Here is a 114058-nt window from a genome sequence, read left to right as displayed (position 1 = left end):
TTTGGCCCAGTCCCCCACCTTCGACCCGTTGACGCTGGCAATCACCGGAATCTGGACGAGCTCCTTGGCCCGCCGCAGCCATTCAACATGCCGGGCCGGGCCGACATCGGTGAAGTCGATCTCGGGCAGCGGAGCCGACGCGAACTCGGCAAAATCGTCGCCGATGTCCATCAGGTCGGACGCGGCCAGTTCTTCGGCCTCGGCCTCCTCCTGGAACAGGCTGGGCAGCACCACCGCACCCGCGCCGTTCTCGGCCAACTGCAGCAGCGAGTCCTCTCGTCCGGTCAGCGGGCTGCACGATGCGATGATCGGCGAGCGCAACTCCAAACCCAGATACGAGGTTGTCAGGTCGGCCATCGCTCAGTTCCCCTTCGTTCCCGCTTCGGCATCGTTGCCCGTCGCGCCCAATCTCTGGGCGCCGGACGCAATGGCCCAGCTGCTCCATGCGGATGTACCTCGAAGCCCGATCAGTTCTGCCACCGTCAGTTCTCCTTCGCCCCAGATTCGGCATCGTCCACGGACGCAGCCGCCTGCTGAGCAGGCATCGCCCGCTGCACTCCGGCCAGCTGGCTGTAATAGTGCCAGCGCTCGTCCGCATCCGCTTGGGCCAGCGCGAACAGGTGCGCTGCCCGCTCGGGGTTGGAGCGCTTCAACATCGAGAATCTGGCCTCGTCGCTCATGAAGTCAGCGACCGCGCCCACGGGTGCCTTCGAATCGAGGTGCAGCGGGGTGCCCTCGGCCTCCTCGGTCGGACGGTACCGGTAGAGCGGCCAGTATCCGGTGGCCACCGCGTTGGCCTGATGGCTCATCGAGGTCTGCATGTCGATGCCGTGCGAGATGCAGGTCGAGTAGGCGATCACGATGCTCGGGCCGTCCCACGCCTCGGCCTCCATCAGCGCACGAACCGTCTGCTGCTGATTGGCGCCCATCGCGATCTGCGCCACATAGACGTTGCCATAGGCCTGCGCGATCATGCCGAGATCCTTCTTCGGCGATGACTTGCCGGCAGTCGCGAACTTCGCGGACGCGCCGCGCGGCGTGGCCTTGGAAGCCTGGCCGCCGGTATTCGAGTACACCTCGGTGTCGAGCACCAGCACGTTGACGTTGCGTCCCGAGCCGAGCACGTGGTCGAGACCACCCGAACCGATGTCGTAGGCCCAGCCATCGCCGCCAACGATCCAGAAACTCTTGTTCACCAGCTCATTGGCCAGGCTCAACAGCCTGACAGCCTTCGGATCATCCACACCTTCGAGCGCTTGCTTCAAAGCTGCGACCCGCTCGCGCTGGGCGATGATGCCGCCCTCGTCGCTCTGCTCCGCGTCCAAGATGGACGACACCAGATCTTCGCCCAGGTCCCCGGACAGGCCACGCAGCAGACCGCGGGCCTGCTTGTTCTGCATCTCCCAGGCGAGCCGCATGCCCAGACCAAACTCGGCGTTGTCCTCGAACAGCGAATTGCTCCAGGTCGGACCGCGGCCCTCGGCGTTCGTGGTGAACGGGCTGGTCGGCAGATTGCCACCATAGATGGACGAACACCCGGTCGCGTTCGCCATCACCAAGCGGTCACCGAACAACTGGGTCAAGGTACGGATATACGGAGTCTCGCCGCAGCCGGAGCAGGCCAGCGAATACTCGAACAGCGGCTCCAGCTGAGCGGCCCCCTTGACCTGATCGTGGCGCACCTTGGTGCGGTCGATATCGGGAATGCCAAGGAAGAAGTCATAGTTCGCGCGCTCGGCCTCCAGGTGCTCGCGGCGCGGCTCCAGATTGATCGACTTGTGCTTCACCTCGGTCTTCGAGCGGGCCGGGCAGACGTCGACACAGATTCCGCAGCCGGTGCAGTCATCCGGCGCGACCTGGACGATCAGCTGGTGACCCTTGAGGTTGCGGTCGCGATAGTTCTTCGACTGCAAGGTGTCCGGAGCGCCCTCCAAGCCCTCTTCGGGAGTGACCTTGATGCGGATCGCCGAATGCGGGCAGACGATCGCGCATTTGCCACAGTCGATGCACAGGCTGGAATCCCAGATCGGGATCTCTTCGGCGATGCCGCGCTTCTCGTACTTTGAGGTGCCGCTGGGCCAGGTGCCGTCCACCGGCAGCGCGCTGACCGGCAGCAGATCGCCTTCGCCGCGCAGCATGGTGGCGGTGACGCTCTTGACGAAGTCGGGTGCGGCGTCGGGCATCGGCGGCATCCGGTGCAGGTTGAGTTCGTCGTCCTCAGTGATCTTCAACGGCTCGAGGGCGGCGATGGCGCCATCGATGGCAGCGAAGTTCCGCTCGACCACGGCGCGGCCGCGGCGTCCATAGGTCTGCTCGACCGACGACTTGATGCGGGCGATCGCGTCTTCGCGGGAGACCACACCCGACAGGTAGAAGAAGCAGGGCTGCATGACGGTGTTGATGCGCTTGCCCAGGCCCGCCTGGTGCGCCACCGCGGCGGCGTCGATGATCCAGACCTTCAGATCATGGTCCTTGATAAGATCGCGCACTTCGGCGGGCAGCTCGTCCCAGGTGCGATCACCATAGGGTGAATTGACCAGCACGGTGGCGCCCGGTTTGGCCAGATCGAGGGTGCGCATCTGGAAGAGCAGTTCGAACTGATGCACCGCGACGAAGTCGGCCTGATCGATCAGGTAGGCGGAGTTGATCGGCTGGTCGCCGAACCGCAGGTGGCTGACCGTGGTCGCCCCCGACTTGCGGGAGTCATAGACGAAGTAGCCCTGGGCATAGCGGCCGTCGTCCGAACCGATGATCTTCACCGAGTTCTTGGACGCGCCGACCGTGCCGTCCGAGCCCAGGCCGTAGAAGACCGCCGACAGGGCATTCGAGGCAGGGCGGAAGTCATCGGGCACCGGCAGGGACAGGTGGGTGACGTCGTCGTTGATGCCGACGGTGAACCGCTTCTTGGGTTCGGTCTTGGCGAGTTCGTTGAACACCGCGGCGGCCATCGCCGGCGTGAATTCTTTGCTCGACAAGCCATAACGTCCGCCGATCAGCTTCGGCATGCCGGAATCGAAGTGCGAGACGTTCTCGGCCGCGGCCACCATGACGTCGGCGAACAGCGGTTCGCCGGTAGCACCAGGTTCCTTCGTGCGGTCGAGCACCGCGATCGTCTTGGTTGTCGTGGGGAGTGCGTCGATCAATGCCTCGACCGGGAACGGACGATAGAGCCGGAGCGTGGCGGCACCGACCTTCTCGCCACGGGCGACCAGTTCATCGACTGCTTCGCAGGTGGTGCCCCAGGCAGAGCCCATCACGATGGCCACGCGTTCGGCATCGGGCGCGCCGTGGTAGTCGACCAGTGAGTAGCGGCGTCCGGTGCGCTCGGCCAACTCGTCGAAGACCTCGGCGACGATGCTGGGCACGGCGTCGTAGAAGACGTTGGACGCTTCGCGGGCCTGGAAGAAGACATCGGGGTTCTGGGCCGTGCCGCGGATCGTCGGGGCATCGGGGGTCAGCCCGCGCTGCCGGTTAGCCAGCACGTCTTCCTCGCGGACGAGTGCGCGCAGATCGTCGCGTCCCAGCGTCTGAATCTTGTTCTCTTCGTGAGAGGTGCGGAAGCCGTCGAAGAAATGCAGGAAGGGTACCCGGCTGCGAAGCGTGGCGGCGTGCGAGACGAGCGCGAAGTCGTGTGCCTCCTGCACGCTGGACGCACAGAGCATCGCCCAGCCGGTCATCCGGCAGCCCATCACATCGGAATGGTCACCGAAGATGCTCAGCGCATGGGTGGCGACCGTACGTGCGGCGACGTGAATGACGGCCGGGGTGAGTTCACCGGCGATCTTGTACATATTCGGGATCATCAGCAGCAGGCCCTGGGAGGCGGTGAAGGTCGTGCCCAACGTGCCCTTGGTGACCGCTCCGTGCAGGGCACCGGCGGCTCCGGCCTCGGACTGCATCTCGATGACCTCGGGTACCTCCCCCCAGATGTTCGTGCGTCCGGCGGTGCTCCAGGCGTCCGATGATTCGGCCATCGGTGACGAGGGGGTGATCGGGTAGATCGCGATGACTTCGCTGAGGGCGTGCGCCACGCGCGCGGCTGCCTCGTTGCCGTCCATTGTTTCCCACGTTTTTTCTACTGCCACGCTCTCCAGCTTCGCACATCTGCCATAATGACCCGGCACAGGGGTTTGGTTAGGGCAGCCTCAGTTTGCCAGGGGATCTTAGGGACTGACAGAGAATCAATGCGTCGCAGCAGTAATTCTCTGGAGGGACCTTACTCATAGCGGCGATTCATAGCGGAGCCGACGGGCAACCTGAAAGAATGAGCCCACGGTAGTACTCCTTTGATACTTCGCGTAGTCGCGATCAGAGAGGTAACACAATGGCAGAACCGCTCATCACCCCCGAGTTAGTAAGGCTCGATGCCTCGATCACCGGCGATAAACATGCAGTCATCGCCGAAATGGCCGAACTGATCGCGGCCAGCGGGCGCGCAGATCGGCAAGGTCTGCAAGAAGCGTTCGAGAAACGTGAGGCTCAGTTCGCCACCGGCATGCCCGGTGGAATCGCGATTCCGCATTGCCGCGCCGACGCCGTGACTCAGGCCTCGCTGGGGCTGATCAGGCTGGCCGAACCGGTCGATTTCGGATCGAAGGACGGCCCCGCCGACCTGATCATCGGTATCGCTGCTCCCGAGGGCACCGGCGATGCTCATATGAAGTTGTTGGCGAAACTGTCCCGGTCGTTGGTGCGCAAGGATTTCCTGGCTGCTTTGCGCTCGGCCGCCACTCCGGACGAAGCCGCGTCCTTGATCTTGCAGGTCGTCCAGCCCGAAGAGGCGAAGCCGGCCGAAACCACATCTGCGCCGCCCGCGCGGGCCGCCGACGAATCCGCGCCACCTGCCCGCGCCGCCGACGAACCCGCCGTTGACTCCGCCACGCAGCCAGCCGCGAACGATAAGCCCGTGCTGCTGGCCATCACCTCGTGCCCGACCGGCATCGCCCACACCTACATGGCGGCCGAAGCACTCGAGGAAGCCGCCAAGGAGAAGGGCATCGAATTGCACGTCGAGACCCAAGGGTCGGGCGGCATCGATCCGTTCACGCCCGAGGTCATCGCCAAGGCGGGCGCTATCATCATCGCCGCCGATGTGGGTATTTCCGGACGCGATCGCTTTGCCGGCATGCCGGTGATCGAATCGAGCGTGAAGCGTCCGATGAATGAGCCCGGCAAGATGCTGGACGAGGCGGTTGCTGCCGCCGAAGACCCGAACGCGGTGCGCGTCGCCGGTGGTTCGGGAACCGGTTCGGATGCTGCCGCCACCAGCGGAGCGAAAGTCGGCTGGGGCAAACGCATTCAACAATCTGTGATGACCGGCGTCTCTTACATGATCCCGTTCGTTGCTGCCGGTGGATTGTTGACGGCTCTTGGCTTCGCCGTCGGAGGCTATGACGTGTCGTTCGTCGCCGAAGACGTGGCGCTCAACTATTCGCTGTGGAATCTGCCGGACGCCCAGACCTATGAGACTGCCGCCGGCATGGCAACGACATCAGCTGCCGGAATGGCGCTGTATCTGGGTGCTGTCTTCAACGCCCTCGGTGGTTGGGGCATGGGCTTCTTGGTTGCCGCGTTGAGCGGCTATGTGGCCTTCGGTCTGGCCGGACGCCCCGGCATCGCCCCAGGCTTTATCGGCGGCGCGCTGTCGGTGGCGATCGGTGCGGGGTTCATCGGTGGCCTGGTGACAGGCATTCTCGCCGGTTTGCTCGCGATGTGGTTGGCGTCGCTCAGGCCGCCGCGCTGGCTCGCCGGTCTGATGCCGGTGGTGATCATTCCGCTCGTCACGACGCTGCTTGTCGGGTCGCTGATGCTGCTCCTGCTCGGACGCCCGCTCGCGTCCCTGATGACCAGCCTGCAAGACTGGCTGACCGGCATGACCGGAACCTCCGCCGTGCTGCTCGGCGTGATCCTCGGTTTGATGATGTGCTTCGACCTGGGTGGCCCGGTCAACAAGGCCGCGTACCTGTTCGCGACCGCAGGACTTTCGCAAGGTACCGAGGCATCATGGTCGATCATGGCCGCGGTGATGGCGGCCGGCATGGTCGGCCCGCTCGCGATGGCGCTGTCGACGACGGTTCGCCGCAACCTTTACACCGAGGCAGAACGCGAGAACGGAACGACAGCCTGGCTGCTGGGTGCCGCGTTCATTTCTGAGGGTGCGATTCCGTTCGCGGCCGCCGATCCGCTGCGAGTGATTCCGTCGATGATGACCGGCGGGGCCGTGACCGGCGCGCTGTGCATGGCACTTGGCGTCGGCTCCAAAGCACCACACGGCGGCGTATTCGTCTTCTTCGCCATTGATCCGTTCTGGGGATTCCTGGTCAGCATCGTCGCAGGCACTCTCGTCGCCGCGTTCGTGGTGACCGTCCTGAAGCAGTTGGCCGCGAACAAGAAGAAGGACGCCGCGACCGCGGAGGCCGCCGCCTGATTCTCGGGCAACCGGCAGTACAAGAGGCGGCGGACCCGCATCGGATTGTTGGGGCGCCGTCGCCTCTAGTTCAATCGCCAGGGAGGTGGATATGCCAGGCGCAGCGACGACGCTCCTACTTCTTGGAGTCATCTTCCTCGGAATAGGGATTCTCTGGTGGGGAGCTCGGCTGCGTCCGAACTGGGTGGCGGGCATCCAGACCGAAGCGGTCATGTCAAGTAAGGACGCCTGGTATGCGGCTCATCGCGCGATTGCCTGGCCCATGATCGTGCTCGGAGCACTTCAAGTCGTGGCGGGGATCGTCGTGCTTATCTTCCACGGCAAGGTGAATTGGATCGATTTCGCAGTCTCCTCACGGGCCGTCAGCTTGAGCTATCAAATCGGGATGATCGCAATCCTGATAGCAATAACGATTTACGCGAACCAGGTAGCACGCAAGGTCAGCAAGTCGTGATCTGATCGAAATGGCGTCTCGCAGCGCGGCTGATCCGGATTTCAAAGCTCACGCACTGCGCCTTGATCGCACCTCTCGTTCGAAATCATCGATCGTCACGAAATCGTTTGGGTTTGCGTCTGCCTCAGCCACACATTGGTTCAAGATCTCGCCGATCTCTGGCGCGACGAAACCGTCATCGACCGTCCCTTGTATGCCGGGGTCTTCTCGTTACTCATGGGACTTCTCTTTCCTTCGACGGACAACGACCCATGTGCCCGTAGCTGCGGCCAAGAGAATCACCGCGCCGATGACGACCCAGACCATCGCGCCGGAAACTGCCGTTCGGGGAGACTCCGCCGAGCCCTCGGGCGCCTGCGCGGGCATAGGTGAGGAAGACTCGATCGCCGAATAGTCATAGACGGGACCGGGCTCAATATCTCCGGGAGTGATCATGGTCAGCAAGAAGGTCAGTTCATAGGCGTCGCCCTGCGTGTCATCGGCCTGGACGCGCAGGTAGTAGTCGCCATCAAGGCCGTAATACTCCGATCCGTAGCGAACTTTCTCCTCGCTTCCGGCGCCGTATTCCTCAGTGCCTCCAAAACCCGGAGCCCACGATCCCCCGCTTATGAAGAACGGAATCTTCTCGCGCAGCGGATTATCGGTGAACATCCGCACGTCACTCCACCGATTATCACCGGAGTCCTTGCCCGTGAATGTGATCGTGTAGGCGATTTGTTGTCCCCAGGTGACGGGGATCTGGAAATAGCGCGTTTCCCCGGTCACCACGGTGCTTTCATAGGTTTCACCTGCGGCAAGTACCGTCGCCTCGTTATACGAGAGTCCACCGGGGACCGCTGTCGCGGAGTCATTGTGCTCGGGTTCTGCCGGCGCTTCGAGCACCTCAGGAGTAGGCAAGTCGGACGCGTCGGCCGGCGGCTCATACCGGATCAGGATCTCGACCGTCGCCGGAACGTCGCTGAACTTCTGTCCATCACGAGCGAGTTGCAAGTAGGTCGGTTGCTCGCATTCATTGCTATGCAGAACCTTGGTAGTTACGCCTGCTCTTGTGTCGGGCGAACTCATACTTACTTGCGACGCACAAAATGACATATCGGCCTCGTACAGCTCCAAGGAGAGATTGAAGTACCACCCGTCCGTCTCATCCGACGCGCCAACAGGCACCGACATCGTGGCCGAGACATGCGCGGTCCACCCTTCAGGCACATCGAGACGGTAAAACTTGGCGTTTTCCCGGTCAACGGGGAGCATGCTCCCATTTTCGAGGGTGTCGACATATTGTCCTTCGCCGAGCAGCGGAGCGTCCTCGGTCATCTCGGCCGCGCCAGTCACCGGTTGCCCCTCGGCCGTGTAGCCATTGATCGCATGGTCGACCTGAACGCGCAGGGCATCGTCCAGTTCCTTGGAATCTCCGGCGTCCTTGTAGGTGCCGTTCGCTGCCTGCGCGATGCATTCCAGCTCGGCGCGGGCGTCATCGTCCACCCGGAAACCGACGGTGTGGATGACCAGGTCCAGTCCGCCGGCAGCCAGTTCGGCTGCTACCTCGCACGGCGGAGGCGGCGCACAGGTGTCAATTCCGTCACTGACCAGCACGATCGACCTGGGTCCATCGGCAGGCAACGCGTCGGCAGCAGCCCGCAGGGCGGACCCCATCGGCGTATAACCCGATGCCTGAATCCCATCCACGGTCGAAATGAACGACGGCGCATTCACGGGACCGAGCGGCACCAACGTCTTGATGTCTTCGCAGCCGGCGGCCATCTCGGCGTCCGAGTTTCCGGTGCCGGTGCCGTAGACGATGAGACCCAGCTCCGAGTTTTGCGGCAGCCCGGACACCAAGTTCGTGACGGCCTGCTTGGCGGCATCGATCCGAAGCCCGGGCGCGTCGTCGGCGAGCATCGATCCGGACGCATCCAGCACGATCATGGTCGGCACCGTCGCCGACGTGTCACTTGGAGCGGCATGGGCCGAAGGTGACGAGATACCTCCTGCCAGCACAGCCAGCAAGAGCGCTGAGCTTAGCGCAACCGTGCGCCGGGAACGGTGACGAGACGTGACATCCGTTGTCATGGTCCACTCCTGCGGTCAAGAGATGTTGGACCGCAAGCTACCAGTTCGTCGCCAACCCCAGGATCGCCTGTGGATAACTACTGCTCGACCATCGGTCTGCGGATCGGCTCGACTGCACTCAGACCAGGAAACGGTAGAACGGGCTGTCCGGGTCGATCGCCTCGACCTGCAGCGGCGAATCAGCCATCCGTTGGAGCAGGGCCGGTAGCTCTGACGGCTCACCGATCTCGATGCCGACCAGCGCCGGTCCGAGATCACGGTTGCTGCGTTTGGTGTACTCGAAGAGCACGATGTCGTCGTCCGGGCCCAGCACCCCATCGAGGAAGCCCCGCAAAGCTCCGGGCTCTTGTGGAAACTGCACCAAGAAGTAGTGCTTGCGTCCCTCGAAAACCAGCGAGCGTTCGATGATCTCCGAGTACCTGGAGACGTCATTGTTGCCACCCGACACCAAGGCGACCACGGTTTGGCCAGGCTCGACCTGCACGATCGAACGCAAGGACGCGGACGCCAGCGCTCCCGCAGGCTCGGCGATCACCCCGTCGGTTTGATACAGGTCGAGCATCTCGCTGCAGATCTGCCCCTCGGTGACCGTCGCCCACTCGCAGCCGATGCGATTGATGATCTCAAAAGTCAGGTCTCCGGCCTTGCTAACTGCCACGCCGTCGGCGAAGGTCTCGATGTGGTCCAACTGCACCGGATGCCCGGCTCGCAACGCCGCCTGCATGGATGCCGCTCCCGCCGGCTCGACCCCGATCACCCTGGTAGCAGGCCAGCGCTCGCTCAGCCAGGCGAGGCAACCCGACAGCAGGCCTCCCCCGCCAACCGGCACCAGCAGCACATCGGGCGCGGTGCCCAGCTGATCGACGATCTCGGGAACAACCGTGCCCTGACCGGCGATCGTCCGCAGGTCATCGAAAGCGGGCACCTGCACCGCACCCGTACTCTGCGATACCGATTTGGACGCCGCGGACGCCTCATCGTAGGAGTTGCCGACGAAGATCAGTTCGACCCACTCGCCACCGAGCGACCTCATCCGGTCGCGCTTTTGCCTGGGTGTGGTGGTGGGACAGAAGATGCGCCCCTTGATGCCCAGCCGTGCACACGCATAGGCGACCCCCTGCCCGTGGTTACCGGCAGAAGCACAGACCACGCCGGCAGCCTTCTCGGCATCAGTGAGGGTGCTCATCAGATGGTAGGCGCCGCGCAGCTTGTAGGAGCGGACCGGCTGTAGGTCTTCGCGCTTCAGCAAGACCTGCGCGCCGGTGAGGTCGCTCAACCGGTCATTTCTGATCAGTTCGGTCCGGCGGGCGACCCTCGCCAGATTTCCGGCGGCTTTCTCGATATCGGAGGCCGTCAGGTTCATGCAAGCTCCACCTTGTCAGGGTGGGATCCGGTGCGCTGTCCCCGATCGAGGGCATTGATCAGGCCCATCTGTGCCTCGGTCAGCTCGAAGTCGAAAACATCGGCGTTGGCTGCGATGCGCTCGGGATGCACCGACTTCGGGATCACCACCAGGCCGCGCTGCAGATGCCAGCGGATGATCACCTGGGCGGTTGAGCGTCCGAGATCTTCGGCAACTGAGGTGATCACCGGGTCTTCGAGAAGGCTCCCTCGCCCCAAAGGCGACCAGGATTCGGTGACGATGCCCAGCTCGTTGTTCACCCCGACCAGGTCTTGCTGGGCCAGATAGGGATGAATCTCGATCTGGTTGACCGCGGGCGTCACACCGGTCGCGTCGATGATCGCGTGCAAGTGTTCCGGCTCGAAATTCGAGACACCGACCGCACGTGCCCTGCCATCTTGCTGAAACTCCAGCATGGTGCGCCACGTCGCCACATAGTCCGTGGTCTTCGCCAACGGCCAGTGAATCAAGAAAAGATCGACGTGATCGACCTGCAGATCTTCCAGGGTCTGGGCAAACGCCTTGCGGGCGGCGTCCGGTTCATGGAAAGGATTGTTGAGCTTGCTGGTGATGAAGACCTCGTCGCGCGGCACGCCGCTTTCGGCAATCGCCTTGCCGACCTCGGCCTCATTGCCGTACATCTCGGCGGTGTCGATATGCCGGTATCCGGCCTCAAGAGCAGCCTGGACGCTCGAATACGCCTCGTCCTGGCCCACCTTGTAGGTGCCGAATCCCAGTTGCGGGATCTGAACTCCACCAGGCATTTCGATCAACGGTGACGGTACTGCAGTAGACATCTCACACCTCCGTGGTCAGTTTAGCCAAGGCATACGAGATCAGCAGGCTCAGGCAAACGGCGACCAAGTCATCTGCGCGTGTCGCGCTACGGTTGACGGTCGCTACCGGCTTCGTCTTGCGACCGGCATGGCAGAACCCGACCTCGATATCGTGCGCGGCCTGAGACCTGCAACCAACCTGCCGGGGCTGCCGTTGATCTGATGGCTCTGGCACTGCCAGCCGTGTTACGAAAGCGGCGCCCACTCGGGGCCGGTCTCGCCCAGCTTCTCGTCCAGCTTGCGGAACAACGGGGTCGGCTTGCTCAATGGAGTGCCCGCCACGATCGGACGCGATTCCCAGCGGGCCCGCTCGCTCGCATAATCTCCGGTCAGCACGGGGTAGGAACGGGTGCCTTGGCCTTCGTCCACCTCGCGGATCTCGGGCTGAGCCGCCCAGACACCCTCGCCACCCAGCAACTCGAAAACCTTCTGAGCCGAATGCGGCATGAACGGGGTGAGCAAGGTGTTGGCGTCCGAGACGATCTGCAGGGCGACGTGCAGCACGGTGTCGCGGCGGTCGGTGTCGTCCTTCAGCTTCCACGGCTCGGTCTGCGACAAATACTGGTTGGCCGAGCTGACCACCCGCATGGCCTCCGAGATGGCCTGCTTGAATTTGCGCTGGGTCAGCAGGGTGCCGACGGTATCGAACGCTGCCTTAGAAGAACCGAGCAGCTCCTGATCGACCGGCAGCAACTCGTGGATCGGCGGGATGGCGCCATTGTTCTTATTGGCCATCGACACCGAACGGTTGACCAGGTTTCCCCATTCATTCGCCAGTTCGGTGTTGTTGCGGCGGACGAATTCGTCCCAGGTGAAATCGGTATCGCGCGACTCGGGCCCGGCGACCGCGATGTAATAACGCAGCGAATCGGGGCCGAATTCGCGCAGGAAATCACGGACGTAGATGACGTGGCCGTGCGAGGTGTCGACCTTCGAACCCTTCATGGTGAGGAACTCAGAGCTGACCACTTCGGTCGGCAGATCGAGGGTGCCGAACCATTCACTGGGCTTGCCACCGCGGCTGCCCTGGCCGTTGACGCCGAGCAGCATGGAGGGCCAGATCACCGAGTGGAACACGATATTGTCCTTGCCCATGAACATATAGCAACGGGCGTTGTCGGTCGTCCACCAGGCTCGCCAGGCGTCCGGATCGCCGGTGCGCTTGGCCCACTCGATGGACGCCGACAGGTATCCGGTGACCGCGTCGAACCACACGTAGATGCGCTTCATGTCGTCTTCTTCCCAGCCCTCGACGGGGATGCGAATGCCCCAGTCGAGGTCGCGGGTGATGGCGCGCGGCTTGAGTTCTTTGACGTAGTTGTAGCTGAAGTTCAACACATTCGGACGCCAGTCCTGGCGGGTGTCGAGCCAGTCCTTCAGCTGATCGGCCAGCGCCGGCAGGTCGAGGAAGAAGTGGCTGGTCTCACGGAATTCGGGGGTCTCGCCGTTGATCTTGGAGTGCGGGTTGATCAGGTCGATCGGGTCGAGCTGGTTGCCACAGTTGTCGCACTGGTCTCCGCGGGCGAACTCGAACTTGCAGATAGGGCAGGTGCCCTCGATGTAGCGGTCGGGCAGGGTACGTCCGGTCGAAGGCGAGATGGCACCCATCAGGGTCTTCTCGACGATGTAGCCGTTGTCGTGCAGCACGCGGAACATCTCCTGCACGACCTTGGTGTGGTTCTCGGTGGTGGTGCGGGTGTAGAGATCGTAGCTGAGCCCGAGGCCTTGCAGGTCCTCGACGATGATGCGGTGGTACTTGTCAGCGGCCTCTTGCGGGGTGAGACCCTCGGCCTCGGCCTTCACCTGGATGGCGGTGCCGTGCTCGTCCGAACCCGAAACCAGCAGCACCTCGTGGCCCGACATTCGCATGAACCGTGCAAAGACGTCGGAGGGCACTCCGAAGCCGGAGACGTGCCCGATATGACGCGGCCCATTCGCATAGGGCCAAGCAGCGGTAGCAAGAACGTGAGCGCACATGGGTCCGATTCTAGGGGTTCGGCAAGAGTGTTCCGTTCACGGCTCATCCCGGGAACCGATTCGCTTTGTCATCACGAACAGCGACGCATACAGCGCTGCTCAGTTGCATCTCTCGTTAATGAAGACCGGCACTGCCGAAAGCAGCAGAGCCTCTGTATTCAAGGCAGTAAGCAACCTATAGGTGGTTACGCCCAATCACGGCCGGTAGATCCTGCTATGGTGGCCGACCTCAAGAGCCAGAATCACCAGGTCGTGGTCGCGGATCTCGCACAGCACCCGATAGTCGCCAATCCGGTATCTCCATTTACCGGACAAGTCAGCCGTCAGTCCCTTGCCATGAGCCCGGGGATCGCTGCACCCGTCAATGTTCTTCGCCAGCCATGCAACGATCACTCTCCGCACACCCGGATCAAGCTTTGCTAGTTGTCTGTCGGCGCGGCGCGAATAGAGCAGCCGCCACATCATAGGTATTTGGCCGCGATCTCGGCCGCGGTCAGCGTAGTGGGGTCGGATTCAAACTCAGCCTTGGCTTCGTCCCATACCCGTAGATCGAACTCGTCCTCGATCCGCTCCAAAACAGATTCCCGTAAGAACTCTGAAACTGAAACGCCGTATGTCGTCGCGCATTCAGAGATCAATGCTTTTTCCTCGGCCGTCAACCGAAGCGAGATTGTAGTGTTCGTCATCGTTTCACCCCTTGTATTCACTGCCAGTCTTTCTGCCAACCAGGACGACGGGGGGTTTCTCTCGGCCACGACCCGGTAACACAATTGTATTACATCGCGTACGCCCAAAGTCGGTCCACCTGACTCAGACCTCGGGACGGAGAGCCGATGCAGATCGGTTCCCCGGGTACCACAATGGTGACCTGTGAACATCCGGACGCCGCTGCTGCGCGTGATCGGTCATGCGCTGTGGGTCGGAGTTTCGGCGTTTCTGGTCGGTGCGATTGTCATCGCCGCGTTCGTCGCCGCACGGTTCGGGGACCTCTATGTCGTGTCCGCCGCCCAGATCTTCTGGCTCTTCGCCGCCGGCTGGACGCCTGTTGTCGCTGCCATCACAGTGCTCATCGGTCTCGTCACCGGGACCACCATGAACGCGCGGTCGCCCCTCACCAAAGTGCTCATTTCCTGCGGCGGTTTCGGCGCGGTCCTGGCGATATTCCAGGCCCTGACGCAATCCAAATACCACTGGTCGGCTTGGTCATTTCCGCTTGCTCCGCCGATCATTGTCTGGACTCTCGCAACGGGGATCTGCGCCACATTGCTGTCTTGGCGGCGCAGAAATCAAGACCTCAAGTTGTCGCTGCCGGGACGCAAGCTCGCCTGGCGAGCGATCGTTGCCGGGCTGGTCGCCGTCACCTTGTGGCAGACCTGGGCCTTCGTCCGATATCACTCCCCCGCCACCGACTATTCGTCCGGCTATCCGACCGAGATCGCCACGCCCACCGCGGCCCCCGCTCCAGCCGAGACCTATTCGCCGATCGAGCCAGTCGATCCGGCGGTTCCCGTCTCCGCGGTCCGCGAGGATCTCGCCGCGTTGCAGGCCAGCGCATTGAATGCCACGGATCCCGCTCTACTGTGGGGAGTTCCGTTGGAGATCTCTGAAGCGTCTTGCACGAACGGTTCCGGAGTCGAGGGCACGCAGGTGAGCCTGGAGGGTCAGTTCTCCACGCGCGACCTGGATACCGCCACCGACAACGTGGATTTCCTGGACATCACCCAGGCCAACGAGGTTGTTGCCCAGCAGGTCGCGGATGCCTGGATCGCGGACGGGTTGATGGGCAATTACGACAAGATGAAAGGCAACCTCTACTTCGGTGATCACGGACGCGGCACCATTGCGTCCGCCCAGATCGACTTCATCGAGGGCAACGGTCACATCGACGTGGTCGGCGAATGCGCCACCTACGCCTAGGAAGGCCGAGGGCAGTCGAGCCCCTTTCGCAGCCGCGCCCGAAATCTGCTCCCGCGCTCGAGATCTCGGGCGCGGCTCTCGATTTCGGGCGCGAGAACTGGATTCATCGCCGCCAGAAATACCGGACGGACATTCCTACCTGCTATATCGTGCTATAGCGGCCATTCGGCGCTATAACCACTAGACTCTGCTGCATGTCGGAACAGACACCTTCGCGACAACCGAATCCCTATCGTCCGGGCTTCAATCAGGCGCCCCTGGTCTTTGCCGGACGCGACGATATCTTGGACGCCGCAGGCGAAGCACTCGAGGTCGCCGCCTTCGACGGCAGGACCCCTCGTCCGATCGTGCTGGTCGGACCGCGCGGCGTCGGCAAGACCGTGACGCTCGGTGAAATTGCCCAGGCAGCCGCCACCCGATTCTCCTGGCCCACCGTGCATGTCGAGGCCAAGGGTGCTCAGATGCTGCCTGAGCTGATCGCAAAGCTTCAGGTCGCCGAGAAGCTCTTCCACGGTGAAGCCCCCAAAGGCCGCACCAAGACTCACTCAAAGATCACCTCCACGAAGGTTGAAGCCCAGGTAATCGGGATCGGCGGCGGAGTGGAGATCGAGTGGGAGGCAGAACACGTCGACTCAACCCTCGGGCAACAATTCCGCACGACCATGGCCGCCGCGGTGAAACGGGACAGCGGATTGCTGCTCACTCTGGACGAACTGCAGAACTCGTCCGCGGCCGAGATTCTCGAGCTGGGCGGAGTGCTGCAAGAAAACGTCCCCGAAGGATGGCCGCTGGTGATGGTGATCGCGACGCTGCCCTCGCTACGCGGCAATCGCGGCCGCACGCTCCCCACATATTTGGAACGAGCCGAATGGCACGCCCTGGAGACCCTGCCCACGGTGGATGCCCGTGAAGCGTTGAGTGGCCCGGCCGCCCAATCCGGGCGTCCGATGAGCGAGGCCTGCGTTGATGCGCTGCTGGAGCTTTCCGGAGGATATCCCTACGCCATCCAGGTAGCCGGGCACTTCGCTTGGCGCGCCTCGCACGGCTCGCCGACGATCACCATCGCCCACGCGAAGAAGGCAACACCGCGAATCGTTGCCGACCTCGCACAGCTCTTCCAGAGCAGATGGGACGACGCCAGCCCGAAGGAACGCGAGTATCTCGCCGCACTTGCCGATGTTGAAGACTCCATTACTCTGCCCACCGGCGGAGACGTCGCGCGCAAACTTCACAAACGCGCGTCTGCCGTCTCGTATCTGCGTGATCGGCTGATCAAGAAGGGCACCATCTACCGCGACGCAGCGGGTGGATTGCGTTTCATCACCCCCGGCATGGGCGATTGGATCCGGCGCGCCACCGACCCGCGCTGAGCGCCTGGCGTTGACGCAATGCATCGATGGATCTTCTGTTTCCCGCGTCGTTCACCAGCAACTTTATTTTCCCGTTTGGGACGGAATACATATCACCGCCGAGACAGCGCTAATTCTCTGGCCGGCCAGAAGATCACGGAACTTGGGTGCCCTGGGAGAAGAGCAGCCGCCAGCGGCCGTCCAGGCGCTGCCAGATCGAGCTGCGCAGCCAGGTGCTGTGTGCCCCGACTGCACGCCACCTCAACAAGATGACATCTTCGGCCAGCCGCTCCGAACCGATGGGCTCAAAGCTGACGCGCACCGGCATGGGGCCGATTTCGGCGAGCAGGCGATTGCGCGTCCAGATGCGCCCGGACGCCCCGAATTCGCTGAACTTCGGATGCAATAACTGCCGCACCCGCTCCGGGTTGCTACGCACCTTGTCGGTCAGCAGTTCTTTCTCGAAGCCTGTGACCTGGTCGATGTCGGGATCGAATTCGAGCCCGAGCATCGGCTGGGCGTCCAATCCCGGCTCGGCTGTTGCTCTCTTCTCGGCCACTTCGCGGCGGACGACAGCGACGTCGGGTGTAGCCGCCACCTCTTCGAGAACGGACTCGTCGGCCGGTTCCGAACCCGCGAACCCGGGCCCATGATCGACTTTGGTGCCATCGCGATAGGCGGTAGCCGCCGCGCGGGCCCTGCCGTCAGCGGCCTCGTTCATGGCATGTCCGGCGTGCCCTTTGACCCATTCGAAGCTGACATCGCGTCCGGCCAGTGCTTCGTCCAGTTGCTTCAGCAGGTCCTGGTTGAGGACGGCCTTACCGTCCGCCTTCTTCCAGCCTTTGCGCTTCCAGCCAGGCATCCATCTGGTGACCGCGTTGATCACGTACTGGCTGTCGCAGAGAATCTTGAGTGGCTCGTCCGGCAGATGCTGGGTCGAGCGCAGCAGGTCGAGCACGGCGAACAGTTCACCCTTGTTGTTGGTGCCTTTCGGCCAACCACCGGCATGCCAGCAATCGTCATCGACATACCAGGCCCAACCCGAGGGGCCGGGATTCGACAAGGACGACCCGTCCGCCGCTGCAATGATCACGTGCGAAACGCTACTTGGCGACCGAACTCAGCACGACGCTCGCCTCGGCCGTGTAGCTCAAGAAGGTGAACGACTCCTGCAGGTACAGCTCGATGCCGTTCGCGTCATGCGACCAGTAGCCGATCGACAGGTCCTGACCCAGGTGTAGCTCGTAGTCACCGCCGCGGGTGGTGAGTAGCACCCCTCCGCATTTCAGGGCGGGCGCCCACATGACCTCGCCATCGAGCACCCTGGCCAGATGCTCCGAGACCGGATAGCCCTGGTCGGTCGTCTCCGAGACCTTGGTGTACAGATCAGCCGAAAGCAGCAGCGTGTAGGGACCGTCCACACCGGCCAGCCGCAACTCGCTCACCGCATGAGCCACCGCTTCGGGCACATCGCGAACGTCCTCGGGCACCACGATCGGATCATTGCTGCTGGTCTGCGCGATTCCCTCGATCGCCGCGGACGCAAGTCCGTGGAAGACGGCCCGGTCTTCTGCCAAGGCGATCTGCTGCACCGCATCCTTCACAGGCTGCCAATCGGAATCCTGCGCGCCGCGCACCACATCGTCCACCGCGGCACGGGTCACGGTGAACGGAACCCGGAGTTCGATCACCTGTCTCACCTCACGCTGCCGGGTGATGACGCCGTCCTCGGCCTCGTCGAGCGGACGCAGATGGCCGGTGCCGACCGCCGACAGTTCTTCGCCATCGGGCCCTGTGACATCGACGACCCGACGCCCGGCGATCCAGCGCGTGTAGGTGCGGCGTGCTTCTTCTTCGATCTGCGCCCAGGCCGCCTCGGAGATCGGGGCGAGTTCACGATGCAGGTTGTTCATTAGTGGTGACTCCCTTTCAAACTGCCGATACCCAACGAGCCATCTGCGGGTGAGCTAGGTGCGGTATCTGTGTGGTCGGTGATCCCGGCTGCCGCTGCGTCCGCGGCGCCGACGACGGCTGCTGTCTCGACAGAACGCACCGGGGCGTCCGCGATCGCAAAATCTTCCGGATCTTCCAAGAATGCCGCAGGCGGCACGAAGAACAGGCAACCCGTCACTGCCGTCGAAAAATCAAGGATGCGGTCATAGTTTCCGGGCGGATCGCCGATGAACATGTTGGTCAGCATCTGCTCGGTGACGCTCACGTCGGCGGCGTAGCCGATGAAATAGGTACCGAATTCGGCGTCGCCGAAGTGGCCGAACGGCAAATTGTCGCGGACGATCTGCTGCTCGTCGCCGTCCGGCCCGGTGACCGTGTTCAATGCCACGTGGCTGTTGGAAGGCTTGACGTCGTCGTCCAATTCGATGTCGCTGAGCTTGGTGCGCCCGATGACCCTTTCTTGCTCCTCGACCGGCAGCGCTTCCCACGCGGTCATGTCGTGCAAGTACTTCTGGACGATCAGGTAGCTGGCCCCGTTATAGACGGCGTCGTCGGCGACCAGCGCGGCGGTGACGTCATCAAGGGGAGGCTCCGGATTTTCGGTACCGTCCACGAACCCGAGCAGATCGCGTTCGTCGAAGTAGCGGAAGCCGTGCACCTCGTCGGCCACGTCGACCAGACCGTCCAGCCCGATGAGCAGTTGCCGGGCGAGCTCGAAACAGAAATCCTGTCTGGTGGCCCGGATATGAAAGAAGAGGTCGCCCGGGGTCGATACCGCAGTATGCACCGATCCGCTCAGCGGGATGAACGGGTGCAGACCGGCAGGCCGGGGCAAATCGGTATAGGCGCGATCCCAGAACCTCGATCCGATACCCACCACGCAGGTCAGGCCGGCCTCGGGAATGCGGAAGCCGACCGATCGCCGTAGCCCCGGAACATCGGCCAAGGCCTCCCGCGCGGCCTGCTCGCAGCCCTGCCGCACAGTGAGCGTCAAGAAGATGGCTGCCTTGGCAGGCGTGACCAATACCGGTTGCGCCAACTGTTGAGGCATCGCCTGCGACATCGAACCATCCTCCTGCTAAACCCTCGTCCAACGCTTTCCGGCTACGCCGACCCGCGGATCAGGGTTGAATTCCGTGTTTATCCTAGCAACTGCGGCGCCGATGCGCCCGTGCCCGACTTGACTCAGCTAAAAGGTCCGGGAAGCGTTGCGCGTGCCTCACGTAATAATGTCCGCGTAGCCGGTCCCTCGGAGAGTGGTTGCGGAGCTATCGATGGCAGCACGTGCCGAGCAGCTTTGCGGCTTATCCGATCGCGGACGGCGAGGTTACGGTGATCGAGCCGTCGACGATTTTCGCTGCGATGTCGTCCAATTCCTTGCTCAGATCGGTTCCGAGATCAGCAGAGCTGGACGGGACGAAAGCCGTCGCCTCGTTGCGCAGCGAAGCCGTGAAGGCACCGGAGGAACTGCGTCCTTCTTGATCGGTCTTGATCAGTTCATAGATGGCTGCGCCACGGTCTTTGACGACCGACCCCAGCTGCTGACCGCAATAGTCGGCCTCGGTCAGGCATCCGTCGGTTTCGGTCCAGATCACCTTGGTCTTGCCGTCGGACTCGGCGAGCTGCAAGGCGCCCTCGCCCGACTTCCCCGCCACGGCCATGATCACGTCGGCGCCATCGTCGGTCAACGATTCGGCGGCCGCCTGTCCCGCCGAGGCGTCTTCGTACGGCGAGCTGTCCGACCGGACGAAGGTCCCGTTCTGAGAGTCCAGGCTCCAGCCCAGCGCCTCGACGTCGGCGTCCTTCGCGTCGTTGTAGTAGTCGACGCCCTGCACGAAACCATCCATATAGATGGTCACCGCCGGCACACTGAGTGCCCCGAACACGCCGACCTTTCCGCTCGAAGAACTCGCCGCCGCAGCATATCCGGCAAGAAAGGACGACTCGTGAGTGCTGAAGATCACGGTTCGCAGATTGGCCGGCGCCGAGTTGGGGATGGCATCGACCAGAGCGAATTGCACCCCCGGATTGGCCTTGGCGGCGGCCTGGGTGGAGTCGGCCGTCCCGCTGCCGAGCGCGATGATCACCGAGCAATCCGAATCGACCAGCGTCTGCAGCACCTGAGGATAATCGGCGGACGATTCTGCCGTCATCGGGTTGATCTGCACGCCGAGTTCGGTCTTGGCCCGGTCCAGCCCGTCGAGGGCCTGCTGCGCGGGGCCACCCTCGGCGTCATCGGACGCGTCGGTCATCAAACAGGCCTGATAGCCATCGGCCTCTTGAGGCTCTGCGGACGCCGTCGAATCGATCACCGGGGGCTGGGCGCATCCTGCAAGAGCGCATGCCAACAATCCCGCAACGAGCACGCTCGATCCCTTTTTCATGATTCGTTAGCCTAATGGTCTCCGGCCCCGACGCCTGGGAGGCACAACGGCTCGGCCCTAACCGGCGGCCGGAGGGGTGATCGATCCGTCGATCAGGCCGGCGCGCAACTGGGCGACCTCGGCCTGCAGTTCGTCGCTGGCGTCGTCTGGCAGTGGCACGATGTCGACTCCCCCGTCTTTCAGCGTCCCGAAATAGGGGGCGCTGGTGAACTGGCCCCGGGTGGCCTCACCGATGGTCGTGATGACTGCTGCGTCCACCACCTTTCGGACGGAATCGCTGACCGCACCATCTGTGTCCGAGGCCGTGACGTTGGTTCCCTTGGCCTGGTTGTAGTAGTCGACGCCTGCGGTGAAGCCGTTTCGGTAGACGTCATCGGCGTCGGACGCGACTGCTGCCCGGTCATTCGAGGTTTGCGCGGCTGCCACGTATCCCGCCAAGAAGGCCGCATCCGCGGTGTCGAAAAGCAGCGGTTTGAGGTTGGTCTGAGGGGTCTCGGCCTGGGCGTCCACCAGCAAGAAGAACACGCCGGGATGGGCTTGAGCGGCGGTTTGCGCGTCCCCGGCATGTGCATCGCCAACCGTGACGATCAGCGAGCAGCCACCTTCGGCGAGATCATTCACGGTGGACGCATAGTCGGCGTCGTCGTCCGCCTGCGCCTGACTGACCAGAAGATTCAGTTCGGTTGCGGCCTGCAGCATGCCTTCGTAGGCGGCCTGGTTCTCCGCGCCATCGGCGAAGCCGGCGCTGTCGGCCGCCATGCATGCCTTGAACGCGCCCGGCGTGGGCGATCCGTCGCTCGCGGCACCGGAGGCACCCTGCGGACCACTTGCGCAACCGCTGAGAACCGCCGCACCGGCGACGCAGATCACCAAATCACGCAGATGCATTGCATACCTCCTGATGGGACGACCCAGCGACGGTAGCGCACCGATCCGATAACCTCGACCCATGACCGATGAGCGCACCAAGTTTTTGTTGCCCGAGGACCAGCTGCCGACGCACTGGTACAACCTCACTCCCGATCTTCCCACGGCACCGCCGCCACCGTTGAACCCGGCCACCAAGCAGCCCGCCGGGCCGCAAGATCTGGCAGCGATCTTTCCGCAGGCGTTGATCGAGCAGGAGATGAGCACCGAGCGATGGACCCCAATCCCTGACGAGGTGCGTGAGGTCTATCGGTTGTGGCGCCCTTCCCCGCTCTATCGGGCACGCCGCTTCGAGCAGGCGCTCGGCACCAAGGCGCGCATCTACTTCAAGTACGAGGGTGCCTCTCCGGTGGGCAGCCACAAGCCGAACTCCGCGGTGGCGCAGGCCTACTTCAACAAGCAGGCCGGCATCAAGCGGCTGTGCACCGAGACCGGTGCCGGCCAGTGGGGTGCCGCCTTGTCGTTCGCGTGTCAGGTCTTCGGGCTGCGTTGCGACGTCTGGCAGGTTCGCAGCAGCTACGAGACCAAGCCCTATCGGCGCATCCAGATGGAAACCTTCGGCGGCCACGTCACCCCGAGCCCGTCGGATGGAACCGAGATCGGACGACAGCTGCGCGAGAAGTTTCCCGACACCCCGGGCTCGCTCGGCATGGCGATCAGCGAGGCGATTGAGGTCGCTGCCGGCGATCCGGAAGCGAACTATGCGCTGGGCAGCGTGCTCAATCACGTCGCCTTGCATCAATCGGTGATCGGGTTGGAGGCACTGGCTCAACTGGAGTTGGCCGGCGAGCGGCTGCCGGATCACCTTTTCGCCTGCGCAGGTGGTGGTTCGAATCTGGCCGGGCTCGCCTTCCCGTTCTTGCACCGGAACCTTGCCGAGGGCGCGAATGTGCATGTGCGCGCCTGCGAACCGGACGCCGCACCCTCGCTGACCAAGGGTGAATACCGCTATGACTTCGGTGATGCCGGCGGGTTCACGCCGCTGCTGAAGATGTTTACGCTGGGCGCCGACTTCGTGCCGGCCGCCGTGCACGCCGGCGGGCTGCGCTATCACGGCATGTCCCCGCTGGTCAGCGCGGCGTACGACCAGAAGCTGTTGGACGCTGTGGCGATCAAGCAGCGCGAAGCCTTCGCGTCCGGGGTTTTGTTCGCCCGCGCCGAGGGCATCATCCCCGCCTCCGAATCGAATCACGCCATTGCCGGTGCCGTCGAGCACCTGAAGGCAGCCGAGGATGACGGCGAGGGCCAGGTCATCTTGATCGGCATCTCCGGTAACGGCCAACTCGATCTGCCCGCCTATGCGGACTTCCTGTCCGGCGAGATGATCGACGCCTGATATCTGATGCAGTTGCCGAACGGGTGCCCTGTCTTCTGACAAGGTGCCCCGTTCGGTCACTACTCGACAAGCCGTGCGTCCCGCTTGTGAAAATGATCGATCCACACAGAAGTGTCGAGGGTTAGCTTCTGGCAGAAGTGGAGTTTGATTCGGGCGCTGCCGGTGCCCCCACCGTTTCCAGCCGGCCGAGGTCGATCCAGGCAATACGGTGGCCGTCCATCTCGGAGACCCGCATCGAGAAACGGGTCAGCTGGGGGTCGTCCTCCGGAGCGTTCTCCGGGGCCAACTCGACAACGATCTTGTCGTTCAGCTTCGGCACGCGTCCGAGCACCCACATGAAGTATCCGGCAAGGGTGTCGTAGGGGCCTTCCGGGATGACGAATCCGGTGCGGTCCTCGAAATCCTCGAGCGAGATCAGTCCTTCCAGGTCGGAGACCATCTCGTGCTGGATCTGGTCGGCGTCCACCACGTCGTATTCGTCGGTGATGTCGCCGATGAGCTCTTCTATGAGGTCCTCCATGGTGACGATGCCGGCGGTGCCGCCGTATTCGTCCCGGACGATCGCCAGATGGGACGATTCACGGCGCATCTCGGTGAGCGCCCGCAGCACCTTCACGGTCTCGGGCAGGCTCAGAATCGGACGCACCAGTTGCCTGATCGGCGCCTGTCTGGTGGCGGTGTCCAGGTTCATCAGGTCGCGAACGTGCAAGAACCCGATGATCTGGTCGGGCGAGCCGTCGGTGACCGGATATCGCGAGCGTTGATTGTCTTGCACCAACCGAACGGCCTGGTAGGCGGGCATATCTCCGGAGAGGAAATCGACCTCGGTGCGCGGCACCATCACCTCGCGCAGGCTGCGATCGCCCGCGTCGAAGACGTCGTCGACGATGCGGCGTTCTTCGTCGCCGAGCATGTCGGCGTTGGCCACCATCGAGCGCAGCTCGTCCTCGGTGACGGCCTCCTTCGCGGCTGCGGGGTCACCCCCGAGGATGCGCACCATGATGTTGGTGCATTTGTCGATCAACCAGATCAGCGGAGTCGCGACTTTGGCGATAGCGCTGACCATGGGGGCCAACGCGAGCGCGAACTCCTCGGTACGCTGCATGGCCATCCGTTTGGCAGTCAGCTCACTGAGCACGATCGACAGAAACGAGATGATGGCGGTGATCACGATGACAGCCAGCACGCTCGACAGCCCGGACGCCAAGCCCAGGCTTTCGAACCAGGGAGCGAGATACTTGCCGGCCAGCGAGTCGCTGCCGAATGCCGATGACAAGAATCCGGCGAGCGTCACCCCGATCTGCACCGAGGAGAGGAACTTGTTCGGGTTATCGGTCAGCGCGACGATCGCCTGCCCGCGCTTGCCCTTGGCCTGCAGTTTCTGGATCTGGGAGTCGCGCAGCGTCACCAATGCCATCTCGGCGGCCGAGAACAGGAAGCCGACGAACAGCAGAACGAAGATGACCCCGATGGAGATGAGGAGGTCAGGCATGATCACTCACGCGCACGATTCTACTGGGGTATGCAATCGCGCCGCGGCGCGAGTCTGTGCCTGCCGAATCATTGTGAGTGATTTCGTGCCCTGAAGACGTCAAATCACTCACAATGAACGGGCTACCGGGTGTCATGCGCGGTACATTCATTATTGGGTGCGGTTTTACAGCTCCAGTGTGTAAAACCGCACCCAATAACAAGTCGCGGCCGCAGATCAACCAAGTTTCGCGGCCAGCCCCTCGTCCAACGCCGCGAGGAACTGCTCGGTGGTCAGCCACTGCTGTTCGGGACCGACCAGCAGCGCCAGATCCTTGGTCATCTTGCCCGCCTCGACGGTCTCGACGCAGACCTGCTCGAGGGTTTCGGCAAAAGCCGTCACCGCGGGGGTGCCGTCCAGCTTGCCGCGATGCTTGAGGCCACCGGTCCAAGCGTAGATGGACGCGATCGGGTTGGTCGAGGTCGCCTTGCCCTGCTGATGCTGGCGGAAGTGCCTGGTCACCGTGCCGTGCGCGGCCTCGGCCTCGACGGTCTTGCCATCCGGGGTCATCAGCACCGAGGTCATCAGGCCGAGCGAGCCGAAACCTTGCGCGACGGTGTCGGACTGCACGTCGCCGTCATAGTTCTTGCAGGCCCACACGTAGCCGCCCTCCCACTTCAGGGCGGCAGCGACCATGTCGTCGATCAGCCGGTGCTCATAGGTGATGCCGGCCGCCTCGAACCGGTCTTTGAACTCGTTCTCAAAGACCTCGGCGAACAGATCCTTGAACTGGCCGTCGTAGGCCTTCAAGATCGTGTTCTTGGTGGACAGATACACCGGGTAGCCGCGCTGCAGGCCATAACTCATGGACGCCCGCGCGAAGTCGCGGATCGACTCATTGAAGTTGTACATGCCCATCGTGACGCCGCCGCCTTCGGGCATCTTGACGACCTCGACCTCCATCGGCTGTGACCCGTCGTCCGGGGTGTAGGTGAGGGTGATGGTTCCGGCACCGGGCACTTTGAAATCGGTGGCCCGGTACTGATCGCCGAAGGCATGCCTGCCGACCACGATCGGCTTCGTCCAGTTCGGGACCAATCTGGGGATATTGCTGATCACGATCGGCTCGCGGAAGATGACGCCGCCGAGGATGTTGCGGATGGTGCCGTTGGGCGAACGCCACATCTTCTTCAACCCGAATTCTTGGACGCGCGCCTCATCGGGGGTGATGGTGGCGCATTTGACGCCGACACCCTCGCGCTTGATGGCATTCGCCGCGTCGACGGTCACCTGGTCGTCGGTGGCGTCCCGGTTCTCGATGCCGAGGTCGTAGTAGTCGAGGTTGACGTCGAGGTAGGGCAGAATCAGCCGGTCTTTGATGAATGACCAGATGACGCGGGTCATTTCGTCCCCATCGAGTTCGACGACGGTACCGGCGACCTTGATCTTGGCCATGAACGCTCCCCTGTTGTATTCGATGCCCGAGCCGATTCCCGACCCGCATGACGGTTACTGCGCCCAAATCTAGCGGCTTGGCCCCTGCCACGGCCGCGTTCTCTTCAGGTGGCGTACCGCCTGGGATTCTCGGAGCACACCTATTTGCTTCACATGCGGAGCAGATCGCTCTCTGCGATGCGCCCGGCTTCTTCCCTGTCGCTGATGGAATAGTCACGCGGCTGTACATTCACTGGCCGCCGCGTTCTTGACAGCGATTTCACCAGCGGCGTCACCGGGCTCTCCCGACTCGTTGACGGACCGCAGTTCGCGAGGCGCACAACGAACCGCGGGAAGCACGGCAACCGCCAGGTAGGATGCCCGAGTGCATCAGTTGATATTGACGTTCTCCTGCCACGACACCTCCGGCATCGTCCATGCCGTCACCGGAGCGATCGTCGGCTGCGGCGGCAACATCACCGAGCTTCAGCAATTCAGCTCCACCGACACCGGACGCTTCTTCATGCGCATCGAAGTGGACACTCCGGTCGAACCGGAAGATTTTCGTCAGGTGGTTTCCCAGGTCAGCGCCCTTTTTGACGCAACCTGGGAAGTGAGTGAGGCCCATCGCAAAGCCCGGGCGCTGGTGCTGGTCAGCAAGGCGGCCGGTCCCCTGAACGATCTGCTCTTTCACCTGCGTGCCGGCGACGTGCCGATCGAGATCCCGCTCATTTTGTCGAATCATGATGCCCTGCGTTCGTTGGCCGAGTTCTACGGCATCGATTTCGGATCACAGGTCGTGTTGCCGGAAAATAAGCACGAATTCGAGGATCGGATCAGGCATTGCGTCCGTGATCTTGATATCGATCTGGTCGTGCTGGCCCGCTATATGCAGATTCTTTCACCCGAATTGTGCTCGGATTTGTCGGGCCGGATCATCAATATCCACCACAGTTTTCTGCCCGGGTTCAAGGGCGCGAACCCCTATCGGCAAGCTCATACCCGCGGCGTGAAGCTGATCGGGGCGACAGCGCATTTCGTCACCTCCGATCTGGACGAGGGCCCGATCATCGAGCAGAACGTGAAGCGCGTCGATCATGCCGCGTCCGTGTCCGAACTGTCGAGCATCGGGCAGGGCCTCGAATCAGAGACGTTGACCGAAGCAGTGCGGCTGTTCGCCGAAAAGCGCATCTTTCTGGACGGAATCCGCACAGTTATCTTCAAGTAGCGCGATGCCCGTCCGCGAACCCTGAATCGACCGCCGGACGCCGGCTGCGACCCAGGCATAACGAAGCCCTTCCGTGCTTACCTTTGTAATGGCCGACTCGACTTAGTATCTACCTCGCATAATGCGGTTGGCGAACGGCGACGGCCAATAGACAGCAGCTATCGAATCGCGATGCCGTCCAGACCACTAATGATGGAAACCCGACCGCTGATGGGCGGTGGGCATCGGCGCATCCAGGGCATCGAGATACCCCACTGCTGCCCTCAAATCAGCCAAGAATGCGTCCGCCAGATCGTGGCTGAATCCGGCCCGGACCACGATGCGCTGCACGGTCAGATCGCTCAGTCCGTCGGGCATCGGATAGGCGGGCACCAGCCATCCGGTCATCCGGAGCCGATCCGACAGGTCGTAAAGCGTCCAATTCTTGGTATATCCGGGACGCAGCCGCCAGGCGAAAACCGGAATATCGGAGCCGTCGTTCCATAATTCGAATGCCGGCATCTTCCCGATCTCCGCGGAAAGATAGGTGGCGACGTCGCGGGCCGCGCCCTGCACCCGACGGTAGCCCTCGCGTCCGAGCCGCAGAAAAAGGTAGTACTGCAGCAGCACTTGTGCGCCGGGGCGGGAGAAGTTCAGTGCAAAGGTGGGCATATCGCCGCCCAGATAGCTGACGTGGAAGATCAGGTCCTCGGGCAGCGATTCGAGGTCCCGCCACACCACCCAGCCGACGCCGGGATAAACGAGCCCGTATTTGTGCCCGGACGTGTTGATCGAGACCACCCGATCGACTGCGAAATCCCAGCGCAGCTGAGGCTGCAGGAACGGAGCCACCATCGCGCCGGAGGCGCCGTCCACATGGATCTTGATGTCGAGACCGGTCGCTGCCTGAATCCGGTCGAGGGCAGCCGCGATCTGTTCGACCGGCTCGTACATGCCGGTATAGGTCACACCCATGATGGCGACCACACCGATGGTGTTCTCGTCCACATACGATTCGAGATCGTGCCCGTCGAGCACCTTGTGGTCCTCGCTGATCGGCACGAATCTGGGCTCGACATCCCAGTAGTTGCAGAACTTCTCCCAGCAAACCTGCACTGCGCTCGACATCACGAGATTCGGACGATCGGTCGGTTTCCCGGCGGCTGTGCGGGCATGTTGCCAGCGCCTCTTCAAGGCCAGCCCGCCCAGCATGCAAGCCTCGGACGATCCGATGGTCGAGGTGCCGATGGTGTGGTCGGGATCGGGCGCATGCCACAGGTGGGCGAGCATCGTCCAGCACCGGTTCTCGATCGCGGCGGTCTGGGGATACTCGTCCTTGTCGATCATGTTCTTGTCGGCGGCATCCAGATAGAGATGCTGCGCCTGATCGTCCATCCAGGTTCCGACGAAAGTCGCCAGATTCTGCCGCGCATTTCCGTCGAGCATCGCCTCGTCGTGGACGATCTGGTAGGCCGTTTCAGGCAGGCTCTCGGCCGACGGGATGCGGAACTTCGGCAGCTCGGTGGCCTCGCCCGGGCGAACGAAGACCGGATTCAGTTCGACCGCAGTGGACTCAATGGCGCTGCGCTTGACGTGACGACTGGTGGTGACCATCCTCGGCTCCTCACTTCTGCGGTTTCGGTTTGAGCCTAGTAGGGCCCTGGACGCCCGGGAAATGTTCGACTGCACTAGCCTAGGAGCGTCGGACTCAAACCAATGTCGAGAAGAGGAATCCTCGTGAGTGAGACTCCAGTCAAGGTAGCTGTGACCGGTGCAGCCGGCCAGATCTGTTACAACCTGCTTTTCCGTATCGCCAGCGGATCGCTGCTGGGCGATCGCCCCATTGAGTTGCGGCTCCTCGAAATCACCCCGGCCCTGAAGGCGCTCGAGGGTGTCGTCATGGAGCTGGACGACTGCGCCTTCCCGAATCTGACCAATATCGTCATCGGCGACGACCCCAAGAAGGTCTTCGAAGGCGTGAATGTCGCGATGCTTGTCGGCGCGATGCCGCGTAAGGCCGGCATGGAGCGCGGCGATCTGCTGAGCGCCAACGGCGCGATCTTCACCGCTCAGGGCAAGGCGCTCAATGAGTCGGCCGCCGACGATGTTCGCATTCTGGTGACCGGAAACCCGGCCAATACCAACGCGTTGATCGCCATGAGCAATGCTCCCGACATCCCCAACGACCGCTTCAATGCCCTCACCCGCCTCGACCACAACCGCGGCAAGGCGATGCTCGCCAAGAAGGTCGGCGTGGGCGTCGGCGAGGTCTCGCACATGACCATTTGGGGCAATCACTCCTCCACCCAGTACCCGGACGTCTACCATGCACAGGTCTCCGGCAAGCCGGCGAGCTCGCTGGTGGATCACGCCTGGATCGAAGGCGAGTTCATCCCGAAGGTCGCCAAGCGCGGCGCAGCGATCATCGCAGCGCGCGGTGCAAGCTCGGCTGCCTCGGCCGCCAATGCCACCGTCGAGCACATGCACGACTGGCTGTCCAGCACGCCCGAGGGCGACTGGGTGTCGATGGCTGTTCCGGCCGACGGCTCCTACGGAGTCCCCGAAGGCATCATCAGCTCCTTCCCGTGCACCGTCAAGGACGGCAAGTACGAGATCGTTCAGGGTCTCGACCTCGACGACTTCAGCAAGTCCAAGCTGCAGGCCTCGGTCGACGAGCTGCTGGACGAGAAGAAGGCCGTCAAGGATCTCGGCCTGATCTGATCGTCGGTCGCTACTGAGCAACACATCGCGCCGGTTTCCCCCCTATGGGTCGGAAGCCGGCGCGATTTCCTTCAAACCATCAGGTTCGTGATCGCCTCGCCGGCAGCTTTCATCGCATCGGAGGGCGAGGCATCGCCGTGCAAAGCCGAGGCGATCTGTTCGGCCAGCGCGGCCTCCATGCCAGTATGTTTCGCGTAGCCGGCGAGCGGCGACGGCATGGCCGTGGCGGTGATCTTCTCGCTGAATGCCGAGATGAAGCTATCCTGCTTCACTGACTCGTTGTTGAGCGCAGCATCCGTGCTGGGCGGCAATCCGAGTTCTTCGAAGAATGCGACCGTCTGTTCTTCGTCCCTGGTGAGCCACTTCGCAAATTCGCCGGCTGCCGACGACGCGTCCGAATCGACCAGGACGATCAGTTGCCCGCACGCCAGGGCATGCGAGTCGTCATCCGCCTTGAGCACCGGGCGCGGCACCGGCATCATCGCCTCGCTCAGCTCACCGTCGGGATCGGCCTCCAACACAGCATCGCGTGCGGCGGGCACATCGTCGTAGAAGCCCACTTTCCCCTGAGCGAAAAGCGAACGTGCGGCATCTCGACCCATGTCGGGGACGATCAGCCCGTCGTCCAGGAGGCTCTTGTACCAGATCATCGCCTGAACCGACGCGTCGTCGCCGATCACGTACGTGCCGCCGTCAATGATCGGCGACCCGAAGGTCTGCATCCAGACCAGCATCTCATGCAGCCGAGATTGCTCGGTGAGGCCGGCATAGGGAACCACGTCAGCCGACGAATCCTTGAGTGCTCGAAGCGCCTCATCGAATGCGTCGAGGGTGGTCGGCATCGTGACGATCTCGGCAGCGTCCAATAAATCCTGGTTCGCGATCAAACCGATCGCGGCATTGGTCAGTGGCAGCCCCAGCTGGTTCCCGGACGATTCACCGATCAGCAACGCGCGGTCGGTGAATCCTGCTCCTCTGGCCAAGGATCCGACCTCGGCCAGCCTGCCGGTCGCTGCGAAATCGGGGAGCCAGGCGCTATCGATGTGGAGCGCCCCGCTGAACTCGTCTCCGGTGACCTGCTCCAGCAGCCGGTCACGATATTCATCGTAAGAGTAGGTCGCGGTGGTGATCGTCGCACCGCTCGTCTCGGCATAGCGGTCGATGGCCTCCTGCAATGCCGCACTCGACGCATCGTCGCTCAGCAGCCACGAGGCGAAAACGAACTCGCTGGCTGCGTTACTCGGCGTAGGGGTCATGCTCGGCGTAGGGGTCATGCTCGGCGAAGAACCGGATGTGGGCGTCGGTGCGGGGGAAGAACAGCCGGCAAGAGCTCCGGCCCCCAGCGCACCAAGGCCGAGGGCCCCCAGTCCCAATGCTGTTCGTCTGGAGATTCTGCGGGCTGAGTCGCCGAACGCCTGATTCATAGTCATGGCACGTAAACCCCGGGCACGGCCATGCCGAGCACCATGATGGCGACACCGAGACCCGCCATCAGCGCGACATCGAAGGCCTTGTTACGTACCTTCAGCAAGCCGACCCATTTTGGTGGCAGGATCAGTCGGAGTCCGCCCGCCAACACGACCGCGCCGCCGATCAGCACCGATCCGCGCCGCCAATGCCAATTGACAACAAGCAGGATCCCAATCGCGAAGACGGCAAGTACCGCAAGCAGCGGCCAAGGACTCAACACCTCGGACCTTCGGCCACGGGCGAGAGCCTCCTCCGGAGCGGCCACGATGGTCGCCGGACCGGACGCATCCGCCGGCTGCCCGCTCAAGTCTTGGGCGAGGTCGTCCTCGCCGGGCGCGGTACTCCGATCGTTCATTGTTTGTCTGACCTCCACCGTCTCTTCGATGGAGGCTACCCGATGGCCACCGTCATCGTGAATCACCAGATCGAGACGTTACGCGGGTAACCGCTCGGCACCTCAGTCCGCCGCGCTGCCTCAGAGTGTTCCCTCGGCCATATCGACCACATTGTTCAGCAGCATCGCCCGGGTCATCGGGCCCACGCCGCCCGGGTTCGGGGTCACCAACGAGGCAACGTCCCAGACATCGGGCGCGAGATCGCCGACCGGCTTGCCGTCCACCCTGGTCACGCCTACATCGATGCACACCGCGCCCGGCTTGATCATGTCGGCCGTGATCATCTGGGCTCTGCCGACGGCCGCCACCACGATGTCCGCCCGCCTCACATGCTCGACCAGGTCGCGGGTGCCGGTATGGCACAGGGTCACGGTCGCATTCAGTGATTTCCGGTTGAGCAGCACGCCCAGCGGACGCCCCACCGTGGTGCCGCGTCCGATGATGCAGACCTCGGCTCCGGCGATCGGCACCTCGTAGCGGCGCAGCAGCTCGACGATGCCGCGAGGGGTGCAGGCGATCGGCGCGCTCTGACCGAGCATCAGCTTGCCCAGGCTGACCGGGGCCAGACCGTCAGCATCCTTTTTCGGGTCGATCTGCTCCAGCGCCCAGTTGTCGTCGAGGTGGCCGGGCAACGGCAACTGGACGATGTACCCGGTGCATTTCGGGTCCTCGTTCAATGATGCGATGGCCTCACCGACCTGAGCTTCGGACGCATCGGACGGCAGATCGACGCGGATCGACTCCAAGCCCACCTGGGCGCAGTCCCGGTGCTTGCCCGCCACATAGATCTGGCTGCCGGGATCATCCCCGACCAGCAGCGTGCCGAGCCCTGGCGCGATACCGCGCTGGTTGAGTGCCGCCACCCTGCCGGCCAGCTCCACCTTGATGTCGGCGGCCACCTGTTTGCCGTCGATGCGTCCTGCAGTCATCTCTTGCTCCTCAAAGTATCAAGCCGTCTGCGCAGTTACCGAAGTCGTGAGCGTCTGTTCTCATCCGGCGGAGGTGGATGTAGTTGCCGGGAAGTGAGCCTATCTTTTCCTTTTCGGCGAACGACGGCAACCACATTCGCCGGAGCTCATCCGACATGTGCTCTCAATCGTGGCTTCGGTCAAAACTCGCTCAGTGGAAGAAGTGCCGCGTCCCGGTGAAGTACATGGTGACTCCGGCGGCCTGGCATGCCTCGATTGTCTGCTCATCGCGGATCGACCCGCCGGGCTGCACGATCGCACGGACGCCTGCGTCCAGCAGGATCTGCGGACCGTCGCTGAACGGGAAGAATGCATCGGAGGCCGCCACCGAACCCGCGGCTCGATCCCCCGCCCGCTCGACCGCCAGCTTGCAGGAATCCACCCGGTTCACCTGGCCCATCCCGACGCCCACCGAAGCCCCACCCGAAGCCAGCAGAATCGCGTTCGACTTGACCGAACGGCAGGCGCGCCAGGCGAACTCGAGATCGGCAAGGGTCTGCTCGTCCGCGGCATCTCCGCTGACCAACTGCCAGTTCGCCGGATCATCGCCCTCGGCGTCGATCTTGTCGGCGCGTTGCAGCAGCGCCCCTCCCGAGATCTGGGTGATCCTCGGATCGATGGGACGATAGGGCTCGGCGACCAGGATCCGGATGTTCTTCTTGCCCTCCAGGATCTCGACCGCGCCCTCGTCGTAGCTCGGGGCGATGATGACCTCGGTAAAGATGTCGGCCACCTGGTTGGCCATCTCCACAGAAACCGGACGATTGGTCGCGATCACTCCGCCGAAGGCCGAAACCGGATCACAGGCATGCGCCTTGCGGTGCGCTTCGGCGATATCGGCGCCGACAGCGATACCGCACGGGTTGGCGTGTTTGATGACCGCCACCGCCGGCTCGTCGAAGTCGTAGGCGGCGCGGTAAGCGGCGTCGCCGTCGGTGAAGTTGTTATAGCTCATCGCCTTGCCGTGCAGCTGGGTGGCCTGGGTGATCCCCACCGAGCCGTCCTGGCCGGCGTACAAGGCCGCCGGCTGGTGGGAGTTCTCGCCGTAGCGTAGCCCTCCGACCTTCGTCCAACTGGCACCGGCCCAGGCCGGGAAGCCGTCATCATCGGAGGTGTCGGTGAGCACCGAACCCATCCAGGTCGCCACCGCAATGTCGTAGGCGGCGGTGTGCGCGAATGCCTTGGCGGCGAGCTGCTGCCGGGCGTCCAGGGTCGTGCCGCCGGCGGCCAGCGCGTCGGCAACGAATCCATACTGCTCGGGCGAGGTGATGACCGCCACGCTCGGATGATTCTTCGCGGCGGCCCGTACCATGGAGGGCCCACCGATGTCGATCTGCTCGACACACTCGTCCGGGGTCGCACCCGAGGCCACGGTCTGGGTGAACGGATAAAGATTCACGACTACCAAGTCGAAGGGCTCGATGCCCAGCTCGTCGAGCTGCTGGCGATGCGATTCCAACCGGCGGTCGGCCAACAGGCCGGCGTGCACCTTCGGATGCAGCGTCTTGACGCGGCCGTCCAGGCATTCGGGAAATCCGGTCAGCTCTTCGACCCCGGTCACCAGCACTCCGGCGTCCCGTAGCTTGCCTGCGGTCGAGCCGGTCGAGACGATCTCGACCCCTGCGGCAACGAGTTGCTTGCCCAACTCGACCAGCCCCGTCTTGTCATAGACCGAAACCAGGGCCCTTCGGATCGGTTGCAGCTCAGTCATGCTTCTCCTTCACCAGTTCGCTCACTTGCCCGACGAGCATCGTCCGCTCGACCACCTTGATACGTTCATGCAAAGTCACTTCGTCGTCTCCGGGTAGCACGTCGACTTCTTGCTGGACGAGGATTCGTCCGGTGTCGACGCCTTCATCAACCATGAAAACCGTTGCCCCGGTGGTTTTCACGCCTGCGGCAAGCGCGTCCCTGACGGCATGCGTGCCCGGAAAGCTGGGCAACAGGGCCGGATGCGAGTTGATGAACCGGCCACCGAACTTCTCCAAGAAAGCAGGCCCGACCAATTTCATGAACCCGGCACTGACCACCAGATCGGGCCGGTAATTCGCGACGGTCTCGGCGAGCTTGCCATCCCATTCGTCGCGGTCGGCCATCATCGGCAACACGAAGGTGGCCACGCCTGCCTCCAAGGCTCTGGTGAGCCCGTAGGCATCGGAGCGTTCCGAGCCGACGGCGACGATCTCGAACGGTGCACCGGGCTCGGCGGCAGCGTCCAACAACGCTTGCAAGAGGGTTCCCGATCCGGATAACAAAACGACAACTCGAGATGTCACTTTCCGAAGCCTACCCGTCCTCGTGCGCCCCGATCGACCGATCTTCCACCCTGATCAGGGTCTGACGACAGTGGTCGGCAGTTCTTCTTCGCCATCGGTCACGGGCGCGGTGTCAATGGTGCTTTCGGCATCGACAGATCGCCACGTGCCACTTCCATCGCGCCAGCCCAGCACCGCACCGGTCGCCATCCCGGCCAGACCCATGGTCGCCGGGGCCATCACCAGCAGGACGGTCATTCTCGCTCCGAGTGAAGTCAGGCGCACCGCGCCCAGATCGCCTCCGGCAGGTACCTGCAGCAGCGTGAAGACCAAACCACACGCAACCCCGGCCAGCGCTCCGGCCATCGCTGTGACATCGATTCCGAGTTGCTTGCCCTGCGCCCGGGCATCGGTTTGCAGCTGGCGGACGAGCACCACCGCCGCCAGCACACCCGCCAGCACGCCGCTGGTCAGCCAGAGCAGACAGCTGTGCGGCATGGCCCCCACCGGAGGAACCGCGCCGAGTACGGGGATCGATGGCAGCATGCCGAGTGTGGTCTGGGCCGGAGAAACGACGGTGTCGACGCCCAGCTGGATGCCGGCTCCCGCTGCCCAGGAGCCGCCCCACAACACCAGATTCGGCAGCCAGGCCAGCTGGCCGGCAAGCAGCATCACCGCGCCCAGATTCCCGGGCAGCAGCGACTCATGAATCATCATGACCTGCGCGCGTCCGTGGATGAGGGTCGCAGCGACCGCTGCCGCTCCGGCCACGATCATCACCAGGACGCCTGCTGTCAGCGACATCGCCACAGCCTGGAAGATGCGCTGCCACTTGGGTGGACGCCACGACAGCGCGCGCGCAAAACCGACGACCGGAAGCGCGACTGCGAAGATGATCGCGCCCAGCAGGCTCGAGGCGGTACTGCCGGACGCGGAGACCTGGCGTCCGATGGCCAAGATCACGACGTAACTGAGTGCGAACACGCCGCTGAACTGCAGCAGTTGTTTGCCGGAACCGGCCGCCTCGGACAGCCGGGAGTGCACGCTCGCTTGTTGACAGGCCCCCAACCCGATGATCACGATGATCGCGGTCAATCCGAGCGGCATGATCGAAAGCTGTGCGCCGGCGAGCGGCAGCGAAACTCCGTGCGCCAGCAGCCAGCCCTGGGTACTGAACGTCAGCACCGCCGAGGCCTTGAGCTGAGGCACCGAGATCCAGCCGAGCACGCAGAATCCGGTGACCAGGATCCACCCGGCCACGGCCGTCACCACGGCAGCAAGAGCACTGGCCACCGGCCAGGGCACGCGCCATGGTTCCGCCTCTTCGGCCACCGCCTCCAACTGCCGGACGCGGGTGCTCGGCTCGTTATGACGCCATCTGCCGAACTTCATCAACCGTGAAGAATCTCGCGCATCAACGCCGCCGTCTCGCTGGGAGTGCGCCCCACGGTGACACCCACGGCCTCCAACGCTTCCTTCTTCGCCTGAGCAGTGCCGGACGAACCAGAAACGATGGCGCCGGCATGGCCCATCGTCCGGCCCTCGGGCGCGGTGAACCCTGCCACATAGGCGACCACCGGTTTGCTGATGTGCTCGGCGATGTAGGCGGCCGCACGCTCCTCGGCGTCACCACCGATCTCTCCGATCAGCACGATGGCCTCGGTCTGATCGTCCGCCTCGAATGCCTCCAGCGCATCGATATGCGTGGTGCCGACGATCGGGTCGCCACCGATACCGATAGCCGTCGAGAAGCCGATATCACCCAGTTCATACATCATCTGGTAGGTCAGGGTGCCCGACTTCGACACCAGCCCGATCGGGCCGGGGCCGGTGATCGACGCAGGAATGATGCCGGCATTCGATTCACCGGGCGAGATAATGCCCGGGCAGTTCGGGCCGATCAGCCGCACGCCGGCGTCGATCGCCTGATTCACGAACCTGGCCGAGTCGGCGACCGGCACACCTTCGGTGATACACACCACGAGATCAAGGTCGGCGTCGATCGCCTCACTGACCGCAGCGCCGGTGAATTTCGGCGGCACGAAGACAACCGAGGTGTTCGCCCCGGTCGCCTCTTTGGCTTCGGTGACGCTGCCGAAGACCGGCAGGTCGACGCCCTCGAAACCGGCGCTCTGCCCACCCTTGCCGGGGGTCACCCCGCCGACGACCTGCGAGCCGCTGTCGAGCATCCGCTGGGTGTGCTTGCGGCCCTCCGAGCCGGTCATGCCCTGCACGATGATCTTCGAATCAGATCCGAGCCAGATCGCCATCTCAGGCCTCCTTCTGGTCGTCGTCGGCCTGCCCGGACTCGGTCACGGGTTCGCCCGGTACCTCTCCGGTCGGTGGTTCGGCCGGTTCGGCAGCCTCCACCTCGTCGGGTTCTGCCTCGTCGGGGTCCAAAGCCCGTTGCGCGTCTTCCGGTTCGTCGGTCTCTTCGGATTCCGTGCCTCGCCTGGCCGCCTGCGGTTCTCCTTCCGTCGCGGCCTCGCCCGGTTCGGACGCGAGTTCGGCTGCGATCCGGGCGCCGTCGTCCATCGTCTCGGCGAGCCGGACGCTCGGGTGCGCATATTCGGCCAAGATCGCGCGTCCCTCGTCGACGTTGTTGCCGTCCAGCCGCACCACCAGCGGACGAGTGGCCCGATCGCCCAACTGGGTGAGCGCCTGCTTGATACCGCTGGCGACCTCGTCGCACGCGGTGATGCCGCCGAAGATGTTCACGAACACCGACCGCACCTGGTCGTCCGACAAGATGATGGAAAGACCGTCGGCCATCACCTGTGCAGAAGCCCCGCCGCCGATGTCGAGGAAGTTCGCCGGTTTCGGAGTGCCGGGCAGATCGGCCCCGGCGTAGGCGACCACGTCGAGCGTGCTCATCACCAAGCCGGCGCCGTTACCGATGATGCCGACGCTGCCGTCGAGCTTCACATAGTTGAGACCGCGTTTGGATGCTTCGGACTCGAGCGGGTCGGTCGCCGAGTGGTCGGCCAGGTCTGCATGGCCCGGGTGCCTGAAGCTCGCGTTATCGTCCAGGCTGACCTTGGCGTCTGCCGCGAGAATGTCTCCGGAACCCGTCTTGACCAGCGGATTCACCTCGACCAGTGAGGCATCCTCGGCCACGAAGGCTGCGCCGAGCTTGACCAGGATCTCGGCCACCTTCTCTTTGTCCTGGTCGGCGAATCCGGCGGCATCCACGATCTCTTCGGCTTTGGCCTGGTCGATCCCGGCTCTGGGATCGACGGCCACCCTGGCGAGAGCGTCGGGATGTTCCACGGCCAAGGTCTCGATATCCATGCCGCCCTGCGTGCTGCACATCGCCAGCCAGCGGCGTTCTGCACGGTCGACCAACAAGGAGAAGTAATACTCCTCAGCGATGTCGATGCCTTCGGCCACCATCACCTTGTGCACCGTGTGGCCCTTGATGTCCATGCCGAGGATCTGCTCGGCAGCTCGCGCGGCTTCTTCTGGCGAACGGACGACCTTGACTCCGCCGGCCTTGCCTCTGCCGCCGGTCTTCACCTGGGCTTTCACCACGGTGACGGGCGTGCCGAGCCGGGCGGCTGCCTGCTCGGCCTCTTCCGGGGTGCTGGCGACGATGCCCCGTGGAACCGGGACGCCCTGGGATTCGAATAGATCCCGGGCCTGATACTCGAATAGATCCACGCGGTTAGCCTAGCCGCGTTTTCGCGCTGCGCCTTTAATCCGCGCCGCCGATCAGAGTTTCTCCAGCGGCGCGTACTTCAGCACGAAACGCTTCACCCCGCCGGAGCCGAAATCGACGTCGGCGCGGGCGTTGTCTCCTGCCCCGCTGGTGGCCACCACCGTTCCCATGCCGAAGGCGGCGTGCAGCACCCGGTCGCCGGTGTTCACTGTGGGCAGAGTTTTCTTGACCGGGCCGCGTCCCGATCCGAAGGCCGTTCCCGATGCCAGCACCGATCTGGCCTGGGCCGACCGGTCGGCCGCGGTGGACGCCCAACTCGCAACCTCGGAGACCTTGCGCCGCCAGTCGATGAGTTCTTCGGGGATCTCGGCGAGGAAACGGCTTTCCGGGTTGTAGGCCGGTTTTCCGAAGATGGTGCGCACCACCGAGCGGCTGAGGTACAGCTTCTTGCGGGCGCGGGTGATACCGACGTAGGCGAGCCGGCGTTCTTCGGCGAGTTCGGCGGAATCGGTCATCGCCCGCATGTGCGGGAAGATGCCGTCCTCCATTCCGGTCAGAAAGACCGTGTCGAACTCCAAGCCCTTCGCGGTGTGCAAGGTCATCAAGGTCACGACACCGGCATCGTCGGTGGCGTTCGGAATCTGGTCGGAGTCCGCCACCAAAGCCACTCGCTCCAGGAATGCTCCCAAGGACGCATCGGGTTCGGGCTGGGCGGCGGCCAGCTCGTCCGCCAGTTCGGTGTCGGACGGCGCGGTCACCTCGTAGTCGGCCTCGTCCCCGGCAACGAGTTCCTGGGTGGTGGCGAGCGCCACGAACTCCTGGGCAACCTTGACCAGCTCGACGAGGTTCTCGACACGGGTCTCGTCTTGCGGGTCGGAGGAATTGCGCAGCTCGTCGATCATTCCGGAGCGCTTGAGCACCGCTTCCAGGATCTCGCTGGCAGGCAGGCCCGCAGCAACCATCGCCCGGAAATCGGCCATCATCTGGGAGAAGGACTTCACCTGGTTGAGCGAGCGGGTCGCCATCCCGGGCGCTTCCTCGGCACGATCGATGGCCTCGGCGAAGCTGATCTGCTCGTTGGCGGCCAGCATCGCCAGCGACACCTCAGCACGCTCCCCGATACCCCGCTTCGGCACGTTGATGATGCGGCGCAGCGAGACGTCATCGCTGGGGTTTGAGATCGCCCGCAGATAGGCCAGCGCGTCCCTGATCTCGCGCCGCTCATAGAACCGGACGCCACCGACCACCCGATAGGGCAGGCCCAGCCTGATGAACACCTCTTCGAAGGCCCTCGACTGGGCGTTCGTGCGGTAGAAGACCGCCATGTCGGAGTATTTGCCCTGGCCCTTGTCCACTAATGAGTCGATCTCATTAGCGACGAACCGGGCCTCATCGTGTTCGGTGTCGGCCACATAGCCGACGATCTTGTCGCCGTCCCCGGCATCGCTCCACAGCCGCTTTTCGGGACGACCCGAGTTATGCCTGATCACCGCGTTCGCAGCAGACAACACGGTTTGGGTGGAGCGATAGTTCTGCTCCAGCAGAATAGTCCGGGCGCCGGGGAAGTCGTCCTCGAAATCGAGGATGTTGCGGATCGTCGCCCCGCGGAAGGCATAGATCGACTGATCGGAATCGCCGACCACCATCAGCTCACCGGGATCGATACGCGGCGCACCGTCCGGCAGCCCATCGTCGGTGCCGAGATCGCCGCACAGTTGCTTGATCAGCAGATATTGCGCGTGGTTGGTGTCTTGGTATTCGTCGACCAGCACCTGTCGGAACCTGCGCCGGTAGGCCTCGCGGATCTCGGGATGCTGCTCGAACAGCAACACGGTCGTCATGATCAGGTCATCGAAGTCGAGAGCATTGGCCGAACGCAGCCGTTCGTTGTAGACCTTGTAGGCCTCGGCGCGCACCTCGTCGAGCCCGGACGCCTTCGCCTGGGCCTGGGCGGGGGTGATCAGCTCGTTCTTGCAGTTGCTCACCCAGTTCAGCAGGCCTCTGGGCGGGAACTTCTTCGGGTCGAGGTTCTGGTCGCGGGCGACCAGGGTCATCAGCCGTTTGGCGTCGGTGTCGTCGTAGATCGAGAAGGTCTTGCGGAAGCCCATCGCGTCGATCTCGGAGCGCAGGATGCGCACACACGCCGAGTGAAAGGTCGACACCCACATCAGCCGGGCCCGGTTGCCGACCAGATCGATGACGCGTGAGCGCATCTCCGCCGCGGCCTTGTTGGTGAAGGTGATGGCGAGGATCGATCCCGGATGCACGTCGCGCTCGGACACCAGGTGTGCGATGCGTCGGGTCAGCACGCGGGTCTTGCCAGATCCGGCGCCGGCGACCACCAAGACGGGGCTGCCGGCGTGGATGACGGCTTCGCGCTGGGGTGGGTTCAAGCCGTCGAGCAGATCTGGTTGAGTCATAGCCCCTCCAGGGTAGCCGACCGCAAACTCCCTGAAGATTCACCTAAATGGCGTGTGGTTCATCGTCTCGGTTGAGCGTCCGCGTCTACATTGGGGCCCATGATGTTCATCTCATGGCTTGTCCTGGGCCTTATCGCAGGATCGATTGCGCGAGCCGTCGTCGGCGGTGGCGGCGGCTGGTTGATGACCATACTGCTGGGCATCCTCGGAGCGGTCGTCGGTGGCTGGATCTCATCGGCGATCTTCAGTGTTCCCCTTGGTCAGTTCTGGGATCTGCGCACCTGGATCATCGCGATCCTCGGCGGATTCCTGGTGACCTTCATCTACAACAAAATGACCAAGAAGGCCTGATCGACTCAAGGCCTTCACCACCTCAAGGCCTTGATCGTCTCAAGGTCTTCACGAACAAGGAGCGCTCGTCCATCTTCTGATGGACGAGCGCTCCTTGATGTCCGGCCGGGCACATGCCTGAGCCGAGGCGTCTTCAGACCAATTTCCGGTCGGTGGCCCATTTCGTCAGCTGATAGCGGTTCGACAGCTGCAGTTTGCGCAGCACGCTCGACACGTGCGTCTCGACGGTCTTGATCGAGATGAAGAGTTCCTTGGCGACCTCCTTATAGGAGTAGCCGCGAGCGATCAGCTTCATGACTTCGCGCTCGCGTTGGCTGAGCCGGTCGAGATCCTCGTCGATGGACGCGACGTCGATCGAGCCGGAGAATGCGTCCAACACGAAACCTGCCAGCCGGGGCGAGAAAACGGCATCGTTGGTTGCCACGCGCCCGATCGCCTCGATGAGTTCTGCGGTGCTGATCGACTTGGTGACATAGCCGCGAGCACCCGCCCTGATGACCCCGATGACGTCTTCCGCGGCGTCACTGACCGACAACGCCAAGAACTTCACCTGTGGCAGCGTCTCGTGCACCTGCTTGATGACCTCGGCTCCCCCGCCTCCGGGCAGATGCACATCGAGCAGCACCACATCAGGCACCGAGCCGGTGATCGTCCGCACCGAGGTGGCGACGTCTTCGCCCTCGCCCACCACGTCGACCTTGTCCGGCGATTGCTCGAGTTCGTGACGCACACCGGCCCGGAAGATACCGTGATCGTCCACCAGGACGATCCGCCATGGCCCGGTGTGCTCGGGGGTGGTTTCGGGCTGGGTAGCGGTCATGCCTTCATCTCCAATCGGATCTCGGTTCCCTCACCGGGAGCCGAACGAATCTTTGCGGTGCCGCCATGGCGTTCCATGCGGCCAACGATCGACTTGCGGACGCCCATCCTGTCGTCCGCTATCTCGCCCGGATCAAACCCCTTGCCACGGTCCCGGACGAAGACCTGCACGAGCGAGGCGTCCTCTTCGGGTTCGACCTCAGCATAGACATCAATGAGCGAGGCCCCGGAATGCTTGGCGGCATTCATCATCGCCTCCCGCGCTGCCTGGACGAGCGCCCGCAGGTCGTCGGTCAACTCGATGTCGCCGACACAGACCACCTCGACGGGAACACCGCGTTCGTCTTCGACCTCACCGCCGGCCTCGGTGAGCGCTGCCTTCAAAGTGGACGGACCGGCCTGATCGGCATACAGCCACGACCTGAGCTCGCGTTCTTGACGGCGCGCCAACGCGGCCACCTGCTTCGGGTCATCTGCCTGGCGTTGGATCAACGCCAATGTTTGGAGCACCGAGTCATGAAGGTGCGCAGCCATATCGGCCCGGGTGTCGGCGATCAGCTTCTCTTCGTAGGCCGCCGCCATCTTGCGTCGGTAGCGGAGAATCCATGGCGCCGCCACCACGGCAACACCGGCAATCGTCAGGCCTGCGACCATTGCGACCATCGGCAACTGGCTCACGCCGCCTTGCGAAGCAGCGGCCAGCGCCACCGCGCAACCGATCAGCGTCATGCCGCCGACCACTCGTGTCCCCTCGGCGAGCCGCCGCCTGCTGATCAGGCGCGCCAGGCGGTGGCGTCCGGCCCCGGTATCGGCCGCGTCCCCGGGAGCGGGCGCAGGAATCTCGTCATCGTCATCGGCCTGAAGCCACACCAGCCCCACACCGATGGCAGCCAGCAGCACCGGCCAGAAGAAGGAATTTGCCGGCCCCATGCCCAGCATTCTGGCGACCATCGTCAATCCGAGGCCAACCATGACGATCCCGATGATCCGGCCGGTACTCGTACCCTTGGAGGTCTCTGCTTGCCGCATACCCTGGTGGCTTGCCGCCTGTAGTCCCGGTGGTTGTTCGCCGGGCTGAGATGCCGGCATCAGGATCCACAAGACGGCATAGACGCCGACGGTCAAGAAGTTCGTGAAAGCGAGACCGACGAAGCACAATCGCACCAGCCAGACCGGCCAGCCGAGGTGAGCTGCGATACCGGAGGCAACACCGCCCAACCAGGCATCCGATCGGTCTCGGGTCAGTTTCCGTTCGGGGTGCGGTGGCGGGCCCGGAGGGGTGGACATGACCGAACCCGGCTGCTGGTAAGGGGGACCCGGGACGTTCGTCACCCTTCAAGATTCACACGTTCACCGGGACAATTCCACCCGGGCGACCCCGAAGGCTCCCGTAAGGTGCGATATCGGGGATCAGTCGGGGTTCAGAGCGGTTCCGCGTCTGCGTAACGCGGGCAACACTTGAAACCATGTCCGCGACCGTACCGCCACCGTCTCACCGGTGGCCGTTGCGTCCGGACGCGCCTCGTCCACAACGCGACTGGGCCCGCGAATTCCTCGAATTGAGGCGCACGCGGACTCAGGGCACGGTCACCGGATTGAGCGTTGCGCTGGCGAACTGGCTCGGTCTTGACGTTTTACTCGTGCGGTGCCTGTTCGTGATGACGGGGCTTTGCTCGGGCATCGGTGTGGTTGCCTACTTCGCCGGCTGGTTGCTCACCCGCAATTCGGCCAGCGACGAGGCTCCTCTCGACCATCTCGGCCATGGCTGGCGGACGCTGCAGCCGCGCATCGTGGCGAGCTGGACGCTTGCCTTCGGTTTGATGGCCTGCCTGGTACTCAGTTCGATAGCCGGTTTCGGCTGGCTCCCGATTGCCGTCATCGCCGCGACCATCTGGGCCGGACGCCGGCAACGCATGAAGAACATCAACTCGCAGCGGCAGGCCGTCAGATACTGGGCACCGGCACCGCAATCGCGGACCGACAAGGCCACCGTTGTCACTGTGATCACTCTCACCGTAGCGGCAGCGGCTGCTCTCGGCGCGACGCTGCTGGATCAGGGCAACGTCATTCTTCCGCTCGCTGCCGCATTGGGAATCATCGGTTTCGGGCTGATGATCGTTGCCAGATTCGGGACGGGGAAGGCATTGATCGTGCCTGGCATCATCATCGCGACGCTGCTGACGGTTGGCTTGACGGTGACAGCGGCGCGCGGCCCCGACACGATTCCCTATGCGGCGCCGAGCGAGCTCACGAACGTGACCTACTACCGCCAGCAGGACGCCACCGATCTGAGTTCGATGGCCATCACCGAGAATCAGATGTGGTACATCGACCTTGACGACTCGCAGTTCGCGCTGACGATTCCCGATGATCAGAATGTGATCGTCGAAGTCTCCTACGCCTCGTCGGTCATCGCCCTGCCGGATGACCTGTATACCGGGTCGGGTCAGGCCAGTTACCAGCAGATCGTCGACGAGGATCGCCCGACGCTGACCATCACAATCGACGCGCACGATTCCCAACTGTGGGTGGACTCATGAGACGTGGATCCGGATTCTCACCCACGCCGATCATCGTGGGACTCGTCTTCATGATGATGGCAGGTATGGCCGTACTGAACCAAGCCCAGATGGTGAGCACGATGACCACGCTCAGCATCCTCGCTCCGCTGATTCTGATCGCCGGCGGCCTGATCGGGCTGCTGCCCCGGCGCAAGCGCAATCGACAGCGGTGAGGGTGATGAAGGTGAGCTGGCTGGGGCGATGCAAACAAACCACACGTTTCACAACACCCGCAACGCAGGCGCCGCAATTCTTGCCGCAGATCAGACAGCCGTTCCGGGTAGCGCAGTGGCCCGCCCCGGGCCGAGGACGGGTGAGTCATCGATCACCACAGAAGATTCGTCACAACCAAATATCTGAACCAAATGACAGATTGAGCAGGAATACATCACCACAGAAGGGACAATGGATTCATGAGTACTCGCAAACTTGTTCGTAGCCGCGATCATCGGGTCATCGCAGGTGTCTGCGGAGGCATTGCAGAATACTTCGACATCGACCCCACCATCATCCGGGTCGTGACAGTGGCGCTGGGGCTGTTCAGCGTCGGCACTGTGTGCGCGGCCTACGCCGTCGCCTGGCTGGCAATTCCGGACGAAGGCAGCGGCCAGACCGGTGCGGACCAGATTCACGAGCGCTACGGCGACTACCAGCGTCGCCGTGACGCTCGTTTGTCGGACGATCCGGACGGCCCCTCAGATGCCTTCCGCGCCGACGACTGATCCTGCCGCCATTCGATAGACATATTGCAGCTGGTCAAGCAACAGTTCGTTGCTTGACCAGCTGTTTGCATGAGCGCTGAATCCTGCTCACCGGCGATCAACGCAAGGAGCGGCGCTCACTCCCACTCGATGGTGGCCGGTGGTTTGCTGGTCACGTCGAGGACGACCCGGTTGATCTGGCGGCATTCGTTCGTGATTCGGGTGCTGATCTTTTCGATCACGTCATAGGGCAGCCTCGACCAATCGGCGGTCATCGCGTCCTCGCTTGACACCGGGCGGATCACGATCGGATGCCCGTAGGTTCTGCCGTCACCTTGCACGCCGACCGAGTGCACGTCGGCGAGCAGCACGACCGGCATCTGCCAAACGTCCCGGTCGAGACCGGCGGCGGTCAGTTCTGCGCGGGCGATGGCGTCCGCGTCACGCAGCAGTTCCAGCCTGTCCCAGGTGACCTCACCGATGATCCGAATCGCGAGGCCCGGCCCGGGGAACGGCTGACGCCACACCATGGCTTCGGGCAGGCCGAGCTCGACACCGGCGGCCCTGACCTCGTCCTTGAACAAGGTGCGCAGCGGCTCGATCAAGGTGAACTGCAAGTCATCGGGCAATCCACCCACGTTGTGATGGCTCTTGATATTGGCCGCGCCGTCGCCGCCGCCGGATTCGACCACGTCCGGATACAAAGTGCCTTGGACGAGGAACTCGATGCCCCGCTCCCCTGCGATATCGCGGGCGGCCGCCTCGAAGCTGCGGATGAATTCGCGACCGATGATCTTTCGCTTCGTTTCCGGATCGGATACCCCGGCTAGCGCGTTCAAGAAGCGGTCCTTCTCGTCGGCGACCACCAGCCGCACCCCGGTAGCCTCGACGAAATCGTGCTGCACCTGCTTGGCCTCGTCCTTGCGCAGCAGGCCATGATCGACGAACACGCAGGTGAGTTGATCTCCGATGGCCCGCTGCACCAGGGCGGCGGCGACCGCCGAATCGACACCACCGGAGAGCCCGCAGAGCACCTGCCGGTCGCCGACCTGCTCGCGAATCGCCTTGACCTGCTCGGCCACGAAGTTCTCGCTCGTCCAGTCCGGGGTGATGCCGGCCACGTTGTACAGGAAGTTCTCCAGCACCTGCTGGCCGAGTTCGGTATGGGCGACCTCGGGGTGCCACTGCACGCCGGCCAGCTTGCGTCCAAGGTCGGCGAATGCCGCGACCGGGGCGCCTTGCGAGTGGGCGAGCGGACGAAAGCCGTCCGGCTGCTTGGTCACCGCGTCGCCATGACTCATCCACACACTCAACTCGGCGGGTACCTCGGCGAGCAACGGGGACGAATCGTCCACATCGAGATGGGTGCGTCCAAACTCCGAGGTGTGGGTCTGCCGCACCTCACCGCCCAGGCACTGGGCCATCACCTGAAAGCCGTAGCAGATGCCGAAGACCGGGACTCCGGCCGTGAAAAGCCCGTCGTCCACCTGGGGGGCGCCCTCGGCGTAAACCGACTGCGGACCGCCGGACAAAATGATCGCCTGTGGGTCGCGGGCGAGGATCTCGGACACGGTGGCGGTGTGCGGCATGATCTCGGAGAAGACGTGAGCCTCACGCACCCGGCGGGCGATCAGCTGCGCGTATTGGGCACCGTAGTCGATAACAATGACAGGACGTGAAGGCATGGGCTCTAGTTTAGGGGTCCTTCGCCGCGTCCCGCGAAGACAACAGGTTGTGGGCGCAGATGACGCTCCATCCGGAAGTCTGCTTGGTGGACGGGCCCCTTGGCGCTGGTTACGCGGCAGCGAGTGGCACGGCCTTCGCGCTGGTTGTGCCGTGGCGAGCGGCCGCGTCCAAATACCCCAGCGGGTATGGAATGAAGCACCAGCCACGCTAGTTACGCGACCATGACTGTATATGACGATGTCACCGCCGTAGTTGGGCGCACTCCCCTGGTCAAGTTGAATCGCGTTGTCGGCGACGCCGGGGCAAAGGTGATTGCCAAGCTCGAGTTTTACAACCCTGCCGACTCTGTCAAAGACCGAATCGGCGTCGCCATGGTTGACGCCGCCGAACAGTCCGGTGAGCTCAAGCCGGGCGGCACGATCGTCGAGGCAACCAGCGGCAACACAGGCATCGCTCTCGCGATGGTCGGTGCTGCTCGCGGCTATAAAGTGATCCTCACCATGCCGGACACCATGAGCAAGGAGCGCCGCGCGGTGTTGCGCGCTTTCGGCGCCGAGCTCGTGCTCACTCCGGGCGCCGACGGCATGAAGGGTGCCGTCGCCAAGGCAGAGGAACTGGGCAAGCAGGAAGGCACGGTGCTCGCTCGTCAGTTCGAGAACCAGGCCAACCCGGCCATCCACTACCAGACCACCGGCCCCGAGATTTGGGCCGACACCGACGGCAAGGTCGACATCTTCGTCGCCGGGGTGGGCACCGGCGGCACCGTCAGCGGCGCGGGCAAATACCTCAAGGAGCAAAACCCAGCCGTCAAGGTCGTTGCTGTCGAGCCCGCGGAGTCGCCGCTGCTGACGCAGGGCACCGCCGGGCCGCACAAGATCCAGGGCATGGGCGCCAACTTCGTCCCCGACACGCTCGATCAGTCGGTCTTGGACGAGATCTTGGCCATTCCGGGCCAGACCGCCATCGACATCTCCCGTGAACTGGCGGCAAAGGACGGCATCCTCGCGGGCATCTCGGCCGGCGCGAACGTCGCTGCCTCCCTCGAGCTGGCCAACCGCCCCGAGAATGCCGGCAAGACCATCGTCACGATCGTCCCCGACCTCGGTGAACGGTATCTGTCGACCCCGCTATGGGCCGATCTGCTCGACTGAGATAGCCCCTGTCAGGCACTCCCCTCTCCTGTCGCGGCCGGCCGTTACGCCGGACGCCACTGCTATCGAAATCTGCGCCCGAAATCTGCTCCCGCGCCAGATATACCTGGCGCAGCTCTCGATTTCGGGCGCGGATCGTGGGGAGGGGACTCGGGCTGTTTCCCGGCAGCTGCGCATATCGTTGTCTTTGCTGGTCAGTTCCCCACTTCAGGTGATTGGATGAGCACGTGAGCCTGTTTTCGAGAGTCCGCTTGGTCGCGTCGCGTCTGGACGAGGACTTGGGCGCCGCTCAGCGCGAGGATCCTGCGGCCAGATCGAAACTCGAGGTCGGAATCATCTATTCGGGGCTGCACGCCATCTGGGCATACCGGATCGCGCACTGGCTGTGGCGCAAGCCGGGCATGCGGTTTCCCGCCCGGCTGCTCAGCCAGTTCGCCCGCGGCATCACCGGAATCGAGATCCATCCGGGCGCAACGATCGGCCGTCGCTTCTTCATCGATCACGGCATGGGCGTGGTCATCGGAGAAACCGCCATCATCGGTGACGACGTGCTTATCTATCATCAGGTCACCTTGGGTGGACGCGCGCGGGGTCGTTTCAAGCGGCACCCGACCATCGGCAACCGGGTGCTGATCGGTGCCGGCGCGAAGGTGATCGGCGACATCACCGTCGGCGACGACGCAAAGATCGGCGCGAACGCGCTGGTGGTCAAGAATGTCGCGCCCGGCGCCGTGGTGGTCGGCATCCCCAGCAACGTACGCTCCGGCGACGTGATCGCCTAATTGCTGCCGGCGTGTTCGTCCGCGATCTCGAGATGGTGCCGCACGACCTCACGGACGATGAAGTTGAGCAGTTTCTCGGCGAATTCGGGATCGAGGTCGGACTGTCTGGCCAGGCCACGCATCCGCTCGATTTGCTGGGCCTCCCGGGCCGGGTCGGCCGCGGGAAGCCGGTGTTCGGCCTTCAGCCTGCCCACCCGCTGAGTGATCTTGAATCGCTCGGCCATGATATGAATCAGCGCAGCGTCCAAATTGTCGATGCTGCTGCGTAGCTGCAGCAGCTCGGACTGAGCCCGCTCCTGATCGGCGGTCATGTCAGTGCACGATCAGGTCGATGCGCTGGAAGGCCTTCACCTCGGTGTATCCGGTCGTCGCCAGCGCCCGGCGCAGCGCGCCGACCATGTTCATGGTGCCGTCGGGAGTATGTGAGGGCCCGGTGACGACCTCTTTCAGGCTGCCGAGCTGCCCCACCTGCACGCGACGTCCGCGCGGCAGGTTCTCGTGCCAGGCTTCGGCGCCCCAATGCCAGCCCTGTCCGGGAGCATCGGTCGCCCGGGCCAGCGGCGTGCCGAGCATCGCGGCGTCCGCGCCGCAGGCGAGCGCCTTGATGATGTCGCCCGAATAGCCCATCGAACCGTCGGCGATGACGTGCACGTAGCGGCCACCCGACTCGTCCAGGTAATCGCGGCGAGCTTCGGCGGCGTCCGAGATGGCGGTGGCCATCGGCACCTCAATGCCCAGCACCTGGCTGTTGGTCGAGGTCGCCGCCCCACCGAAGCCGACCAGCACCCCGGCAGCACCGGTGCGCATCAGGTGCAGTGCGGTCTGGTAGGTGGCGCATCCGCCGACGATGACCGGAACATCCAGCTCGTAGATGAACTTGGCAAGATCGAGCGGCTCGGCGGCATTCGAGACATGCTGGGCGCTGACTGCGGTGCCGCGCACCACAAAGAAATCGAGACCCGAACTCTCGATCACCGAGGCGAACTCCTGGGTGTTTTGCGGGCTCAGCGAGCCGGCGACGTTGACGCCCGCCTCCCGGATCTCACGCAACCGCTCCGAGATCAGCTCGGCCTTGATCGGCTCGGCATAAATCTGCTGCAGCTTGCGGGTGGCTTCGGCCTCATCGGAGACGTGGGCGAGCTCGTCGAGCAGCGGCTCCGGATTCTCGTAGCGGGTCCACACGCCTTCGAGGTTCAGCACCCCGAGACCGCCCAGGCGTCCGAACGCAATCGCCGTGGCAGGGCTCATCACCGAGTCCATCGGAGCTGCCACCAACGGGAAATCGAAGGTGCAGGCGTCGATCCTCCACTCAAGATCGACGGTTTCTATTCCGCGGGTACGGCGAGTGGGCATGATCGCCACGTCATCGAGCGAGAACGCCTGCGCGGCGCGCTTGCTGCGTCCGATGTCGTACAGCATGGATCCTCCAATATCGGCTGGCACCTGGGTCCACCGGCCATCAACCAGCAGCATCTACTTCCCGGCGCGCCCCACCAATCTAGGGGATGACGCCGCCGGGTGCATTACTTGGCCATCAGGCGGGCCCTCGGGATGCGGCCTCAGTGCCGCCTCTCACTCATGGGAGGAGTAGTTGGGTGCTTCTACCGTCATCTGAATGTCGTGCGGATGCGACTCGCGCAGCCCGGCCGACGTGATGCGGACGAAGCGTCCGTTGTTCTGCAGTTCATCGATCGTGCGGGCACCGCAGTAGAACATCGACTGATGCAGCCCGCCCGCCAGCTGGTAGAGCACCTGGGAGAGCGGTCCGCGATAGGGCACCTGCCCTTCGATGCCCTCCGGGATGATCTTGTCGTTGCTGGTGACATCGGCTTGGAAGTAGCGATCCTTGGAGTAGCTCATCGTTCTGCCGCGGGTGGCCATCGCCCCGAGCGATCCCATACCGCGGTAGCTCTTGAACTGCTTGCCGTTGATGAAGACCAGTTCGCCGGGGCTCTCGGCACAGCCGGCCAGCAGCGAGCCGAGCATCACCGTGTCGGCACCGGCGACGATCGCCTTCGCGGTGTCGCCGGAATATTGCAGGCCGCCATCGCCGATGACGGGCACGCCCTCGGGCTTCGCGGCCCGGGCGGCGTTGTGGATCGCGGTGATCTGCGGCACTCCCACACCTGCCACGACGCGGGTGGTGCAGATGGAACCAGGGCCGACACCGACCTTGACGCCGTCGACACCGGCCTCGATGAGGGCCCGGGTTGCCTCGTAGGTCGCCACGTTGCCGCCGATGATGTCGACACCCCGGGTGGCGGGGTCGGACTTGAGCCGCCTGATGAACTCGGCCTCGGCCTTCGAGTGGCCATGCGCGGTGTCGACGACCAAGCAGTCCACGCTCTCCTCGACCATGGCCATCGCGCGCTCCCAGGCGTCCCCGAAGACGCCGACCGCGGCACCGACCCGCAGCCTGCCCTGTGGATCCTTGCAGGCATTCGGATACTGGTCCGACTTCACGAAATCTTTCAGCGTGATGAGGCCACGCAGATGCCCGGTCTCGTCGATCAGGGGAAGCTTCTCGATCTTGTTCTTGCCCAACAGCGTGAGGGCATCGTCCTGCTTGATACCGACCGGTGCGGTCACCAGCGGCATCTTGGTCATCACGTCGCCGACCAGTTTGTTGGGATCGGTTTCGAAGCGCATGTCGCGGTTGGTGATGATGCCCAGCAGCATCATCTGGTCGTCCACCACCGGGATGCCGCTGATGCGGTAAGTAGCGCACAGCTCATCGGCGTCGCGCAAGGTCGCGTCCGGGCCGATGGTGATGGGCTCGTCGATCATGCCGGCCTCGGAGCGCTTCACCTGGTCGACCATCTTGGCCTGATCTTCGATCGACAGGTTACGGTGCAGGACGCCGAGCCCGCCTTCGCGCGCTATTGCGATCGCCATCCGCTGCTCGGTGACAGTGTCCATCGCCGCGGACAGGAAGGGCAGATTGAGGGTGATATTGCGGCTCAGCCGGGCATTCGTGCGGACCTCACTGGGGATGACGTCCGATTCACGAGGCTGCAACAAGACGTCGTCGAAAGTGAGACCAAGAGTCTCGAACATTGGTGGTATTCCGGCGGAAGTCAACTGTTCCGACAACGCATATCCCTTCCATCACGAGGCTGGTGAAGGCCAGTCTAGCCGTCCGATTTTGCCGCGCAGATTCCAATACGCCAGCAGCACGGCGCAGGCCAGCGCTATCCCTTGGGCAGCAGGAATCGGCAGCCCGGCATAGTCGAGAAAGACGTTGGTCGTCAGCATGGCACCGGTGCCGGCGATGACCCACGCCGAGCTTCGCCGGCCCAGACCGATCGTGCCCAACAGCACGCCTCCCCACAGCGGGTACCACGGCTGCAGGCTCGGGTAGCTGAAGGCGAAGATGATCAGCGCCCAAGCGGTGAAGGCGACCGGACGTGAGGCCGCCATCAGCCAACCGATCCAGATGATCGCCAGCAGACCGAGAACCAGGAAGATCGGATTGACCACGAATTTGGCGCCGGCCAAAGAGATCGGGGTGAACATCTCGATGGCGGCAGCAACCGTGTGCGCAACCGACTGGCTGCCGGCCGTGGTCGGAGCGCCGGATCCTGCTGCCCAGCCGATCCCCCAACCGGACGCCACCGTCGGGATCGCAAAACCCACCAACGTGAAAACCAGCCCTACCGGCAATCGCCAAAGAGCCTGCCCGATCATCTGCGCCCACGCCGCGGCTGCCTGACGGTTCGCGACGTGCAGCCATGAACGGAACCGGCCCTGCCCAGGATGACCCAACCCCGGCTCGTAGCTTCCACCCTCGGAGATCGTGCCCGCAGCCAGAATCTGGCCGGTACGGGCATCTGCTCGTCCCTGCTCGCGAAGCGCGGTGTCTCCGGCGGATCCGATCGGTTCCCCCTCCGCCGGTTGCTCGTTGTCGGCCACCCTGCCGCCATTTTCGGTATCACGTCGGCCGACCACCGTGGCACCGACCAGGCAGACGGCCACCATCATCAGGCCGAGGGGTTGTTTGACGGCCATCCCCAGGCCGACGGCGACACAGCCGAGCGGCCACCACCTTCGTGCACGAATGGCCAGCCAGAGCCCGGCGACGCACAGCGCCACACCCCACGAATCGTTGTGCGCGCCGCCAATGAAATGCACCAGGACGACAGGATTCGCCAACCCGAGCCACAGCGCATTGCTCGCCGTCTGGCCGCCCGCGGCCGCGATTCGCGGCAGGCAACGCCCGATCACCAGCACTGCCAGCAGACCCGGCACCCGCATCGCGAGAAGCGACCACAAGGGGTTCGCACCGCTGAGGCCGACCACCGCCGCCTGGATCATCAACGCCACGGGCGGATAGATGGTCGTGGTGTATTTCCAGTACTGATCGACCCGGCCGGCGAACGGCCCGCCCACCGTCCCCAATGCGCTGGTGTACGGGTCATGCCCTTGCCACACGATCCAACCCTGCTCGAGATAGGCCCAGGCGTCCTTGCTGAGCAGTGGCGGGCAGAGCAGCAACGGGACGCACCACAATGCGAAGGTTTGCCAGATCTGTTTTGGTTCGGCTCCGCGCAGTCTCAGCCAGCCGAAGAAGAGCAGCACGATACCTGCCACTGCCGGAACCGTGTGAACCCAGCGAAGCCACAACGGATTGAAGCGTCCGGCGAATCCCAAGCCCCAAGGCGAGGCCATCCACGCCGAAATCGCCAGCAGCAGACTGCCCGCCAGCCCGATGAGCCTGGCCCGGCCGATGGACGCCATCGCCGGGTGAGTGCCGACCGTTGGTTGAGGGCTCGGCCCGGGCCCACCGCTAGTCTGCTGCACGCAGGGAATAGTAGCCGGTCGTCCGGGTGCGGCGTGCGCAGGCTCGGCCGATCGATGCCGAACCGTCACTCTGCAGACAACCAAACAGGCGGTGGCCCGAGCCCCAATTGGAAGCCCGGGCCACCGCCCGTTTTGATGCGAAGTCAGCGACTACTTGTCGTCCTCGTCCTCGTCGTCCTTCTTCTCGACCACCAAGGTTTCGGTGGTGAGCAGCAGTGACGCGATCGAGGCCGCGTTGGCCAGTGCCGAACGGGTCACCTTGACCGGGTCGAGGACACCCTGATCGATCAGGTTGCCGTATTCGCCGGTCTTGGCGTTGTAGCCCTCGTTGGCGCCGAGTTCGGCAACCTTGGCTGCGATCACGTAGCCGGGCACACCGCCGTTCTCAGCGATCCAGCGCAACGGCTCGACGAGGGCCTTGCGGACGGTCTGGATGCCGACCTGCTCGTCCTTGTTGTCGGTCTGGACGCTCTCCAGCACCTTGGCGGCGTGCACCAGGGCCGCGCCACCACCGGCGACGATGCCCTCTTCGATGGCCGCGCGGGTGGCCGAGACGGCATCCTCGATGCGGTGCTTCTTCTCGTTCAGCTCCACCTCGGTGGCGGCGCCGACCTTGATCACGCAGACGCCACCGGCGAGCTTGGCAACACGCTCGGCGAGCTTCTCACGATCCCAATCCGACTCGGTGCGCTCCATCTCGGCACGCAGCTGCTCGACGCGAGCCTTGACCTCTTCCTGGTCTCCGGAGCCGTCCACGATCGTGGTGTTGTCCTTGTTCACGACGACGCGACGGGCGCGTCCGAGAACCTCGAGACCCACCTGGTCGAGCTTGAGGCCGACCTCGGGGGCCACGACCTGGCCACCGGTGAGGGTCGCGATGTCTTGCAGCATGGCCTTGCGGCGATCGCCGAAGGCCGGAGCCTTGACGGCAACGGCGCTGAAGGTGCCCTTGATCTTGTTGACCACCAGGGTCGACAGCGCTTCACCGTCGACGTCCTCGGCAATGATGACCAGCTGGCCGTGCGCTGCGATGACCTTTTCGAGCATCGGCAGCAGCTCGTTCATGTTGGAGATCTTGCCCTGGTTGATCAGGATGTAGGGATCGTCGAAGACGGCCTCCATACGGTCCTGGTCGGTCACGAAGTAGGCGGAGATATAGCCCTTGTCGAACTGCATGCCCTCGGTGAAGTCGAGCTCGGTACCCAGGGTGTTCGACTCCTCGACGGTGATGACGCCATCCTTGCCGACCTTGTCGAAGGCCTGCGCGATGATCTCGCCGATCTCGTCGTCGCGGGAGCTGATGGTGGCGACGCTCGCCATGTCGGCGGTCGACTCGACCTCACGGGCTGCCGAGTGCAGCTCGTCGGTCACCAGGCCGACGGCCTTGTCGATGCCGCGCTTCAGGCCGACCGGGTTGGCGCCGGATGCGACGGCCCGCAGGCCCTCGTGTACCAGTGCCTGTGCCAGCACGGTCGCGGTGGTGGTGCCATCGCCGGCCACGTCGTTGGTCTTGGTGGCGACCTCCTTGGCGAGCTGAGCGCCGAGGTTCTCGTAGGGATCGGTGAGGTCCACTTCCTTGGCGACGGTCACGCCGTCGTTGGTGATGGTGGGCGCACCGAACTTCTTGTCGAGGACGACGTAGCGGCCCTTGGGGCCCAACGTCACCTTGACGGTATTGGCGAGGGTGTCGACGCCACGCTCCAAAGAGCGGCGTGCCTCCTCGTCGAATTGAAGCTGCTTAGCCATGAATCAGCGCCTCACTTCTCGACGACTGCGAGAATGTCGCGGGCGTTGAGCAGCAGGTAGTCAGTGGCGTCGTAACGCACCTCGGTGCCGCCGTACTTGCTGAAGATGACGACGTCGCCTTCCTTGACGTCCATCGGCACGCGGTTGCCCTTGTCGTCGATGCGACCGGGTCCGGCGGCGACGACCTTGCCTTCCTGCGGCTTCTCCTTGGCGGTGTCCGGAATGACCAGACCCGAAGCAGTGGTGGTTTCGGCCTCGAGAGGCTCAACGAGGATGCGGTCCTCGAGCGGCTTGATCGTGGTTGCCACGTTCAAACCCCTTTCTGTTGTCTAGGTGTCACGTTGCAGTACGAACGGGACGTCGTCGCGGTGCCGTTCCGATCGTTGGCACCCGACCTGGTCGAGTGCCAAAAACCACATTAGCCCCGCCGTTGGCACTCACACAAGCCGAGTGCCAGACGAGATGCCGTGGCGGCAGACGAGCACGCGCGTCCCGTCGACGGTGGGGCTGATGACCCAGGTCGCCTGGTTCGGGCCCTTGGGCTTGACCGTGCGGCGCAGCCGGGCGGGATCGATGTCGACCGCACGCTTCTTGATCTCCAGCACGCCGACCTCGTTGTCGCGCACCCAGGCCTTCAGCGTCTTCTGATGGAAGTCGAGCGTCTCCAAAACCTCGAAGCAGGACGCGAAGACCGTGCTGATCGGCTCGTCACTCGACAGGTAGGCGACCCCGGGGCCCAGCAGCCAGGTGGCCGGGCTGATCTGATCGATGGCCCGTGCTCTGATCACCGCCCCGTCCGGTTCGAGGATAAAACGCCCAGGCTCCGCCACCGGCATGTTGGACGCTACGGGGCTCGCCTCGATGCGGTGCTCTCCGGGCAGCAGAACCGCCGCGCTGACCGAACCGGATGGGCTATCGAACCTCCATAGCCCCGCCTCCACAACATCACCATGATCACAGACCCAGCAGGCCTCGACGCCCTCAGGGATGAGCTCGCGGGGCAGCCCCGGGCCGAGCTTCGCGCAGACCGGGCGTCCGCTCTCGAACAGCCCGAGGACGAATTCCCATGACGGACTGAAATCGGAGACCCGCCAACTGCGTCCGGCACCGGTGCGCCGGGCGGGGTCGACGAAGATGGCGGTATGTTCATCGGCGTCGGCCAGCAGCCTCGAAGCGAGTTCGACGGCGTCCCCGCAGATCACCTGCGCACCGGGCAGATTGGCCCGAGCTAATTCGGCGGTCAACGGGTCGGCTTCGACCGCGACGACCTCCAAGCCGGCGTCCAGAAAACCGAGGGCGTCGGCACCGATGCCGCAGCCCAGATCGATCACCCGGCGCACGCCTGCTGCACGGAAACGCTCGGCTCGCCAAGCCGAAACCGCGGGACGCGTGGCTTGCTCCAACCCATCGCGGGTGAACCACATCGCTGCTGCCCGCTCGCCGAATTTGGTCCGGGCCTTACGCCGCAGACTGGCCTGGGTGAGCGCGAACGCGGCGACGTCCGCGTCAAAGTGGGCGCGCAGCCGCGATGCAGCGGCCAGCGATTCGGGATCGGTTTCGGCCATCGCCAGTTCGGTGGCTTCCAGCCGCTCGTTCCAGAACGATTGCCCGATCACCGGACGACACCGGACCAGCCGAGTGGGCGTCCGTCTTGATAGGGAATGACCAGGTGGAACTGCTCGACCTCGGGGTCGAAGGTCTGCGGCAGGAAGTAACGATCGCCCTCCCACATGGGCAGATCGGCGAGGCCCGAGATCGGCTGCCACACCAACGGCCCTTCGGCATTGCGTTCGGGGATGTCGCCGATCCATTCGTCCACGATGAAGACAAACCCGAAAACGGACGCGCCGTCGGCGTGAAAGCCCGGCCAGCTGACGGTACCGCGCAGCCGCATCGAGACGACTTCGATGCCGGCCTCTTCGCGAAGCTCCCGGGCCATGCCCGACCATATGTCTTCGCCGATCTCGACCTTGCCGCCCAGACCGTTCCATTTGCCGAGCTGTTCGTCGTCCGAACGGGAGATCCGGTGCACCATCAGCACGTGCTCGCGGTCTTGCGATACCACGAAACCAAGAGTGGTCAATTCGGGACTGTACGGCACGGCACCTACTAAGGATCGTCAGGCGACGACCTGGGTGACCGGCATGCCGGAATCGGCCGGAATCTCCAGGCTGCTGGGGGCACGTCCGGCCTCGATCACCCGGGAACCGAGCACGGCGATCATCGCTCCGTTGTCCGTGCACAAGCCGGGCCTCGGACGCCGCAGCTCGATACCGGCATTCTCACAGCGTTCGGCCATCAGGGTGCGCAGCCGGGAGTTGGCGGCCACTCCCCCGCCCAGCACCATGTGCTGGATGCCGAGCTCCTGGCACGCGTCGACGGCCTTGGCGGTGAGCACGTCGGCAACTGCCTCCTGAAAGCTGGCTGCCACATCGGGCACGCTGATCTCTTGCCCGTCGCGTTCGGCGCGCTCGACGTATCTCGCGACCGCGGTCTTCAGACCCGAGAAGGAGTAGTCGAAACGATGCTTCTCGAGGTCATGGCGCGCGGTCAGGCCGCGGGGGAACCGGATCGCCTTCGGGTCGCCGTCGTGGGCGGCCTTGTCGATCACCGGGCCGCCGGGGTATTCCAGCCCGAGCAGCCGGGCGACCTTGTCATAGGCCTCTCCCGCCGCGTCGTCGATCGTGGTACCGACCTCGGTGATGTCACCGGTGATGTCGCGAACCGCCAGCAGCTGGGTGTGCCCCCCGGAGACCAGCAGGGCCAGCACAGGTTCGGGCAGCGGACCGTGATCGAGAATGTCCACCGCGACATGGCCCACCAGGTGGTTGAGGCCATAGAACGGAACCTTGAGCACCGACGCCAGCGCCTTCGCCGCCGACAGACCGACCACCAAGGACCCCATCAGGCCGGGGCCCGCGGTGACGGCGATCGCGTCCACCTCGGCGAGGTCGATGTCAGCGGTCGCCAGCGCCCGCTGCAGGGTCGGCACCATGGCTTCAAGATGCGCGCGGGAGGCGACTTCGGGCACCACGCCGCCGAAGCGGGCGTGCAGTTCGACCGAGCTGGCCACTTCGTTTGCCAAGAGTTCGGTGCCGCGGACGATGCCCACGCTGGTCTCGTCGCAGCTCGATTCGACGCCCAGTACCAAGGGCCCGCTCATGCCAACCACCCTCCAGCAGCAGCCAATGCCGGATGCTGCAATTCAGAAACCATGATGATCGCGTCAAGACCGGGGCCGTAGTAGTCGCGACGCTTGGAGATCGGTTCAAATCCTGCCGAACTGTAGAGCGCGACGGCCGGATCGTTGTCCTGCCGGACTTCGAGGAGCATGCGATCAGCTCCAGATGCCTCCGCCCATTCCTTACCGACGCCGAGCAGGCGGCGTGCCAAACCCTGATCGCGTTTGGCCGGTTGGACGATCACCCGCAGCAGTTCGGCTGTTTCATCGGTGACGCTGAAGCATGCGACGGCATCGATACCGGACGCGTCGCGGCTGACCAGCACCAGCCGGCCCGTGGCGTCCAGTTCGCTGGCCCACGATGCAGCGCTCCAGCGTTGGGCACCGTCGAAGCCGCACTCTTCCAAAGCGAGCAATGCAGCCAGATCGCCGCGATTGGCGGTTGAGACGATCATCGCCCCTCCTGTCGGTAGGCCACCCGCAGCTTCTTGGTGGAAGCCAGTGCGGATTTTCGGGTGTGCGGCACCTCGGCGTCCGGTTTGCGCAGATATGCCGGTTCCAGCCCGGTATCCGGCAAGTCATCGATCCGGGCGGCGGTCAAGGCGGCGTCCAACTGGCGAGGTGCCCCGGGGGCGACCAGTCCGGTGAACACGTCGGGATAGACCTCGATGCCCGGCCCGCCGACCGGCAGCATCGGCAAGCCGCCGGGCACTGTCACCGCAGGGCCGGACTGCCGTTCGCCCGAGGCATCGTAGGTGGCCCAGTAGAGCTCTTTGCGGCGAGCGTCGGTGGCCACCACCACATCTCCATCCGGACGCGCATCCGAGGCGAACCAGGCCAAGGCGATCGCGTCCAGGCTGCCGAACCCGCGCACCGGGACACCGGCGACCACACCGAGCGTGCGGGCGGTCACGATGCCGATCCGAAGCCCGGTGAACGGTCCGGGACCGATCCCCACGGCGATCAGCGAGAGATCGCGCGCGGTGACGGCATGTGCGCCGAGTAAGTCGTCGATCATCGGCATCAGCTCTTCGACGTGCTTGCGAGAACTGAGTTCGGTACGCGAATCGATCGGTTGTCCATCGTGGGCGAGCCCCACGTTGATGCCGCTGGCCGTGTCCACGGCCAGCACCCAGCCGGACGCTTCGTTCACTTTTCCTCCTGGTTGCCGGCGGGCCGCCCGGCATTCAAAGTCCACAAATCGACCGCACGCCAGCGGGGCCCGACACCATGCAGAATCACGGTGCGGGTGTCGTCCTCGATGTCATCGCTGCGTTCGATATCGATGTCCAGCCGATCGCCGGCCAGGTGCTCGGCAAGACCTGCGCCCCATTCGACCAAGGTCACCGACTCGCTCATCGTCTCCTCGAGGTCGAGGTCGTCGAGCTCTGCTTCGGAGCCGAGCCGGTAGGCGTCGACATGTACGAGCTGTGGTGCCGTGCCCCTCGGGTGGTGAATACGGCTCAGCACGAAGGTCGGCGAGGTGACCGGGCCCGAAACCTGTAGTCCTTCCGCGATTCCTTGGGTCAGGGTCGTCTTTCCGGCACCAAGTTCGCCGCTGGCGACGATCAGGTCGCCCGGTGCCAGCAGAGCTGCGAGCCGGACGCCGAGTTCGCGCATGTCGTCCGCGGTGGGCACGCTCACTCTGGTGGGCAGCGCGGTATCGAGCAGCAGCTGGTGCTCGTCCAGTTCTTGGACGATCGTGAAGTCGTGGGTTTTCCACCACTCGACCACATCCGGTAGTTCTTGGCGGGCGATCAGCCGCAGTCTGCGCATACCGGCGTCGGTTGCCAGGCCGGCGGCGGCCATCACCATATGAAAGGCCACCCCATTGCGGCGGTGGCCGGGAAGAACAGCGACTCGATGCAGCATGCCGACGGGCACCTCTGCGTCCGGATGCATGGAACAGAACAGACACCCCGCGACGCCACTTTCGTCCGAAGCGATGATGCCGACCTGATCGGCGATTCGCCCCTCGATGTCGGCAACGGTATCGGTCATCGCATCGGCCGGCGGATTGAGAGCCGCACGTGAACCGAATGCCTGGGTGATCACGCCGTGCATCAGTTCGGCATCGCCCGGGGACGCCAGCCTCAGTTCCAGCTGCTGATCCATGTCGGTTTCGATCACAGGTTGTTAGTCTACGCGCGGGCCGGATGCCGGCAGAATCTCATGGCACGCGCCTGTCGATATCGAGCGCTTCCGAGACGAGTTCGCGCGTCCGTGCAGCGCGCGGATCTTCACGGCCTGCCTCCCGCATATGTAGAGGTGGGCGATGCCGACATGTTCTACGCCGAAGACGTGGCCTATGCGCTGTCTCTCATCAGGGATCACGTGCCCACCGAGCTGATCGTTCGTCCCGGCGTCGTGCACGGCTTCGAACCGCTTGCGCCATCGTCCGCACTGACCGAACGCTCGATAGCCGATCGCATCGCCTATTTCCGCTGGATCCTCGCCTCGGATCCTGCGGACCGCTGACGCGAGCACGATCCACTTCAGCAGCCATCGCACATCCGAATGCGAGGTAGGATCAAAGCTGTGCGAGTTGGATTTGTTACCGAATGCTTCTTGCCTTCCGTGAATGGTGTCACCAACTCGGTCCTGCGAACCCTGGAGCATCTTCGCGATCGCGGGCACGAAGCGCTGGTTATCGCCCCCAATGATCCTCGCGGGGTTCCCGAAAGCTACGCCGGATTCCCGGTAGTCACGACGGCTTCGGTCTATCTGCCGTGGTATCCGGATATGCGCCTGTCGACGACGCCTAGCAATTCGGTGCACAAGGCGCTGGCCGATTTCGCCCCCGATGTGGTGCATCTGGCGGCACCGGTGATTCTCGGTTCGAAGGGTGTGATGGCGGCGGCCCAACTCGGCGTGCCGAGCGTGGCGCTGTATCAGACCGAGGTGCCCCGCTATGCGGTCCGGTACGGCTACCCGGCGGCCGAGCCGATTTTCTGGCGGCACCTGCGCAAGGTGCACAACATGGCGACCATCAACTTGGCACCATCCAGCTATACCCGCGATCAGTTGATCGAGCACGGATTCTCCCGGGTCGACGTCTGGGGTCGCGGAGTCGATACCGATCGTTTCCATCCCGCCAAGCGCGACCAGAGCCTGCACGATTTGTGGGCGCCGAACGGCGAAGTGGTCGTCGGCTATATGGGACGCCTGGGTCCGGAGAAGCAGGTCGACGATCTCGTCGCGCTTGAGGGCCTGCCGGGCGTCCGCTTGGTGATCATCGGCGACGGACCCCAGCGTGCCGAACTGCAGGGACGGCTGCCGTCGGCCGTCTTCGTCGGCATGAAATCCGGGGACGAATTGCCCCGCTTCTTGGCCTCGCTCGACTTGTTCGTCCACCCCGGGGAATCGGAGACCTTCTGTCAGGCGATTCAGGAGGCGCAGGCCAGCGGGCTTCCCACGATCGCGCCGCGCCGGGGCGGACCTATCGATCTCATTGATTCGTCGCACAACGGCTGGCTCTATGCTCCAGGCGACCTGGACGCGATGCGGGCCGAGGTGAACGACCTGGCGGGTGACCGATTCAAGCGCGTGACCTTCGGCCGGACGGCCCGCAAGCACGTCGAAGGCCGCACGTGGCCCAAGCTATGCGACCAGTTGCTCGACTACTACTGCGCGGCGATCGATCTCGGCGTCAGGTCGCCCGCCAAGACCGGCTGATCAGCCAAGTCTGCCAGGTGCACCAGCACCTCGGGGATGGCCTCGGCAACCACATCGGGCGGGAAGGGGCCGGGCTTCTTGGCCGCTGCCATGGCCTGCACCGATGCGGCCAGTGTCGCTGCCTGCGGCGCGGGTAGGCCGGCAGCCAGCAGGGTGCCGCAAATGCCTGCCAGCAGGTCGCCTGAGCCGGCTTGCGCCGTCCAAGAAGGTCCGGCAATCGCCAGCGAGACCCTCTCCTGGAACGGATTGGCCACATACTGGGTGGCTCCCTTGAGCAGCACGGTGGTCTCGAACCGTTGCGCGGCCTCGTACACCTTCCCGATCGGGTCGTCTTCGACCTCTCGCCTGGTGATGCCCAACAGGCCGGCAAGCTCGCCGGCGTGCGGGGTCAGCAGCCAGCCCTCGGGCAGCTTCTTCGGCAGGTGGCGCAGTGCGTCCGCGTCCACCACCGCCGGCGCTCCCGATTCCAGGATCGGTCCGAAACGCTCCGGGGCGCCCTCGTCCGACCAGCCACAACCCACCAACCAGGCCTGGACGCGACCACTGTTGACGGTCACCGAAGGCAGTTTGCGCAGCACCAGTTCGGCCAGCCGGTCGCTGCCGGTGAAACGAATCATGCCGGCGCCCGAGTAGACCGCACCTGTCACCGACAGGACCGCTGCCCCCGGGAAACGGGCGGAGCCGGTGTCGACCCCCAGCACGCCGCGCGAATACTTGTCCGTGTACGGGGTCGGCCACGGCCACCAACGGGCGACGTCGACTCGCTGGGCCTGCCGCAAATTCGATTTGGGCATCGTGAGGCCGATGTCCGCCACCTCGACGTCACCGCATGCGCTGGCGGCGGGCTGAGCCAGATGGCAGAGTTTCGGAGCGCCGAAGGTGATCGTGCGGGTCGCGGCCAACACGTGTTCGGGACGGTGATGGTCCTCGGCCGCCAGCCCGGAGGGAATGTCGACGGCCAGCACGGGAATGCACAGCGCGTTACACATCTCGGCGAACAGGTGCACGTTCTTGGGCAGGCCGGGGCGTCCACCGATGCCTGTGATGCCGTCGATGACCAGCCGGACGTCGGGCAGCAGGCGGGCAACGTCCATCTCGTCGAGGAACCGGATGCCGACCTGGCGGGCCGCCACCACACCTTGCGGATGGGCCTTGTCGGAGACCAGCCAGGCGAGCACCTGGCGGCGGCCGTCGCGCACCAATTTACGGGCGGCAAAAAGCGCATCGCCACCATTGTTTCCGGGGCCCACCACGACGAGGATGGTTCCTTCCGGCATCATCCGGCTGGCGAGATCGGCGACATGGCCGGCAGCCCGTTGCATCAAATTGACGTCCGGATTTGCTTCCATGAACTCCGCTTCGGCGTCGCGGATCTTGTCGACTGACTGAATCCCGATCACGTTTTCCCCTCACAGATGACAAAAGCCGTTGCCAACCCGGCATCATGGCTGAGCGACAGCTGGATATTCGTAACCCCGCATTCGGCGGCCCTCGCCGCAACGGTACCGCTAATGGCCAACGCGGGTGCGCCATCGGCAGATGTCGTCACCTCGGCGTCCAGCCAGCTCATGCCGCCGGGCGAACCGAGCGCCTTCGCGAGTGCTTCCTTGGCAGCAAATCTGGCCGCCAACGACTCCGCGGTTCGTGGTTCGCCCTCGGAGGTGTGAGCCTCCGCCGCCGTGAACAGCCTGCTCATCAGGCCGGGCCTGCGTTCGAGCATTCCCGCGACTCTCACGACCTGGCAGATGTCGACCCCGACGCCGATGATCACGCCCGGCTCACTCGACGGTGACCGACTTCGCCAGGTTGCGCGGCTGATCCACATCGTGGCCCAGCGTGGTGGCCAACTCGCACGCGAACAGCTGCAGCGGCACGGTGGCCACCAGCGGCTGCAGCAACGTCGAGGTATGCGGCAACCGAATGATCTCGTCCGCGTCCGCCTCGATGCCGTCGTCACCCTTCTCGAGCAGGACGATGGTGTGCGCGCCGCGCGCCTTGACTTCCTTGATGTTGCTGCGCACCTTGTCACGAAGCTGGTCGCGGCCGGCGGGAGGCACCACGACGAAGACCGGCATGCCCGGTTCGATGATGGCGATCGGGCCGTGCTTGAGCTCACCGGCCGCAAAGCCCTCCGCGTGCTGGTAGGCGATCTCTTTCAGCTTGAGGGCGCCCTCGAGAGCGACCGGGTAGCCGACGTGACGTCCGAGGAAGATGAAATCCTCGGCCTTGGCGAGCTTGTGTGCGAGAGCGTAAATGTCGTCGGCGCTATCCAGCATTTGCTGAATCATCTGCGGAGTGCGCTCCAACTCGTCGGTGATGACCCGAATCTCGTCGGCGTACTTCATGCCGCGCACCTGAGCGAGGTAGAGGCCGAGCAGATAGCAGGCAGCCAACTGGGTCAAAAAGCCCTTGGTGGACGCAACCCCGATCTCGGGCCCGGCGTGGGTGTAGATGACCGCGTCCGACTCCCGGGGAATGGTCGCGCCGTTGGTATTGCAGATGGCGATGACCTTGGCGCCCTGCACCCGCGCGTGCCTGATGGCCATCAAGGTGTCCGCCGTCTCTCCGGACTGGCTGATCGTCACGCACAGGGTCTGCGGGTCGATGATCGGGTCGCGGTAACGGAACTCGGAAGCCACTTCGACCTCGCAGGCCACCCGCGTCCAATGTTCGATGGCGTATTTCGCGACCATGCCCGCGTAATAGGCAGTGCCGCAGGCCACGATGACGATCTTGTTGATGCGCCGCAGGTCTTCGGGAGAGATGCCGCGCATCTCGTCGAGAACCAACTCGCCCTTGGAGTTGTAGCGGCCGAGCAGGGTGTCGGCGACCGCCTTCGGCTGCTCGAAGATCTCCTTGCGCATGAACCAGTCGAAACCGGACTTCTCGGCGGCCGAGGTATCCCAGTCGACGTGGTACCGGCTGGTCTCGGCAGGCTTGCCATCAAAACCGACGACCGTGATTTCTTCGGGAGTGATGTGCACGATCTGGTCTTGCCCGAGCTCGACGACATCGCGGGTGTGTTCGATGAAGGCCAGCACGTCGGACGCCACGAAGTTCTCATGCTCGCCGACGCCCACGACCAGCGGGGAATTGCGCCGAGCGGCAACGACCTCGTCCGGACGCTGGGCATCGAGCGCCACCAGGGTGAATGCCCCTTCGAGCCGAGCGACGACCTGGCCCATTGCATCGATCAGACTCGAAGCTGTTGGCAGCGCTGCCGCGAGCAGATGCGCGACGACCTCGGTGTCCGTCTCGGACGCGAAGCTCACGCCGGATTCGACGAGCTCGGCACGCAGCTCGGCGAAGTTCTCGATGATGCCATTGTGGACGACGGCGGCGCGCCCATCGCCTGACAGATGCGGGTGCGCATTCTCGTCAGTCGGCGCACCGTGGGTTGCCCAGCGGGTATGACCGATGCCCTGGTGGGATCGAGGGAAATCCAGCGTTTCGAGTTCAGCCTCGAGGTTGGCCAATTTGCCGGCCTTCTTGGCGATGCTCAGCTTGCCATCCGCCAAGACGGCGATGCCCGCCGAGTCGTATCCGCGATATTCGAGTCGGCGCAAACCCGAAATGATGACATCTTGGGCGTCCCGCGGGCCGACATAACCGATGATTCCGCACATGGCAGACACCTTATCCAATGCGTCGTAGTTGTTTGTATTCACCGTCACGTTGAACGCTCGCAGATCGCTCAGGCGACTCAAGAAGATCAACATCTTCCACGGACGCGTACGCCGAGCCTCGTTCACGATGGTTCTGGGCACAGCGGCTGGCCGCCCCGAGGACGGGCAACCGCTGTGTCTTAATAACTTCCCAACTGCTCAGTTCACAGCCCAGGCGCAATAGCGAAGACCGCCCGTACCGGATAGCCATCAAAATTGACCAGCTGATAGGCCTCTCCGGCGGGGACGAAGATTGATTCCTCTGGCTCCATGATGAAGCTCTCGAGCCGCTCCGGGAAGTTGACCGTGATCGGGCCCTCCATGCAGTAAAGCACCAGATCACCCTCATGCGAGGTGGGCTCCGAGCAACGCGGCCCTTTGCCACCGCCCGGAGGCACGATCATCTCTCCCATATGACCGTAGTCAGTGCTCACGGTGAATTTCATGAGCATCGGCGAATCATTGCCGAGGAGGGTGACCAGCTTATCCTGATCGGTGATGCGCCAGATATTTGATGGCTTTTGACGAGCCGCCCTGCCATCAATTGGCCAGCGACCCAGATCATCGGTCGTCGGCATTCGAGTTATCCCTTGCACGCCAGAAACATCCGGGATTTGACCGTTCTTACGTCCCTTGAAGGTTTTAGTGTCATCCGCGGTTGGGAATACCTTCGGAGGCACATCCTCGCCCCAGGCCTTCGGCGCGATGAAGAACAGGATGCGTACCTTGTGATCCGAAAAGTTGTTCCCCTGGTGCCAGGTCTCCTGCGGAATGAGCAAGCCCTCTCCAGTTTGGATCTCGACGTATTGACCATAGTTGCTCTTCTGAACAACCGGCCCTTCGAGAATGTAGTACATCTCGTCACCCGGATGGATATCGATGGGCTCGAAGGACCCACCTGGCGCGAGCTCATAGATACCGAGCAAAAGGGTGTCGGTGGAGACGATCAAGTAGTTGTTGTCGCTCGTGAACGCATTATTTGGTGGGTAGATATGGTGCATGTAGTCCGTCTTACGGATTAGCATCGGAGCCTTGTCTTCCGGCTCGAACGGGAAGTGCTCCATAACATCCTGGAAGCGGGGCATATCTTTTTCTCCTTTTAATCAAAGTCCACCGATAAGGCCGCCGCCTCTGCCTCGAGCAACGGACATCTTCGTGGACGAATCGTTAGTTGTTGTTGATTGTCGTTTCTTCGCTGTCACGAGTTGCGGGTGTTTCCGGGCTCGCCTGATCATCGCCGCCGAGCATGTCGCCCATATCGATGCCCATCGAGGCATCGTCGGACGGCTTCGGTTTGAGTACGATGATCAGAGCGGCGGTAACCAGAGAAGCAATCACCAAGATCAACAAGAAGATCAATGGCTTATTGCACAGCAGCAGCACGAATAGACCGCCGTGTGGGGCTTGCATGGTGAGGCCCGCGAGATAAGAAAGCGCGCCGCCGACCGCGCTTCCGGCCATCAACGCCGGGATAATTCTGAACGGATTTGCAGCAGCAAAAGGAATAGCGAACTCAGTGATCATCCCGAAGCCGCCCACGAGTAGGCCACCTAGTGATCCACGCTCGGCCTTGGTGAACTTCTTGGGCGCGAGGAGGACGGCCAATCCGACCCCCAGCGGTGGCGACATGGATGCGATGAAGTTCGCCGCCATAGGTGCCCAGTTTCCCGTATCAGCTGCTGCCAACGCGAACGCATAGGCGGCCTTGTTGACGGGGCCTCCCATATCCAGGGCCAGCATGGCGCCTTGGACTATACCCAGGATGACCTTGGCTCCGCCGGACATCGTCTGTAGCCAATTGGTCAGCGACGTATTCAGCCAAGCTACCGGCCCACCAAAAACGTAATACATCAAAACACCGATTACGAACACCGAGATCACCGGAATGATCAGGACTGGCAGCAATGATCGCAGCACCGCAGGAAGCTTGATCTTCTTCAGCAGGAGAACAAGATATCCAGCGATAATGCCGCCAAGGATTGCGCCAATGAAGCCTGAACCTTGGTTGTTGGCGATGGCACCGGCGACAAAGCCCGCAACCAACGCGGGTTTGTCGGCGATTCCATAGGCGATATATCCGCCCAGCACTGCGGTCATCAGGCCCATCGATACTTTGCCGATGGCAAAAATGTCCGTCCAGAAGCCTTCGCCATCGCCTACGTAGATGCCACCGAATGCGAAGCCCAAGGCTATGAGAATTCCGCCGGCCACCACGAACGGGATCATGTAAGACACTCCGGTCATCAGCGATTGGCCAAGCTTCCGGCCCTCTTCCCTGACACTCATTGCTCAACCCTCCTTGATAAGGTGGGCTGTTTCCAACTCGTGAACTACCGCTTCCGGGTTTTGAATCACCTTGTGCGGTGATAACCGAACGGTCTTTTGTTCATGACCTTTGAAGCGGTCTGCCTTACTTACCGCCACGTCATTGGCCAGAACGACGGCATCGGCCGCGGATATCTCGGAATTCGACAGAGCATTCTCAATACCCATCGCTCCCTGAATCTCAACCTTGACTTTGAAACCCTGCTTCTTACAGATCTTCTCGATGGCCTCAGCGGCCATATATGAGTGCGCAATACCGGTTGCGCAAGATGTCACAGCAACGATCTTCATTGACTTCTCCAATGTCAGAGTCGATTTGCTATTAATTCCACTAGATGGTCAGCCGATTCGGACGCCTCAAATTCGGCCATAAATGCCTCGTCGACGAGCATTCGCGCAATCTTGGCAAGGATTCTCAGGTGTTGCGTTCCAGCATCTGCCGGGACAGCGATCGCGAATACTTTGTCGACCGGCCCACTTTCACCGTGGGACTGGTATGTCATCGGACGGGCGAGTCGTAGCACGCACACCGACGCGGCGCGCACACCCGAGGACTTCGCATGGGGAATACCGATTCCCTGGCCCATGTAAGTTGAGCCCTCGGTCTCCCGCGCGTAAATATCGGACCGATACACAGCACGATCCACAAGTCGGCCCGCATCGTCAAGCATCTCGGCAAGCAGATCTAGCAGCGACGAGAAGTCCCGCGGCGGGTCAATATTGAGCCTGACAAGGCTCGGATCGAGAATCTCCTGATGGACCATGGTCGCCTGATTAACGCTCATGTCCGTTCAAGAACTCGGACAGCAGCCTCTTGGCTTCGTCCTTGGTATGCGCGTATACCTTTTCGACAAGCTCGTGGTAGAAGGTTGGAATCCCTGCCTCCTTGTCTTGCTCAAGGCAAGTACGCGCAAAGTCCGAAGAATCGACCGCGAGGTAGGAGTAGTAGTTCACCTTTGCGATACCGCCATCGATCGCCTTGCGAATCTCCGGAAGAGCAACTCCCGAGCTGCCGTGCATCACCAGAGGCGTGTCGCCGGTGGCCTCACGCAACTTGGCCAAATGGTTCAGATCGAGGTGTGGTTCTTCGACGTATATACCGTGCGAAGTGCCGAAAGTGACGGCCAGTGCGTCGACTCCGGTGCGCTCGACGAATTCCGACGCCCTCGCTGGATCGGTGAATCCTGGTTTCGGAGCGTCCGCATCACCGGCATGGGTGTCATGCAAGGTACTGGGCATCTCACCGAGCTCGGCCTCAACAGTGATGCCCGCCGGGCGGACCATCTCGATGAACGCTTTGACCTTCTGAACGTTCTCCTCGAAAGGCAGCTTGGAGCAGTCGTACATGACCGAGCTGAATCGGTTGTTTAGGCCACGAACGATGAAGTTCATCGATTCACCGTGATCGATATGAACGGCCACCGGTACTTTCGCCTTCTCTGCAGCCTCGACCATGTCTGCGGCGACTTGTTCTAACGGAATGAGAGGATCGTGGACCTCCGCATGATCGATGATCAACGGCGCGTTGATCTCTTCCGCCGCCTCAACCAAGGCGCGCAGATAGGTCTTATTGGGCGTGTTAATGCAGCCGACTCCGTAATGGTTACGCGTGGCGTCCGCAAGCATCTCTCTAAAGTTGACGAGCACTGTTCCTCCTTGATGTGCAATTTCTGTCATGTCTGACAGTACTGTCACACTGAAGGTGTGGCAAGACCCTTTTGAATCTTGTTTGCCTTTCAGTCAGCGGCTAGTTCCCGAGCCACGCCGAGATCGGTCACCAATGTCGTGATAATTCCCCCTCGTAACGCGGCTCGGATCGCGGTAATCTTCTCAGCTCCTCCAGCTACAGCAATCCTGCGCGGGATCTGTCTTAGTTCTGCCAAGGTGACACCAACCACCCGCTCATCGAATGAGGAAGCGACCGGATCACCATTCGAATCGAAATACCGTAGGCACACATCACCCACAGCGCCACGCTTAGCCAAAGCCGTTACATCTTCCGCTCGCGCGTAGTTGCCACTGCTGCGAACAAGTTCTGATCGGTGTAACGCACCAATCCCTAACAGAGCAACCTCCGCTTGTCCCCATAGACCCATTGCGTGCCGAACCGTCTCTTCGCGCATCCATGCATCGTGTGTGGCCTTCGACGAAGCAACACCGGGCGCCTGAACCATCACAGGTTCACCATCGCTCACAGCAGCCAGGCGCTCGAGCATTCTTGCTGACTGAAGCTGGGTCTCGCTATGCCCAACTCCGCCATCAAGTTGGACTACTGTGCGTATGCGGGGCGCTGATCCGTGGGTGAGCCGATTGGTCACGGACATCAGCGTCTCGCTCCACGCCGAGACCCCCAGAATCACCGGAGAAATCAACGTGGTTTCAAGGTATGCGGAACCAGCGTCAGCGAGCGATGGCAAGACTTCAGAGTGTGAGCCCTGAGCATCAGTTACCACCGCCTCAGAAAGTCCATATTTGCCTTCGAGTTCTTCCTCAAGTCCGGCATGCACACCGTCTGGAACCCTCACAATAGTCTGCACAACGCCCACGCTTGCTGCTCGTTTCAGCAAGCGCGACACTTTCGACGGAGACAGACTCAGCTTGAAAGCAATCTCATTTTGACGCAGGCCCTCCTCGTAGTGAAGTCGTGCTACCCGGGCCATCTGCCGCAGCTGTTGGGTGTCAATATCGGACAAGTTCGCGACCACACGCACCTTCTATCCGCAAGGGGTGGGACCCTAGCTATCTCACTGAAGCCGATGGACGCCAAGCGTTTTCGCCTGCTCGCGTCCATCTGAAATTTCTTGCATTATCGCATGAACTTGAAGTAGAACTCAGACGGGTTGCTCGCCGCGACTTCACTTCGCGCTGGTTCACCTTGCCCGCTAGGCTTTCGGTCATGTCCGAATTGGGGGACGCTGCTGTGAGTAGTCCGTGGGTAACCGTGCCGCGCCAAGCATGGGCCGACCTGGCTACCGATGGTCAGCTGGCCCTTGACGCGGAGACCATCGAGCGGCTTCGTGGCCTTCAGGATCCGACCGATGAACGTGACGTCGCCGAGGTCTATCTGCCGCTGGCGGAGTTGTTGAACCTCTATCGCATCAATCACGACCAGCTGTATTCCGATTCATACGGTTTCTTGAACGTCGCACCTAGCCGCACCCCATTCATCATCGGCGTGGCAGGCTCGGTGGCGGTCGGAAAATCGACCACCGCCCGACTGCTGCGCGAACTCCTGCAGCAGTCGCAGGGCCATCCGAAGGTGGATCTGATCACCACGGACGGGTTCCTGCACCCCAACGCCGTGCTGGAAGACCGCGGGATCCTCGACAAGAAGGGTTTTCCGGAAAGCTACGACCGCAGGTCGCTGCTGGCATTCGTGGTTGCGGTGAAGTCCGGCGTTCCCGAGGTCAGCGCGCCGGTATATTCGCATGTCATCTACGACATCGTTCCCGATGAGCAGATCACCGTGTCGAGTCCGGACATCTTGATCGTCGAGGGTCTCAACGTCTTGCAGCCGGCTCCGGTCGGAAGCAGCTTGGCCCTGAACGATTTCTTTGATTTCACCGTATATGTGGATGCCGATGAAGAAGACATCCGAAGCTGGTTCGTGGCCAGGTTCATGGCGTTGCGCGACACTGCGTTCCGTGATCCGACCAGTTTCTTCCGCGCCTACGCCGAGCTATCGGACGCCGAAGCCATCCGTCAGGCCCTTGACGTCTGGGACACGATCAATCGTCCCAACCTGGTCCAGAACATCGAGCCCACCCGCGACCGGGCGACCGCCATCCTGCGCAAAGGCAGCGACCACGTGATCTCCGAAGTCCGCATCCGGCGGATCTGAGCGCTAGCTTGGTCGAGGTTTCCGGGGCTACTTGTTCGGACGCTGCCGTCAGCTCGCCGGGCCGGACAGCTCACTTTCGGCGGTGTAGAGCCCCTCGCCACCCGGCCCTGAAATCACCCGTGCCCCACCTGAGGGTTTGAACTCGCCCAACTGGGCCTCCAGCCGGGCCAAGGATTCGCGCAACTCGCTGACGGTCGTCTCGATGCTGGCCCGCTGGTCACCGGCCGCCATGCATTCCAGCGCCCGCTCGTGGTCACGTTCCTTGTAGGCGTCGTCCAGGCTATTGATGATGATGCCGACCACCAGATTCAGCACGATGTAGGTGCCGATCAGCAGGAAGGAGATGACGTAAGGCACGGCGAACGGACTGATCTCGCGCAGATCGTGCAGCGTCTGGTTCCAGCCTTCCAAGGTCAGCAATTCGAACATGGTGAGCATCGCTTCACCGATGTTGTCGAAGTATCCGGGCATATCCGCGCCACCCTTGTCGTGGAACGCCATCCAGCCGACGACCGCGTAGAGGTAGCACAGCAGCACCGTCAGTGCACCCAGCGACAGCGCCGGCCCGGCCGCATTGTGCAGCCCGCGCAGCAGCACCCGGGCGTCCGGCATGATTCGCAGCAATCTGCTGACCCGCAGCAATCGAACCAGCCGCAATGCCGTGGCACTGGTCGACACCCCGGGGACGAAGCAGACCGCCACCACCAAGAAGTCAAAGGTGTTCCACCCCGACGAGAAGAATTTCTTCACGTTCAACCCGTCGGCAGCGAACCGAAGAACCAACTCGACACTGAAGATCGCCACCGAGATCCAGTCGCCGCGCATCAAGAAGTTGGCGATCCGGCTGTCCAAGGTGAAGGTGTTGATGCCTATCACCACCGCATTGGCGACGATAACCACGATGATGAAGGTCTGGAACAACCGAGACCGGACGATATCCATCGCCAAGCGTTGCCAGCCGGGCGCACGTCCGCCCGGTACCCGGAACTTCGCGGCGGCCATGACTCTCACAAGGCGAGGCGGGTGGCGACCAGTGCAGCCAACTCCTCAGCGACCTGCTGGGCGTCCTGGCTCGTGGCGGCCTCCACCATCACCCGTACCAACGGCTCGGTACCAGAAGGACGCAGCACGACGCGTCCGTTGTCCCCGAGCTTGTTGTTGGCCTGGGTGACTGCCCGGGTGATCTCGGGATCGATGCCGGCGCGCATCTTGTCGACATTCGGCACGTTGATCATCACCTGCGGCAGTGTGGTCATCACCGATGCCAATTCGGTCAACGGACGGCCGCAGCGCGCCACCCGCGCCGCCACATGCAATCCGGTCAGCACACCGTCACCGGTGTTCGCGTATTCGCTGATGATGACGTGTCCGGACTGTTCGCCACCCAACGTGAACCCGTTGCTCGCCATGGTCTCCAGTACATAGCGGTCGCCGACCCGGGTCTGTTCGACCTGGATGCCGTTCTCACGCATCGCATTGATCAATCCGAGATTGCTCATGATCGTGGCGACCAGGGTATTGTTGTGCAGCTTGCCCTGCTCTTTCAGATCGAGCGCCAGGATCGCCATTACGTGGTCGCCGTCGACCACCGCGCCGCTCGCGTCCACGGCGAGGCAGCGGTCGGCATCGCCGTCGAGCGCGATGCCCAGATCGGCACCCTCGGCCACCACCTTGGCCTGCAGCGACTCGATATGTGTCGACCCGGCGTGGTCGTTGATATTCAAACCGTCAGGAGTGTTGTGGATGCCGATCACCGTGGCCCCGGCCGCCTCGAAGGCAGGCACCGCCGTGAAGGACGCCGCCCCGTTCGCCGCGTCGATGACGACCTTCAAACCGTCCAGCCTGGTGTCCTCCAGACTCGACACCAGGTAGTCGATGTAGCCCTGGCGAAGCGCGTGGCCCTCGTCGGCATCGATGCGCCCGACATCGCCGGCGACCGGACGCGACCAGTTCTCGTTGAGCCGCTCCTCGATCGAGTCCTCGATCGTGTCGTCGAGCTTGACCCCGCCGCGCTGGAAGAACTTGATGCCGTTGTCCGGCATCGGGTTGTGGGAGGCCGACAGCATCACGCCGAGATCGGTGCCCTGCTTGTTGACCAGATAGGCGAGCCCGGGAGTCGGGACGACACCCACATCGATGACGTCCACACCGGTGCTCGCCAACCCCGCATTGACTGCCGCCGAGAGCAACTCCCCCGAGATACGGGTGTCGCGTCCGACCAGCGCCGTGGGGCGGCGTCCGGTGAACGCCCCTGCCTCACCGAGCACCTTCGCGGCCGCTGTTGACAACTCCATCGCGAGCTCTGCGGTGAGGTCGGCATTGGCGACTCCGCGTACTCCATCGGTTCCGAATAGTCGTGCCATAAGGGCCAAGCGTAATGGTCGCGTCCGGTAATCCCGGCATCGGGCCACCAGATGAAAGCACAGCGGCCGGCCATCCGTAGATGACCGGCCGCTACAGAATGCGCGATACGAAAGATCAGCGCTTCGAGTACTGCGGAGCCTTGCGGGCCTTCTTGAGGCCTGCCTTCTTGCGCTCCTTGATGCGGGCGTCACGGGTTAGCAGGCCGGCCTTCTTCAAGGCGGGACGGCTGGCCTCGGCGTCGATGGCGTTCAGTGCACGGGCGATGCCCAGGCGAACCGCACCGGCCTGGCCGGTCACGCCGCCGCCTGCCAGGCGCACGATCACGTCATAGGAGCCCACCACACCGGCGGTGACGAAGGGCTCGTTGATCGACTGCTGGTGCACCTTGTTCGGGAAGTAATCCTCCAGCGAGCGGCCATTGATCGACCACTTGCCAGTGCCCGGCACCAGGCGGACGCGGGCGATGGCCTCCTTGCGGCGGCCGGTGCCCTGGCCCGCAGCGATGACCGACGGACGCGACGTGGAGGCACCCTGGGCGCCTGCTGCCGAATCCGCACGATAGGCGATCTCGCGGTTCTGCTCATCGGTGAACGGGGTGGTATTGGTTTCGACTTCTTCGGTCTGAGTCTCGGACACGGTCAAATCCTCGTTGTTGTGCGCGCTCACTGCGCGATCTGGGTGATCTCGTACGGCTGCGGCTGCTGCGCAGCATGCGGGTGATCCGGTCCGGAGTAGACCTTGAGCTTGCCCATCTGCTGACGGCTCAGCTTGTTCTTCGGCATCATGCCCCACACGGCCTTCTCGACCAGGGCACGGGGATCGTTGTCGCGAAGCTCGCCGGCGGTGAAGGTACGCAGGCCGCCGGGGCGTCCGGAGACGGTGTAACGCTTCGAGTCGGTCGACTTCTTGCCGGTCAGCGCCACCTTGGAGGCGTTGACGACGATCACGAAGTCACCGCCGTCCATATGGGGAGCGAACGTCGGCTTGTTCTTGCCGCGCAGTAGCCCGGCCACCGTGGTGGCCAAGCGTCCCAGCACGACGTCTGTGGCATCGATCACGAGCCAATTCCTGGTGAGATCACCAGGCTTCGGGCTGTAAGTAGTCACGGTTAGTGCATCTTCCCGTCGTGGTTGTCCAGAACACACGGGCTGATGCTCCGCGTGAACATGCTTCAATGGCCGCCCCCATTCTTCCTGGGACCCGATGCCACGAAGACACCGCGCGGGAACGACCGGAAGCAACTGTAGTTCGTCGGGTCGCCGCGGTCAAAACAAGCCCTTGCGGCCCTCGCGCTCATTGGCCGCGAAGGTCAGCCTTCGACGGCAGTCACGATGCGATTGCGGGCCGGCACCGCCATCGTCGAGGCATAATCCTGGGTCAGATGATCATGATCCATCCAGACCAGAACATTGCCGATCACCACGGGGCACTCGTCTTTCGGGCAGTACAGATCGCTCAGGTCGACATTGCTGAATCCGGGACGCTCGTCCCAGGCTCTCGCCGGATTCGCGCTCGCCTGCATCTGTTCCAAGGGCACGCTGCATTCGTCCAACGATTCGTTCGCCCGCGCGAAGCAGTCCACCGGGGCGCTCGCGAACCGTGGCGTGTCGCGGAGACCCACCACAGAGATACCTGCGTCCAGCAGCGGGTCGATGACCTGTGCGAAGCCATCGGGAACCCGCTCCCCTGCCGCATTCTCCACTTCTGTGCGGGTGGCGAGCGTGATCACCACATCGGGATTGACGTCGAGCAGATACTGCGAGAAGGCGGCGCTCGTCTGTTGACAGGGCTCCGGCCCACCCAGCCCGAAACTGCATCCGGGAGAATGCAGGATCACCAGCTGCCAGTTGCGCTCTGCAGCGATCGGCTGCAGGGTACCGAGCAGCTGCTGGGTGTGGGAGTTGCCGACCACCACCACCGTGAGCGACGGCAGAAAGGCAGTGGGGGTCTGCCAGCATTCGCCCGCACCCAGGTCGTTTTGCGGGGCGAATCGTGCCGAGCATTGTTCGGGGAAGCTCACCCATTGCCGGTTCAGTTCGCCGACCTTCGGCAGCACGGGCGCGCCGGGTTCGCCTTCGTAGACGAAGTCGCTCATCAACGACTGGGCGCCGGGATTGTTCCGGACGAATTGCATGCGTGCTTGTTCGGTCTCGGCACGCAACCGCTGGGAGTCGTAGTTGATCCAGATGCCGCTGGGCACCGCGCCGATGCATAGCCAGCCGGCAACGACGATAGCCATCCGCCGATTGGTGGCCTCGGACCATTTCCAACGGCGCAGCGGCTCGTCCACGAGCTTGGTCAGCGTGATCGCCAGCGCGATCGAGCCGGCGATCAGCACCAGACCTGCCAACGGAGGCACGTGTATTTGATCGGTGACGGCCCGGAAGGTGGCCAGGATCGGCCAATGCACCAGATATAAGGCGTAGGCGGAGTCGCCCAGCCTCTGCACCGGACGCCACGACAAGATCCGGTCCACTCCCAGCGGCGAGCCGGACTGCCCGGCAGCCATGATCGCGGCTGCCGAACCCAGCGGCCACAGCGCTATCCAGCCGGGAAAGACCCCCTGTACATCGAGCACCGCTCCACACGAGATCATGCCGGCGAAACCGATCCAGCCCAGGGCCACTCTGCGCCACTTGACCGGACGAACGAACGGAATCGCCAGTGCCAACAGCGATCCGAGAGCAAATTCCCATGCCCGGGCGCTGGTGTGGAAGTAGGCGAGCTGCTGGTTCGCGTGCGTCAGGTAGATCGAGAACACCAACGATGCGACGAAGATGGAACCGAAGACCCAGGCCAGCACCCTGACCGGCCGGCGCCCCGTTTTCCGGCAGATCAGGGCCGTGAGCGCGAAGATCAACGGCCACGCCAAGAAGACCTGGCCTTGCACCGACAGCGACCAGAAATGCTGAAATGGTGAGGCGAGCGAGTCACCGGCGGCATAGTAGTCGGCCTGGTTCGCCGCCAGCTGCCAGTTCTCCAGGTAGAAGACGGACGCCAACGCCTCACCGCGATAGGCCCAATAGGCCCACTCCGGGAACCACTTCACCAGCGCAAACAAGGTGATCCCGATCGTGCCGATCGCGACCGGCAACAACCTTTTGAAGGTGTGCAGCCAGTAGCGTCCGATCGCCAGCGGGCGGCCATCGTCGAACTTGCGAACGAACGACAGCGTCATGAAGAACGCCGAGATCAGCAAGAAGATGTCGACGCCGCCGGAAACCCGCCCGATGAAGATGTGATAGACGACCACCATCAGCACCGCCACCGCACGCAGACCCTGTACTTCGGGCCGGAATCCGGAGTACAAAGAAGTGGTCGTAGATCGTGCAGGCACCCAGCGAGGGTACCAACGATGGGCCCGCCGCCGAACCCGGGCGGCGCGCACCTGCCGCATCGGTCCCCACGATTCACCCGAATCACAGGATCCGACGCACCGGGCCAATCGACGAATTCCAGACGTTTGACAAGCACAAATACCACTATCTTGGACGCCATCCATAGCAGAGCCCATAGATTAATTCGCCGTACTTCTTGCAGCACATCGCCGGGCGCGGCAATGTTAGGTCATGGCTTCAAAGACGAGCACACAAGCACCCAAGGTGAACTCCCCGGCAGACATACGAAACGTGGTCCTGGTCGGATCGGCCGGTTCGGGCAAGACCACGTTGTTCGAGAATCTGATAAGGACCCGCATCCCCGGATACCGCGGCGAGAAAGAAAACGCGGAACGCTCGGCCTCGCTGACGCTGGCCACCATCACCACCGGGGCGTCCACCGTCATCAATCTCTTGGACGCGCCGGGCAATCCGGATTACGTCGGTGAGTTGCGCGCAGGGCTGCGCGCCGCCGATGCCGCATTGTTCGTGGTGAGTGCCGCCGATGGCATCGACGCCATCACCCAGATCTTGTGGTCGGAATGTGCGGGTGCCGGGGTACCGCGGGCGATCGTGGTCACCAAGCTCGACACCGAGCATGCGAGTTTCGAGCAGACCGTGCAGCGCTGCCAGGAAATCTTCGGGGCGGGCGTGCACCCCGCCTATTTGCCGTTCGTCGGCGATGACGACCAGATCGTGGGCAGCCTGTCGCTGCTCAGTCAGAAGGTGCACGACTATTCGTCCGGCGAGCGGGTGGCGCGTGCCGCCAGCGATTCTGAGCGGGCAGCGATCGAGGATTTCCGCACCGACTACGTGGAGTCGATCATCACCGAATCCGAGGACGACGAGCTGCTCGAGCGCTACTTCGAGGGCGAAGAACTGGCCGTCGACCAGGTCGTCAACAACATGATGAAGGCGCTCTATCACGGCAAGTTCCATCCGGTGATCCCGGTGACGACCACCGGTGTGGGCACCGAAGAACTTCTCGGTGTGATCGACCGTGGCTTCCCGACCCCGCTGCGCTACCAGCCGCCGATGATGGCTGATCTTTCCGGGGACCCGATCGATCCTCCCGAGGTGGATGCCGACGGTCCGCTGGTGGCCCAGGTGATCCGGACGACTTCCGACCCCTACGCGGGGCGTCAATCGATGGTCCGGGTGTTCAGTGGAACGCTTCGTCCGGACGCCACCGTGCATGTGGCCGGGCACCGCGAGCAGTTGCAGGGCGTGGTCAACGAGCATCACCCCGATCACGACGATGAGGAGCGCGTCGGTCTGCTGAGCGCGCCGAACGGACTCGACCTGTATCCCAAGGATCAGGCGACGGCCGGCGAGGTCGTGATGATCGCCAAGCTGACGACTGCCGAGACCGGCGACACGCTGTCGGATCAGGACAAGCCGGTGGTGGTCGAGCCATGGCTGCTGCCCGAGCCGCTGCTGCCGGTGGCCATCCGCGCGGTCAGCCGCAACGATGAGGACAAGCTTGCCGGCGCCCTGCAGCGCCTCGAGGTCGAAGACATCACCATCCGGCTGGAGCGTGCTCCCGGCACCGACCAACTCTTGTTGTGGACGATGGGACAGGCGCATCAAGACCTGCTGATGAACCGGCTGTGGGACAAGTACGGAGTGAACATCGAATCCGACCAGATCCGCACCGCCTTGCGCGAGACCTTCATCGCGCCCGTGACCGCTCATGGACGCCACGTCAAGCAGTCGGGCGGGCACGGCCAGTACGCGGTCTGCGATATCAAGGTGGAGCCGAACGAGCGCGGCGCCGGCTTCGAGTTCATCGACGAGGTCGTCGGCGGTGCCGTTCCCCGGCAGTTCATTCCGTCGGTGGAAAAAGGTGTCCGCTCTCAGATGGAGAAGGGCACGCTGACCGGCTACCCGATGGTCGATGTCAAGGTGACCCTCTATGACGGCAAGGCGCACTCGGTCGACTCGTCCGATATGGCCTTCCAGTCGGCCGGCGCCCTGGCGTTGAAAGAGGCGGCCTCCGATTCGACGGTGGCGCTCCTGGAGCCGATGGACGAGGTGAGCGTCACCGTTTCGGACGAATACCTGGGCACCGTGATGACCGATCTGAGCAACAGGCGCGGCCAGGTGCTGGGCACCGACAGCAATGCCTCGGGCCAGGCGATCGTGAAGGCGCTGGTGCCGCAGAGCGAACTCAGCCGTTACGCAATCGATCTGCGCGGTCTGGCCCGCGGCTCGGGCTCGTTCACCCGTTCATTCCACGGCTATGAGCTGATGCCGACAAATCTGATGCAGGAGTACCGCAAGGCGTAGTTTCACACCTGGCACGGGCTTCGTGGAGGTTCACCGCTACGGTGAGCCTCTACGTTGTCTGCGCCTCATTGCCTACCGCCACTGCACCAGCGAGGTCTGATAGGCGGCGCGGGGATCGTCCTTGTCGAGCACGTCCTTGCCGAACGGGAAGGCGGTCACCGGGATCATCATGATCGACACCACGGCGTTGGCGATGCCCACGATCGTCACCGCCTGGGTCAGCGCCGTGATGATGTGCACCACGACCAGAATCCAGCCGACGGTGACGAACCAGACGACGTTCATCACGGCCGAGCCGGCGCCGGCGTTCGGCTTTTTCACCACGATGGCACCGAACGGCCACAAGACGTAGCGCGCCATCCGGAACGAGGCGATGCCCGCCGGAATCGTCACGATCAACAGACAGCCGATGATGCCGGCAATGAAGTAGGCGGCGGCAAGCCAAATCCCACCGAGGACGAGCCAGATCAGATTGAGCAGAGTTCGCATGGGTCAATCGTGCTTGATCACCTCTGCTACGGCAACCGATTCTGCGTCGAATCTCCCCTGAGGAGCCGCCGACATTATCCGCTCATTCTCGGCCGGACTCGCCCTGCGGATCATTCAGCACGAGAATCCCGGGCCGCCGAGGCCAACTATCCTGATAGTCATGTCCGACGCGCCCCTGATTGCCAGTGCAGATGGCTCCGGCCCCTTTTCGGCAGATCGCGGCCCGTCGGCGCGTTCACACGGAGAACTGCCGGGGGTCGTGTCGTTTGTGCGCCGCAGCCCCCGAATGAACGCCAGCCAGCAGAAGGCGCTGCACCGGCTCGCGGGCGAATACCTGATCGAGCTGCCGCACGGCGCGCTCAGCACGTCGATCGCCCCTGGGACACGGGTCGACTGGGGTGTCCAGTTCGGTTCCGCATTCGCTGAGGATTCGCCGATATTCGTCGAGATCGGGTCGGGCACCGGAGACGCCCTGGTTGCCTGCGCCCTGACCCACCCCGATGCCCGCATCATCGGCTTCGAGGTCTACGAGCGAGCCTTGGCGAGCACGATGTCGAAGCTCGCGGCCGCCGACGTGCACAATGTGCGGCTGATGATGGCCGACGCGGTGCAGGGCCTCGAGTCGCTGTTCGCCGAAGGCTCGATCACCCGTATCTCCACCTTCTTTCCCGACCCGTGGCCCAAGAAGCGGCACCGTAAGCGCCGGCTGGTCTCCCCCACGTTCGCCCGGCTCGCCGCCGGCAGGCTCGCCATCGGCGGCGAGTGGTGGCTGGCCACCGACTGGCCCGACTACGCCGACCAGATGCGTGAGGTACTGGACGCCACTGGTGGCCTGGCGAACCTATATCCGGGCGGCAACGGCCTGGCTCTGCGCCCGGCGGAGCGTCCGATCACCAAGTTCGAGCGACGCGGCCTGGACGTCGGGCGCCCCGTCGCCGATCTGGCCTACCGGAGGGTCTCATGAGCATCGAGGCGTCCGGCAAACCCGCCAGGAGATGGCGCCTCGATATCGCCTATGACGGATCGGGGTTCCATGGCTGGGCGTCCCAAGAAGGGCTCCGCACCGTTCAGGGAACTCTGGAGGAATGGATCAGCACGGTGCTGCGCACAACCGATCCTGTTCAGCTGACGGTTGCCGGGCGCACCGATGCCGGCGTGCATGCTCGCGGGCAAGTCGCCCATATGGATCTGGCCAGGGAATATGACGCCACCCATCTGGCTTCGCGGCTGCTCAAGGTGATTCCGAACGATGTCGTCGTCCACCAGGTGCAACGCGCCCCCGAAGGCTTCGATGCGAGGTTCGCGGCGATCTGGCGACACTACGTTTACCGGCTGTGGGACGCCGACTCGCAGCCCGATCCGCTGCTGCGCGGCCACGTGGCCCGCGTCCGCGAACGTCTCGATCTGGACGCCCTGAACCAGGCGGCCACGCTGCTGATCGGGCTGCACGATTTCGCCCCGTTTTGCCGGCGCAACGATTTCGGCACCTCGATCAGACATCTCACCGACCTTCACGCCGTGCGACGAGATGACGAAACCGGCATGATCGAATGCCACGTCACCGCCGATGCCTTCTGCCATTCGATGGTGCGCTCTCTGGTCGGGGCGCTGTGGGCGGTGGGTGCCGGACGACGCGACGAGGCTTGGCTCGGCAAGGTCGCCGCCCATCCGGTGCGGCACAACGATGTCTACGTGATGCCCGCCCACGGGCTTTGCCTGGAGGAAGTCGGCTATCCGCCGGACGATCAGTTGGCCGCCCGGGCAGCCCAAGCGAGGTCCTTTCGCAAACCGCAGGAGATCGATCAATGAGCCACTATTTCGAGACCCCAACCGACCGGTCGTCCAGACACCTGGTGCACGCGAGAATCTGGGACCGCGATTACGAATTCCATTCGGCGCCCGGGGTCTTCAGCGCCCACCAACTCGACATCGGTACCCGGGTGCTCTTTCGCTCGGCCACCCCGCCGGACGACGGTGCCACCAGGCTGCTCGACCTCGGCTGTGGATTCGGTCCGATAGCGATCGCCTTGGCCAGCGAATGCGAGAACGCGCAAGTGGACGCCGTCGACGTCAACGACCTCGCCCTGCAACTGACGACCGAAAACGCCCGGGCACTCGGAGTGGACGATCGAGTGCGGGCCAGGCGTCCGGATGAGCTGTTGAGCGAAGAACCGCGCTATGACGAAATCTGGTCGAACCCTCCCATCCGGATAGGCAAGCAAGCTCTGCATCAACTCCTGCTGACCTGGCTGCCCAGGCTGAGCCCGGGGGGCTCGGCATTTCTGGTGGTGGGCAAGAACCTCGGGGCCGACTCCTTACAGGTCTGGCTCGCCACCCAGGGCTGGAACGCCGAACGGATCGCGTCGGCCAAAGGGTTCCGGGTCTTTCGCGTGCAGCGAATCAGCCACGGTGGCTAGCCAATTCTCCTAGTGTGGACTGAAACCGCACCCGATATGCAGAGGAGGCCACCCATGGGATTGGGCGACGACATCAAGAACAAGGCCCAAGAGGCAGCCGGCAAGATCAAGGAAAGCGTCGGAGACGCAACCGACAACCAGAAGCTGCAGGCCGAGGGCAACGCCGATCAGGCGAAGTCGAAGCTGAAGCAGGCCGGCGAGCAGGCCAAGGACGCAGTCAAGGATGCCGGCGATGACATCAAGGGCTGATCACAATCACGAGGTCGCCCGGAAGGCACGGTCCATCCGGGCGACCTCCAATACTGGGCTCGTCGTCTTTTGAAGGGCACACCTAGCGGCTGCACCCGCGGGCGCGCGACACACGACTCCTGGATGTCACGGAGGACTGTGAAACCTTTAGAAGTAGGCGAGTCCGGAATAAACAGCTGGGCGGTCGCCGCTGTACAAGGCAACGGTGCCCGGTTCCAGTTTTTGCTTTCCGGGAACGACACGATTCCCCCACGGGAGAGGAAGAGAAGCGACAATGGCTGTTTACACTTTGCCTGACCTTGATTATGACTACAGCGCGCTGGAGCCTTACATCAGCGCGGAGATCATGCAGTTGCACCACGACAAGCACCACAAGACCTATGTGGACGGTGCGAATACTGCGCTCGACAAGCTCGCCGAGGCCCGTGACAAGGGCGATTTCGGAACCATCAGCAAGCTGGAGAAGGATCTCGCGTTCAACCTCGCCGGGCATCAGAACCACAGCGTGTTCTGGAAGAACCTGGGGCCGAACGCTCCCGAAGCGCCCTCGGGAGACCTCGCTGCGGCCATCGATGAGTACTTCGACAGCTTCGACGCCTTCAAGAAGCAGTTCGGCCAGGCGGCGCTGTCGATTCAGGGCTCCGGCTGGGGCGCCCTGGTCTACGATCCGCTCGCGGGACGCCTGAACACGCTGTCCTTCTACGATCATCAGAACAACCTGCCGGTCGGCTCGGTTCCGCTGCTGCTGCTCGACATGTGGGAGCACGCCTTCTACCTTCAGTACAAGAACGTGAAGGCCGATTATGTCGACGCCTTCTGGCATGTCGTCAATTGGAACGACGTTGCCGAGCGCTTCGCGAAGGCCTCGGTCAAGTAGTACCCGTTTTCCGCTTACTCAAAGCGCCTTCGTCCATCCGGACGAGGGCGCTTTGCTGTGCCAGGTCTCCCCTGAACACAACCCCCTGGCCACAACCCGGAGATATCGCGCGCTCTGCAACAGCAGCAGACCCCTTTCGGCGAGCGAGCAACCAGTCAGCGTCCAAGACTGAGAGATCCTGAGAAGGACTGTCCGGCTGCGACTAGGTGTTTCAGTAATACTCTCAGGTTTTCTTTGATATTTCTCAGGTTTCGATTAGGCTATTCATCGAACGAGCCGCCTAGCGCACTGGAGAAAACGAACCGATGAGACGATCACTCACCGTAGCCATCGCCGGTGTTGTCACCGTGGTGTCACTTGGCGCCGGTGCCACCGCCAGCGCAGCAAACAAGGCGGTCGAGTTGACCATCGATGGCGAGCAGCAGGTCGTTCACATCTGGGGCCACACCGTGCAGGACGCGCTGAATGCCAGCGGTATCGCGCTCAATGATCGCGACGAGGTCAGCCCCGCGGCCGATGCCCCGATCAACGACGGAACCGAAGTCGACGTGAAATACGTGCGTCCGGTGACCGTGATCACCGACGGTGAGGAAGAGACTTACTGGACGACCGCGACCACGGTGCAGGATGCACTCGAAGAAATCGGCCTGCATGATCCGGCGACCCGGCTGTCGGTGGACCGTTCGACTCCTCTGGGACGCGACGGCCTGACCTTCACGGCCAGCACCCCGAAGGATGTCTGGATCTGGGCGGACGGTGAATGGTCCGAGGTGACCACCACGGCTGCCGACGTCCAGAGCCTGCTCAACGAGGTCGGCATTCAGCTGGACGGCAACGACCGGGTGAGCCCCAAGCTCACCGCCGCCTTGAGTGAGGGCGCCGAGGTCACGGTGCAGCGAGTCGAGGTCAGCGAGGTCTCCGAAGACGTGGCGATCGACTATCAATCGCACCGCACGGACGATTCGTCCCTGGCCAAGGGATCCACCAAGGTGACCACCGAGGGCACCAACGGTGAAAAGACCGTCATCTACCAGGTGACCACGGTCGACGGGGCCGAGGAGTCCCGGACCGTGGTGAGCGAAGAAGTCACCACCGACCCCATCGACGAACAGATCAGCGTCGGCACCAAGCAGACCGATTACACCGGCAGCCACGCGGACTGGATGTCCCAGGCAGGTATCGCCGAGTCGGATTGGTCGGCCGCCGAAATCCTCGTACAGCGCGAATCAGGTTGGAATCCCTCGGCAGTGAACGCGTCCAGCGGAGCCTGCGGCCTGACCCAGGCCCTGCCCTGCTCAAAGTTGGGGGGCAGCTGGAACGATCCGATTGTCGCGCTCCAGTGGGGCGATCAGTATGTGAAGGAGCGCTATGGCGGCTGGCAGCAGGCGCTCGCACACTCCTACGCAAACGGCTGGTATTAGCGATTGAATCAGTCGCAGGGGAGCGTAGCGACCCGAACACTGAAATAACTACATCGAAGACCGAAACCAGAAGGGCTCACGCGGGCCCACAATCCTGAGAATCGGAGATATACGTGAAGTTGACGAAGAAAACCCTGATCGCCGCCGTGGCCGGTACCGTGGCTGCCGGCTCCCTCGGGTTCGGCAGCTATGCCAGCGCCATGAACAAGGACGTGACCTTGCTCGTGGATGGCGAGGCGCAAGAGGTGACCGCCTGGGGCAACGATGTCGAAGACGTGTTGAACGCCCATGCCATCGACCTGACCGATAAGGACGACGTCACTCCGGCTGCCGACGCCAAGGTTTCCGACGGCGACACCATCTCCGTAAACTACGGACGCCAGCTCACCGTGGTCACCGACGGCGAGGAAGAGACCTATTGGACCACGGCGACCATGCTGGCTGATGCTCTCGAAGAGATCGGGCTGCATGATCCCGATATCCGCCTCTCGGTCGACCGTTCGATGCCGCTGGGCCGTGAGGGTCTCACCGTGACCGCCACCACCCCGAAGGATTTTCAGCTCACCGTCGATGGCCAGACCATCTCCGATCATTCGGCCGCGGCGACCGTGGGAGATCTGCTCGCCGATCAGGGCATCACTCTCGGTGAGAATGATCGGGTCGAGCCCGGCGTTGACACCGCGCTGTCGTCCGGTCTGGCGATCACCGTCAAGCGCGTCGAGGTCGCCGAGGAGACCACCAGCGAAGCGATCGAGCACGAGGTCACCAAGACCGATGACGCCAGCTTGGACGAAGGCACCACGCAGGTGGTGACCGAGGGCAAGGACGGCGAGAAGAGCGTCGTGTACGAGGTCGTGAAGGTTGACGGCCAGGAGGAATCGCGTACCGTCGTGAGCGAGACTGTGGTGACCGAGCCGGTCACCGGCGAGGTGAAGGTCGGCACGAAGGCCGCGGCTCCGGCGAGCAGTTCCGGCGGCAACAGCGGCGGGTCCGCACCATCGGTCGCCGACGGCTCCGTGTGGGATCAGATCGCCCAGTGCGAATCCGGCGGTAACTGGGCCATCGACACCGGCAACGGGTACTCCGGCGGCCTCCAGTTCAACGCCCAGACCTGGGCTGCCTACGGCGGCACCGCATATGCCCCCACCGCAGCCGGGGCCAGCCGGGAGCAGCAGATCGAGATCGCCAGTAAGGTGCAGGCCGCGCAGGGTTGGGGTGCCTGGCCCGCTTGCACGGCGAAGCTCGGGATGAGCTGATCATTCCTGCAAGTTAAGTAATACGGCGAAGGGCCGCTGGGAGACATCTCAGCGGCCCTCTCATTTATTGATTTGCTCTTCTCATCCGCGATCGTGGAATCCCCGGAAGACCCAGCGCGGTACGGGACGCCGATCGAGCAGCGACTTCCACACCTCATAGCCGACCGGACCCGCAAGCCCCAGCCGCACCGCAGCTCCCGTCCAAAAACGCACCGGCTTGGTCGCGCTCTGGGCGGTGAAACTCACCTGGCCGGCACGGTGCTGTGCACGGGAGGCACACACGTCGCGCGTCTCGCCCTGATAGCCGACCTTCAGCCAGGTGTGACCGTCGCGCCAGGGCGCACTGCCGGGACGCTCCGGATCGAAACGCACATGCCGGGCATGCACGGCATGCACCTCGTATCCCAAACCGGCAAGGATCCGGGCCAGCGCAAGGTTGTACTGCTCGGAGAATCCTCTGCTGTTGGCGAAGGCTAGGCCGGAGTTCTCCCATAGATGCCAGACCGAATACCGGGTGAACTTCTCGTTCACCAGCCGTGTCGCGTAGTCCACCAGATCCCAGCCATCTTGGCCGGACGCAAGACAGTCGCCGAGCGCCTCGTCCAAGGTACGAATGTCACGCGGCAGGTTCAGTGCCGGTTTTGGCGCCCGTATCACCACCGGAGCGACCGCGACCGCCGCCGCTCCGGTCAACAACCCGAGCCACCACGCCTTACTACCCTTCATCGTGTTCGCCTGCCTTTCGTCGTCCACGTCGCCCGCTCGTGTATCTCCATCATGCGTGACACCGGCCTCGTCCAGTCGTATTCGCAGGCATGCGATCGCGCCGCCAACCGGACGCCTGCGTCCAGTCGTGAGGCCAGCCGCTCGATGGCGTCCGCGATTCCCGGGGCATCAGGAGTCCCCCATTCGCCGCACCTGCTGGTGATCAATTCGCGGGCGCCCCCGCGGTCGGAGGTGACGACCGGAGTTCCGCAGGCCAACGCCTCGAGAACCGCCAGCCCGAAGGTTTCGGTCGGGCTCACCGAAAGGGAGATGTCGGAGCCGGCCAGCACCCTGGCCACCTCGGCCCGTCCGGGCAGAAAGCCATCAAAAAAGATCGGCGCGTTTCCGGCCTGTTGGCGCAGCTTCTCCAGATCCGGGCCGGTGCCATACATGTGCAGCTCGAAGTCGGCGCCGCGCCGATGCAGCTCGCATGCGGCGGCCACCGCGAGCTGCGGATGTTTCTCGTGCGACATCCGCCCCGCGTAGCACAGCTGCAGTGGCCGGTCCCGCTCAGGTTCACCGTCACCGACGCCTTCCAAAGGCGAGGAGCCCAGGAACGAACTCTCGGCACCAGCCGGTTGGTCCGGACGAAAGGTCTCCAGATCGACACCGAGCGGCACCTTGCGGAGCTCGGCGTCTGACCCCGTCCACTCCCCCGACGAATAATCGGAGGTCACAACCACACGATCGAAATCACGGGCCAGACGGCGGTTCATGCCCTTCACCACAGGCTTCGCGAACCGGCGGCTGCGCAGCCAGTTCGAGGCCATGTCGTCCAGCCGCTCGTGACTGAACAGCACCGAGCCGACGCCACGCCGGGCCGCCCAGCCACCCACCGACGACAGCGTCCATTTGTCGGAGCATTCCACCGATGTGGGAGCGAACTTCGCGAGCAGCTCGAAGGCGCGCCGGGGCTCGACGATCATCCGGTAGGCGGACGACACCTTCGGCGCCCGGATCTCGGCAACTATCCCGTCGTCGGACTCGGTGACCTGGTCACGCGGACCGGGAATGATAAGCATCCGCCGAGCGCCGTGGCCGAGATAGCCACGACCGAGTTCGTTGATGGCAACCTTCATCCCGCCCGACGTCGGGCCGACGAAGTTCGCGAGTTGAGCGATGCGCAACTCAGCCACCATGGCCTCCCTCCGATCGCCGACCCGACGAGCCTACCCACCCTGCGCCCCCGGCGCGGCCGGTTGCCGGCACAAATCCGAGGCAACATAAAAGACCGGTGGCACCCCAATAGGACACCACCGGTCTTCAGCAGTCTATGGACCCTCAAGGGGTCCTGTGAGCGGTCAGCCGATCGAGATCAGGCCTCTTCGGACTTCTCCTGAGCCTGCTCATCGGCCTCTTCGGCCTCGGTCGCGGCTTCTTCAGCCACTACCTCGGCTTCGATCTCCGCCTCGTCGGCAGCGGCTGCCACCTCTTCGACGTCGGCGGCCAGATCCTCGTCCGCTGCCTGGTCGATGGCGTCCTTGACGTCCGAGGCGGCCGGAGCAGCATTCTTCGAAGCGACCGGCGCGGTGGTGATCAGTTCGATGACCGCCATCGGGGCGTTGTCGCCCTTGCGCGGGCCGATCTTGGTGATCCGGGTGTATCCGCCGTCGCGGCCTTCCATCGCGGGGGCGATCTCTGCGAACAACGTGTGCAGTACGTCCGGGCTAGTGATTGTCTGGCGCACGATCCGGCGATTGTGCAGGTCACCGCGCTTGGCCTTGCTGATCAGGCGTTCGGCCAGCGGCTGCATCCGGCGGGCGCGGGTCTCGGTGGTGGTGATCCGGCCGTGCTCGAACAGCTGGCTGGCCAGGTTGGCCAGGATGATCCGCTCGTGGGCAGGGCTGCCGCCGAGGCGGGGGCCCTTGGTTGGCTTGGGCATTATTCGTTCTCCAGGTGATTAGTGAGGGATCAGTACTGCTCGGTCTCGATGAACTCGTCGTCCTCGTCGCCATCGGCATCGGAGAACTGGTCGGCTGCAGCCAGCGGATCGAAGCCGGGAGCGCTGTCCTTGAGCGACAGGCCGAGCTCGGCGAGCTTCTGCTTGACCTCGTCGATCGACTTCGAACCGAAGTTGCGGATGTCGAGCAGATCCTGTTCGCTGCGTCCGACCAACTCACCCACGGTGTGGATGCCCTCGCGCTTGAGGCAGTTGTAGGAGCGGACGGTGAGATTCAGGTCTTCGACCGGCAGCTGCAAATCTGCTGCCAGCTGCTCGTCCACCGGGCTGGGGCCGATATCGATACCCTCGGCCTCGACGTTCAACTCGCGAGCCAGGCCGAACAGCTCGACCAGGGTCTTGCCTGCGCTGGCCACCGCATCACGCGGCGTGATGGCGGGTTTGGTCTCGACATCAAGGATCAGCCGGTCGAAGTCGGTGCGGGTCTCGACGCGAGTGGCCTCGACCTTGTAGGTGACCTTGGTGACCGGCGAGTAGATCGAGTCGACCGCGATACGGCCGATCTCCGCCTCGGGATCATCGTTTTGAGCAGCCGAGACGTAGCCGCGGCCACGCTCGACGATGAGCTCCATCTCGATGGCGCCCTTCTCGTTCAGCTCGGCGATGTGCAGCTCCGGATTGAGCACCTCGACGCCCGCCGGTGCGGCGATATCGGCTGCAGTGACAGCCCCGGCGCCCGACTTACGCAGGTACATGGCGACCGGCTCGTCCTCTTCGCTGGTGAGCACCAACGACTTGAGGTTGAGGATGATCTCGGTGACGTCTTCCATCACTCCGGGAAGAGTGCTGAACTCGTGTTGGTTGCCCTCGATCTTGATGCTGGTGACCGCGGCGCCCGGAATGGACGACAGCAACGTGCGGCGCAGCGAGTTACCAAGGGTGTACCCGAAGCCCGGCTCCAGCGGTTCGATGACGAACCGTGAACGATTCTCGGCGACGACCTCTTCGACAAGGGTCGGGCGCTGTGCGATGAGCATAAGGTGTCCTTCCCGCACCGACCGCTATATGACGGTGCGATAGGTGGGACGCGGAACCTTTCCGCGTCCCGTTGGTTCTGGAAATCGCGGGAACCAGGCCGGCGGCAGGCACGCTTGCCCACAGCCCGGCCTGCTCCCGCAATCTCTTACTTCGAGTAGAGCTCGACGATGGCCTGCTCGTTGACGTCGATCGCGATCTGCTCGCGGGTGGGCAGCTGGTGCACCAGCGCGCGCATCCGGTTCGGCTTGACGGTCAGCCAGCCCGGAACCTCGCGTTCGCCCCAGGTCTCGCGGGCGATCACGAAGGGCGTCATGTTGATCGACTTCGGCGCGACGTCGACGATGTCCAGCGGGCTCACCCGGTAGCTGGGGATCGTCACTCGCTTGCCGTTGACCAGCAGGTGGCCATGGCTGACCATCTGGCGGGCCTGACGGCGAGTGGACGCGAATCCCGCGCGGTACACGACGTTGTCGAGGCGCGACTCCAGGATCTGGAGCAGCGTGGTGCCGGTCTTGCCCGGCAGCCGGTCGGCTTCGGCGTAGTAGCGGCGGAACTGCTTCTCCAGCACACCGTAGGCGTAGCGGGCCTTCTGCTTCTCCTTGAGCTGCAGCAGGTACTCGGAATCCTTGGTGCGTCCGCGTCCGTGCTGGCCCGGGGGGTAAGGGCGATGCTCGAATGCCTTGTCGTTGCCGACGAGGTCGGTCCCGAGACGACGGGACTTCTTGGTAATGGGTCCGGTATAACGGGCCATGGTTGTTAAGTCCTTTCTAAGGCTCGGGTTGACTAGACGCGACGGCGCTTGGGCGGGCGGCAGCCGTTGTGCGGCATCGGGGTGACATCAGAAATGGTGCCGACCTCGAGCCCGATACCACCGAGCGAACGAATCGCGGTCTCGCGTCCCGATCCAGGACCCTTGACGAAAACGTCAACACGCTTCATGCCGTGCTCCATCGCGCGACGCCCTGCGGCCTCGGCGGCCATCTGAGCGGCGAACGGGGTCGACTTGCGCGAACCCTTGAAGCCCACGGTGCCCGAACTGGCCCAGGCGATGACTGCGCCGGTGGCGTCCGTGATGGTGATGATGGTGTTGTTGAACGTGGATTTGATGTGGGCCTGTCCGGCAACCACATTCTTCTTTTCCTTGCGCCGCACCTTGGTCTTGGCAGCGGCACCTTTTCGGCCTGCAGTAGCCATAAGTAAGTTGTTCTCCTTGGCAGATGTCTAGTGGAGGGCTATCCCCGTGGGGCTTAGCGAGCCTTCTTCTTGCCCGCAACAGCCTTCTTCCTACCCTTGCGGGTACGGGCGTTGGTGCGAGTGCGCTGGCCGCGAACCGGGAGTCCGGCGCGGTGCCGACGGCCCTGGTAGGTGCCGATCTCGATCTTGCGGCGGATGTCCGCAGCGACCGAGCGCCGCAGGTCGCCTTCGACCTCGTAATTCGCATCCATGAAGTCACGCATCGCGACGAGCTGCTCGTCGGTCAGATCCTTCACGCGGATGTCTCCACTGATCTCAGTGGCTGCCAGGATCTCTGCGGCGCGGGTCTTGCCGATGCCGTAGATGTAGGTGAGTGCGACTTCCAGACGCTTCTCGCGCGGAAGGTCGACACCTTGGAGGCGTGCCATATGGCGGTTACCTTTCAAATTATTCGTCTCCCGGCTTGTTGGGCCGGTCGACACGAAGGTGTATGGCGTGAGGCGTTCCCGGATCGCCTGATCAGAAGTGAATACTTCGTCCGGGTCTCCGGCCTTCGTCCGGAGGTGGGCACTGAACTCGCGAAGAGTCAGCTTGCTCTCACGTTGCTGAGATATTCAGTTGTGGTCGTGCGCGTCGGATCAGCCTTGACGCTGCTTGTGCCGCGGGTTGGTGCAAATAACCCGGACGACACCACGGCGACGAATCACCTTGCAGTTGTCGCAGATCCTCTTGACGCTCGGCTGAACCTTCATTCGAGCTTCTCCTTGTTATTTGTGGCGGTAGACGATACGCCCGCGGGTCAGATCGTACGGAGACAACTCGACGACCACCCGGTCCTGCGGGAGGATTCGAATGTAGTGCTGACGCATCTTGCCGCTGATCGTGGCGAGCACCTTGTGACCGTTGTCCAACTCAACACGAAACATCGCGTTGGGCAGGGCCTCGACCACGGTGCCCTCGAGTTCGAGTGCTCCTTCTTTCTTCGCCATACTCCTGCTCTCTGCATGATTGGGACGCACGTCACCCGATTCAACACACTGAGGGCATGATGAATCCAATGACCGACGACCCATGCTACCCTTTGCGTCCCCGCTTGCCCAAATCGGTGCTGTGGGCGAAGTGCTCCATTCCGATAACGGGCATGAATGGCCTGTAGACGCATCGGCCGAGCGATCGAACGGCCGCATGTCTGAGAGGCTCGCCATACGAGCGCATCGCTCGCCGTCTGCTTCCAAGGCTCGCCGCCCTACACAGTGCTCGCCGGAAACAAGTCCGCTACCGTTGCAACGCGAGCGGACTTACTTTGGCTCAGCGCCGTGCACGAACGCGAGCACTAACGAACGATTGCGAGCGTTTACGAGTTCCGGCAAGCTTTTGAGATCGACGCCGTGTCGGGTGATCGTCCACATTGAGTGGCGGATGGCATGCCAGAGTTCGTTCCACGGGACCGACCGGCCGCAAGCCACTTGACAGATTTGCCCTTGCACGGCCCATTTCCCGTCTTACAGCATCGCTGTGTTGACATGCACACGCGCAGGACGATCACGCCAACCACACTCGCCATCGACAAGTTATCCACAGAACGCGCTTTTTTGAACGACCCGCGAATCAATTGACAATACTTTGGACGTGGAAACCAGCTTGATGACAACAGCCGAGTTGCAACTCGAAGGTTTGAATAGCTCCGACTTGAGACGAATGGTCGATTCGCGCGAACTGACCAGGATCAGACGTGGCGTGTACAGCGCTCCAGCAACACTGGATGAGCGCGCCTCGCACATCCGCCGAGCAAGAGCATCCGCGCCGTTACTGCTTCCGGGCACTGTATTCAGCCACATGACGGCAGCTGCCCTGCACGGGCTGCCCTTGTATTCAGACGAGTTAGCCAAAGTCAACGTCACGAAGTGCGGCCCAAGCCACGGCCGACGGACGAGCGAACTCTTCCTACGAAACGCGGGGATTGTTGAGGCCGAGATCACGATACTGGAGGGACTCCAAGCTACGAACCTCGCGCGCACCGCCGTCGATCTGGGCAGGACGCTTCCCCACGAGTGGGCCGTGATTATGCTGGATGCAGCGCTCCACAAGGGCATGGATCCCATCGAACTGGCAGAGGCGCTGAACGGCGCCTCAAGCAGACGAGGCATCAGCCAGGCGCGCGGCGCGGCACATTTTGCAGACGGGCGTTCGGAATCACCGGCGGAGTCTCTGAGTCGCGTCCAGCTCAGGCGCCTCGGCTATCCTGCGCCGCAGCTACAGTTCGAGATCTGGGATGACTCGGAGTTCATCGCACGAACAGACTTCGCATGGCCCGATCTAAGGCTGGTCGGTGAATGCGACGGTCGCATAAAGTATCAAGAAGGTTTGCTTCGGGGCCGTTCGCCGGCGAACGCGATCATGGCGGAGAAGCGGCGTGAAGAGCAGATCCGGCAATTGGGATACTGGATCGTCCGTTGGGGCTGGCGAGAAGCTTCCACCCCGTCGCTGCTGGACGACCTGATGCGCAAGGCATGGGCAATGGCGCCTGGGCCTGCGGCGTAGCTAGAACGCACCCTTAGCTCGCCTTAAGCCTCAAGAGCTCACCGCCGTGCACAACGCTCACCGAAAGCAAGCCCGCTACCGCTGCAACGCGAGCAGGCTCACTTTGGATCAGTACCGTGCACGAACGTGAGCTCCTATGAACTATGGCGAGCGATGCCGATGGAACGTGCGCATTCGCGGCGAGCCAGTCCGGCTCAGCATCGGTCGGGCTCAAACTGAAACCGCACCGAAGCGACCCTGAGTACGGCCATCTCTGACAGATGTGCTGGCTGTTCTCGCGAAACATGCGTCGTCCATAGTCGCGATCCCCCCGGGCACGTGGTCGGGCGGCTGTCTTGACGGTCACACCACGTCCGTGCATCTGAGCAGGTGGATACTTTAGGCTTCTCGCATGGCCTATTACGTTGTGCAGTATCTCTATGTCACCGACGCCGATCTGGTAGCGAAGACACGTCCCGATCACCGTGCGTACCTTCGCACCCTGGTCGATGCGGGGACGCTCAAGGCGTCAGGTCCTTATGTCGGCACCGAGCGGGACTCCGCGAATCTGATCTTCTGTGCCGGAAGCGCTGCGGAGGTCAAGCAGGCGATCGCCGCCGACCCGATGTCGGTCGAGGGTGCTCTGGAATCGTTCACCGTCACCGAGTGGAACCCGATCCTGGGAGTTTTCGCCTCCTGAGGCCTCGAGGAATTCCCCGGCTGCCGCGACTGCAATGCAGTCGGGGCCCGATGCGGGAAGTGCGTGAGAATCAGATACCAACGCGACGTATCACATATAGGGATCGGTGTCCGCGACGCTCGATCGCCATTACTGTCGTCCTAGTCACCATTCGGCTCACGCCACAGGGACTGCCCATGATGATGGTGACGCCTACTCAAGGTGTGCTGCGAATAGGACTTGATGACGAATCAGCGTAGGTTCTTCGGAGATTCCGTAGAGCTCTTCACAGCAACTGGACGGCCACAGAACGGCGCACCTCAACATCGAGGAGATCGTCATGGCCAATCACGGCGATGATTTCGCGCTGGCACGAGTGTCAGCAGACGCGAAGCGGCCGACCTGGGAGATTCTGGTCATCCGCATCGGATCGCTCGCCTGCGTATCCCAACTGATGCTCGGAGCCGCACTGGGCTACGGGATGACCTTCTGGGGCGCGCTCGGCGCGACCATGGTCGGCAGCGTCCTATTACAGGTCGTCAGCTGGGCGATCGGCACTGCCGCTGCCAAGGAGGGCATGTCAACCAGCCTGTTGTCTCGCTGGGCGGGCTTCGGTAAGACCGGTTCGTCGGTTATCGGCGGCATCATCGCCATCTCGTTGGTCGGCTGGTTCGGTGTCCAGAACTCGGTCTTTGCTGAGGGCATGTACGCGGTCACCGGGACTCTCAACGTACCGATCTGGGCAGGCCTCACAGGGGTGGCCATCACCGTGCTGGTGGTCTTCGGCATCAAGGCGATCAGTAAGGTCGCCACCGTCTTCGTGCCATTGTTCATACTCGCGGTGATCTACGCCGCTGTCGTCATGCTGACGGGTCACAGCATCGGTGACTACCTCAGCACTCCCCCTCCTGGGCCGGCACTAACCTTCGCAGCCGCCACCACCATGGTCGCCGGCGGGTTCATGATAGGCGCGGTGACCACTCCGGATACCGCCCGCTACCTGCGGGGCGGCAAACAGGTCTTCTGGATGACTCTGATCGGCACATTCGTCGGCGAGTTGGGCATGAATCTGATCGCGGTCCTGCTGGCCCACGCCACCGGAACCGACAGCATCGTCGACATCATGATGACGCTCACGGGCTGGATCGGCGCATCCATCGTGATCTTCTCGACGGTCAAACTGAACGACGTCAATCTGTATTCGTCCAGTCTGGGGCTGGCGACCATGATCAACGCGCTGTTCAACGCCCGGATCGGGCGCACGACCCTCACCTGGGTGCTGGGGCTGGGCGGAACCGCCTTGTCGATGATCGGCATCATCAACTACTTCACCACCTTCTTGACCGTCCTCGGTGTGGCAATTCCGCCCATCGCGGGCATCATCGTGGTCGACTACTACGTGCTCAAGCGTGACCGGGCGGCGCTCGATGAGTCTCGAGCCAGCGGGGAACTGCCGACCAGCGTTGACACCTGGAACCCGGTGGCGATCGGGGTGTGGATTGCCGCCTTCCTTATCGGGCAGTTCGTCGGATTGGGCATTCCGGCCATCAATTCGTTGGTCAGCGCCGGCGTGCTCTATTGGGTGGCGATGCAGGTCGTGGCGAAGACCCGCAAATCCGGCGAGGCGACATTCGCCCGTACAGAAATGGTGGCGTGAGCGTGCGGCTACTCGGTGCACAAGAGATCGAAGATATCGCCACGGGTGCGGCACTGCTGGGCACCGGCGGCGGCGGCGACCCGTTCGTCGGCAAACTGATGGCACTTCAGGCGGTGGCAGAACACGGCCCAGCCAAACTCATCGACGCCTCCGACGTGCCAGATGACGCCCTCGTCGTGCCCACGGCGATGATGGGTGCCCCGACCGTGATCATCGAGAAGATCCCTTCCGGCAAGGAGATCCTGCACTCCTTCGATCAGCTTCAGCGCTATCTCGGCAAGCCGGTGTTCGCGACCATGCCGATCGAAGCCGGCGGTGTCAACTCCATGCTCCCGATCGCACTCGCCGCAACCTTGGGCCTGCCGATCGTGGACGCGGACGGCATGGGCAGGGCGTTCCCCGAGCTGCAGCAGGTCACATTCCATCTGCACGGCACATCGGCCACACCGATGCTGCTCAGCGATGAGAAGGGCAACACCTTGCTGTTGACCACCATCGACAACGTCTGGACAGAGCGGCTGGCCCGCGCCGCCACGGTACAGATGGGTGGTTCGGTGATGGACGCGATCTACCCGATGACCGGTGCCGAACTCCACCGCGGCGGTATCTATGGCACCATCACCCTCACCGAGAAGATCGGTCGCGTGTTGCGATGTTCGAAGCACGATGGTTCCGATCCGATCGCAGCCGTGCTCGACGTAACCGGCGGCGTCGAGCTGTTCCGTGGCAAGGTTGCCGATATCGTCCGGCGTACCGACGGAGGATTCGTGCGCGGTATGGCAGCGATCACCGGCTCCGACGACTATCACGGTCAGCGGATGCGGCTCGAATTCCAGAACGAGAACCTGATTGCCCGCACCGACGACGCAGTGCTGGCCACCACTCCTGATTTGATCGTCAGCCTGGATGTCGAGACGGGCCACCCGATCACCACCGAGGGCTTGCGTTACGGTGCGCGCGTCATCGTGATCGGTATCAGGGCGAACGACCAGTGGCGCACCCAGAAAGGAATCGAGACCGTCGGACCCCGATACTTCGGATACGACGTCGACTACATCCCGCTGGAGGATCGCGTCCGCGCCGTGGCCGATCGCGCTGCGAAAGCCAAGGAGTTGTGATGTATCGCATTGGTATCGATGTCGGCGGCACCAACACCGACGCCGCCATCTTGGATGAAGAGTTGCGGCCGCTCGCGACCACGAAGGCGCCGACGACTCGTCCGGTGGATGCGGGGATCGGACGCGCGATCTCCGAGGTCTTGGCGTCGTCGAAGATCGATCCTGCCGAGATCGGCTACGCGATGCTCGGCACCACACAGGCCACCAATGCCGTGGTGGAGCGCAAGCATCTCAACTCGGTGGTCGTCATCCGTATCGGGCTTCCCGCGACCGCGGCGATTCCGCCTCTCACGGGCTGGCCGGAGGACCTGCGTGAGGCAATCGGGCAGCAGCGCTACCTCGTGCGCGGCGGCACCGAATATGACGGACGCGAAATCACCGCACTGGATGAGCACCGTATCCGCCAGATCGCCCGCGAGGTGGCCGGACGCGTGACCTCGGCGGCGATCACCTCGGTCTTCTCACCGGTCAGCGCCGAGCACGAAGAACGTGCCGCCGCGATTGTGCGCGATGAACTGGGCACCGGCTTCCCGGTCTCGCTTTCCAACGAGATCGGCAGCATCGGGCTTCTGGAACGCGAGAACGCGACGGTGCTGAACGCGGCCTTGGTCGATGTGGCGAGAGCGACGGTCGACGGGTTCGTGGCATCGCTGGCGTCCCAGGGCATTCATGCCAAGGTCTATCTCGGCCAGAATGACGGCACCCTGATGAGCGTCGAATACGCACAGCGCTATCCGATTCTGACGATTGCCTGTGGCCCGACGAACTCCATCCGCGGCGCCAGCTTCCTCGCTCGCGAGCACGACGCGATCGTCGTCGACGTCGGCGGCACCACGACCGACGTCGGAGTGCTGGTCAAGGGCTTCCCACGGGAGTCGTCGCTGGCCGCCGAGATCGGCGGAGTCCGGACGAACTTCCGGATGCCCGACCTGGTTTCGATCGGGCTGGGCGGCGGTTCGATCGTGCGGCGCCGCGCAGATGGCAGCGTCAGCATCGGGCCCGATTCGGTGGGCTACGAGATCACCGAGAAGGCTCTCGTGTTCGGCGGCGACGTGCTGACTGCCACCGATATCGCGGTGGCGTCGGGTCATGCCGATCTTGGTGACGCTTCGCGAGTGAAGGACCTCGGGCGGGACCTGGTTTCTGGCGCCTGGAAGGAGATTCAGCGACTTGCCGCCGACGCCATCGACAAGGTGAAAACCAGTGCCGCCGACCGTCCGGTGATGGCCGTCGGCGGTGGCTCGATCATCATTCCCGATGACATTCCCGGAGCGTCGGTGGTGATCAAACCCGAGCATTTCGAGGTGGCCAATGCCATCGGGGCTGCCATCGCCCAGGTCAGTGGGCAGGTCGAACGCATCTTCACCTTGGACGAGATGACCAGGGCGGAGGCCATGGACATCGCCAAGAAGCAGGCCACGGACGCCGCGATCGATGCCGGTGCCGAACCTGCGTCGGTGGAGATCGTCGATCTGGAGGATGTGCCGCTGGCCTATCTGCCGGGCAACGCAACCAGGGTCCGGGCGAAGGCCGCCGGGCGCCTGCAGTTGACGCCGACGGCGCCAGAAGTGGTGCGCGATCGCTCGAATCCCGATCGCTGATGCCAGGATCTGATCGCAGGCGGGTAGGTCGGCGAGCGACCGTCCCGGGAGCGGCCCGGCGGCTGATTGGCCAGGTTCGCAGCCACGCAAGCGCCCTCCATCGTCATCGGGTGTGCGGGTGGTCGCAGCTGCGCACAGCCGAAGCGGTACATCGGTTATGACACTGACCATCGGTTTACGAGGAAGGATCAATCATGACGCGCCAAGTGACCATCGCCCTCGCCCAGCATGACTGCGTGCTCGGTGACAAGGACGCGAACCTGGCCAAAATTGAGCGCTATCTTCGCCAAGCCGCTGACCTGAGCGCAGATCTGGTTGTTTTTCCTGAGCTCGGCACCACCGGCTACAGGCAGGATCTGCTCGGTGACAAGCTCCATTCGCTGGCTGAGTCGGCGGAGGGGCCAGCGTCCCAACGCATCGGCAAACTGGCTGCCGAGCTGGGCTTGTGGGTGGTGCTGCCGCTTATTGAGGCGAGCTCAGTTGCGGGTGTGGCCTATAACTCTGTTGTCTTGATCGACCGAAATGGCGAGGTCGTCGGCTCATATCGCAAGAACCACGCATATTCCACTGAAGGACGCTACTTCGCTCCCGGGCGCGAGATGCCCGTGTTCAACACCGACTTCGGACGCCTGGGCATCATGATCTGCTACGACATGGGCTTGCCGGAGACCGCCCGGGTTCTCACCTTGCAAGGGGCCGAGCTCATCGTCGTGCCCAGCGCCTGGTGCCAGGAGGACGAGGACATCTGGGATATCAACATCGCCTGCCGCGCTCTTGAGAATCGCTGCTTCTTGGCGGCCGTCAACAGGGTCGGCACCGAGGGTGAGACTCTGACCATGCATGGCAAGTCGAAGATCGCCGGGCCCCGCGGCCAGACCCTCGCCGAGGGCGCACGGTTTGCCGAAGACCTGGTCGTGGGCACTGTCGATCTGGACGACGTAGTGCCCGCCCGCGACGAAATCCCTTACCTGCGATCCCGACGTCCATGGAGCTATGGCCCACTCACCGATCTGCGCCTTTGAGACTCACTCGTCCCCGACCGTCTGCAGCTTCTTGGCCGAGCCGTAGCGTGAGACCATCTGGTCGAACTCGCGGGCGTCCACGAAACTCGCGGTGCCGGCACCGAACTCCTTGGCGACCTCGACCGCGAACTTCGCCGCATCAGCTACGTCCGTCTCATGGGTAGCACCTGTAGCACATCCTGCAACGGCGGTCTCGGTGACCAAGGCAACGCCGACCACCGGGGCGTCGGTCGCGGTGGCGGGCTGCAGGATCGAGTTCAGATGGTAGAGCCCATTTTCATAGGGAGTGATGTCTTGGGTGGAGAGGGCGAAGATCACGGCGGCTTCGCCGGTTACCGTCTCCACGATGCGTACCAGATCGTCCGAGATCTTCATGATGTAGCCCTGCTGCACCGTTGGCGAGATCGCGATGCCGCGGTGATTGATCACCCGGTTGCCCTTGGTGGTGTCGATCGACACGATGGCGTCCGCCGCGTCGTCGACCTCGGCCTCATTCATCTGGCTCATCTCGACCGGAGAGTCCATGAACGGGACGGGCTCGTGCGGACGAGTGGGAGCGTCGGGACAGACATGGGTGCTGCAGATCACGTCGCCGGGCAACACATCGTCCTGCGCATGCATCTTGAGTAACTTTGCAGCGGCCGACAAGGCCGCGAGCGCTCCATCACCGTCGGAAACGAAGCCGATGCGCTCGGGGCGAGCACCCAGCCCACCGAGACGCCCGACCACCTGCAAGGTCGGAGCCGTGCCGCCGGACGACTTGCCCTGGCTACCAGGAATAAAAATCCGCACCACACCGGTGCTGCCGCGGGGACCGACCAGTTCGCTAGTCGAGATCTCGGCGTCGTGAGCCCCGAGTCCGGACAAGTAGTCGACGACCGCCTGGCCGTTTGCTGTAGGCGAATCGAGAATCTCCAGCAGTTGAAGCACCTGATACAGCACAATTCACTCCTCATCGCTATGACTATCCGAACCCAGGCCAGTATCTCAGACATTGGGAAGTTGGCTCAGACTATCCAAAAGACGAGGCGATAAGCTGTTGCTGTGAAGGCCGAACCGGGGCCCGCCCCAACCACCCAGCCCAGTCGCACGTCGCCGTTGCAAACGGTCGATCGGGCGCTCCAGATTCTGGCCAGTTTCACCCCGTCGCAACACGACTGGGGAGTCTCCGAGTTGGCGGCCCGCTTTGGCTGGGACAAGTCGACGGCGCAGCGGCTGCTCGCCAGCCTCGCGGCCCGAGGCTTTCTCATCAGCGACCCGGTGACCCGCCGCTACAGTCTCGGTCCGCAGGTCTGGCGGCTCGCCCAGGATTGGGAGCGCTCGGGTGGCCTGGCCGAATTCGCAATTCCCACCATGACCGAGCTCGCGCAGGCGTCGGGACGAGACATCGTCTTCGCGATTCCTGATGGCGCTTACGTGCGCTGCATCGCCGAGGTCAGCGGTCGCTTGGGCTCGGTGCGCATCACCCCGTTGGTCGGCGAGCTCTATCCTGCGCACGCCGGCGCGACGTCTCGCGCCTACTTCGCCTTCCTCGACCGCTCGTTGCGCAGGCAGATGCTGGCCGGGCGTCCGAAGGCTCGCTATGGCGATCTAACCGTCACCGACGAGGAAGAGCTGGAACAGCTGTTCGCCGCCACTGTCGAGGATGGTTTCGCCTATTCGAATGGCGAGTATGATCCCGCCACCCGGGCGCTTGCCGTACCGGTGCGAGTCGGTACCAGCATCATCGGCTCGCTCAGTCTCGGCGAGCGCAAGACCGAGCAGCCGGACGATCTGCACGGCCACCTGCCGGCCCTTCTCGCCGCCGCCGACAAGCTCGGCGAGCGTCTTGCAGGGCGTCGGTTTCTGTGATGGCAGCATTCAACATTTGACCTGAAAGGGACACTCATGGAACTCCTTCTGCTGTCGAATTCGACCCAATTCGGTCATCCGATGCTCTCGCATGCGGCCGAAGAGATCACCGCGCATTTCCCGTCGAAAAAGGTCATCTTCGTGCCGTTCGCGATGGCCGATCTCGATGGTTACACCGCCGCTGTTTCCAGGGCTCTGGAGCCGATGGAAATCGAGATCACCGGCATTCACACCGTCGATGATCCCGGCACCGCCATTCGCGATGCCGGAGCCGTCTACGTGGGTGGGGGCAACTCGTTCCGGCTGCTGAAGTCGTTGCAGGAGCGGGGCTTGCTCGAGACCATCTCCGGGGCGGTTGCCGACGGCGCGCACTATATGGGCGCATCCGCCGGATCGAACGTTGCCTGCCCAACGATCCGCACCAGCAACGACATGCCTATCGTCCAGCCCGCCGGATTCGATGCACTCGACCTGATCCCGTTCCAGATCAACCCGCATTTCGTCTCGGCCGACCCCGCCAGCACCCACATGGGCGAGACCCGCGAGAAGCGCATCGCCGAATTCCACGAATGCAACGACGTGACGGTTTTGGGCCTGCGCGAAGGGGCCTGGCTCAAGGTCAGCGGGCAGCAGGCCACGCTTGGTGGGACGACCGGTGCCGTGCTGCTCGACCGGGGTAAGGATCCGATCCTGCTGACCACCGGCGCGAATCTGTCCGAACTGCTCTCTCGGACGCCGCATTTCGATATCGCCTGAAGGCGCCGGGAGAAAGCTCGCCTCAGCGATCCTGGGCAAGGCGCGTGTACCGAGTCACCCGAGGACCTGGTTGCTCTCGCTCGCCCGACCGAAAGGGCAGGATCGCTTCCTGCAGCCACACCCCTTGGGCACGGCGCCATCAGACTTAGGCGTCACGCGACTCGCAAGGCAGTCGGCTAACAACGAATGGGGTCCTCGTCCGGTTACCCGGGCGAAGACCCCGTTCGTTTGAGGAAGAAACTACACCTTCTCCCCCATCAATGCCTCCACAGAGACCAACAGCTCGGGCATGTCCATCGTCACGCTCAACTTGAGTGCCTCACGCGGCGCGACCACGACATCGACCGGCATGCCATCGACCAGATCGGCGGAGGTCACCGGCATCCCCGTCTCAGACGAAACAGTGGTCGTCAGGTCGGGGAATCGCGCAATTCGCTGGCCGGCCCGATCCGCGGCCATGTATTCGTTGGCGATCAACAGCCGCACATCGCCCACGCTGACCTCGCCGATATCGAAGCCACCGCGCTGCTCCAACCGGAGCCCTTTGACCGGTCCGCTTGCCACGATCTGGCCACCCAATACCTTGCACACTCCCGCGGCACCCGCCGCCAGCACCGCCGCACCGACCTCAAGGGCCTGGGAGATCGCCCCGGGGGCGCCGTCGCGAACCAGCCGCGAAACCGGAACGGGGTTGCGGGCCACCCCGACCAGACCGCCCGCCTCAACCGAGGCAGTACGGATCATCGACGAGACGTGCGCCAGTTTGCCACGGAGCAGACCTTCGAGTTCATATGCTCCGGTACCTCCGGCGAACCCGGCCCAGGCCAGATAATCCGGGTCCCGGTGCAGGCCCAAGGACCCCATCAGCGCGGTCGGGTGAGCGCGTCCGTTACAGGCGGCGTCAATCACCGGCAGTCCGGTGACGGCGGCCTGCACCCAGCCGTTGACGGTGCCCATGGCGCCGTTCTCGTTGGTCACCACCGCCGCGAGCGGCTGATAGCCGGTTGCTTTCGCCAGCCCCTCGCGTAGCAGATTCAGTGCCCGCACGTGCTGCACCGGAACCAGGTACTGGTCGGGAGCGGCCGGGGCTCCGACCCCGGCCATCACCGCCACCGTGGAATCCGGATCGAGCTCCGCGGGATCGGCTAGTGTCACCGGTCCATAGGTCAGCGCCAGCCTGGCATTGGCAAGCGAATCGGTCACCCGGCCACCGCCTCCGCCGCCCAGCACGACTCCACCGTAAACAGCGGGCTCGACGTCGTCCATGGTCAATGTGCGCATGATGTGCCGCACCACACCTTTCTTGTTAAGTTCCGCGTGAGAACCAGGACAAGGACCCGGCAGAGAATTTCCGCTGCGTTATGCGTCGATTCCCTGCCGAGCCCTGAATCCCGATCATCGCGGCAATATCTACTTGACCGAAGCCTTCACGATATTCGACCCGAATCCCCACAAGGCGTCTCCCGCGATGAATCCGGCAGCGGCAATCGTCATTTCACTCTCGGCCTGTTCACCACGGATTTTGCCATAAACGAAACGCAGTAGCAGCCCCGCGAGCACCGTCCAGCCGGCGAGTGAATTCGACAGCAACAAGCCGGTGGCCAGCATGATGCCGATCTGCCGATTTGCCCCGCCGATCGCCTGGATGATGGCACCCGGCACCGCCCAGATGAGCAGTTGCTTCCAGATGCTGGCATCCGACAACCCCGCCTCGATCGTGGACTGGTAAACCCTGACCACCGGCGGAAACAGATCCTGATTGAAATACGAGTGATAGGTCAGCGCGACAACCGCCAGCGCGACACCCATTCCGATCAAACCGGCGATGAACTGCTGCTTGCGTCCGGCCAACTCGAATGCCGCGCTTTCTCCCTTTCGCAGCAACCAGCCGGCCTTGAAGTCGTAACCGGCGTCGGCGAATGCCGGGCCACCGGCCGCGACGAACCCCACGAGTAGGCCGACTGCGAGCGGTGGGAATCCGGCGAGCATGCCGATGGTCAGGAAGATCAGTGAGGTCGCGAATGCCGGGAACCAACCGGAGTGCATGGCAGACAGGCCGACGATGAACTCGGCCATCAGGCAGGAGATAGAAGCGAACAACACCCAGGCGACCAACTGGCCGCCGGACATGTCGGTGACGATTCCGCTGATCAGGGCGAGCGCCAGGGCCGCCACGATGTAGAGGATGATCCCCCGGGTCAATGCCTTGGAGACGAAACTCGAGTCACGGGTGTAATGCTCCTCACCGATGAAGCCCTCGCCGTAGTCGGCGTCCGCTGTGTCAGTCGCCTTCTCGGCAGCCAACTCCGCCTGAGCGACCTCGGTGGTCAGGTCACCGGCCTGGACGACGGTTTCGGCGAGTTGTTCCTCTTCGGTCGTGGCACCTGGCTTTTGCTTGCGGGCCCTAACCACGATCACGACGGCCTGGATCAGCGCGACCACGCCGGCTCCGATCATCATGCCGTGCGGAATATAGCGATCACCGAGCTTGAATCCGAACAAGTTGGTCGAATAGCCACCGATCAGCTGACCGACACCAAATGAGCCCAAGGCCACCATGTTGCCGATGAAGGCTACGCCGAATGCCGACATTGGGATACCGATGGCGGAACCACCGATACCGACCAGGGTTCCGGCGCCCAACAGCATGGCCCGTCGTCCGCCTTTGTCGCCGGCCTTGATGGCCTCGGCGGCCGCGAACCCTGGCGGCCACGGGTTGGAGGCCGGGAAGACCTTGGAATCGAACATCCAATACAGCATGAAGAAGTCGATCAGCATGGCCGCGGCCGCCCCGATGAGCATCGGGAAGACCAGCTCGGGGCGTCCGAGAATGAACGGAATACCGATTGGCAAGAGCAGCGAATTCGCCGCCGCGAACGTCGAGGTCGAAATATTCGACTGGATCAGGTTTTGCGCATGCACATTACGGAGCTTGTGCAATCCCTGAATCGGAATGCGGCTGATCGCAATGGCGACAAGCACACCGATAATAGCCGTATTCGGGGTAACACCCAACGACGTAATGATCTGAATACCGATGATGGCGCCAAAGGCAGAGGCAAAGATCATCAGTATCAAGTTAAGTGGAGCCAATGCCCGGGGATGATTTGCGTCCCTGGGCATTGGCGGCGACTTTTTAGCCATAGCTACTCCTTCTTGAGGATTGCGGGTTGAGCTGTGGTGAGAAATGTTTCTGGATGGCCTATTCGACGGCCTGAGCCGCAACTCAGGCGCGGGAGAAGACCTCGAGATGCTGCAGAACCGAGCCACCGGCCAGCACGGCGTCGATAACGGGTAGACCGATCCGCTCCGCCACCTCAGGGCGGAGCCCGATCGTGGTCAGTCCTGTGCAAGCGAACAGGATAGCGGACGCGCCACGCATCTTGAGCTGTTCGGCACCCCGCAATGCGGATGCACGACCCGACGGAGCCATCAGGTCGGTGGTGTTGTGGACGCCATCGGGCACCAGATCGGCCACCAGCCGGGAGCCGAGCATGGCTCGCACCACCGCTGGAACCTCTTCAGTAATGCCAAGCACGCCGACCTTGTCCGCGGACGCCAGCGCGACCGCGGCGCCGGCGCTGCCAGCACCGACCACCGGAATATCGAGAAACTCCCTGAGTTCGGGAACCCCGGGATCAGCGGCGCAGCTGACAAAGACGGAAGTAACACCGGGCAGAGCGGCCATTTCGCGTCCGAGATCGACGATCTTCGGGACGGCAAGCGCGAAGGTTTCGTCCGAATGGATGCCGTTCGGCTGGCCGGGGATGCACCGGGTGACGTAATCGACTCCGAAGGTCGAGCGGAGGATCTCCCCGTGGGTGTCGAGGAACGCTTGATCATTACGAGTCAGCACACGAATGATGGCAACACCCATACCTACGCTCCTTCCCTCTCGCCCTGGGCAGCTGCGGCGGAGACTGCGAGCGCGGCCATCCGGGCCACCCCTTCGCGGGCCAGGATCACCGGCACCCCGCTCGCACGGGCCGCGTTGTCCCGGTGTCGCGCGGTGTAGCCCATGCAGTCCAAGACGATGTAGCCGGCGCCTGCCTGGGCAAGTTCGCGGCAGGCCTGCGCGATCTCGTCCTCGGCATCAGCTGAGTAGGGGCTCGCGGCGGCCGTCGCCACCACATGGGCCAACGAGAATTTACTCTTGGACGACTCGCGCTGCTCCTCCAACGGCGAGAGCACGCCCACCTGATCTGCCCCGGTCACACCGGCTACCGCGTGGGTGAGCAGATGGTCGGCGGTATAAAGCGGACGCCGGTGGTCGAAGGCCGGGAACTCCCCCGTGCATACGATCAGAATCGCATCGGCACCGTCGGCCTCAGCGGAGGCGATGCACCGGGTCATCAAAGGCAGTAGGTGTTCACGCCCGATCACCACGCTCGAACCGTCGCGCAGCTTGGTTGTGAGGAACTCGTCGTCCGGGTTCGGCGCCATCGCGGCAACCTGCTCGGCTGTCCGATCGTCCAGCGCACCGTATTCGAGGGTATCGATGGCGGGCAGCCACTGCTGCATCTCAGGAACCATGTCCACGCGCGGAGCCTGACCGATCGTGATGAATCCCAGCCGCATGCGAGCCTCCTCAGGTCGACGAAACAAACCGTTGAACGGATAACTATCAGACCAGAGCGTACGCGGATCCCATAGAGTGATCTGCTATCTCACATAATGATGGACATCATTTACCAACCTGAAACACACGACCCTTCAGGAGGTTGCTCAGCGGTGCCCTACTGCGAAAGGTCGTTGATGTCGATACCGCGGGCGGCGAGCTCTGCGCGTCCACCGTCGAGTTCGGTCAGCACCCACAAGCCGTCCTCGGTGATCGCCACCGTGTTCTCCCAGTGGGCAGCCCAGGAGTTGTCCTCGGTCACCACCGTCCACTCGTCGTCCAATTCGACGGTGCCGGGGGAACCCAGCGTGAAGATGGGCTCGATGGCCAGGCACATTCCGGTACCCAACCTTGCACCCCGGCGTGGACGACCATAGTTCGGCACATCCGGGTTCTGATGCATTTCGGTGCCGATGCCGTGCCCGGTGTAATCCCGGACGATGCCAACTCTGCGTCCGGATCCGTCGGCCGAGGCCTGGATGGCGGCACTGACGTCACCCACCCGCTTTGCGGATGCCGCTGCGGCGACACCGTCCCACATGGCCTTGCGGGTGATCTCGACCAGCTCCGCAGCCTCGGTGCTGGTGCCGCCTCCGACGATGAAAGTACGGGCGGCATCGCCATGCCAGCCGTCCACGATCGCGCCGAAGTCGACCGAGACGATATCCCCTTCTTCGAGCACCCGGTCGCCGGGAATTCCGTGCACGATGACCTCGTCCACCGAGACGCACACGGTTGCCGGGTAGGGCGGGATGCCCCACTCGGCTCCGTAGTTCAAGAAATTGCTGGTGGCACCGTTGTCTTGCAGCACCTTGCGGGCGATCACATCGAGGTCGGCGGTCCGTATTCTCGGACGCACCGCCTCGCCCATGGCGATCAGCGCCTTCGCCACCACCAGTCCCGCTCGGCGCATGACCTTGATCTGATCGGCTGTTTTGACTTCGATGCCGTGCGAACTCACTTCTGGTCGGCCGCCTGCGGCAGTGCCTTGATCACGCGTTCGGTCACCTGATCGACCTCGCCATCGCCGTTGACCTGGATCAACAGCCCGCGACCGCGATATTCGTCGAGCAGCGGCTTGGTGTCGAGCTCGTAGACCTCCATCCGGTGCCGGATGGTGGCCTCGGTGTCGTCCGCGCGTCCTTCGAGTTGGGCACGATTCAACAGCCGGGCGATCAACGCCTCGCGATCGACCTCGAGAGACAGCACACCGTCCAGCTGCTGGCCGTGGGCCGCCAGGTAATCGTCCAGCGCAGCAACCTGATGCATGGTGCGCGGAAAACCATCGAGCAGGAACCCGCCGGCCGCGTCGTCCTCGTCCAGGCGGGACGCGACGATCTGCTCGGTGAGTTCGTCCGGCACGTAGTCGCCCGCCGCCAAGATGGCCTCGACCTTGACGCCCAACGGTGTCTTCTGCTTGACGTTCGCGCGGAACATGTCGCCGGTCGAGATCGCGGGAATGCCAAAGTGCTCGGCGATGTGCGGGGCCTGGGTGCCTTTACCTGCGCCCGGAGCCCCCATGATGATCAATCTCATTTGAGGAATCCTTCGTAGTGTCGCTGGTGCAGCTGGCTCTCGATCTGCTTCACCGTGTCGAGGCCAACACCCACCATGATGAGGAGGCTCGTCCCGCCGAACGGGAAGTTCTGATCAGCATTGAACAGCAGGATTGCCACCGATGGGATGAGCGAGATGATACCAAGGTAAAGCGCGCCCGGGGCGGTCAAGCGCGAGAGCACATAGGCCAGATACCGTTCCGTCGGCCGTCCCGCGCGAATTCCGGGAATGAATCCGCCGTACTTTTTCATGTTGTCGCTGATCTCGACCGGGTTGAAGGTGATCGAGACGTAGAAGTACGCGAAGAAGACGATCAGCACGAAGAAGATGATGTTGTACCAAAGCCCGGTACCGGTCGCCATGTTCGTGGTGATCCATTCGGCGACCTTGCCGGTCGGCGAGAACATCGTGAACAGCACGGGTAGATAAAGGATGGAGCTGGCGAAGATGACGGGGATGACGCCCGCCTGGTTGACCTTCAGCGGAATGTAGGTGGACGACCCGCCCAGCAGCCGGTTGCCGACCATCCGTTTCGCGTATTGCACGGGAATCCGGCGCTGCGCCTGCTCGACGTAGACCACGCCGGCCATCACCAGCAGGCCGACGGCGATCACCAACAACATCACCAGCAGGCCACGATTCGGGTCGGGCTGCCCGTTGCGGATATTCCACATGGACGCCGGGAACCGCGCTGCGATCTGGGTGAAGATGATCACCGACATGCCGTTGCCGACACCACGATCGGTGATGAGTTCACCGAACCACATGATGACCGACGTACCGGCGGTCATCGTCAGGATCATCACGACGATCGGGAAGATGTCGTTCGAGTACACGATGTCCAGCGAGCAGGTGGTGAACAAATTGCCGTTCACCGCGAGCATGGTGAACGAGGTGGCCTGCAGGACCGCCAGCACGATGGTCAGCCAGCGGGTGTACTGGGTGATCTTCTGCTGGCCCGAGCCGCCCTCCTTCTTGAGGGTCTCCAGTCTGGGGATAACCACGGTGAGCAACTGCAGAATGATCGAACTGGTGATGTAGGGCATCACACCGAGCGCGAAGATCGACAGGTGCAGCAACGCCCCACCGGAGAACATGTTGATCATCGAGTAGACGCCTGCGGCCTCGCCGCTGGTGGCGTCGGTCGCGCATGTGCGGATGGCCGCCGCGTTCACATTTGGGGTGGGGATCGTCGATCCCAGCCGCAGCAGGACCATGATGCCCAACGTGAACAGGATCTTCTTGCGAAGGTCCGGCGTCCTAAACGCGTTGAGGAAGGCGGAGACCATCCGGTTCCCTCTTTCATTGACTCGATGATGGATCGGCGTGGGGACGGGTGCGCCAAGCGCACAGGGCACGCAAACTCTTGTAGCCTACCAAGTTGGCAGCCGGATCCCTACTCAGATCGGATCACGGTTGCGCCACGGCCCAGCTGTGCCGGACACGGATGAGGCAGCCGCGACACACGGATAGCCCCAGCGGAGCCATATGGATGAGGCAGCCGCGCCCCAGGGCGGCCGTACGCCCCAGCTGCGCCCGAAATCGACACGCGCGCCCGAGATACCTGGCGCGCCTGGAGATATCGGGCGCGGCTGTCAGACGTCTTCGGGTAGGAACAGCGGAACGGGCGACCCCTGGAGGGATCGCCCGTTTCAATTGCTCAGAATCAGGTCAAGGCCTGTCCGCTGGCTCAGCGCTCGATGGCGCTGCCCCCGGCGGCCTCGATCTTCTGCTTGGCCGAAGCCGAGAACGCGTCCGCGGTGATGCTCAGTGCGAGACTGGTCTCGCCGTTGCCGAGCACCTTGACCAGCTTGCCCGGACGCACGGCCCCGGCAGCCACCAAGTCATCGACACCGATCTCGCCGCCTTCGGGGAACAACTCCACGATGCGGGAGAGGTTCACCGGCTGGTAGCTCACCTTGAACGGATTCTGGAAGCCGCGCATCTTCGGAATACGCATATGCAGCGGCATCTGGCCGCCCTCGAAATTCTCGGGGACGTTCTTGCGTGCGCCAGTGCCCTTGGTGCCACGGCCGGCGGTCTTGCCGCCCTTGCCGCCCTCACCGCGACCGACGCGCTTGGCGTCGGTGTGGGCTCCGGGGGCGGGGCGCAGATGATGTACCTTCAGCGCCATCGTCACTTCACCTCTTCTACTTCAACCAGGTGACGTACCGCGCGAGCCATGCCCCGAATCTCGGGACGGTCGGCGTGCACCACCTGGTCACCGATCTTGCGCAGGCCCAGTGCTCGCAGCGTCTGCCGAGCGGCGGGCTTCTCACCGATGCCCGACTTGACCTGGATCACCTTGATGTCAGGCATTCGCGCCCTCCTTGCGGGCCTTCAGGAGAGCTGCCGGGGCAACTTCCTCGACGGACTTGCCGCGGCGCCTGGCGATCTGCTCCGGCTCCTCCAACTGCTGGAGAGCCGCAACGGTCGCGTGCACCACGTTGATCGAGTTCGGCGAGCCGAGGGACTTGGCGAGCACGTCCTGGATGCCTGCGCATTCCAGCACCGCGCGAGCCGACCCGCCGGCGATCACACCGGTACCGGGAGATGCCGGACGCAGCAGCACGACGCCGGCCGCGCGCTCCCCGGTGACCTCGTGTGGAATGGTGCGCTGCACCATCGGCACCTTGAAGAAATGCTTCTTGGCCTCCTCGACGCCCTTGGCGATTGCCGCGGGCACCTCCTTGGCCTTGCCATAGCCGACGCCCACGGTGCCTTCGCCATCGCCCACCACGACCAGCGCGGTGAAGCTGAAGCGGCGGCCACCCTGGACGACCTTGGCCACGCGATTGATGGACACTACCCGCTCGAGGTACTGATCCTTCTTATCGCGATCGTTGTTCTGGTCACGGCCACGACGATCATCACGGCCGCGACGCTGGCCCTGGCGGCCGCTGCCGCGCTGGGTTTCACTCATCGCTCATTTACCTTTCGTCGTGTCTCAGAGCCCGAGGCCGGCCTTGCGGGCGGCATCAGCCAGCGCCGCGATCCGACCGTGGTACTGGTGCCCCGCGCGGTCGAAGACGACCTGCGTGACACCCGCGTCCTTCGCGCGCTGGGCGATCAACTCGCCCACCTTGATGGCCTTGGCGGTCTTGTCGCCGTCCAGAGCCCGAAGCTCGGGCTCCATGGTGGACGCCGAAGCCAGCGTGTGACCGGCAACGTCGTCCACGACCTGAACCAGGGTGTGCTTGGCGCTCTTGGTGACCACCAAACGAGGACGCTCGGGGTATCCGAAGATCCTCTTGCGTCCACGAACGGCCCGACGCTTGAGGGACGCCGTCTTCGTGGCGGTGTGCTTGCTCGTACGCAGCGAGATAGCCATGATCACTTACCAGCCTTTCCAGCCTTGCGGCGCACGTGCTCGCCCTGGTAGCGCACGCCCTTGCCCTTGTACGGCTCGGGCTTGCGGATCTTGCGGATATTCGCAGCGACCTCGCCGACGATCTGCTTGTCGATTCCGCGGATGTGCATTCGTTGCGGGGTCTCGACCTCGAAGGTGATGCCTTCGGGGGCGTCGACGATCACCGGGTGGCTGAAGCCCAGGGCGAATTCGACCTGGGTCGGGGTCTTCTGCACCACGCGGTAGCCGACGCCGACGATCTCGAGCGTTTTCTGGTAGCCATCGGTGACACCGATGACCATGTTGTTCACCAGGGTACGAGTCAGCCCGTGCAGCGAGCGCGAGGTGCGCTCGTCATCCGGACGGGCAACCACCAACTGGCCTTCGTCGTTCTTCTCAATAGTGATGGGGGCGGCGATCGTACGGTTCAGGGATCCCTTCGGTCCCTGTACTGCGACGTCGCGACCATCGATGGTCACCTCGACACCGGACGGTACGGTGATCGGGAGCTTGCCAATTCGTGACATGTCAGTTCCTCCTTCTCAACCTCGTCGGGTCACCACACGTAGGCGAGGACTTCCCCGCCTACCGATTTCTGGTGTGCCTGCTTGTCGGTCATGAGGCCCTGAGAAGTCGAAATAATCGCAATTCCCAGACCACCCAGCACCTTGGGCAGGTTGTTCGCCTTTGCATAGACCCGCAGACCGGGTTTGCTGATGCGCCGCAGCCCCGCAAGCGAGCGGGTGCGATCATCGCCGTACTTCAAGGTGACGGTCAGCGTCTTGCCGACCTCGCCTTCAGTGGGCTCGGCCACCTTGTACGACTCGATGTAGCCCTCTTGCTTGAGGATGTCGGCAATTCCTGCCTTGATCTTCGAGTGCGGCATCGATGTCGAATCGTGGTAGGCCTGATTCGCATTGCGCAGACGCGTCAGCATGTCTGCGATCGGGTCAGTCATCGTCATGGCTTATTAGCCTCTTTCTCGCAGCGGTTTCCCCGGTCCGGGGACCTGCCACGTCAGGATTGGAGCGGTGAGTGGCTCACCAGGAAGACTTGGTCACACCCGGCAGCGCGCCGGCATGGGCGAGCTCGCGCAGGCAGATACGGCACAGACCGAAAGCGCGGTAAACCGACTTCGGACGTCCGCAACGCTGGCAACGGGTGTAAGCGCGCACCTTGAACTTCGGCTTGCGGGCCTGCTTGACCTTGAGCGCAGTCTTAGCCATCGGTGCCTCACTTCCTCTTCAGCGCGGCCTTGGCGGCCGACTTCGACTTGTATTGAACCTTCACGCCGCGGGCGGCCTTCGCATCGTCGACCGCCTTGAACGGGAAGCCGAGGTGCTTGAGCAGCGCACGGCCTTCCACATCGGTGGTGGCCG

General features: G+C 63.4%; 111 protein-coding genes and 1 pseudogene (2 of these 112 cut by a window edge). 32 read left to right on the top strand and 80 right to left on the bottom strand.

Translation table 11 applies throughout. From position 1 onward, the window contains the following. Nucleotides 1–357, bottom strand: the beginning of a protein-coding gene (locus QQ658_RS02755) for a dihydroorotate dehydrogenase-like protein (RefSeq protein WP_286026155.1). 639 nt of this gene lie to the left of the window's left edge; the window shows 357 of its 996 coding nt (coding positions 1–357); its start codon is at nucleotides 355–357; its stop codon lies off the left edge, out of view. Nucleotides 358–482: 125 nt separating this feature from the next. Then, entirely contained in the window at nucleotides 483–4085 is a 3603-nt protein-coding gene (gene nifJ / locus QQ658_RS02750) for a pyruvate:ferredoxin (flavodoxin) oxidoreductase (RefSeq protein ID WP_353057936.1), read from the bottom strand. 239 nt (nucleotides 4086–4324) lie between these two features. On the opposite strand from nifJ, the gene QQ658_RS02745 reads away from it, so the two are divergent. Both QQ658_RS02745 and QQ658_RS02740 read left to right on the top strand, forming a co-directional pair. Then, nucleotides 4325–6427, top strand: coding sequence for a PTS fructose transporter subunit IIABC (locus QQ658_RS02745; RefSeq protein ID WP_286026154.1), 2103 nt, complete (start codon nucleotides 4325–4327; stop codon nucleotides 6425–6427). 91 nt (nucleotides 6428–6518) lie between these two features. Then, nucleotides 6519–6881 (top strand): SdpI family protein, encoded by a 363-nt coding sequence (locus QQ658_RS02740; protein WP_286026153.1) that lies wholly within the window; start codon nucleotides 6519–6521, stop codon nucleotides 6879–6881. Between the two features lie 210 nt (nucleotides 6882–7091). Here the strand turns inward: QQ658_RS02740 and QQ658_RS02735 are convergent, their stop codons facing one another. The 6 genes from QQ658_RS02735 to relB all read right to left on the bottom strand — a co-directional run bounded on the left by QQ658_RS02735 (nucleotide 7092) and on the right by relB (nucleotide 13852). Then, a complete protein-coding gene (locus QQ658_RS02735; RefSeq protein ID WP_286026152.1) occupies nucleotides 7092–8951 on the bottom strand; it encodes a vWA domain-containing protein in 1860 nt (619 codons plus the stop codon). 118 nt (nucleotides 8952–9069) lie between these two features. After that, entirely contained in the window at nucleotides 9070–10314 is a 1245-nt protein-coding gene (ilvA, locus tag QQ658_RS02730) for a threonine ammonia-lyase IlvA (RefSeq protein WP_286026151.1), read from the bottom strand. Then, nucleotides 10311–11150: an aldo/keto reductase gene (locus tag QQ658_RS02725; protein WP_286026150.1), complete on the bottom strand. Its 840-nt coding sequence runs from the start codon at nucleotides 11148–11150 to the stop codon at nucleotides 10311–10313. Before QQ658_RS02725 ends, ilvA begins: the two co-directional genes overlap by 4 nt. Nucleotides 11151–11375: 225 nt before the next feature. Continuing rightward, on the bottom strand, nucleotides 11376–13166 hold the full coding sequence (metG, locus tag QQ658_RS02720; protein ID WP_286026149.1) for a methionine--tRNA ligase: 1791 nt from the start codon (nucleotides 13164–13166) through the stop codon (nucleotides 11376–11378). Between the two features lie 195 nt (nucleotides 13167–13361). After that, on the bottom strand, nucleotides 13362–13628 hold the full coding sequence (locus QQ658_RS02715) for a type II toxin-antitoxin system RelE family toxin (RefSeq protein ID WP_502928927.1): 267 nt from the start codon (nucleotides 13626–13628) through the stop codon (nucleotides 13362–13364). Then, a complete protein-coding gene (gene relB, locus QQ658_RS02710; protein WP_286026147.1) occupies nucleotides 13628–13852 on the bottom strand; it encodes a type II toxin-antitoxin system RelB family antitoxin in 225 nt (74 codons plus the stop codon). The genes QQ658_RS02715 and relB overlap by 1 nt, the downstream gene beginning before the upstream one ends. Nucleotides 13853–14036: 184 nt before the next feature. Between relB and QQ658_RS02705 the strand changes: the two genes are divergently transcribed. Beyond that, nucleotides 14037–15083: a hypothetical protein gene (locus tag QQ658_RS02705; RefSeq protein WP_286026146.1), complete on the top strand. Its 1047-nt coding sequence runs from the start codon at nucleotides 14037–14039 to the stop codon at nucleotides 15081–15083. A gap of 194 nt (nucleotides 15084–15277) precedes the next feature. Then, nucleotides 15278–16453 carry an ATP-binding protein gene (locus tag QQ658_RS02700; protein WP_286026145.1) on the top strand — a complete coding sequence of 392 codons (1176 nt, stop codon included), beginning with the start codon at nucleotides 15278–15280 and terminating at the stop codon, nucleotides 16451–16453. 133 nt (nucleotides 16454–16586) lie between these two features. Here the strand turns inward: QQ658_RS02700 and QQ658_RS02695 are convergent, their stop codons facing one another. The 5 genes from QQ658_RS02695 to QQ658_RS02675 all read right to left on the bottom strand — a co-directional run bounded on the left by QQ658_RS02695 (nucleotide 16587) and on the right by QQ658_RS02675 (nucleotide 21657). Beyond that, entirely contained in the window at nucleotides 16587–17525 is a 939-nt protein-coding gene (locus tag QQ658_RS02695; protein WP_286026144.1) for a ribonuclease HI family protein, read from the bottom strand. 10 nt (nucleotides 17526–17535) lie between these two features. Next, nucleotides 17536–18345 carry a family 1 encapsulin nanocompartment shell protein gene (locus tag QQ658_RS02690; protein ID WP_286026143.1) on the bottom strand — a complete coding sequence of 270 codons (810 nt, stop codon included), beginning with the start codon at nucleotides 18343–18345 and terminating at the stop codon, nucleotides 17536–17538. Next, nucleotides 18345–19448 (bottom strand): Dyp-type peroxidase, encoded by a 1104-nt coding sequence (locus tag QQ658_RS02685; RefSeq protein ID WP_286026142.1) that lies wholly within the window; start codon nucleotides 19446–19448, stop codon nucleotides 18345–18347. Before QQ658_RS02685 ends, QQ658_RS02690 begins: the two co-directional genes overlap by 1 nt. A 241-nt stretch (nucleotides 19449–19689) precedes the next feature. Next, nucleotides 19690–20769: a BMP family ABC transporter substrate-binding protein gene (locus QQ658_RS02680; RefSeq protein ID WP_286026141.1), complete on the bottom strand. Its 1080-nt coding sequence runs from the start codon at nucleotides 20767–20769 to the stop codon at nucleotides 19690–19692. Between the two features lie 57 nt (nucleotides 20770–20826). After that, entirely contained in the window at nucleotides 20827–21657 is an 831-nt protein-coding gene (locus QQ658_RS02675) for a BMP family lipoprotein (RefSeq protein WP_286026140.1), read from the bottom strand. 61 nt (nucleotides 21658–21718) lie between these two features. On the opposite strand from QQ658_RS02675, the gene QQ658_RS02670 reads away from it, so the two are divergent. Continuing rightward, nucleotides 21719–23032, top strand: a complete 1314-nt coding sequence (locus tag QQ658_RS02670; protein ID WP_286026139.1) for a TrpB-like pyridoxal phosphate-dependent enzyme — start codon at nucleotides 21719–21721, stop codon at nucleotides 23030–23032. A 121-nt stretch (nucleotides 23033–23153) separates the two neighbouring features. Here QQ658_RS02670 and QQ658_RS02665 read toward each other — a convergent pair whose 3' ends face one another. After that, the gene (locus tag QQ658_RS02665) at nucleotides 23154–24524 is read right to left on the bottom strand and encodes a hemolysin family protein (RefSeq protein ID WP_286026138.1); all 1371 of its coding nucleotides are present in this window, start codon (nucleotides 24522–24524) and stop codon (nucleotides 23154–23156) included. A 216-nt stretch (nucleotides 24525–24740) separates the two neighbouring features. Beyond that, entirely contained in the window at nucleotides 24741–25958 is a 1218-nt protein-coding gene (locus QQ658_RS02660) for an NADP-dependent isocitrate dehydrogenase (protein WP_286026137.1), read from the bottom strand. A gap of 364 nt (nucleotides 25959–26322) precedes the next feature. On the opposite strand from QQ658_RS02660, the gene QQ658_RS02655 reads away from it, so the two are divergent. Then, nucleotides 26323–27165: a formyltetrahydrofolate deformylase gene (locus tag QQ658_RS02655; RefSeq protein ID WP_286026136.1), complete on the top strand. Its 843-nt coding sequence runs from the start codon at nucleotides 26323–26325 to the stop codon at nucleotides 27163–27165. 186 nt (nucleotides 27166–27351) lie between these two features. On the opposite strand, the gene gad is transcribed toward QQ658_RS02655, so the two are convergent. Beyond that, on the bottom strand, nucleotides 27352–28758 hold the full coding sequence (gene gad / locus QQ658_RS02650; RefSeq protein WP_286026135.1) for a glutamate decarboxylase: 1407 nt from the start codon (nucleotides 28756–28758) through the stop codon (nucleotides 27352–27354). 123 nt (nucleotides 28759–28881) lie between these two features. Between gad and QQ658_RS02645 the strand changes: the two genes are divergently transcribed. Next, nucleotides 28882–29865 (top strand): malate dehydrogenase, encoded by a 984-nt coding sequence (locus QQ658_RS02645; protein WP_286026134.1) that lies wholly within the window; start codon nucleotides 28882–28884, stop codon nucleotides 29863–29865. 71 nt (nucleotides 29866–29936) lie between these two features. Here QQ658_RS02645 and QQ658_RS02640 read toward each other — a convergent pair whose 3' ends face one another. From QQ658_RS02640 to QQ658_RS02600, 9 genes and pseudogenes are all read right to left on the bottom strand, one after another. Beyond that, a complete protein-coding gene (locus tag QQ658_RS02640; RefSeq protein WP_286026133.1) occupies nucleotides 29937–31295 on the bottom strand; it encodes an extracellular solute-binding protein in 1359 nt (452 codons plus the stop codon). Then, entirely contained in the window at nucleotides 31292–31690 is a 399-nt protein-coding gene (locus QQ658_RS02635) for a DUF3017 domain-containing protein (RefSeq protein ID WP_286026132.1), read from the bottom strand. The genes QQ658_RS02640 and QQ658_RS02635 overlap by 4 nt, the downstream gene beginning before the upstream one ends. Nucleotides 31691–31810: 120 nt before the next feature. Continuing rightward, nucleotides 31811–32659 (bottom strand): bifunctional methylenetetrahydrofolate dehydrogenase/methenyltetrahydrofolate cyclohydrolase, encoded by an 849-nt coding sequence (locus QQ658_RS02630; RefSeq protein WP_286026131.1) that lies wholly within the window; start codon nucleotides 32657–32659, stop codon nucleotides 31811–31813. Between the two features lie 190 nt (nucleotides 32660–32849). Continuing rightward, nucleotides 32850–34409 carry a bifunctional phosphoribosylaminoimidazolecarboxamide formyltransferase/IMP cyclohydrolase gene (purH, locus tag QQ658_RS02625; protein ID WP_286026130.1) on the bottom strand — a complete coding sequence of 520 codons (1560 nt, stop codon included), beginning with the start codon at nucleotides 34407–34409 and terminating at the stop codon, nucleotides 32850–32852. Beyond that, nucleotides 34402–34974 (bottom strand): phosphoribosylglycinamide formyltransferase, encoded by a 573-nt coding sequence (purN, locus tag QQ658_RS02620; RefSeq protein WP_286026129.1) that lies wholly within the window; start codon nucleotides 34972–34974, stop codon nucleotides 34402–34404. The genes purH and purN overlap by 8 nt, the downstream gene beginning before the upstream one ends. A gap of 54 nt (nucleotides 34975–35028) precedes the next feature. After that, on the bottom strand, nucleotides 35029–36345 hold the full coding sequence (locus QQ658_RS02615) for a cell division protein PerM (RefSeq protein ID WP_286026128.1): 1317 nt from the start codon (nucleotides 36343–36345) through the stop codon (nucleotides 35029–35031). Next, nucleotides 36345–37223, bottom strand: coding sequence for a succinate--CoA ligase subunit alpha (gene sucD, locus QQ658_RS02610; protein WP_286026127.1), 879 nt, complete (start codon nucleotides 37221–37223; stop codon nucleotides 36345–36347). Before sucD ends, QQ658_RS02615 begins: the two co-directional genes overlap by 1 nt. 223 nt (nucleotides 37224–37446) lie before the next feature. Then, nucleotides 37447–38613, bottom strand: a pseudogene (gene sucC, locus QQ658_RS02605) (ADP-forming succinate--CoA ligase subunit beta); the annotation flags it as partial. A 51-nt stretch (nucleotides 38614–38664) separates the two neighbouring features. Beyond that, complete coding sequence (locus QQ658_RS02600; RefSeq protein WP_286026126.1) at nucleotides 38665–41031, bottom strand: UvrD-helicase domain-containing protein; 2367 nt, start codon at nucleotides 41029–41031, stop codon at nucleotides 38665–38667. A 99-nt stretch (nucleotides 41032–41130) separates the two neighbouring features. Here QQ658_RS02600 and QQ658_RS02595 point away from each other — a divergent pair, with 99 nt between their 5' ends. Next, nucleotides 41131–41382, top strand: coding sequence for a GlsB/YeaQ/YmgE family stress response membrane protein (locus QQ658_RS02595; protein ID WP_286026125.1), 252 nt, complete (start codon nucleotides 41131–41133; stop codon nucleotides 41380–41382). A 133-nt stretch (nucleotides 41383–41515) separates the two neighbouring features. Here the strand turns inward: QQ658_RS02595 and QQ658_RS02590 are convergent, their stop codons facing one another. Both QQ658_RS02590 and QQ658_RS02585 read right to left on the bottom strand, forming a co-directional pair. Beyond that, nucleotides 41516–42202, bottom strand: coding sequence for a response regulator (locus tag QQ658_RS02590; protein ID WP_286026124.1), 687 nt, complete (start codon nucleotides 42200–42202; stop codon nucleotides 41516–41518). Continuing rightward, nucleotides 42199–43488 carry an ATP-binding protein gene (locus tag QQ658_RS02585; protein ID WP_286026123.1) on the bottom strand — a complete coding sequence of 430 codons (1290 nt, stop codon included), beginning with the start codon at nucleotides 43486–43488 and terminating at the stop codon, nucleotides 42199–42201. The genes QQ658_RS02590 and QQ658_RS02585 overlap by 4 nt, the downstream gene beginning before the upstream one ends. A gap of 179 nt (nucleotides 43489–43667) precedes the next feature. On the opposite strand from QQ658_RS02585, the gene QQ658_RS02580 reads away from it, so the two are divergent. The 3 genes from QQ658_RS02580 to QQ658_RS02570 all read left to right on the top strand — a co-directional run bounded on the left by QQ658_RS02580 (nucleotide 43668) and on the right by QQ658_RS02570 (nucleotide 45484). After that, nucleotides 43668–44741 (top strand): PspC domain-containing protein, encoded by a 1074-nt coding sequence (locus tag QQ658_RS02580; protein WP_286026122.1) that lies wholly within the window; start codon nucleotides 43668–43670, stop codon nucleotides 44739–44741. Next, nucleotides 44738–44935 (top strand): hypothetical protein, encoded by a 198-nt coding sequence (locus QQ658_RS02575; RefSeq protein WP_286026121.1) that lies wholly within the window; start codon nucleotides 44738–44740, stop codon nucleotides 44933–44935. Before QQ658_RS02580 ends, QQ658_RS02575 begins: the two co-directional genes overlap by 4 nt. Before the next feature lie 240 nt (nucleotides 44936–45175). Further along, nucleotides 45176–45484: a PspC domain-containing protein gene (locus QQ658_RS02570; RefSeq protein ID WP_286026120.1), complete on the top strand. Its 309-nt coding sequence runs from the start codon at nucleotides 45176–45178 to the stop codon at nucleotides 45482–45484. Nucleotides 45485–45600: 116 nt separating this feature from the next. Here the strand turns inward: QQ658_RS02570 and guaA are convergent, their stop codons facing one another. Beyond that, the gene (gene guaA / locus QQ658_RS02565; RefSeq protein WP_286026119.1) at nucleotides 45601–47148 is read right to left on the bottom strand and encodes a glutamine-hydrolyzing GMP synthase; all 1548 of its coding nucleotides are present in this window, start codon (nucleotides 47146–47148) and stop codon (nucleotides 45601–45603) included. Nucleotides 47149–47370: 222 nt separating this feature from the next. Between guaA and cysK the strand changes: the two genes are divergently transcribed. Together cysK and cysE are read left to right on the top strand one after the other, a co-directional pair. After that, nucleotides 47371–48300 carry a cysteine synthase A gene (gene cysK, locus QQ658_RS02560; protein ID WP_286026118.1) on the top strand — a complete coding sequence of 310 codons (930 nt, stop codon included), beginning with the start codon at nucleotides 47371–47373 and terminating at the stop codon, nucleotides 48298–48300. A gap of 227 nt (nucleotides 48301–48527) precedes the next feature. Next, the gene (cysE, locus tag QQ658_RS02555) at nucleotides 48528–49082 is read left to right on the top strand and encodes a serine O-acetyltransferase (protein WP_286026117.1); all 555 of its coding nucleotides are present in this window, start codon (nucleotides 48528–48530) and stop codon (nucleotides 49080–49082) included. Here cysE and QQ658_RS02550 read toward each other — a convergent pair. The 12 genes from QQ658_RS02550 to tsaE form a co-directional block, all read right to left on the bottom strand. Then, entirely contained in the window at nucleotides 49079–49393 is a 315-nt protein-coding gene (locus tag QQ658_RS02550) for a chorismate mutase (protein WP_286026116.1), read from the bottom strand. The genes cysE and QQ658_RS02550 overlap by 4 nt on opposite strands. A gap of 1 nt (nucleotide 49394) precedes the next feature. Continuing rightward, on the bottom strand, nucleotides 49395–50498 hold the full coding sequence (locus QQ658_RS02545) for a GuaB3 family IMP dehydrogenase-related protein (RefSeq protein WP_286027016.1): 1104 nt from the start codon (nucleotides 50496–50498) through the stop codon (nucleotides 49395–49397). Between the two features lie 156 nt (nucleotides 50499–50654). Beyond that, a complete protein-coding gene (guaB, locus tag QQ658_RS02540) occupies nucleotides 50655–52139 on the bottom strand; it encodes an IMP dehydrogenase (RefSeq protein WP_286026115.1) in 1485 nt (494 codons plus the stop codon). 51 nt (nucleotides 52140–52190) lie between these two features. After that, nucleotides 52191–53882, bottom strand: a complete 1692-nt coding sequence (gene mptB, locus QQ658_RS02535; RefSeq protein WP_286026114.1) for a polyprenol phosphomannose-dependent alpha 1,6 mannosyltransferase MptB — start codon at nucleotides 53880–53882, stop codon at nucleotides 52191–52193. A gap of 150 nt (nucleotides 53883–54032) precedes the next feature. Further along, on the bottom strand, nucleotides 54033–55628 hold the full coding sequence (groL, locus tag QQ658_RS02530) for a chaperonin GroEL (protein ID WP_286026113.1): 1596 nt from the start codon (nucleotides 55626–55628) through the stop codon (nucleotides 54033–54035). Nucleotides 55629–55639: 11 nt separating this feature from the next. Next, entirely contained in the window at nucleotides 55640–55936 is a 297-nt protein-coding gene (gene groES, locus QQ658_RS02525; protein ID WP_286026112.1) for a co-chaperone GroES, read from the bottom strand. 129 nt (nucleotides 55937–56065) lie between these two features. After that, nucleotides 56066–57244: a THUMP-like domain-containing protein gene (locus QQ658_RS02520; RefSeq protein WP_286026111.1), complete on the bottom strand. Its 1179-nt coding sequence runs from the start codon at nucleotides 57242–57244 to the stop codon at nucleotides 56066–56068. After that, nucleotides 57241–57729: an NUDIX hydrolase gene (locus QQ658_RS02515; protein WP_286026110.1), complete on the bottom strand. Its 489-nt coding sequence runs from the start codon at nucleotides 57727–57729 to the stop codon at nucleotides 57241–57243. The genes QQ658_RS02520 and QQ658_RS02515 overlap by 4 nt, the downstream gene beginning before the upstream one ends. Nucleotides 57730–57747: 18 nt before the next feature. Continuing rightward, nucleotides 57748–58791 (bottom strand): tRNA (adenosine(37)-N6)-threonylcarbamoyltransferase complex transferase subunit TsaD, encoded by a 1044-nt coding sequence (gene tsaD, locus QQ658_RS02510; RefSeq protein WP_286026109.1) that lies wholly within the window; start codon nucleotides 58789–58791, stop codon nucleotides 57748–57750. After that, on the bottom strand, nucleotides 58788–59264 hold the full coding sequence (locus QQ658_RS02505; RefSeq protein ID WP_286026108.1) for a GNAT family N-acetyltransferase: 477 nt from the start codon (nucleotides 59262–59264) through the stop codon (nucleotides 58788–58790). Before QQ658_RS02505 ends, tsaD begins: the two co-directional genes overlap by 4 nt. Next, nucleotides 59261–59962 carry a tRNA (adenosine(37)-N6)-threonylcarbamoyltransferase complex dimerization subunit type 1 TsaB gene (gene tsaB / locus QQ658_RS02500; protein WP_286026107.1) on the bottom strand — a complete coding sequence of 234 codons (702 nt, stop codon included), beginning with the start codon at nucleotides 59960–59962 and terminating at the stop codon, nucleotides 59261–59263. Before tsaB ends, QQ658_RS02505 begins: the two co-directional genes overlap by 4 nt. After that, nucleotides 59959–60939, bottom strand: coding sequence for a tRNA (adenosine(37)-N6)-threonylcarbamoyltransferase complex ATPase subunit type 1 TsaE (tsaE, locus tag QQ658_RS15330; RefSeq protein WP_353057935.1), 981 nt, complete (start codon nucleotides 60937–60939; stop codon nucleotides 59959–59961). The genes tsaB and tsaE overlap by 4 nt, the downstream gene beginning before the upstream one ends. Nucleotides 60940–60981: 42 nt before the next feature. On the opposite strand from tsaE, the gene QQ658_RS02485 reads away from it, so the two are divergent. Together QQ658_RS02485 and QQ658_RS02480 are read left to right on the top strand one after the other, a co-directional pair. Next, nucleotides 60982–61287: an alpha/beta hydrolase gene (locus QQ658_RS02485; protein ID WP_286026106.1), complete on the top strand. Its 306-nt coding sequence runs from the start codon at nucleotides 60982–60984 to the stop codon at nucleotides 61285–61287. Between the two features lie 60 nt (nucleotides 61288–61347). Then, nucleotides 61348–62484 (top strand): glycosyltransferase family 4 protein, encoded by a 1137-nt coding sequence (locus tag QQ658_RS02480; protein ID WP_286026105.1) that lies wholly within the window; start codon nucleotides 61348–61350, stop codon nucleotides 62482–62484. On the opposite strand, the gene QQ658_RS02475 is transcribed toward QQ658_RS02480, so the two are convergent. From QQ658_RS02475 to QQ658_RS02435, 9 genes are all read right to left on the bottom strand, one after another. After that, nucleotides 62433–63884 (bottom strand): NAD(P)H-hydrate epimerase, encoded by a 1452-nt coding sequence (locus QQ658_RS02475; protein WP_286026104.1) that lies wholly within the window; start codon nucleotides 63882–63884, stop codon nucleotides 62433–62435. The two genes, QQ658_RS02480 and QQ658_RS02475, sit on opposite strands and share 52 nt — an antisense overlap. Next, nucleotides 63881–64255, bottom strand: coding sequence for a holo-ACP synthase (locus tag QQ658_RS02470; protein ID WP_286026103.1), 375 nt, complete (start codon nucleotides 64253–64255; stop codon nucleotides 63881–63883). The genes QQ658_RS02475 and QQ658_RS02470 overlap by 4 nt, the downstream gene beginning before the upstream one ends. 7 nt (nucleotides 64256–64262) lie before the next feature. Then, entirely contained in the window at nucleotides 64263–66110 is a 1848-nt protein-coding gene (gene glmS, locus QQ658_RS02465; RefSeq protein ID WP_286026102.1) for a glutamine--fructose-6-phosphate transaminase (isomerizing), read from the bottom strand. Between the two features lie 203 nt (nucleotides 66111–66313). Then, nucleotides 66314–67234, bottom strand: coding sequence for a cupin domain-containing protein (locus tag QQ658_RS02460; RefSeq protein WP_286026101.1), 921 nt, complete (start codon nucleotides 67232–67234; stop codon nucleotides 66314–66316). An 82-nt stretch (nucleotides 67235–67316) separates the two neighbouring features. Then, nucleotides 67317–68435, bottom strand: a complete 1119-nt coding sequence (locus QQ658_RS02455) for a PTS fructose transporter subunit IIC (protein WP_286026100.1) — start codon at nucleotides 68433–68435, stop codon at nucleotides 67317–67319. A 3-nt stretch (nucleotides 68436–68438) separates the two neighbouring features. Next, nucleotides 68439–68765, bottom strand: coding sequence for a PTS fructose transporter subunit IIB (locus tag QQ658_RS02450; RefSeq protein ID WP_286026099.1), 327 nt, complete (start codon nucleotides 68763–68765; stop codon nucleotides 68439–68441). A gap of 14 nt (nucleotides 68766–68779) precedes the next feature. Beyond that, a complete protein-coding gene (locus tag QQ658_RS02445; RefSeq protein WP_286026098.1) occupies nucleotides 68780–69259 on the bottom strand; it encodes a PTS sugar transporter subunit IIA in 480 nt (159 codons plus the stop codon). Further along, nucleotides 69249–70121 (bottom strand): class II fructose-bisphosphate aldolase, encoded by an 873-nt coding sequence (locus QQ658_RS02440; protein WP_286026097.1) that lies wholly within the window; start codon nucleotides 70119–70121, stop codon nucleotides 69249–69251. The genes QQ658_RS02445 and QQ658_RS02440 overlap by 11 nt, the downstream gene beginning before the upstream one ends. Nucleotides 70122–70210: 89 nt before the next feature. Next, nucleotides 70211–71179: a sugar-binding transcriptional regulator gene (locus QQ658_RS02435; protein ID WP_286026096.1), complete on the bottom strand. Its 969-nt coding sequence runs from the start codon at nucleotides 71177–71179 to the stop codon at nucleotides 70211–70213. A gap of 191 nt (nucleotides 71180–71370) precedes the next feature. On the opposite strand from QQ658_RS02435, the gene coaA reads away from it, so the two are divergent. Continuing rightward, nucleotides 71371–72315 (top strand): type I pantothenate kinase, encoded by a 945-nt coding sequence (gene coaA, locus QQ658_RS02430; protein ID WP_286026095.1) that lies wholly within the window; start codon nucleotides 71371–71373, stop codon nucleotides 72313–72315. 48 nt (nucleotides 72316–72363) lie between these two features. On the opposite strand, the gene QQ658_RS02425 is transcribed toward coaA, so the two are convergent. From QQ658_RS02425 to QQ658_RS02405, 5 genes are all read right to left on the bottom strand, one after another. Then, nucleotides 72364–73317, bottom strand: a complete 954-nt coding sequence (locus QQ658_RS02425; protein WP_286027015.1) for an ion transporter — start codon at nucleotides 73315–73317, stop codon at nucleotides 72364–72366. Nucleotides 73318–73322: 5 nt separating this feature from the next. Beyond that, nucleotides 73323–74678: a phosphoglucosamine mutase gene (gene glmM, locus QQ658_RS02420; RefSeq protein ID WP_286026094.1), complete on the bottom strand. Its 1356-nt coding sequence runs from the start codon at nucleotides 74676–74678 to the stop codon at nucleotides 73323–73325. Nucleotides 74679–74793: 115 nt separating this feature from the next. Continuing rightward, nucleotides 74794–75315 carry a 30S ribosomal protein S9 gene (rpsI, locus tag QQ658_RS02415; RefSeq protein WP_286026093.1) on the bottom strand — a complete coding sequence of 174 codons (522 nt, stop codon included), beginning with the start codon at nucleotides 75313–75315 and terminating at the stop codon, nucleotides 74794–74796. Nucleotides 75316–75341: 26 nt separating this feature from the next. Next, complete coding sequence (rplM, locus tag QQ658_RS02410; protein ID WP_286026092.1) at nucleotides 75342–75785, bottom strand: 50S ribosomal protein L13; 444 nt, start codon at nucleotides 75783–75785, stop codon at nucleotides 75342–75344. A 203-nt stretch (nucleotides 75786–75988) separates the two neighbouring features. Beyond that, a complete protein-coding gene (locus QQ658_RS02405; protein WP_286026091.1) occupies nucleotides 75989–78016 on the bottom strand; it encodes an acyltransferase family protein in 2028 nt (675 codons plus the stop codon). 232 nt (nucleotides 78017–78248) lie between these two features. On the opposite strand from QQ658_RS02405, the gene QQ658_RS02400 reads away from it, so the two are divergent. Beyond that, on the top strand, nucleotides 78249–80345 hold the full coding sequence (locus QQ658_RS02400; RefSeq protein ID WP_286026090.1) for an elongation factor G-like protein EF-G2: 2097 nt from the start codon (nucleotides 78249–78251) through the stop codon (nucleotides 80343–80345). Nucleotides 80346–80417: 72 nt separating this feature from the next. Here the strand turns inward: QQ658_RS02400 and QQ658_RS02395 are convergent, their stop codons facing one another. Next, entirely contained in the window at nucleotides 80418–80834 is a 417-nt protein-coding gene (locus QQ658_RS02395; RefSeq protein WP_286026089.1) for a YccF domain-containing protein, read from the bottom strand. 160 nt (nucleotides 80835–80994) lie between these two features. Here QQ658_RS02395 and trmB point away from each other — a divergent pair, with 160 nt between their 5' ends. The 7 genes from trmB (at nucleotide 80995) to QQ658_RS02360 (ending at nucleotide 87054) form a co-directional block, all read left to right on the top strand. Further along, complete coding sequence (gene trmB, locus QQ658_RS02390) at nucleotides 80995–81798, top strand: tRNA (guanosine(46)-N7)-methyltransferase TrmB (protein WP_286026088.1); 804 nt, start codon at nucleotides 80995–80997, stop codon at nucleotides 81796–81798. After that, nucleotides 81795–82643: a tRNA pseudouridine(38-40) synthase TruA gene (gene truA, locus QQ658_RS02385; RefSeq protein ID WP_286026087.1), complete on the top strand. Its 849-nt coding sequence runs from the start codon at nucleotides 81795–81797 to the stop codon at nucleotides 82641–82643. Before trmB ends, truA begins: the two co-directional genes overlap by 4 nt. After that, nucleotides 82640–83251, top strand: a complete 612-nt coding sequence (locus tag QQ658_RS02380; protein WP_286026086.1) for a class I SAM-dependent methyltransferase — start codon at nucleotides 82640–82642, stop codon at nucleotides 83249–83251. Before truA ends, QQ658_RS02380 begins: the two co-directional genes overlap by 4 nt. Before the next feature lie 54 nt (nucleotides 83252–83305). Then, nucleotides 83306–83500, top strand: coding sequence for a CsbD family protein (locus tag QQ658_RS02375; RefSeq protein ID WP_286026085.1), 195 nt, complete (start codon nucleotides 83306–83308; stop codon nucleotides 83498–83500). A gap of 274 nt (nucleotides 83501–83774) precedes the next feature. Then, nucleotides 83775–84377, top strand: a complete 603-nt coding sequence (locus QQ658_RS02370) for a superoxide dismutase (protein WP_286026084.1) — start codon at nucleotides 83775–83777, stop codon at nucleotides 84375–84377. A gap of 305 nt (nucleotides 84378–84682) precedes the next feature. Next, nucleotides 84683–85798: a resuscitation-promoting factor gene (locus QQ658_RS02365; RefSeq protein WP_286026083.1), complete on the top strand. Its 1116-nt coding sequence runs from the start codon at nucleotides 84683–84685 to the stop codon at nucleotides 85796–85798. A 113-nt stretch (nucleotides 85799–85911) separates the two neighbouring features. Next, nucleotides 85912–87054: a resuscitation-promoting factor gene (locus QQ658_RS02360; RefSeq protein WP_286026082.1), complete on the top strand. Its 1143-nt coding sequence runs from the start codon at nucleotides 85912–85914 to the stop codon at nucleotides 87052–87054. Between the two features lie 81 nt (nucleotides 87055–87135). Here QQ658_RS02360 and QQ658_RS02355 read toward each other — a convergent pair whose 3' ends face one another. The 9 genes from QQ658_RS02355 to infA all read right to left on the bottom strand — a co-directional run bounded on the left by QQ658_RS02355 (nucleotide 87136) and on the right by infA (nucleotide 92940). Then, complete coding sequence (locus QQ658_RS02355; RefSeq protein WP_286026081.1) at nucleotides 87136–87780, bottom strand: hypothetical protein; 645 nt, start codon at nucleotides 87778–87780, stop codon at nucleotides 87136–87138. Then, nucleotides 87777–88955: a glycosyltransferase gene (locus QQ658_RS02350; RefSeq protein ID WP_286026080.1), complete on the bottom strand. Its 1179-nt coding sequence runs from the start codon at nucleotides 88953–88955 to the stop codon at nucleotides 87777–87779. The genes QQ658_RS02355 and QQ658_RS02350 overlap by 4 nt, the downstream gene beginning before the upstream one ends. Before the next feature lie 179 nt (nucleotides 88956–89134). Continuing rightward, nucleotides 89135–89701, bottom strand: coding sequence for a 50S ribosomal protein L17 (rplQ, locus tag QQ658_RS02345; RefSeq protein ID WP_286026079.1), 567 nt, complete (start codon nucleotides 89699–89701; stop codon nucleotides 89135–89137). A 29-nt stretch (nucleotides 89702–89730) separates the two neighbouring features. After that, a complete protein-coding gene (locus QQ658_RS02340) occupies nucleotides 89731–90756 on the bottom strand; it encodes a DNA-directed RNA polymerase subunit alpha (RefSeq protein ID WP_286026078.1) in 1026 nt (341 codons plus the stop codon). Between the two features lie 146 nt (nucleotides 90757–90902). Further along, complete coding sequence (rpsD, locus tag QQ658_RS02335) at nucleotides 90903–91508, bottom strand: 30S ribosomal protein S4 (protein WP_286026077.1); 606 nt, start codon at nucleotides 91506–91508, stop codon at nucleotides 90903–90905. 32 nt (nucleotides 91509–91540) lie between these two features. After that, entirely contained in the window at nucleotides 91541–91951 is a 411-nt protein-coding gene (rpsK, locus tag QQ658_RS02330; RefSeq protein WP_286026076.1) for a 30S ribosomal protein S11, read from the bottom strand. Between the two features lie 53 nt (nucleotides 91952–92004). After that, the gene (rpsM, locus tag QQ658_RS02325) at nucleotides 92005–92379 is read right to left on the bottom strand and encodes a 30S ribosomal protein S13 (protein WP_286026075.1); all 375 of its coding nucleotides are present in this window, start codon (nucleotides 92377–92379) and stop codon (nucleotides 92005–92007) included. Between the two features lie 210 nt (nucleotides 92380–92589). Further along, complete coding sequence (gene rpmJ, locus QQ658_RS02320; RefSeq protein ID WP_286026074.1) at nucleotides 92590–92703, bottom strand: 50S ribosomal protein L36; 114 nt, start codon at nucleotides 92701–92703, stop codon at nucleotides 92590–92592. A gap of 15 nt (nucleotides 92704–92718) precedes the next feature. Then, nucleotides 92719–92940 (bottom strand): translation initiation factor IF-1, encoded by a 222-nt coding sequence (gene infA, locus QQ658_RS02315; protein WP_286026073.1) that lies wholly within the window; start codon nucleotides 92938–92940, stop codon nucleotides 92719–92721. Between the two features lie 640 nt (nucleotides 92941–93580). On the opposite strand from infA, the gene QQ658_RS02310 reads away from it, so the two are divergent. The 6 genes from QQ658_RS02310 to QQ658_RS02285 all read left to right on the top strand — a co-directional run bounded on the left by QQ658_RS02310 (nucleotide 93581) and on the right by QQ658_RS02285 (nucleotide 100548). Further along, nucleotides 93581–94492, top strand: coding sequence for a type IV toxin-antitoxin system AbiEi family antitoxin domain-containing protein (locus QQ658_RS02310; protein WP_286026072.1), 912 nt, complete (start codon nucleotides 93581–93583; stop codon nucleotides 94490–94492). A gap of 391 nt (nucleotides 94493–94883) precedes the next feature. Further along, nucleotides 94884–95171, top strand: a complete 288-nt coding sequence (locus QQ658_RS02305; protein ID WP_286026071.1) for a YciI family protein — start codon at nucleotides 94884–94886, stop codon at nucleotides 95169–95171. 319 nt (nucleotides 95172–95490) lie between these two features. After that, entirely contained in the window at nucleotides 95491–96807 is a 1317-nt protein-coding gene (locus tag QQ658_RS02300; RefSeq protein ID WP_286026070.1) for a purine-cytosine permease family protein, read from the top strand. Further along, nucleotides 96804–97925 carry an S-methyl thiohydantoin desulfurase family protein gene (locus tag QQ658_RS02295; RefSeq protein WP_286026069.1) on the top strand — a complete coding sequence of 374 codons (1122 nt, stop codon included), beginning with the start codon at nucleotides 96804–96806 and terminating at the stop codon, nucleotides 97923–97925. The genes QQ658_RS02300 and QQ658_RS02295 overlap by 4 nt, the downstream gene beginning before the upstream one ends. Then, nucleotides 97925–99526 (top strand): hydantoinase/oxoprolinase family protein, encoded by a 1602-nt coding sequence (locus tag QQ658_RS02290; RefSeq protein ID WP_286026068.1) that lies wholly within the window; start codon nucleotides 97925–97927, stop codon nucleotides 99524–99526. Before QQ658_RS02295 ends, QQ658_RS02290 begins: the two co-directional genes overlap by 1 nt. A gap of 194 nt (nucleotides 99527–99720) precedes the next feature. Continuing rightward, a complete protein-coding gene (locus tag QQ658_RS02285; protein ID WP_286026067.1) occupies nucleotides 99721–100548 on the top strand; it encodes a nitrilase-related carbon-nitrogen hydrolase in 828 nt (275 codons plus the stop codon). Between the two features lie 3 nt (nucleotides 100549–100551). Here the strand turns inward: QQ658_RS02285 and QQ658_RS02280 are convergent, their stop codons facing one another. Beyond that, complete coding sequence (locus QQ658_RS02280) at nucleotides 100552–101490, bottom strand: DUF1177 domain-containing protein (protein WP_286026066.1); 939 nt, start codon at nucleotides 101488–101490, stop codon at nucleotides 100552–100554. 102 nt (nucleotides 101491–101592) lie between these two features. On the opposite strand from QQ658_RS02280, the gene QQ658_RS02275 reads away from it, so the two are divergent. Together QQ658_RS02275 and pepE are read left to right on the top strand one after the other, a co-directional pair. Further along, nucleotides 101593–102399, top strand: a complete 807-nt coding sequence (locus QQ658_RS02275; protein WP_286026065.1) for an IclR family transcriptional regulator — start codon at nucleotides 101593–101595, stop codon at nucleotides 102397–102399. A gap of 36 nt (nucleotides 102400–102435) precedes the next feature. Further along, nucleotides 102436–103155, top strand: coding sequence for a dipeptidase PepE (gene pepE / locus QQ658_RS02270; protein WP_286026064.1), 720 nt, complete (start codon nucleotides 102436–102438; stop codon nucleotides 103153–103155). Nucleotides 103156–103395: 240 nt separating this feature from the next. On the opposite strand, the gene QQ658_RS02265 is transcribed toward pepE, so the two are convergent. The 15 genes from QQ658_RS02265 to rplE all read right to left on the bottom strand — a co-directional run. Then, on the bottom strand, nucleotides 103396–104436 hold the full coding sequence (locus QQ658_RS02265) for an S-methyl thiohydantoin desulfurase domain-containing protein (RefSeq protein ID WP_286026063.1): 1041 nt from the start codon (nucleotides 104434–104436) through the stop codon (nucleotides 103396–103398). 129 nt (nucleotides 104437–104565) lie between these two features. Continuing rightward, the gene (locus QQ658_RS02260; RefSeq protein ID WP_286026062.1) at nucleotides 104566–106224 is read right to left on the bottom strand and encodes an OPT/YSL family transporter; all 1659 of its coding nucleotides are present in this window, start codon (nucleotides 106222–106224) and stop codon (nucleotides 104566–104568) included. Between the two features lie 157 nt (nucleotides 106225–106381). Next, nucleotides 106382–107032: an aspartate/glutamate racemase family protein gene (locus QQ658_RS02255; RefSeq protein ID WP_286026061.1), complete on the bottom strand. Its 651-nt coding sequence runs from the start codon at nucleotides 107030–107032 to the stop codon at nucleotides 106382–106384. 2 nt (nucleotides 107033–107034) lie between these two features. Further along, nucleotides 107035–107733 (bottom strand): AroM family protein, encoded by a 699-nt coding sequence (locus QQ658_RS02250; RefSeq protein ID WP_286026060.1) that lies wholly within the window; start codon nucleotides 107731–107733, stop codon nucleotides 107035–107037. A 158-nt stretch (nucleotides 107734–107891) separates the two neighbouring features. After that, a complete protein-coding gene (map, locus tag QQ658_RS02245; protein WP_286026059.1) occupies nucleotides 107892–108734 on the bottom strand; it encodes a type I methionyl aminopeptidase in 843 nt (280 codons plus the stop codon). After that, nucleotides 108731–109309, bottom strand: coding sequence for an adenylate kinase (locus tag QQ658_RS02240; RefSeq protein ID WP_286026058.1), 579 nt, complete (start codon nucleotides 109307–109309; stop codon nucleotides 108731–108733). The genes map and QQ658_RS02240 overlap by 4 nt, the downstream gene beginning before the upstream one ends. After that, nucleotides 109306–110619 carry a preprotein translocase subunit SecY gene (gene secY, locus QQ658_RS02235; RefSeq protein WP_286026057.1) on the bottom strand — a complete coding sequence of 438 codons (1314 nt, stop codon included), beginning with the start codon at nucleotides 110617–110619 and terminating at the stop codon, nucleotides 109306–109308. Before secY ends, QQ658_RS02240 begins: the two co-directional genes overlap by 4 nt. 401 nt (nucleotides 110620–111020) lie before the next feature. Beyond that, nucleotides 111021–111464: a 50S ribosomal protein L15 gene (rplO, locus tag QQ658_RS02230; RefSeq protein ID WP_286026056.1), complete on the bottom strand. Its 444-nt coding sequence runs from the start codon at nucleotides 111462–111464 to the stop codon at nucleotides 111021–111023. Nucleotides 111465–111466: 2 nt separating this feature from the next. Further along, nucleotides 111467–111649: a 50S ribosomal protein L30 gene (gene rpmD / locus QQ658_RS02225; protein ID WP_286026055.1), complete on the bottom strand. Its 183-nt coding sequence runs from the start codon at nucleotides 111647–111649 to the stop codon at nucleotides 111467–111469. Next, the gene (gene rpsE / locus QQ658_RS02220) at nucleotides 111642–112253 is read right to left on the bottom strand and encodes a 30S ribosomal protein S5 (RefSeq protein WP_286026054.1); all 612 of its coding nucleotides are present in this window, start codon (nucleotides 112251–112253) and stop codon (nucleotides 111642–111644) included. The genes rpmD and rpsE overlap by 8 nt, the downstream gene beginning before the upstream one ends. Nucleotides 112254–112277: 24 nt before the next feature. Further along, nucleotides 112278–112661, bottom strand: coding sequence for a 50S ribosomal protein L18 (gene rplR / locus QQ658_RS02215; protein WP_286027014.1), 384 nt, complete (start codon nucleotides 112659–112661; stop codon nucleotides 112278–112280). A 2-nt stretch (nucleotides 112662–112663) separates the two neighbouring features. Beyond that, a complete protein-coding gene (rplF, locus tag QQ658_RS02210) occupies nucleotides 112664–113206 on the bottom strand; it encodes a 50S ribosomal protein L6 (protein ID WP_286026053.1) in 543 nt (180 codons plus the stop codon). A 29-nt stretch (nucleotides 113207–113235) separates the two neighbouring features. After that, a complete protein-coding gene (rpsH, locus tag QQ658_RS02205; RefSeq protein ID WP_286026052.1) occupies nucleotides 113236–113643 on the bottom strand; it encodes a 30S ribosomal protein S8 in 408 nt (135 codons plus the stop codon). A gap of 76 nt (nucleotides 113644–113719) precedes the next feature. Next, nucleotides 113720–113905, bottom strand: coding sequence for a type Z 30S ribosomal protein S14 (locus QQ658_RS02200; protein WP_286026051.1), 186 nt, complete (start codon nucleotides 113903–113905; stop codon nucleotides 113720–113722). A 7-nt stretch (nucleotides 113906–113912) separates the two neighbouring features. Continuing rightward, nucleotides 113913–114058 carry the 3' portion of a 50S ribosomal protein L5 gene (rplE, locus tag QQ658_RS02195; RefSeq protein WP_286026050.1) on the bottom strand. It continues 538 nt past the right edge of the window, so 146 of the gene's 684 nt are visible here — the last part of the coding sequence; its start codon lies off the right edge, out of view; the stop codon is at nucleotides 113913–113915.

The sequence above is a fragment of the Propionimicrobium sp. PCR01-08-3 genome (assembly GCF_030286045.1).
Classification (GTDB): Bacteria; Actinomycetota; Actinomycetes; order Propionibacteriales; family Propionibacteriaceae; genus Brooklawnia.
This window is presented reverse-complemented; position numbering and strand designations above follow the sequence as displayed.

Coding starts and splice junctions, on each gene's coding strand:
- rpmJ (WP_286026074.1), bottom strand. CDS start 92,703: ATGAAGGTTCAGCCGAGCGTCAAGAGGATCTGCGACAACTGCAAGGTG.
- QQ658_RS02670 (WP_286026139.1), top strand. CDS start 21,719: ATGACCGATGAGCGCACCAAGTTTTTGTTGCCCGAGGACCAGCTGCCG.
- QQ658_RS02400 (WP_286026090.1), top strand. CDS start 78,249: ATGGCTTCAAAGACGAGCACACAAGCACCCAAGGTGAACTCCCCGGCA.
- QQ658_RS02305 (WP_286026071.1), top strand. CDS start 94,884: ATGGCCTATTACGTTGTGCAGTATCTCTATGTCACCGACGCCGATCTG.
- infA (WP_286026073.1), bottom strand. CDS start 92,940: ATGGCGAAGAAAGAAGGAGCACTCGAACTCGAGGGCACCGTGGTCGAG.
- coaA (WP_286026095.1), top strand. CDS start 71,371: ATGTCCGAATTGGGGGACGCTGCTGTGAGTAGTCCGTGGGTAACCGTG.
- QQ658_RS02675 (WP_286026140.1), bottom strand. CDS start 21,657: ATGCATCTGCGTGATTTGGTGATCTGCGTCGCCGGTGCGGCGGTTCTC.
- QQ658_RS02450 (WP_286026099.1), bottom strand. CDS start 68,765: ATGAAGATCGTTGCTGTGACATCTTGCGCAACCGGTATTGCGCACTCA.
- QQ658_RS02725 (WP_286026150.1), bottom strand. CDS start 11,150: ATGTCTACTGCAGTACCGTCACCGTTGATCGAAATGCCTGGTGGAGTT.
- QQ658_RS02590 (WP_286026124.1), bottom strand. CDS start 42,202: ATGACCGCTACCCAGCCCGAAACCACCCCCGAGCACACCGGGCCATGG.
- QQ658_RS02600 (WP_286026126.1), bottom strand. CDS start 41,031: ATGACTCAACCAGATCTGCTCGACGGCTTGAACCCACCCCAGCGCGAA.
- rplR (WP_286027014.1), bottom strand. CDS start 112,661: ATGGCTATCTCGCTGCGTACGAGCAAGCACACCGCCACGAAGACGGCG.
- QQ658_RS02550 (WP_286026116.1), bottom strand. CDS start 49,393: ATGACCGCCGATCAGGAGCGGGCTCAGTCCGAGCTGCTGCAGCTACGC.
- QQ658_RS02665 (WP_286026138.1), bottom strand. CDS start 24,524: ATGCCTGACCTCCTCATCTCCATCGGGGTCATCTTCGTTCTGCTGTTC.
- QQ658_RS02640 (WP_286026133.1), bottom strand. CDS start 31,295: ATGACTATGAATCAGGCGTTCGGCGACTCAGCCCGCAGAATCTCCAGA.
- QQ658_RS02680 (WP_286026141.1), bottom strand. CDS start 20,769: ATGAAAAAGGGATCGAGCGTGCTCGTTGCGGGATTGTTGGCATGCGCT.
- gad (WP_286026135.1), bottom strand. CDS start 28,758: ATGGTCACCACCAGTCGTCACGTCAAGCGCAGCGCCATTGAGTCCACT.
- QQ658_RS02635 (WP_286026132.1), bottom strand. CDS start 31,690: ATGAACGATCGGAGTACCGCGCCCGGCGAGGACGACCTCGCCCAAGAC.
- rplQ (WP_286026079.1), bottom strand. CDS start 89,701: ATGCCCAAGCCAACCAAGGGCCCCCGCCTCGGCGGCAGCCCTGCCCAC.
- QQ658_RS02580 (WP_286026122.1), top strand. CDS start 43,668: ATGTCCGCGACCGTACCGCCACCGTCTCACCGGTGGCCGTTGCGTCCG.
- QQ658_RS02505 (WP_286026108.1), bottom strand. CDS start 59,264: ATGATCGTCTCAACCGCCAATCGCGGCGATCTGGCTGCATTGCTCGCT.
- QQ658_RS02200 (WP_286026051.1), bottom strand. CDS start 113,905: ATGGCTAAGACTGCGCTCAAGGTCAAGCAGGCCCGCAAGCCGAAGTTC.
- QQ658_RS02355 (WP_286026081.1), bottom strand. CDS start 87,780: ATGAAGGGTAGTAAGGCGTGGTGGCTCGGGTTGTTGACCGGAGCGGCG.
- QQ658_RS02260 (WP_286026062.1), bottom strand. CDS start 106,224: ATGATCTTTGCCTCTGCCTTTGGCGCCATCATCGGTATTCAGATCATT.
- QQ658_RS02255 (WP_286026061.1), bottom strand. CDS start 107,032: ATGGGTGTTGCCATCATTCGTGTGCTGACTCGTAATGATCAAGCGTTC.
- glmM (WP_286026094.1), bottom strand. CDS start 74,678: ATGGCACGACTATTCGGAACCGATGGAGTACGCGGAGTCGCCAATGCC.
- QQ658_RS02460 (WP_286026101.1), bottom strand. CDS start 67,234: ATGCCCCGCTTCCAGGATGTTATGGAGCACTTCCCGTTCGAGCCGGAA.
- QQ658_RS02370 (WP_286026084.1), top strand. CDS start 83,775: ATGGCTGTTTACACTTTGCCTGACCTTGATTATGACTACAGCGCGCTG.
- rpsE (WP_286026054.1), bottom strand. CDS start 112,253: ATGAGTGAAACCCAGCGCGGCAGCGGCCGCCAGGGCCAGCGTCGCGGC.
- rpmD (WP_286026055.1), bottom strand. CDS start 111,649: ATGCCTGACATCAAGGTGATCCAGGTCAAGTCGGGCATCGGTGAGAAG.
- cysK (WP_286026118.1), top strand. CDS start 47,371: ATGACTGTATATGACGATGTCACCGCCGTAGTTGGGCGCACTCCCCTG.
- QQ658_RS02485 (WP_286026106.1), top strand. CDS start 60,982: ATGGCACGCGCCTGTCGATATCGAGCGCTTCCGAGACGAGTTCGCGCG.
- purH (WP_286026130.1), bottom strand. CDS start 34,409: ATGACTGAGCTGCAACCGATCCGAAGGGCCCTGGTTTCGGTCTATGAC.
- secY (WP_286026057.1), bottom strand. CDS start 110,619: ATGGTCTCCGCCTTCCTCAACGCGTTTAGGACGCCGGACCTTCGCAAG.
- QQ658_RS02300 (WP_286026070.1), top strand. CDS start 95,491: ATGGCCAATCACGGCGATGATTTCGCGCTGGCACGAGTGTCAGCAGAC.
- rpsK (WP_286026076.1), bottom strand. CDS start 91,951: ATGGCTACTGCAGGCCGAAAAGGTGCCGCTGCCAAGACCAAGGTGCGG.
- pepE (WP_286026064.1), top strand. CDS start 102,436: ATGGAACTCCTTCTGCTGTCGAATTCGACCCAATTCGGTCATCCGATG.
- QQ658_RS02265 (WP_286026063.1), bottom strand. CDS start 104,436: ATGCGCACATTGACCATGGACGACGTCGAGCCCGCTGTTTACGGTGGA.
- glmS (WP_286026102.1), bottom strand. CDS start 66,110: ATGTGCGGAATCATCGGTTATGTCGGCCCGCGGGACGCCCAAGATGTC.
- QQ658_RS02455 (WP_286026100.1), bottom strand. CDS start 68,435: ATGAGTGTCAGGGAAGAGGGCCGGAAGCTTGGCCAATCGCTGATGACC.
- QQ658_RS02615 (WP_286026128.1), bottom strand. CDS start 36,345: ATGAAGTTCGGCAGATGGCGTCATAACGAGCCGAGCACCCGCGTCCGG.
- QQ658_RS02365 (WP_286026083.1), top strand. CDS start 84,683: ATGAGACGATCACTCACCGTAGCCATCGCCGGTGTTGTCACCGTGGTG.
- QQ658_RS02425 (WP_286027015.1), bottom strand. CDS start 73,317: ATGGCCGCCGCGAAGTTCCGGGTACCGGGCGGACGTGCGCCCGGCTGG.
- QQ658_RS02630 (WP_286026131.1), bottom strand. CDS start 32,659: ATGACTGCAGGACGCATCGACGGCAAACAGGTGGCCGCCGACATCAAG.
- QQ658_RS02380 (WP_286026086.1), top strand. CDS start 82,640: ATGAGCCACTATTTCGAGACCCCAACCGACCGGTCGTCCAGACACCTG.
- rpsM (WP_286026075.1), bottom strand. CDS start 92,379: ATGGCACGCCTCCAAGGTGTCGACCTTCCGCGCGAGAAGCGTCTGGAA.
- QQ658_RS02375 (WP_286026085.1), top strand. CDS start 83,306: ATGGGATTGGGCGACGACATCAAGAACAAGGCCCAAGAGGCAGCCGGC.
- QQ658_RS02685 (WP_286026142.1), bottom strand. CDS start 19,448: ATGTCGCAGGCGATGCCTCAACAGTTGGCGCAACCGGTATTGGTCACG.
- trmB (WP_286026088.1), top strand. CDS start 80,995: ATGTCCGACGCGCCCCTGATTGCCAGTGCAGATGGCTCCGGCCCCTTT.
- QQ658_RS02240 (WP_286026058.1), bottom strand. CDS start 109,309: ATGAGATTGATCATCATGGGGGCTCCGGGCGCAGGTAAAGGCACCCAG.
- rpsH (WP_286026052.1), bottom strand. CDS start 113,643: ATGACGATGACTGACCCGATCGCAGACATGCTGACGCGTCTGCGCAAT.
- QQ658_RS02285 (WP_286026067.1), top strand. CDS start 99,721: ATGACGCGCCAAGTGACCATCGCCCTCGCCCAGCATGACTGCGTGCTC.
- QQ658_RS02715 (WP_502928927.1), bottom strand. CDS start 13,628: ATGTGGCGGCTGCTCTATTCGCGCCGCGCCGACAGACAACTAGCAAAG.
- QQ658_RS02290 (WP_286026068.1), top strand. CDS start 97,925: ATGTATCGCATTGGTATCGATGTCGGCGGCACCAACACCGACGCCGCC.
- QQ658_RS02585 (WP_286026123.1), bottom strand. CDS start 43,488: ATGTCCACCCCTCCGGGCCCGCCACCGCACCCCGAACGGAAACTGACC.
- sucD (WP_286026127.1), bottom strand. CDS start 37,223: ATGGCGATCTGGCTCGGATCTGATTCGAAGATCATCGTGCAGGGCATG.
- rplF (WP_286026053.1), bottom strand. CDS start 113,206: ATGTCACGAATTGGCAAGCTCCCGATCACCGTACCGTCCGGTGTCGAG.
- QQ658_RS02570 (WP_286026120.1), top strand. CDS start 45,176: ATGAGTACTCGCAAACTTGTTCGTAGCCGCGATCATCGGGTCATCGCA.
- rpsD (WP_286026077.1), bottom strand. CDS start 91,508: ATGGCCCGTTATACCGGACCCATTACCAAGAAGTCCCGTCGTCTCGGG.
- QQ658_RS02735 (WP_286026152.1), bottom strand. CDS start 8,951: ATGACAACGGATGTCACGTCTCGTCACCGTTCCCGGCGCACGGTTGCG.
- truA (WP_286026087.1), top strand. CDS start 81,795: ATGAGCATCGAGGCGTCCGGCAAACCCGCCAGGAGATGGCGCCTCGAT.
- guaA (WP_286026119.1), bottom strand. CDS start 47,148: ATGCCTTCACGTCCTGTCATTGTTATCGACTACGGTGCCCAATACGCG.
- rplO (WP_286026056.1), bottom strand. CDS start 111,464: ATGGCGCTGAAGGTACATCATCTGCGCCCCGCCCCCGGAGCCCACACC.
- QQ658_RS02745 (WP_286026154.1), top strand. CDS start 4,325: ATGGCAGAACCGCTCATCACCCCCGAGTTAGTAAGGCTCGATGCCTCG.
- relB (WP_286026147.1), bottom strand. CDS start 13,852: ATGACGAACACTACAATCTCGCTTCGGTTGACGGCCGAGGAAAAAGCA.
- metG (WP_286026149.1), bottom strand. CDS start 13,166: ATGTGCGCTCACGTTCTTGCTACCGCTGCTTGGCCCTATGCGAATGGG.
- QQ658_RS02690 (WP_286026143.1), bottom strand. CDS start 18,345: ATGAACAACCTGCATCGTGAACTCGCCCCGATCTCCGAGGCGGCCTGG.
- guaB (WP_286026115.1), bottom strand. CDS start 52,139: ATGTTCGAGACTCTTGGTCTCACTTTCGACGACGTCTTGTTGCAGCCT.
- QQ658_RS02660 (WP_286026137.1), bottom strand. CDS start 25,958: ATGGCCAAGATCAAGGTCGCCGGTACCGTCGTCGAACTCGATGGGGAC.
- QQ658_RS02700 (WP_286026145.1), top strand. CDS start 15,278: ATGTCGGAACAGACACCTTCGCGACAACCGAATCCCTATCGTCCGGGC.
- tsaD (WP_286026109.1), bottom strand. CDS start 58,791: ATGAGCGGGCCCTTGGTACTGGGCGTCGAATCGAGCTGCGACGAGACC.
- QQ658_RS02340 (WP_286026078.1), bottom strand. CDS start 90,756: ATGCTCATCGCACAGCGCCCGACCCTTGTCGAAGAGGTCGTCGCCGAG.
- QQ658_RS02395 (WP_286026089.1), bottom strand. CDS start 80,834: ATGCGAACTCTGCTCAATCTGATCTGGCTCGTCCTCGGTGGGATTTGG.
- QQ658_RS02595 (WP_286026125.1), top strand. CDS start 41,131: ATGATGTTCATCTCATGGCTTGTCCTGGGCCTTATCGCAGGATCGATT.
- QQ658_RS02445 (WP_286026098.1), bottom strand. CDS start 69,259: ATGAGCGTTAATCAGGCGACCATGGTCCATCAGGAGATTCTCGATCCG.
- QQ658_RS02250 (WP_286026060.1), bottom strand. CDS start 107,733: ATGCGGCTGGGATTCATCACGATCGGTCAGGCTCCGCGCGTGGACATG.
- ilvA (WP_286026151.1), bottom strand. CDS start 10,314: ATGAACCTGACGGCCTCCGATATCGAGAAAGCCGCCGGAAATCTGGCG.
- QQ658_RS02575 (WP_286026121.1), top strand. CDS start 44,738: ATGAGACGTGGATCCGGATTCTCACCCACGCCGATCATCGTGGGACTC.
- QQ658_RS02740 (WP_286026153.1), top strand. CDS start 6,519: ATGCCAGGCGCAGCGACGACGCTCCTACTTCTTGGAGTCATCTTCCTC.
- groL (WP_286026113.1), bottom strand. CDS start 55,628: ATGGCTAAGCAGCTTCAATTCGACGAGGAGGCACGCCGCTCTTTGGAG.